Genomic DNA, 100997 nt, shown 5'->3' with positions numbered 1-100997 from the left:
AAACTATAGTAATAGCCGTTCACTCTTTGAAAAAACATAAGAATAACAGCTATTTGTCATGCGTACCGAAAAAGGTACGTTTATTTTTATATTTCGGGCTTACGTTTTACACGCAAAAATGCTTGGATAAGTTATGTATATCCAAGCATTTTTCTTTGTTTTCAATTATATTGTCTTGTTCAATAAAGCATACCATTAGCTAAAGAAGCGAATGTTCTTTTGAAACAATCGCCCCCTTTTTGTTAATCTTTCATAATAAAATATGGTCCACATTCACTTTCATGCGTTGATTATTGCAGATGAATTGAGCCACTTGTGCATAGTTTTGAGCCACCGATTGCGGAGGAAAGAGCCACCAATTGCGGACCGGAGAGCCATTATAATAGAATCAAAAGTTCAACTGAACTACCACATCCAAGTTGATCGAATGTATTATTCCGTTCCATATGATTATGTCCGAGAAGATGTCGATATACGACTAACCGCGGATTTAATTGAAGTTTACTTCAAAGAAGTCCGTATTGCATCCCATAAACGATTAAAGGGTGAAATTGGCGAGTTTTTTACGAACCCGGACCATATGCCTGATAATCACCGATTATATTTAGAACATAATCCCGAAAATAATCGGAAGTGGGCAGAAACAATTGGACCATCTATAGCACAATTTGTTTCTTATATCCTGGAAATGAATGTAGAGAAAAAAGCATTAAATATCCTTAGCACATTGAGGAATATAGCTACAAAATACACAAATGAAGAAATAGAAAAAGCAACAGAAACTTTACTTGAAATATCAACAAAGCCAACAGTTTCTGTGTTAAAAAGCGTACTGGAGAGAAATAAGAAGAAAAAGCAAAATAAGAAAACTGATATTAGTAGTAATCATACCACATCTGATGACTATGGATTTGTCCGTGGGGCTAAATACTTGGTTCAGGGTGAATAAATGATTTGGTCTACCTAATTCCATCATATTATGTTCTTTAAGCCCATAAAGTATCTCATTTTATTAAACGTTTTTATTGAAAATGGGAACAATAAAAGTACATGAACAGATGGTGGCAAAAGAATTTACATGATATTATTTAGGGGAAAGAAGGTGCAAGATGAATAAAGGAAAGTTAAAAGTTACATGTACAGCTCTGCATGAAAGTGGAAAGGGAATTGTAAATATAAAAGGGAAAGATTACCTTGTATCCAATCTACTTGAAGGTGAAACTGCAACCGTTGAGATAATAAAAACGAAACATAAAACTTTTGTTAATGTAGTCAAAATTGAAAAAGAATCTAAGCATCGGGTAAAACCAGAATGTTTATATTATAGCGAATGTGGTGGATGCCAGCTCCAACATATGTCTCACGAAGCACAGGACAATTTTAAACAAAGATTAGTTGAGAATCTTTTAAAATCATATGGCAAAGTAAATGATATTTTACCGATGAAAGAACCTTACTACTATAGAAATAAAGTGCACTCAACATTTGCCTATAATAAAAAGAGAAAAATTATATCCGGAATCTATCAGGAAGACAGTCATCATGTCATTGATATAGACGAATGTATGATACATGATCGTAAGGCAGATGAAATTATAGACACCATCAAAGAATTTATGAAGTCCTTTAAAATGCAACCATTTGATGAAGACACAGGTAGAGGGTTTCTAAGGCATATACTGATAAAAAGAGGATTTGCAACGAATCAAGTAATGGTTGTTTTAGTGACATCCACAAAAGTCTTCCCAGGTAAAAATAATTTTATCAAAGCATTGGTTAAAGCTCATCCAGAAATATCTACTATTATTATGAATATTAATAAGCGGAGAACGTCAGTAGTACTGGGAAATGAGGAGACTGTTTTATATGGAAAGGGTTATATTGAAGATATATTATGTGGTGTAAAATTCCAAATTTCAGCTAAGTCTTTTTATCAGGTCAATCCCATTCAAACTGAAATTTTATATAACAAGGGAATTGAGATGGCAAAACTAAAAGGCAATGAAACAGTCATAGATGCATATTGTGGGATAGGTACGATATCATTAATAGTTAGTGACAAAGTGAAGAAAGTTATAGGTGTTGAACTAAATAAAGATGCAGTAAAAGATGCAATAAAAAATGCCAAAAACAATCATATTAAAAATACCTATTTCTACAACGATGATGCTGGGGATTTTATGGTGAAACTAGCAAATGAAAATAAAAAAATGGACCTAGTTATCATGGACCCACCAAGATCAGGAAGTGACGAAAAGTTTTTATCTTCCCTGATCAAACTATCGCCAAAGAAAGTGATTTATGTCTCTTGCAACCCAGTCACTTTGAAAAGAGATCTAAAATATTTAACTAAAAATGGATATAAAGTAAAAGAAATTCAACCAGTAGACATGTTTCCGCAAACGTCGCATGTAGAGTGTGTGGTTCTGCTACAAAGAGGAACTGTCTAACTAATATAAACAACGCTGAACCAAAATAAACATTCGGTTTTCAGACCCCGATTTCGTAAAGAGCAATATCAGAAAGGAACTTGAAGCTTAGAGTAAGGTATGATGTGATAGAACATTCTGAAACCTTTTAGAGACTTAAATCGTAGTGATTTGAAGAGAGGGAGGGAATACTTTGAAAAAATACTTATTGTTTGTCGGGAGTTTTAGTATAGCTTTTTTAGCGCTCCAAATATTATCAGGTATGTTGCTAACAATGTTTTATACACCTAGTGGATCATGGGAAAAGGTTTCATCAATATCGTCTTATGTTGAGTTTGGTAGTACAAGTTCTATTTCTCCTCTTGTAATATCCTTAATAGCTCTGGGCATAGCATTTGGTACTACTAAGCTAATCAACAAAAAGTCTGTATAATACTTGAAGAAGAGGCTAGAACACATAATGAAAATATTAAGCTATAAAGACGAACAATACCTTAATTTAGTGAAGTATATTTTCGCTGCGCATTATGATACGAGGGAATTCGTCCTTCCCTCCCCAGCCTCTAAGTGTCTAACAAAAAAACATCTCTAATTCCGAATACTGATGTATAGATTTTCTCCAATCCAAACACCAGCCATTTTCCTGGCAAATGAGAAGAAACTAGCACAACTTATTCAAGTAAATGTAGAGGTTGTGTCACATATTAGTAAAATCTTTAGACAGGTTATGGTTATCACATGTGGCCTAATCTTGAAAAAATATTGTTTGTATTGCCCTTTTCCTAGACCTTCCATTATTATCAGATATATTATGAACAAAAGAATTTAGAACAAGTTGCAAGAGTTAAAAATAGAACGGGTTGTCCTCAAACATTCATTTCACTAATTGAGGACAACCCTTTTTTATAAACTAATCTCTGGACAACTCAGATTCTTTCACCCAATTTTGAGACCAGTTCTCGATTGTTCTCAAAATTGGTTCCATCGAATGTCCTTTTTCAGTTAAGGAGTATTCGATCACGACCGGTGTTTCGGGTATAACTTCACGCTTTACTATATCTTGATGTTCTAAATCTTTTAAACGGTCCGATAATACTTTCCCACTTATACCAATAGACGATTGAATTTCACTAAAACGCTGTGTACCGAGTAGTAATTGATAAATAACTAATGCTGTCCATCTCTGACTTAGTAGAGAGATGGCTTTTTCAAACTTTGGACAAATTGTTGGTTCTGTCATGTGCATTCACCTTTCTTATTTACAGTATACCATAAAAAGTTAATTTGTTATACAAAGGTAAATTAATAACTTGACAATATATAATATCTACTATAAATTTAGTTACATAAAGTAACCGGGTGAAAAAAGGAGAGTAAAAATGTATAAACAAGAAATCGGGAAAGTTATTTTAAGGGTGGTATTTGGTCTAACATTTTTCATTCATGGTTTATCTAAGTTCCAAGATGGAATTTCAAATACAGTAGGATATTTTGACAGTCTTGGAATTCCAGGTTTTCTAGCCTATGTAGTCGCTACAATAGAGCTAATTGGGGGGATTGCTTTAATTTTTGGGATTGGAACCAGAATCATTAGTTTGCTATTTGCACTTATTATGATAGGAGCTATTTTTACTGCAAAATTATCACTCGGTTTCCTTGGCAATGGCCAAATGGCTGGATATGAACTTGATTTGCTATTATTAGCAATATCCTTTTTCTTTATATTCGCTGATAAATCGGTATTATCTTTAGATCAAAAGTTATTTAATTCAACGAATAATTAGGAGGAATATAATATGAGCTTTCACAGAAAACCAAAGACATTTGTTGGTCATGTCAATATAAAGGTGGAAAATTTAGAAAGGTCTTTACAGTATTATCAAGAAATAATCGGATTCACTATTTTAGAACGGACATCATCGACAGCCAAACTTACAACAGATGGGAAAACAAGCATTCTATCGTTGGAGCAACCTGAAAATGTTATTCCAAAACAAGGAAGAACAACTGGCTTATATCATTTTGCACTTCTTTTGCCTGAAAAAAGAGATTTGGCCAATATTGTTGTCCATTTCATAGAAAATGGTATTCGATTTGGATCATCTGATCATCTCGTCAGTGAGGCATTATATTTACATGATCCTGATGGAAATGAGATTGAAATTTATATCGATCGTGATCCTTCTGAATGGCAATGGGACAGGGAAGAAGTGGCCATGACAGTAGATCCGTTAAATTTTGAAAGGTTATTAAAGAATGTTGTAACAGAAAAAACATGGAAAGGATTGCCTGCAGCTACATTAATGGGACATATCCATCTGCATGTTTCCGAACTGAGGGAAACAGAAGAGTTTTATGTGAATGGCCTTGGATTTGATGTCGTTAATCGTTATGGGGGACAAGCTTTGTTCCTATCAACAGGAAAATACCACCATCATATTGGGGTGAACACATGGAATGGTGTAGGAGCGCCAAAGCCATCAGAGAATAGTGTTGGAATGGAATCATTCACGCTTATTTTACCGAGTGAAGAAGCAGTCAAAGAAACGATTAACAATTTGCATAAAATCGGAGTTTCGGTAAAAGAAGAAGATGGCAGATTACTCACTTATGATCCGTCTGGAAACCGTATAGAATTAACTGTTTAAGAGAGGGCGATAGAAGTAGAAATATTTACACTCGCTGATATAGACTAGACCCCATTCCTAGAAAAACGATCGTCACTAAGTACAGAAAGAATTTACCAATACTAAATAAGCAATGAGGGATTCCGGAAAACTCAATAATATCTAATCCTTTTTATGGCTCATCGTATATCGCATAACAGAAGTGATCTGACAAGGTAGACTACTAAACGAGCTCTTATTTATAGAAGAGAGCTCGTTTAGTAAACAATCGCAACCAAGTGGAATAGGGTTTCTCAAGAAATGATTGAAAATCAAATATGATTAGGGAAAATGACATGGATGCAAGAAGATGATGGACACGGGTGAATTTTACATATGTGATCAAGTTGATAAAGATATAATATTGAAAAGGCGTAAATCAAATTTTGTATTAAGTATGTCCATAACCTTTCAAAAATCCATATTGTTCCTACTGAGAAGGTCCTAAAATAACACTTAATATGTTATAAATCCTTATTTTTGTACTTCAGAGAACCAATAAAAACGGTGGTCATAACTAATAAAGCAGACATTACAGAAGCAGTTAAACATCTTTTAACTGTTTTTTCGGAAGACAATTAGCCAAGATAAAATAAATTCTATTCGGACCAAAGGTATAATCATTAAAATTCTCTCCTTTTCGCTTTTTAGATTCCGCAACTCAAAAAAATAATTCAAAGTAAAGATACTTTTCACTCCCTTTTCCCCGTCTTTTAAATTAATCTTATTAATTTCAGCATATTGTTCTGTAGATTATTTGGTCAGTTAAGTTTATTGTTAAAATGCTAAGTAACCACTTTTTAATTGAGAGAAACTACTAATTTATCTCCCAGACCTTTCTGCTTTTCGAGTCTTAATCCAATAATAAGTAAGTTTTTATCAATCATGTCAATTCATTGATCTAACTGGCTTTATCAAGTAAAATGTCTGATGATTACTTGAGTCCTATTCAGTGCCTTTTCTTATGTTTCATTCTCCTTTCTGTTATATGTGAGCACTTATTTAAAAACGAAAAAGGTATGAAAGAAACAATAATCTGAGCGGAATCGCGGTTGCTAAAATGAGAAGGGATGATTAGATGTCAAAAATAAGAGATGAAATTATTTTAAAAGGGCTTACAGAAAATAATTTAAAAAATATCGATTTAAATATACCAAAAGAAAAAATTATCGTATTTACTGGTCTTTCAGGCTCAGGAAAGAGCTCAGTTGTTTTTGATACATTAGCAACAGAAAGTAGAAGACAGATGACTTTGAATTATCCTCTCTATGTTAGAAACCAAATGCCTAGATATGAAAGGCCTCACGCTGATCTTATGCAAAACTTAAGCCCAGTTGTCGTTGTGGAACAACGAGCGATAGGAGGTAATTCTCGTTCAACAGTTGGCACCTATATGGATATCGATCCATTAATTAGACTATTGTTTTCACGGATAGGAAAGCCATCAATAGGTTCTGCCACCGACTTTTCGAGCCAAAGCTCCTTTGGCAGCTGTCCGGAATGCAATGGGTTTGGCAAGGTAGTTGTGCCAGACCTAAAAAAGTTGATTGATTTCGATAAGTCACTTCGCGATTATGCGGTGAAATTTAAGCCATTATCGCCTTCAGGCTGGCAAGGCAGATGGATGATGACTGGCGGATTATTTGATCCAGATCTACCTATAAAAGACTATCCTAAGGAAAAGCTCCGCTTACTGCTATATGGTCCTCCAGAAGGTGAGAAAGTATATGCGCCATTTCACACGAAAAATGGACCGCAAGCTCATGAGTGGGATGGGTTATTGCCGAGATTTACGCGTCTCTATATCAACAGAGATATCTCGAAACTAAAAGAGGTATCAGAGGATGATGTGTTAGCTGTATCGACACAATCATTATGCCCGGCTTGTCATGGTTCAGGTCTAAACCCGAAAGTATTGGCATGTAGAATTAATGGCTTAAATATCGCGGAATATGATCTGTTAGAACTTATAGATATATTAAAAGAATTATCAAAGATAACAGATCCGCTAGGGGAATCTATCGCACAACAGGCAATCCCACCAATTAACCATCTCATTAAAATGGGGTTAGGATATCTAAGTCTCTCAAGAAAAATGGGGACTTTGTCTGGTGGTGAGGCGCAAAGAGTAAAAATTGCTCGTCATTTAGGAAGTAGTCTAAACAATATCACATACATATTTGATGAACCGAGTGCAGGACTCCATCCAGAAGAAGTAGATATGTTAATTCAGATGCTAAAAAATCTAAAAGAACAACATAATACCGTTATTGTTATTGAACACGATTTATCCATAATGAAAGTAGCGGAAGAAATCATAGAGATGGGACCAGGAGCAGGGGTAAATGGGGGAGAAGTTGTCTATCAAGGAAAATTAGCAGGATTACAAAACACTCCAACTGCATCCATCCTAAACGACAACCTAAAAATAAATCAAAATCCAAGAGATATCCAAAGTTATTTTACAATAAAAAATGCTAGTAATAATAATTTAAAAAATATAAACCTAAAAATTCCTCGAAATGTCTTAGTCTCTATATGTGGAGTATCTGGTTCAGGGAAAAGCTCCTTAATATTGGATGCATTAGCAGAAAATTATCCCGAATCGATTATGGTAGGACAAAATGGCATCGGGGTCTCTAATCGTTCGACACTAGCTACATATATGGGCATCATGGATGATATACGTTCGATATTTTCGAAAAGCACGGGACAGCCAGCAGGCTTATTTAGTTTTAACTCTATAGGAGCATGTCCGATCTGCAATGGAAAAGGGGTGACAAAGCCTGATGTAGCTTTTGCGGATCCAGTGACGATTCGCTGTGAAGCATGTGGGGGCACAAGATTTTCAGACAAAGCACGATCCTATCGATATCAAGATAAAAATATAGTAGAGATATTAGCTTTAACAATAGACGAGGCGCTAAATTATTTTAAACTGCCCAAGGTATTAAAAAGAGTACTTATGCTAAAGGAGGTAGGGTTAGGGTATCTAACCTTAGGACAGACGACTAGTTCGCTCAGTGGAGGAGAAATTCAACGTCTAAAACTTGCAAGTCATTTGCAAAAGGAAGGACAAATCTACTTATTAGATGAGCCGTCGCTAGGGTTGCATGCAAAAGATAATGGCAAACTCTTAGACGTCTTTCAAACTTTAGTTAATAGGGGAAATGCTGTCATAATCATTGAACATAATTTGGACTTTATAGCTGCAAGTGACTGGATTATAGAACTGGGACCTGGGGGAGGAGAACAAGGCGGACATATTATCTTTGAAGGAACACCAGAAAAGATGTTAAATGCAGAAACATTGACAGCGAAATGGTTAAAGGCTGGAGTTAGAGGACATTCATAATTGATGGAATGCGAACGTTATAAATAATAGCGAACAAATCCATCACAAGACCATATATTTTAATTTGAATTTTAGCGTTTTCTGATGATGGATGTATGGACAAGGCATTGTCAGCCATTCTTTTTATTTTCACTGTCACAAATAACTGTGGAATAATATTAAGAGAGGTTGATAAGCCTTTTGGTATTTTTTACACGCTACCTTTATATATGATGAATAATTAATTTGCATCTTCGTTACAAATAGCTCATAAAGAAAGAGACAGGGATAAAAGTATTTTCAACAAAGAAAAAACCGAACTATTTGGGGCGATAACTAGCTTCGGAATATCCTTCGCTACTGTGATGCATTATTCGTCTCTAATAATACTTTTGATTTTACTTATGCCCCTGCCTCCTGATAGCTAGACTAGATATAACATAGAAACATCTGGGTTATCGATCTCAGACCACTTAATTTGATCTTTAATAATTGTAATGCCTAATGGTATGTATTCATTTTCTTCATAATTCAAATGTTCTTCGGGAGTCAACCGAAATTCTTCTAGTTTAGAAACATGGGAACCATCACCTAAAACTTGAACATAGTAGACTTCAGCGTACATCCGAACGGCAGGTCTATCTTTATAAACTTCTTCTTGATCCGCATAGGAATGTGCAATATGTTTTAATGTATTTGGTTCATGCATAAGTAAAGCTCCGATTGGATGTGGAAACTGTTCGATAATTTCGTTCGGAATTACTTCCAAAGCCTGCTTAACATTTAAATCACCATTTTTATATTCCTGAAGGTATTGAAACAGTGATAGATGAGTTGCTGCTAAAGCAAACATAAGCGCAGTGTAATTTTGCTTTTCAAGATAAAATATTTTGGAAATGGATCTTAACAAACCTGCTGTAATTCCATCCTGCTCCATTTTTGCCCCATAATATTTGTGTGCTAATTCAAAGTCTTTCTTTCTCTTCGCTTCTATGGCTAAAGACATATAATCCATTTTTTAATCGACCCCTTATATGTGTACTCGTTCTTATATAATGTAGAACCATTCTCTAACCCTATCATAAAGTATATCATTGTTCCGTTCATCTAACATATTTTTGCGAGTTTACTACTTATCAAGATTTCGGGGAATATTTCTAACTTCGGATTGCTTATATTCCGTCTTTGGTTGTCCTTCTGCTCAACTGTAATCCTATTAATCAAAATCCATTGCACTTTTTATTCCATCATATTAAACTGAATTATGTTCAAATTTGTTATAGGTTTGATTAAGGATGCTTAAGCATGATATAAGTTTAAGGGAAGTAGAAGATTTAATATTTTTAATGTGGAAATAGGGTAGACCTTAGTGTCCAGCAATGAGAGGAATTGAGTTAATTATGATAGATAATTTCTGGCAGGATTTACCGAAGCCATTTTTTGTACTAGCACCAATGGAAGATGTGACAGATGTTGTTTTTCGTCATGTCATTAGTGAAGCAGGTAGACCTGATGTATTTTTTACTGAGTTTACGAACACGGAGAGTTATTGTCATCCTGAGGGAATTTATAGTGTACGCGGTCGTTTGACTTTTACTGAAGACGAACAACCAATGGTCGCTCATATTTGGGGGGACAAGCCTGAATACTTTCGAGAAATGAGTATTGGGATGGCAAAACAAGGCTTTCGAGGTGTTGATATCAATATGGGATGTCCCGCACCGAATGTTGCTCCGAATGGGAAGGGCTGTGGTCTGATCCGACGTCCGGAAGTGGCTGCAGAGTTAATCCAAGCAGCTAAAGCAGGTGGATTGCCTGTAAGTGTCAAAACAAGGCTTGGTTATACGGAAGTAGATGAATGGCACGACTGGCTGACACATGTGTTGAAACAAGATATTGCGAATCTGTCCATTCATTTGCGCACAAAAAGGGAAATGAGCAAAGTGGATGCCCATTGGGAATTGATTCCAGAAATTAAGAAACTTCGTGATCAGGTAGCACCAGATACACTTTTGACGATCAATGGGGATATCCCTGATCGACAAAAAGGTTTAGAACTTGCTCAACAATATGGTATTGACGGGGTTATGATTGGACGTGGTGTTTTTACAAATCCATTTGCCTTTGAAAAAGAGCCAAAAGAGCATAGCAGTATCGAATTGCTTGATCTTATGAGACTGCATCTTGATCTCTTTGATAAATATTCTAAGGTAGAACCACGTCCATTCAGACCGCTTCGCCGCTTTTTTAAGATCTATGTCCGTGGATTTCGTGGAGCGAGTGAGTTAAGAAATGAATTAATGAGCACAGAATCAACGGATGAAGTGCGAGCAATGCTTGATCATTTTGAACAAAGTAATGCGATGAGATAGTGCATATATGTCAAAAGAGGAATTTTAAATAAGTTGCCTGTAACGATCTCGAATTTGTCAGTGTCTTTTTCGACAATATTCCATTCGTCACAGGCGCTTTTTCATCAAAGCTTATCTTCGGAAATACGTATGTTCTTGAGAAATATTTGAAAATCGAATTTTATTAGGAGTGTACAAAAGCAAATTCAATCGTTTTTTTTGATGTAACAAATATTGTGAAAAGAGGACAAGGGGAAGCACATGTCAACAACGAAAACATATATCAAAGAATGGCAGCTGGCTCTGCAACAAGAGGTTAACCACTTAAAAAAGTTTGGTGGAAGCCGCTATTCTGTAACAAATGGAAAATTGTTATCAAACAATGTTCCTTATCGATACTACTTTGATACGGCCATTACACTAAGGATACCAGTTGGTTCCTTAGTAAAATTGCAATGGGGAACAATGAAGAGCAGCGGAAAGATGCTTTCCTCTGAGGGGAGGGGACTTATCCTAGAGGTAGAACAACACTTTGGCGACCTTATCCCAGATGCTGAACTGCTGCATGATCCTTGGGAATTGCTTGAACAATTAATCGAGCGTTTGGATGAAATAAAAAAAAGCAAACAAAAGCGGTTGCGAGTGAAGAGATTGATGAATCCTTCCGTTGAAGCAAAACACCCAAAGGAGAAGATTAAGAGTAATCTTCATGAATTGATTTTGAGGGCTAAATATAATCCTGCCACATTTGTCTGGGGCCCCCCTGGTACCGGGAAGACCTTTACATTGGCGAGAACAGCAGCTAATCAATACTTTAAGAAAAATAAAGTATTGATTTTATCGCATAGTAACCAAGCTGTTGATGTATTAATGAATGAAATGACTCATTTTATAAAAAGAAAAGAGAGATTCAAGGAAGGGGATGTGCTACGCTACGGGGGGAATAAAGGAGATAGTCAATCAGCTTATTCGGAAATTACGACCAATCAACTCATTGAAAATCAAGATCCACTCCTAGCCCAAGACAGAGAGAGGCTCGTTGAAGAAAGGAAGCATTTAAAGCAAGATCTGGCTACTTCTTTTAGTAAACGAGATTCGGATCAATTATTAAAGCTAGAAACAAAGTTTTCTAAGATACTAGAAAAAATACGTAAAAAAGAAGTTGAATTAGTAAAAGATGCATTCATTGTTGGAACAACATTGGCAAAAGCAGCCAGTGATAGCGCAGTTTATGAAACAAATTATGACATTGTCATTCTTGATGAAGCCAGTATGGCTTATGTACCACAGGCTGCATTTGCTGCATCCTTGGGAAAAAGAGTCATTGTTTGTGGGGACTTTATGCAATTGCCTCCGATCGCTTCGAGTTGGAATCCATTAGTGGCAGAATGGTTAAAAGAGGATATATTTCATAAGGCTGGTGTAGTGGATTGGTTAAATAAAGGAAAACTTCATCCACAACTCTTTTTATTAAAAGAACAGCGGAGGATGCACCCAGCTATTTCAGCATTTACCAATCGCTACGTTTATCACTCACTTGTGGAGGATCACGAGAGTGTTGATAAAAGCAGAAATAACATCACTAGCCTCGCTCCATTTAAAGAGCAAGCGGCTGTGCTTGTGGATACAAGTTTTACTGGCATGCATTGTGTGAGTGATAAAACGACTAATTCTAGATTCAATTTCTGGCATCTGTTGCTATCTTTTCAATTGATTCAGGAAGCATATATAGGTGGAGCCACATCAATCGGTTATGTGACACCCTATCGTGCCCAGGCGAATCTAATGGAACTACTTCTCGAAGAGATATATGAGAAAGAACGGATGGAGGCAGATATTATTGCAGCCACTGTACATCGATTCCAAGGAAGTGAACGTGATGTGATGGTCTTTGATACGGTTGATAGTGCCCCGCAAGATCGAGCTGGTATGCTTGTTACTGGTAAAGATAGTAAACGGCTGATCAATGTAGCGATTACGCGAACGAGAGGAAAATTCATTCACGTCGGTGATCGGAATTTTATCGAAAAGCATATTTATAAAGGAAAAACGTTAAGACAACTTGTTGATCATCAAATCTATAATAATCAAACCATTACGACGAAAGAGATTGGTTCATGGATTCGTAACCAACAACCAAAATTAAGATGGATGCATGCGCGGAAAGTGGATGTTGTTCTTCGTGACTTAAGAGCAGCAAAGTCATCGATTATCATCTGTCTGCCTAAGGGAACCCAATTATCGGAGGAATGGAATAATCAGCTAGTAAACAGAGCAAAACGAATAAAATTGACGGTTATTTCTCCGGAAAAATGGAGCAAATGCGACAACTGGCTGGACGAAAGCTTTCCTTTTCCGTTTGTGATGATTGACAAAAAAGTATTGTGGCTCGGACTTCTATTCGAGGGCATTAAAGGTGTGGCACCCCCTTTTGTAGCGGCCAGACTTAATTCAGCTAAAGCATGTGAATATTTATTAAAGCAATTTTAAGTGAATATGATTAAAAATAATTCAGGGTAAGGGAACTGGATGAAATCCAATGATCAAATGGTTAGTGGGTGCACTATGCTTCCAAGATAGATTGGTTGTGTCTCTTGTATATTGTAGTCCCAAAGACTTGCTGTAATGATTTGATTGTTTTCGTAGGTTTTAAAGTAATATTCACATGTGCTTGTGTTCATAAATGCAGTATATTTCGTATAATCATAGCTTCCTCTGTTTGTGAGGATAACTCCTTTAGGTATGGAAACATTATTCATAATGTGAAAGCATGCCAAAATAGATTTGGAACGATTTTCAGGCACTAGGATATGTGTTTTTAGGAACGCTGCCCGAACGAAGCGCTCAGGAGAAGTGAATCCTCCGGGGAGCTGTATTGTTCCCGCCCCTTGCCCAAAAGGAGTTAATAAAACATTCTCCCAATATGTTTCCTTTTGTTGTGAAGTTGAGACATTTAGATAATTTCTTAGATTGGTCATATGCCATTGGAAATCGGGGCTATTTGTCATTACACCGATAGGATTATGAATAATTTCTAGACCGGATTTCGTTTGCTCAATCACTACACTCCCGCCACTTCTATCGGTAGCAATCCAATGTAAGGGGGCCACTGTTTGTGTAACGGGATCGGGTAAACCTACGATTTGTATATTTGCTAATAAAGCTTGTAAATCATCGATGGAGCTACAATGTCCTAAAAGATAATGCAGAAAATCTAGAGAGGCAATCAGCTCTTTATTATTTTTAATTGGTAAATCATAATCGGCATATCCTTCAAAATATAAGGCAGCAGCGGCAAAACCTCGTTCATTCATACCATCAAAGAAACCCAACATATCCTCTGTCTTTTGGCCGATGCCGATAAAGCGATAGCGATTTCTATATTTTTTCGTTGTTATTAGGCTAGACCATTCATAATGTTTTGGAATAACATAGAGCCCAGGCTCAATAGGGTAGGAAAAATCCATAGTCCTGCCAAAGAAGTTCTCCCTTTGCATCGATTGTAATGTAATAGCGGTACACATATCAGGAAACCTCCCATAAATAGAGTTTAATTACAATGTATGTTTGGAATAAAAATAATGAACAGTACGACAATTTCTGCTCAGCTTTTTGAAGTTGAGGAGATATTCATATAAATCAATTTTCATATCAGTTCTAGATAAAATTAAAAATAGTGAAGTGGGCTCTATAGCTGAACCATTTATTATTTGCATTCATTAGTTCTCAGTAAAGAGGTATAATAATCATGATGATCAATTTTCCTGCCATGCAAAAAATGGTTCGAACACCATAATAAGGTATGCTTGTTCGATCATTCGGCATAGGATAAAAGAGATTGGGAGATCAAATGCAATGTAAAGAGGAGAAATAAAATGAACGATGTTAAATTAAGACCTTTAGAGAGGGTGGACCTAGAATTTGTCCATAAATTAAATATAAACGCTAATATTATGTCTTATTGGTTTGAGGAGCCATATGAAGCGTTTGTTGAATTACAGGATTTATATGATAAACATATTCACGATCAAAGTGAAAGAAGATTTATTGTACAAAAAGGCACTGAAATGGTCGGTCTAGTTGAATTAGTGGAGATTGATTACATTCATCGTAGAACCGAATTTCAAATTATTATCGATCCCCTGCATCAAGGGAAGGGGTATGCAAAATCTGCAACCTTTCTAGCAATGGACTATGCATTTTCAATATTAAACATGTACAAATTATATTTAATCGTTGATAAAACGAATGAAAAAGCGATCCATATTTATAAGAAACTCGGCTTTCAATTTGAGGGTGAGTTAATCGACGAGTTTTTTGTTGAAGGTGAATATCATAATGCAATAAGAATGTGTATGTTTCAACATAAATACTTTAAGAAAGATTCCTAATTTGAAATCAGTTAGTTTTATTTTGCTGGTAAGTGAAGATTGCTTTACTAACTAAACAATTTACTCAGCAAAAATAACCCTTCTAATTTTAGTCCTGAATTCGCAAAAAACTTTGTGCGAATTCAGTTTTTTTATGATGCACAGTATTTTAAAGTAATTTTCATTTCTGTATATTGAATGTTTTATACTTACCCTGAAACGCGGTGTACTAAGGCGAGATAATTACTTTACATATACCCCCTAAAGGTATATTATAGGTATAATAAGACTGATAGTGATTCTGGCAATATTCATTATGCTTTTGGTGGATCAGGATCAATATTGTCACTCTAGCGAAAGAATACATATACAGTAAGTCCAATAACCGAGCTGTATTTCATCGAGTCAATAGCGCAATATCCGTGTGGATCAGTGCTAATCTGCAGTGTGGCAACGGTGAGGTTTTTATTCCTTATATTTAATTTAGTTTCAATGATGCAAAATATTATGGAAATCAATAGGGAGATTGGAGCAAGTACCATAAGAGCATAGGATAAAAAATGCTTAGGTTGATTGTTTAATATGAAGCCAGAAAAGGAGTCGAACAAGAGATGAAAAAAGGTTTGCTATTTGTGACAGGATTATGCTTACTCTTCATTTTAGTAGCTTGCAACAATACACCAAAAGAAAATGGGACAGAGGATATAAAGGAAAAGGTTCAGCAATATAGTGTTGGTAGTTTTGAGAATGTCACAGCATCTATTACATCACGTGAACTTATTGTGAATGATAACGGAAGTGAGGAGTATTTTGATCTTCCAAAAGAAGAGTTTTTTGTTTCAATTGCACCGTTTGTTAACCAAACACACCCTTGTGCGATCCACAGTTTAACAGGTTGTCAAGGGGAATTAGTGGAAAAAGAGTTTGAGGTATATATTCAGGATGAAGATGGCAAAGTAATTGTCGATGAAACCATGAACTCCTTCGCAAATGGATTTATTGATTTATGGTTACCACGTGATCAAACATTTCAAGTGGAAATTAAGCGAGATGGAAAAACGGCGGAATCGGAAATTTCCACTTTTGAAGGCGACAACACTTGTATAACAACAATGCAGTTAATATAGTGTAATTACTTGAGCCTTATGGAAATGAGCTTCTGCACTTAAGTAAATGGGAAACAAGTTATGGTGTCGAAACCCTTAACAACCTGTTTTCGCACGTATTAATGAAGGAAAACAGTACAATTCATGAATAAGGATTGCAAAACGATATAAGATCATGTAGTATATGAAGAAATTAAAAATTCAATGAACTATAAAAAAAGCCATGATAAGGACAAAAGCTACTTTTACGGTTTACAGAGAGGGAAGTCATGCTGAAATCTTCCTAATGCAGGAAAGTTGCTTACCACCTTTGAGCTGTATTGGGGAATTAAAGTATCCAATATCGTCCATGCGACGTTATGCACCAGAGCCATAAGTTTTTTAAAGCTTATGGGAAATTGGGTGGAACCACGAAAAACACATTCGTCCCTTTCCTAGGGATGAGTGTGTTTTTTATTTTATATTGAAAAATACAATAACCGCTAAGACAAGGACATGAGTAACTTTTACCGGTTTACAGAGAGGGAAGTCATGCTGAAATCTTCCTAATGCAGGAAAGTTACTTACCACCTTTAAGCTGTATTGGGGAATTGAAGTATCTAATACCGTCTTGCCATGTTACGGCACCAGAGCCATAAGTTTTTTTAGAGCTTATGGGAAATTGGGTGGAACCACGAAAAACACATTCGTCCCTTTCTTCGGGATGAGTGTGTTTTTATTTTAAATTGAAAAAAACAATAACTGCTATGACAAGGATATGGGTAACTTTTACCGGTTTACAGAGAGGGGAGTCATGCTGGGATCTTCCTAACGCAGAAAAGTTGCTTACCACCTTTGAGCTGTATTGGGGAATTGAAGTATCCAATACCGTCCTACCACGTTACGGTGCCAGAGCCATAAGTTTTTTAGAGCTTATGGGAAATTGGGTGGAACCACGAAAAACACATTCGTCCCTTTCTTAGGGATGAGTGTGTTTTTTATTTTTAACAACATAAAGGAGTGTTTGATTATGAGAGGAAAATTAGTAAAGATTCAATTTCCAAATGAGCAAGTAAAGGAATTTCCGATAGGTACTACTGTAGCGACTGTTGCTGGCATTATAAGTTCAAGTTTAAGAAAAAATGCAGTTGCGGGAAAAGTAGATGATCAACTTGTTGACTTAAATTACGAACTAAACAGGAACGCATGTCTTTCTATTCTAACTATAGATTCAGAAGCAGGAATAAAAATTCTACGGCACACATCGGCACATGTATTGGCACAAGCTGTTAAGAGATTATTTGGTCATGTGAAGCTAGGAATAGGGCCTGTTATAGAAGATGGATTTTACTATGATATGAAGTTGGAGCAAAGTTTGAATTCAGATAACTTACGAGCTATTGAAAAAGAGATGAATAAAATAATAAATGAAAACTTTGAAATTCAACGTATTGAAGTGCCCTATGATGAGGCGGTGAGATTATTTGTAGAAAATGATGAGCCATATAAAATAGAAATATTAAAAGGTCTTCCTAAGGATGAAAAAATTACTTTATATAAACAAGGTGAATTCGTTGACCTTTGCCGTGGTCCCCATCTACCTTCTACAGGTTTGATCAAGGCATTCCAACTCACAAAAGTTTCAGGTGCTTATTGGCGAGGAGATCATGATCATAATGTTTTACAACGAGTTTATGGAGTAGCCTTTAAAAATAAAAAGGCTCTGGATGAACATTTGCGTTTTCTTGAAGAGGCAGAAAAACGAGATCATCGTAAACTGGGGAAACAATTAGGATTATTCATGTTCTCTGAGGAAGCTCCCGGGATGCCGTTCTATTTAGCAAAAGGGCAAGTAATAAGGAATGAGCTAGAGAATTTTGCCAGAGAAGTACAAAGTAATGCGGACTATGATGAAGTACGTACACCATTTATGATGAATCAAGAGCTATGGGAGAAATCCGGTCATTGGGATCATTATCATGAAAATATGTATTTTACAGAGGTGGATAAAACAAAATTTGCTTTAAAACCAATGAATTGTCCAGGACATATGCTTATTTTAAAAAAAAATCTTTATTCATATCGAGATCTCCCTATCCGGCTGGCAGAGTTCGGCCAAGTTCATCGTCATGAATACAGTGGTGCATTAAAGGGGCTCCTAAGGGTACGGACATTTTGCCAAGATGATGCCCATATTTTTGTTAGGGAAGATCAAATAGAAAGTGAAATTAAGCAAGTATTTAACCTAATTGATGAAGTTTATCGTACATTCGGTTTTGATTATTCGGTTGAACTTTCGACGCGGCCAGATGATTCATTGGGGGATGACACTCTTTGGGAGATATCTGAAGCGGCATTAAGAAATGTGCTTGATCAACTTCATGTTGACTATCAAGTCAACGCAGGGGATGGGGCGTTTTATGGGCCGAAAATTGATTTTCATATAAAAGATGCTTTAAAACGTAGCCATCAATGTGGTACCATTCAGCTTGATTTTCAAATGCCTGAAAAATTTGACCTTACTTATGTAAGTGAAAATAATGAAAAGGCTCGTCCAGTTGTCATCCATCGTGCTATTTTCGGTTCAATTGATCGTTTCTTTGGAATTTTGATTGAACATTTTGCTGGAGCTTTTCCAGTATGGCTGGCACCAGTACAGGTGCAAATCATCCCAGTTTCTCAAGTTCATTTGGATTACTGTTTAAACATTCACCAAGAATTGAAACAAGCAGGTATAAGGGTACAAGTCGATGATCGAAATGAAAAGCTGGGTTACAAAATAAGAGAAGCACAAATACAAAAAATTCCGTACATGGTCATTATAGGTGACAATGAAGTAAATGCAGGAACGGTTAATATAAGAGAATACGGGGAACAACAATCAAAGAATGAAATATTAAAAAACTTTCAAGCGAAGATTGTTCAACAAATAGAAGGTCATAGCCTCAAGGGAGCTGAAAATATCCAAAAAAATCTATAATAGGGCGTGTTAATTTTATTAACAGTCGCTTTCCAAAGTATTGTTGGTCTCTCACTTTCTGTAGAAATCTCTGTATATGCGGTCTGAAGATAATAAACTTTAGCTAATTATATAATTTTTCGCAGCCATATAGCCTTAGATAATAGAATAACCGCAAGTGCTTTAAAAAAGTCACTTCTTGTGATTAATCAATCTTCTACCATTTGCAATAATCTAAGATTGCATATACTAGTTTGTATGATATTCGCCGATTTTGCAGATAAACAAACAACAAGAAATTTCTCATACAAACAATTTTAAAAATAACGTTTTGGTCGGTGGGAAAACGGAAATGGTAGAAATAAGAAGAAAATGAGGAGGGCTAAAATAGTGAGTTTCCTTTACACCAAAGCAATGGAAGTCTTTAAAAAAGATGCGGAGCGCCAATACAGGGAAGAAACTCAATACTCGAAGCCTTTTAAGCGCCAGGAAATACGAAAGAGTAAATAGAAAAATTCTCCAAAATTACGAGGACTGAGGCTTTGCTGGAGAGCTTATCAAAATGTGTAGTGTATGTTCTTGCTAATGTTAAACAACTATTTCAATTATAATGCCAGACTCTATGACAATTTGGGACTCCGACGTCTAAATGCGCAAGCCCTAGACCTTGCGGTTTAACGGGTGGGATTCTTGAATGACTAAACATTCGCAGTCCATTTCTGTTTTGAACAGCCTTCAAGATGAGGGTATCTCATTACCCCTCCTAAGACAGTGCATACGCACCCTGTGATTGACTATTACCATCAATCACAGGTGCGTATCGAATATTCATAGCACCGACTAAATCGCGATGTTTTTCGAATCCACATTTACACGTATATTTGCGGTCTTGTGGCTTATTATCGTCTCGAACTTTGGCCAGTTAAATTTAAAAAAGTTTCTGTATTGATCATCGCAGTTTTATATCGGATGGTTTTGCTTTACTATGCGTCACATCATAACATCATAACATTCTTTATATTGAGGACTTCTAAAAACGCACCATACTTTATTTTTAGGGGATGGTGTTTTTTGTGAACAAATATACGAAAGTCCATTCTTTGTTAACTTTTGTTTGGAAGGATGCGGAATTCACGATATTTTTAACCCATTTAAAAAAATATTATAGAAAATAAACATTTGAGTGTTATAATTACTCAAAAAGGGTGAGGATATCGTGGCGGACGCCTTAAAAGAAGGGTTAATTAAAAAAATTGATTATCTCCCGAGGAAGGAATTGGAACTTTTAAAAGTAGCGTTCGATTTTGCTGAAGAAGCACATGATGGGCAAAAGAGGGCTACAGGAGAACCTTATATCACTCATCCAATAGCAGTATGTGAAATTCTTTTAGCCTATCATGCGGATATCACCACACTAATTTCCGCATTACTTCATGATGTTGTAGAAGATACTTCTGTACCTATACTTGAAATTGACAGAAGGTTCGGTGAACGGGTTGCGGAGATTGTGGAAGGCTTAACGAAAGTTGAAAAAGGAAAGGTTAGAAAGGAAGAGTACAGTGCCATAAATACGGAGAAATTACTTTTCGCTTCTGTAAAAGATATTAGAGTGGCTGCAGTGAAAATCGCGGATCGATTACATAATATGAGAACACTTGCAGTTAAAAGGGTTGAAAAGAAAGTACCATATGCCAATGAAACATTAATTTTTTTCTCTCCGCTGGCAGAAAAATTAGGATTGTATAAACTCCAAGAAGAGTTAGAAGAACTTGGCTTTAGTTATTTAAATCCACCTAAATTTAAAAATATAAAGACACTAATGAATAATTACTCCAATATTTTTACAAAGATATATAATAATTGTGCGATTGAAATAATGAAAGAAGGTGCTCCATTTATTACTGAGCTAAAATGGACTAAAGTGCCTTTATACCAATCTTACTCTTTATTACAGGAAGAACATGACCTTGCTGATTTGTTTTTCATAAACGTTATCACTAAATCGAAAATGGACTGCTATACTGCTTTAGGAGTTATCCATAAATTATATAAACCGTCACTACATCAAATGGTTGATAATATCGCGATTGAGATTTCACCTTTTTTAAAACAAATCAATACTAAAGTGCTAATCAATAATATTGAGGTTCATTTTATTATCAAATCCGAGAAAGACAGGGAAATCTATGATGCCGGAGTATTTGGCTTATTAAGAAATGGTTTGACAATGGAAGAGATTAGAGCATTAAGTGGAGATTTATTAGGAGACTCCATTCATGCTGTAAAATCTATTACAAATACGCCAATTGAATTTGAGGAATTAATCTCTTTTGAATTACTTCAAAGAGAAATGACAGTCTTTACCCCGAAGATGGATGTAATCGCATTACCTGAAGGATCCACAATTATAGATTTTGCTTTTTCATTAAATCCTCAAATAGCAAGGAAAATGTCCAATGCCAAAGTGAATGGAGAGTGGAAGCCAATCCATACCGTCGTTCATGATATGGATATAGTAGAAATATGTACAACGAGTAAAGAAATGGTTTCTTTTGATTGGTTAAACTATGCTCAGACTTCTAAAGCATATAAAGCAATTAGCGAATTATTAAAAATCCAATAAATATTCGAGATTTGATATTTGATGAGGTGTAAGGAACAGTTTGGAAGCGTCTGATTTATAGGAGCTGGCAATTGTTCTATGTTCATAACAAATATCGTACTATTATTCATGAGAAATCTAAGCAGGATAGCTTAGCATAAATCATTCAATGCACAAAACAGTCCCGACTTTCTAAAATCCTTTTTAAACAATAAATTCTGAAGGTTGAGCGATGTCTAAAATTAAAATATGAAAAAAGGATTCAATACATCGTGAAAAAAGCGGCTAGTAAAGGAGTGCAGAGATATTGAATAAAACTATCCTGAATTCACCTAGTATTAGGAAATATTTAGCAAAAGAGAGAAAGTTGTTTATTGCGTTCATTATTATATTTATCGGTTGTGTCAGTTTTGCCACTGTGATCAGTTTGGATCATATTCGTACACTGTCAATACGCTATGAACCAATTGAAGTAACTGCAACTGCTGAATTTCAAGGCAGCCAGATTGTCGGAACGAGAATAAATCGCCATTTTGAGGAAGTACGAATGGTCAAAGTGGATTTACCGGATGGATCACAGGGCCAGGTTCGTAGTAATGATATTAAAATTGGCGAACAAATAACGGTTTTAAAGTCATCTAACAATGGTCAATTATTTGAAGAAAAACCTGCTGGCCCTGGGGTGATAGAATGGATCATCGTTATGGGCTGTATAATAATAGCAATCCTAATGTATTTATTTTTCACGGTTTCATGGGAGAGAATTCGTGCTGTTAAAAAAGCGGCAAAGAGAGAGGCTCCAATGTTTGAGTTAAACATTTTAAAAGAGAAGGATAAATTATTAAATAGCAATGGCCAAACTTATCAGGCAATTGTGCAGGCATCTACATTAGAAAAAGTACCCATTGGTTCACAGTTGGAACTGGTAATAGATGCAAGTGGCGTCATTTCACCGAAGCTTCAAAATCCCGTTCATGCACGTATTGGACAATTTAAAAGTAATGAATACTCGATCATGCTTGCAATTAAAGGAGTTGATGAATGGTATATAGGATATGGTTTAACGCCGGCAGCCAAAGCAAAACAATTGGAATTATCGAATTCTAGTCAATAAATACAGTATAACATCTATTAATGAGGGCAATCAGAATGTACGATCTCTAGAAACCGTTTGACATTTTCGGAGGGCATGTTTTCCGATAATTTTGCCCCTGCAATGATAGGCGCCCATTGCATAATCTCGTCTTTTAATAACCCGCTTTTCTTACAATAAATCTGTAGATACATTTCTGCCAATTTTTCTGAAAACTGAGAGTATAAGAGATATGTATGGCAAACATCGGCGCGTATATCACCAGCACTGGAATCAACCCAATCAATAATTACTACATCATGAATTGCTTGAATTAAGTTAAATAAATGATAATCCCCATGACAGAGTCTTTCCTCATATTTTATACCATTCAATTTTTTGGTTAAGAGAGACTTATGTTTATTATCTAAAAAGCTGGATGCTTGGATTTTTCGGATTAATTGTTCTGACATAGGTTCTAATGAATCAGCGACATGCGCATGGATATTTTGTTGTATCTCTACTGAAATATTTATAAAATATTCAGTACGCTCCATGTTTTTTAATAAAAGATCACCGATTGTTTTACCCTCCACATATTCCATAATGATCGCTTGTTTTCCAGCAATTTCTGTAACATTCAGTATTTTAGGAACTGGAAGTCCGCAGGAATAAACATATTTCTGCTTGTTTGCTTCATATAAAGATTCCGTAGGCGGTAGAAAATCTTTAAAAACTTTAATAATCTTGTTATCACATAGATAGATTTCTGCTGTATTACCTACAGCGATCGGAGCGCCTAAATTCATTTGTTTCCTCCTTAAGTAAATAAGATATATTCCATAAATTTTATATTTTTAGATATCTTCATTGTATCAAAGAAGGCTATAGATGTTACGAGGAAAATTTAAAAAAGTGTTCAATGAAGAAAATAAGCAAGTTCTATTGCTTTTCCAATACTGTTTGCACTTTTATTGAATTGTTTTAGACTTGGCATTTTATATTAAAAGAACATCCTAAAGATTATGTAATGAAGTGGCTTGGAAAGAAAACTCTCCTTTCCAAGTCTTTTTTGGTTGCCAGCTGACGCTTTTAATATAAAAATAATCAGAGCAGTACTGAATATAAAGTAATTCATTGGCAACTATGGGCGCAGCAAAAAAAATAGATTATTACATAGTAACTAGCATACAATGTTTCGTCCAAGAACAAACTATGGTTGTCATTCTATTGATGAAATACTTGCACTTGTCTTACTAGAAACTATAAAATATAAAAATATAGTTACATAAAACGAAAGAAAAAAGTTTGGAAAGAGGAATGAAATGAGTACAAATGAAACGAAAAAAAAGACAGGCATACTAAAAAAAATACTACGTGCAGTAGCGGTGATAGTAGGAGCATTTATTACTGCCTATGGATTGGAATCAATATTAATCCCAAATAATGTTTCGGACGGGGGAGTAACAGGCCTAAGCATTGTAGGGTCACAATTAGTTGGACTGCCCTTAGGACTTCTTATTGCTGTGCTAAATATTCCCTTTATATTTCTAGGTTATAAGCAAATCGGTAAAAGCTTCGCTATTTATTCCGTAATTGGTATTGCTTCACTTGCAGTTAGTACAAGTCTTATGCACCATATACCGACTATTATTCAAGGTGATACATTATTAGTTACTGTAGTTGGCGGAATTATTATTGGTACAGGTATGGGGTTAGCTTTAAGAAATGGTGGTGCCTTAGACGGCATTGATATGTTAGCCGTACTGCTTGCTCGGAAATTACCATTTGGAACTAGTGATCTTATCCTTTTCCTAAACTTATTTGTGTTTATCATCGTATCAACTGTTTTTGGTCTTCAAGGAGCTTTTATGTCAGGGATTGCCTACTTTATTGCTTCAAAGGTGATTCATATTGTTGAAGAAGGTTTAAGTGGTTCAAAAACATTTAAAATTATCACAACTAATCCTGAATTAATGGTCGAAACCATCAGGGATCGATTAGGTCGAACCGCGACATATAATTTAGTTGAGGGTGGTTATTCGAATGAAAAATTCAAAGAAATTACTTGTATTATTAACCGTCTAGAAGACAGTAAAATGAAAGAAATTATTTATGAAGTGGACAAAAATGCCTTTGTCGCTGTATATGATGTTGCAGAAGTTAAGGGTGGCAACATGAAAAAACATGATATTCATTAAATTTAACGTTAGACATCCCTAGAGTAATTTTATAAATGATTTTCATACGTGTATAAATATGGTTTGCAGAATCTAGAAAAAATCATTTATATTTGTAGCCAGTTCTAGCTCTGCTTTTCTCTATGCGAATAATCTCTAGTATGTTACTACCAATGATGTATGACGATTAGTCCTTTATGGGATCAAATGCCAGCTCCGTTCGAGGTCAAGTTTTGGAAATACAAGTTTACTTCCACTTCTTGTCATATCTTTATTCGCATTATTCATAGCTATTGATTTGACAAAGTTTATCAGCAAAAACAAGTTACAATAAAGAGAAGGGTATTGTTTCCCTTCTCTTTTTCTTACGCATGAAGAAGCGAATCCTAAGAAACAGCTGAAGGAGATTGCTTTGTGTAAAGTCAACTAGCATGAATTATTTTAAAAACCTATGGTATTATATCGATATAACATAATAACAGTTAATTAATGCTTATATGTTAAGTGGGGGAGAATATAATGAAGAAAATAATATTAAGTGCAGATAGTACTTGTGATTTGGATGATTGTTTAAAACAACGATATAAAGTTCATTGCCAACCGCTTCATATTAATTTAGGGAATAAACAATATGAGGATGGAGTCAATATTACACCAGATGACATTTATGATACTTATGAGAAACAACGCATTTTGCCGAAAACTTCTGCTCCCAACCCTAAAGAATATATCGATTATTTTAAACAATGGATTGATCAGGGATATGAAGTTGTTCATATTAGTTTAGGTTCAGGCCTATCTTCATCCTATCAAAATGCTTGCATTGCGGCGGAAGAGCTTGGGAATATTTATCCCGTTGATTCAGGCAATCTCTCAACTGGAATGGGACTTCTTGTTATTGAAGCTGCTGAGCGTATTGCTAAAGGGATGCCTGCCGCGCAAATCTCCGAAGAAATAAACCAATTGAAATTAAAAGTGCAAGCAAGCTTTGTCATCGATAAACTTACATACTTACGTGAGGGAGGGAGATGCTCGGCCATTGCAGCTTTTAGTGCGAATTTACTAAATATTAAACCATGTATTGAAGTTGATCCGACAAGTGGAAATATGAATGTAGGGAAAAAATATCGTGGTGCTTTGTCAAAAACCTTAAAACGCTATACATTGGATAAGCTTAACGAGCGATCGGATCTTAAACTTGATCGCATTTTTATCACTCATTCAGGTACTTCGTCTGAAAATATTGATATAGTAAAGAAAACAATCGAAGAAGTGGCTGATTTCAAAGAAATACTCGTCACGAGAGCTGGTTGTACTATATCATCTCATTGTGGACCCAATACAGTTGGCGTATTATTTGTGACTAAATAACTGTGATTTTCTAAGAAGGAATTAGCTAGCTGATAGAAAAGTGTCTTGATGATATAATGATAGACAAAGTTTTTTAGGAGATGGAGTGAGATAAATGAAAGCAGTCGTACATGAAGGGAAAACCGGTTTTGCAGGTCTTGCTTATCGTGATCTAGCGGAAAGAAAGCCGGGTGCCGGTGAGGTCAGAGTGAAGCTGAAAACAGTAGGGCTAAATCACCGTGATTTGTTTGTTCTTTATCGTCATCAACTATCTGATCCGCCGCTAGTGATCGGTTCGGATGGTGCAGGAGTGGTTGATTCAGTTGGCGAAGATGTGGCTAACATAAAAGTTGGAGACGAAGTGATGATTAATCCGGGTCTTGGTTGGCAAAAAAACAGTGCTGTTCCACCAGAAGATTTCGAGATAGTTGGTTTCCCTTTCGATGGTACCTTTGCAGAACAGATTATCTTGCCAGCTGCTAATGTCGTACAGAAACCAGCATATTTGACATGGGAAGAAGCAGGGGTATTATCTCTGGCCGCGCTTACAGCGTATCGGGCTCTGTTCACAAGAGGCAGAATAAAGCCAAACATGAAAATTCTTATTCCTGGAATTGGCAGTGGGGTAGCTACTTTTTTATTACAGTTCGCAAAAGCTGTTGGTGCAACTGTGTTTGTAACGTCACGTTCAAAAGAAAAATGTGAGAAAGCATTAGAATTAGGTGCTGACAAGGCCATTGATAGTCAGGAAAATTGGGATGTTGCACTTGATGGGGAAAAAATGGATCTCGTGATTGAAAGTGTTGGTGCCGCGACTTTTAGCAAATCACTCAATCAGCTGCGTCCGGGAGGAACAATTGTAACATTTGGTGCTTCAGCAGGTGATGATGTCCAGATAAATATTCGAGATTTCTTCTATGGACAATTTAATCTTTTAGGCTCTACGATGGGAAGTGCGGAGGAGTATAATGAAATGCTACAATTTATCGAGAAACATGAAATTAAACCTGTCATAGACCAAGTGTATCCACTGGAGCAGTATGCTCAAGGGTTTAAACGAATGGAATCTGCTAATCAGTTCGGAAAAATTGCCTTTTTAGTTGATTGAACTATTATAATTTTAAGGTTATCTCTCTATAGAGATAGCCTTTTTTGTTACAATCTATTTCCTTGACACAAATAGTTATTAGCAAACGAGACTCTGCTTGACGTACTCTATTATTTTTTTAAAAAAGGAAAACTGAAAACGTTGTCGAATAAGTTAAAAACAGAATGTAGTAAGAACGAGTGACATGATTGTTTGAAAGAGATAGATGTTGATTTTTCCAAAAATAGAAAGGGAGAAAAGGGATGTTAGATCAATTAGCAGTTGAACAAATGAAAATAACACTAGATAAGGCTATTAATAATAAGGAAATAGCTGGTGGAAATTTAATGATCATGAAAGCAGGGAAAGAAATTTTTTATCATGATTCTGGTCTGGCGGATCGGGAAAGAGGGCTTCCGATGAAGAGAGAGACAATTTTTCGTTTATACTCGATGACGAAGCCAGTTACGGCAGTGGCGATCATGATTTTGCTAGAACGTGGGGTAATTGATTTATTTGAACCAGTAAGCCAATTTCTTCCTGGTTTTAAAAATCAGCTCGTAGAGGATGGAAATCAGTTGGTACTTGCAGAGAGAGAAGTAAATATTTATGATTTGTTATCAATGACTTCTGGACTAGTATATGGAGGGGATACGAAAGCAGGACAGGAAACAGAATCTCTGTTTCAAGAGATAGATCAGCACTTGTATAGCGAATCTCCATTAGGAACAGTAGATATTATTAACCGACTAGGCCAATTCCCACTTGCTTTTCAACCTGGATCTTCTTGGCAATATGGAACCTCAGCTGATGTACTTGGGGCGGTCGTAGAAGTCGTTAGTGGAATGAGGTTTGGCGAATTTCTTCAAAAAGAATTATTTCAACCCCTTGATATGCGAGATACTGGATTTTGGCTACCAAAAGAAAAAAGCGAACGGCTTGCGAAAACATATGCAGATAATGGGCAAGGTGATTTGATTCTTTATAACGGAGATCATTTAGGCATTCACCATCAAATGGATCGAGATCCAGCTTTTGAATCAGGTGGAGCAGGACTCGTTTCAACGATCGATGATTATGCTAAATTCGCGACAATGCTTTTAAATAAAGGAACCTTGGATGGGGTGGAAATTTTACGCCCAAGGACAGTCGACTACTTTACATCGACTACCCTACATAATATTGCGCAGAAACAATTTGATTTATGGCACACATTACAAGGCTATAGTTATGGAAATCTCATGCGCATTATGACCAATGACAGTCAAACGGGGGTTATGGGAAGCCTTAGTGAGTATGGCTGGGATGGCTGGCTAGGTGCATACTTCTGTAATTGTCCAAAAGATCAATTGACCTTTCTCTTCATGATTCAGAAGAAAGATGCTGGAACAATGCCACTGACAAGGAAACTCCGTAATATTGCCCTTAGTTCCTTATCAACACATTCTACTTTTTGAATAAAGGAGAGAGTTATAAGAATAAAAGAAGTTGTTCAATCCATTCTCAACAGCCAAAAAAAAGGAAAATGAATGAGTCTTATTTCTATTGAAGAATAAATTGTAAGGAAATCACCTAAAATGGTGCAATGCCCGCGGGAATAAAATTAGCTGAAGACCTGACAGCGGAGCGAGAAGGCTGAAACGTAGGTACGCAAACTAACTTCACGCTCATCTGAGACAAGGAAGTCTTTTGGGCAATCTTCGACTTTTGAGATAGTATTGACGACGAATAGGGGGAAGAAAAAACGATGATTTTAACGAATAAAAATGGTCATGTATTTTTAGATTTTTTCGCTATTCAAGAAAAGGATATTTATCATTATATTCATGATGCTCCCCTCACCCATTCATTAGTAGTCGCCAAGTATAATGCTAAGTATCTTTTAATATTCAATAAATGGAAGCAATACTGGGAGTTGCCCGGCGGAATGATCGATGAAGGGGAAAGTCCAAGAGAATGTGCGGAAAGAGAGCTTTATGAGGAAACGAATCAATCTATTGAACATTTACAATTTAAAGGATTAATGAAATTTAAATTAAAACCTGATGATCGCTTGGAATATGGAGCCTTATATAGTGGGGAGATAAAAGAGATAACTGCATTTCAAGCAAATGAAGAAGCAGAAGAAATTGTTTTTTGGGACAAAAAAAGTAAGTTCAGTAATATCGATGAAATTGATGCAGCGTTACTTGAGTATTATTGATACATTCAAGAGAAATAGTTAGATCAGGTATTAAGTGGGATTTGACTATTCAGAAGGGCTAAAAATAGGAAACAAATAAGATGAAATGGCATTCTTTTTGTAATGTAAAAGAATGCCAAGGTCGGCGAAAGGATTGGTTGGAGCAGTGAAGATTCCAATCCCTTCAAAAGAAATGATCAAGAATATCCTTGGCATGAAGGGCGAACTTCGCAGGCGGCTGTTTTTAATCATTTCGGTGGAAAATTAATGTCTAGCAGTTCGATAAAATTATGAAGAGGGTTTCTTTGTCTGGAATTCCATTTTGTGAACTAGCAATGTGGTAGACTCATAGCATAGTTGCCTGTTATTTGGATGACAGCTATGTCCACATAGGTCATTATTCATCTATACTTTTCTAATTTCGTAATGTAAGATTTAGAAAAAGTTTTTATAGGGGGAGTATAAATAAAATTACCACAACCATTACAACCATATGCTGATGCCTTGGCGAAGACGAAAAAACCATGTCTTATTATACATGGGAAAATAGGGAAGACAACACCATTGCAAAGTAAGTTTGCTGGGAACCCCTATTGGTTAAAAGCTGATCCATATCCGACAACTAAAAAGGGAGAGCCGCTTCGCTTATTAGCACAAATTAACTTTAATGATATAGAAACAATTCCTAACTATCCAGAAGAAGGGATTTTACAGTTTTTTGTGGCGGATGATGATGTTTATGGATTGGATTTTGATGATGGGACAAACCAAGATACCTTTCGCGTTGTTTATCATGAAAAAGTTGAAAGTGATCCATCTAAGTGGTTGAGTAACTTTCCTGTTTTCGCTGAGGATGACCACTATTTTCCGATAAATAAAGAATGTGCTTTGACATTTGAACGGTCAGAGGAATTAATGTCATCTAATGATTATCGATTTAATAAATTAACGAACTTAAATTCCTTATTGGAAAGTGAGGAAGATGAGGATTATGATACATATGATGAAATCATAGATGCATACAGTGAGGTTGTAAAAGAACAAGGTTCCAAATTGGGGGGATATCCTTTTTTCACCCAGGAAGATCCGCGGGCGTACGGGGACTATCTTACTTTTGATACTCTTTTGTTCCAAATTGACACTGATGATGAATTGGATATTATGTGGGGAGATTCAGGTGTCGGCAATTTCTTCATCGCCTATGAGGATTTGAAAAAACGGGATTTCTCGAAAGTCCTCTACAATTGGGACTGTTATTAATCTATCCTTATGTCTTCTTTAATAGACACACATTAGATTGTAAATTTCATTCATAAAGGGGATACGAATCTTGAATCATACTCATGAACTATTTATAGCCTCGATCCTTGGTGGTGCGATTGGAGATGCTCTTGGATATCGTGTTGAATTTATGAAGTTAGATAATATTCATTCGCAATTTGGTAAACACGGAATAACGGAATTATCAATAGATCCTGTAACTGGAAAATCTCTGATATCGGATGATACGCAGATGACATTGTTTACGATAGAAGGATTAAGATGGGCATATGATCGCTGTAGTAGACGGGGAATTGGCTCCTATGCTGGAAGTGGCACTTATCAATCTTATTTGCGCTGGTATTTTACACAAACTGGGGAAATGCCAACAGAAAAGGAGATGATCTGGCTTGAACCACAACTATATGAGGAAAATGATAGTCTTTTAAATTATAAAGAGTTATTTTTCCAAAGGGCTCCTGGTATGACTTGTCTTTCAGCACTGGCCAGTGGAAAAATGGGGACGATTGGTCAACCCATCAATCATAGTAAAGGTTGCGGTGGGGTAATGCGGGTGGCTCCTGTTGGATTATTTCTTCATCATGAACCAGAATACGCCTTTAAGGTTGCGACTGAAATTGCGGCTATAACCCATGGGCACCCAACGGGTTATCTTTCCGCAGGTGCTTTTGCTACTATTATCGCGGAACTTATAAATGGGAAAAATCTTAATGAAAGTATAATAACAGCAATAAGCATTCTTAAAGCCTATCGTCTTCATAGAGAAACTTTAGAAGCAATTGAGAAGGCAATCACTTTCGCTGCTGGAAATGAAAATATCGAACATTCAATTCATCAGTTAGGTGAGGGCTGGATTGCTGAAGAAGCATTGGCGATTGCTTTGTATTGTGCTTTAAAGAGGACAGATGGAAGTGAGGCGCTTATTATCTCTGTCAATCATGATGGTGATAGTGATTCGACAGGAGCAATCTGCGGCAACATTCTTGGCGCCGCATATGGGCTGAAGGCTTTTCCACAAGATTGGATTGAGCGGATTGAATTAAAAGATCTTATCATTGATAGGGCAACTAAACTAGCTACTTTATGTGATAAGGCTTTTGTATCTTGATAGTCAAAGGGGAATGCGGGGTATTATTTGCCCCGCATTCCCAGCTATTTTATAAATCAGTCATTAGTTTTTCAAAAGCAATCCGTTTGCTTCCGTTTCCTAAATAAATGACTCCACAATATGTAAAGTTATTTTTTTGTAAAAGTCTCTGCATAGATGAGTTTTGAGCATGTGTATCGATTTTAATACTATTGACTCCTTGATCAGTACACATTTTTTCTACGTTTTTCAAAACTTCAGATGATATACCTAAACCTTTGTGTTGAGGGTCTACAGCAAGTCGGTGGATAACAGCATATTTTTCATCACTTAGCCACTTACCACCATAAATTTGATTATACGTTTTTTCCCCATCAAAAGAAATCGCAGCGGTGGCAATAATATTGCGCTCATTTACTAACACATAGCTATAGCCATTTTGCATGTCTTTTTTTATTGTTTGGACATTAGGATAATTATTTTGCCATTGATCTATATGGTTATCTTTAAAATATTGCTGAGCCTGTTTGATAATAGCCATAATTTGATCAATATCTTCTTCTGTTGTTTTTCTGAAATCCATATCATTTCTCCATATTAAAAATTATGATCTTTCAGTTTTTGTATGGTATTTTACGTTTAAACTTATCGCTCATATGCAAAAGGATGATAAACATTCAGCTCCACTGCCCGAGGCTAAGTCCACAAGGTACAAGCTTTTCAGCGCTGTCAGTGGACTTGACGATCTTATTCGTTTCTCCTCTGAACAGTCGTCAATGCTCTTATGCTTTAAATTGCCCAGTCGCCATTACGGAAAATAGGAACAACTGTACCATCTTGTTTAATGCCGTCAATATCCATTTTGTCAGAACCGATCATGAAGTCAACATGAACAGTAGATGTATTCATACCGTGTTCTAATAGTTCTTCTTGACTCATTTTCGTTCCACCTTGAATGGTGGTAGGATATGCGGAACCGATAGCTAAGTGATTAGAGGCATTTTCATCAAATAATGTGTTGAAAAATATAATATTAGACTGGGAAATCGGTGATGGATCAGGTACTAAGGCCACTTCACCTAAGCCTGTTGCCCCATCATTATCTTGAACCAATTTCTTTATTGCTTCATCGCCCTTTTCCGCAGAAATATCGACAATTTTTCCGTCTTTAAAATGAACTTCTATGCCTTCGATCAGTGTACCAGCATAGCTTAAAGGCTTCGTACTGCGCACAACTCCTTCCATCCGATGGGTATCTGGAGCTGTAAATACTTCTTCCGTCGGCATGTTGGCAATAAAATCTTCCCCTTTTGGATTATAACTTTCAGCACTTGCCCAAATATGATTTTTGGGTAAACCTAAAGTTAAATCTGTTCCAGGTGCTTTATAGTGGAGCGCATCAAATTGAATTTCATTTAAGATTGCGGCCTTTTCGTTCAATAACTTTTTATGTTCATCCCAAGCAGCAACTGGATCATCTTCATAGACACGACAAGTTTTGAAAATTTGATCCCATAAAGCATCCACTTGTTCTTCAGAAGTGGAGAGCTCAGGGAAAACATGTGCAGCCCATCCAGCTCCAGCCGCAGCTGCTACTGTCCATTTTAGATCATCATTTTGCGTGGCGATGCGTTGAGCTTGAAATGCTTTGCCTGCTACATTTTGGTAAGTGGCAACTTTCGTTGGATCCACTTCATTAAGCAATCCAGGATCACTGGAAACAATGGATAGGCGACTTACACGATGGTTTAAAACATGATCTTCAGACTCCTGAATTTCATAATCTGGGATATCGGTAAGTACTTCAACGGGTTGATGCAAGTAATGCAATTTGCTGATTTCATCATCAGACCACTTGATAATTACCTTTTCAGCGCCTAATTGATAAGCTTCCTTTGTAATCAGGCGAGCTAATGGTGCCTGGTCGACTGTAATAGTCATTTTCACCCAATCACCAGGTTGAACATTAATCCCTTTAGCCACTAAAAGCTGGGCATACTTCTGCAAGTTTTCCTCAAAATTCGGTAAAGCCAATTTTATAACCTCCAATTTTTGATAGGTTTTCTTTAAACGATTACAAGCTAGAGAAAGATAGTGAATCATTAGAAGATACTCTAATATATCTATCTTAACAATCATACGATATTATACTCTACTTTTTTTCTTAAATATACTACGTTATTTATAAATAGGGAAAACAAATAAGGCTGGGACGAAGGTGTTTTCATCAAAGATAAACCGACTACTAAGTGCATATACCCTCTTCGGAAATATACTTCGCTCACCGCGGGTGGCTGGTGAGCATGAAGGCGTTGTGTGCCCGTCACTAGCCGACCTTCACGTATATTTCCTCCTCTATGGCAATGCGTCGTTCGACTTTAATGCTTAACAATTTAATTATATCCCAGCCTTATCGAAGCTTTATTTTCTTTTCCATCGGGAATGAAAAAAGTTTTTTATTTTAGGAAATCGGGGCTTATGAAGCTTGGATTAGGGTAAGTGTAAAATCCTTCGCCAGTTTCTCTTCCAAGTTTCCCTTTATCGATATACTCGGTTTTAAGTAATTCGGCTAATTTTTTGAATGCAGGGTCACCAGTTTTTTCAGCCTTTGCTTGCGTAATATTATAAGCTGTTTTAATGCCAACAACATCTAAAATCGCAAACGGGCCAAGTGGAGCTCCTGTTCCTACCATCCATGTCTTATCAATGGTTTCCGGGTCTGCTACCTCTTTCACTAAAAGCATTTGGGCAGCATCCAATAGAGGAACAAGTAAAGAATTTAAAATATAGCCAGGTTGTTCTTTATGTAATGGTAAGGCAACCATTCCAATGGCTTTAGCGAAGCTAATCACTTTATCGAAAACATCTGTATTCGTTCCAGGATGTTTCATGATTTCAGCTGTATTATTTTTCCAAATTTCATTGGCGAAATGCAATGCTAAAAATCTTTCTGGTCGCCCGGTCGCTTCAGCAAATTGGCTTGGAAGTAATGTAGAGGAATTTGTTGCAAAAATTGTCTCGGCGGGGGCAACTTTAGCTAGTTTCTCATAAAAATCTACTTTTATTTGCACAACTTCTGGAATAGCTTCAATTACTAGATCAGCATTTGTAACAGCATCTGCTAGATTAGAGTGAAAAGAAAGACGATTATAAGCTTGATCTACCTCTTCTTCGGTTGCTTGAAGATCCTCTAGATAGCGCTGCTTTAATTTAGAAATTCTTTCCTTAGCTTGTGCAATTACTTCATCATTAATATCATATACTGATACATTGAACCCTTTAAAAGCTGTTTGGAAGGCGATCTGACTTCCCAAAACTCCACTTCCAGCTACTGTTATATTTTTAAAATCCATCATGCATTCTCCTTTTTTTCGTTTGTCCCCCATACCGACATCTTCAAAACAACCCTGTATCCACTGTTTTCTTTCCAATAGATCCTAAGCAATTTACGAAGGGGAGGAGGGGATATAGTACTAGTGTAATTTGAAGCGAAATTAAAAAAACGCTTCTTAATTACTATATAAGTATAGCATTGTATGATTTCTTTGCATATTTTACAACCTCTCTCCTATGATAGTGTTACTATTTACTCGAAAAGCTGCAATCACACTAAAAATCCTCGAAAAACAACAAATAAGGAATGAAATGATGTGTTCATTCCTTATTTGGAACTTGAAAAGTGACGATTGTGCCTTGATTTGGAGCACTTTTGATGATCAAGCCATTACCGTACAGTTGCTTTAGTCGACGATTAATATTCTTCAGACCAATATTGCTTCTTTTTTGAGGGTGTTCTTTCTTTATAAAAAGCCCTTGAAGTTCCTCATCTGTCATCCCTTTTCCATTGTCAATTATAGAAACCTCTATATAATCTGCTTGTTTTTGGATCTGAATATGAATGGCACCCCCATTTGCTTTCTTTAATACACCATGTCTAACAGCATTTTCTACAAGGGGTTGAATGTTTAAAGGAGGAATCTTAACGTTCATGTCGATATCCAACACCCAATTTATTTAAGAAAAACAATAATACGGATAGCCCATTAATATTTTCCTGCTCGTGTGTTCATAGTAATCACCATATCATTTATTTAAAAAGTTTATGCAATAATTGAAATCAAGAATCAATTTCACATAAGTACATATTACCCTATCTAAATTATGCTATAAAGCTATTTTCTCTTCCCTTAAAAAGTGATAAATTGAAAGGGATGACAAAGTAAAATTTGTTTAGTAGAGAGGCAGGCTAGACTTTTAAGTATCCCTCTTAATAAATGAAAGCGTAATTACGTTTATATGGGGAATTTACCTCAGTTCCAATCCGAAATCTAGCCATCATCACGTTATATTTACTGAAGAAATTTTGCGAATGAAACGGTCATAGGTGCCAGCAATTAATAACAGGACTATAGATCAATTTATTATAAGGGCTTTGTCTGTTGAAAGGATGACGTGTAATTTGAGCAAAACAACTGAAAGAAATCGATTTGAAAGCAGATATGCAGATGAAGTAGTAGAAGTCGCCGCTGTTACAGGAGCATCTGGCGTTAGTGCAGGGCGCGCTAGTGGTAATCTGATGTGGAATGCGTCTATTAATTTAGTTGCTTGGAAATACATAGATAAAAACGAAGCTCCTAGAATTGAAGAAATGCGGCTTGGCTGGCTTGTAGATGATAAGGAATGGGAAGAATCAAAGGCTATTTTAAAGAAAAATTCAATTGTGAGGTTACAAGTACGTCTAGCTAAAAATTCGATGATGCTTGTAAAGGTTTTAGAGAATAACTTTCATGATGATGAATTGAATATTATTTTAGAAAAATCACTAGAACCAGTATTTTATGTTGATGGTATCCTAGGAGAATTTGAATTGTTTAAGAGTGTAAATTTATTTGAAAAGCAAATTGTCTGGGCAGGAGAAGAAGGGCAATTGTATTTCGATTGGGATAAAGACGAAAAAGAAATGGCTGCAGCTTTATCGACCGCTCATGAATTATTTCATCATCAAGAAGAATGGAGTGGGAAAATAAAATTGTTCGCTGCGGAAGAATTAGTCGAATTAGCAAATGATTGGCTAGAGGATGATAATGAGGCTGATATAGACGAAATCACAAAAGAAATGTTCATTCGTTTGCTAAAGCTTGATAGTATTTCCGTTTATTCAGATGGAGAATTTGAAATGTTTTTTTCTGATGGGGATATGTTTTGGGGACATTCGATCATAGTATCCGGAAATATCAATGGGGAACTCAGTTCAGCTGAGATTGCGGGATGATAGTCAGAAAGGCCCGAAAATAGTCTAGGCTAAATGGGACACCGATCTTTGGAGCCATTTTTCTCTATTCTTACCATTATAAAAGAACTTGGCAGTCGATTATCGTGAAGTATAACCAGCATCAGCATGGATTGTTGTGCCAGTAATGTAAGATGATGCATCAGATGCTAGCCAAAGACTTGCTTGGGCGATTTCTTTAGGTTGTCCAAAACGATTTAACAGACTTAATTGTGGTGCATACTCTTCCTCTGTAAAACCAAATTGTTCTAGTGCCCCTCTTAGCATTGGTGTGTCAATGGCACCAGGGGCTACAGAGTTAATGCGAAAATTTTTTGGACCATATTCCAATGCGGCTACCTTTGTCATCCCTATAACACCATGTTTTGCTGCAACATAAGCAATGTTATTAGGTTGAGGACGAAATCCGCTTACAGAGGATATATTAATAATTGAACCGCCGTGATCTTGTTTTAAAAGTTGTTGTAATTCATATTTCATACAAAGAGCTGTTCCTGTCAGATCTACTGAAATAAGTCGATCCCAGTAATCTTCATCAAACTCAGCTACTGGTTTGTCATCCGGAGTTAAAGCAGCGTTATTCACAGCAACATCTAATTTGCCAAAAGTATCTACGGCAAATTGTACCATGGCTTGTACTTGATCAGATTTGGAAATATCTGTTTTAATGAAAGCTGCTTCGCCTCCATTAGCTCTAATTGCTTCTGTTACTTCATTGCCTTTTTCTTCGTTAAAATCTGCAATAACGACTTTTGCCTTTGCCTCTGTAAAAAGCTTGGCTGTAGCCTCACCCATCCCCATGGCAGCGCCTGTAACAATGGCTACTTTTCCTTCTAATACTGGAAATGTCATAAAAACTCCTCCTTCACTCTTTATACTTTTACTATAGGCTGAGTTGTTATGCCTTTTCAATCATCAATAAGTTTAAAGTGCATAGTAATAGACAAAAAACATATATTTGTATGGTAAAATATTCCTGGGGAGTAGATTATAGTAAATGATGATCGATAAACGAATACAACGTTCAAAAAGTGATTTAAAGAAAATATTTATTAAGTTATTAACACGAAGATCTTTTGAGCAGAATACGATCACAGAGATTGTAAGGGAAGCTGGGTATAATCGAGGAACTTTTTATTCGAATTTTGAAACGAAGGAAAATATCCTTAGGGAAATTATTCAGGAAACCCTGCAAGAAATGATTGAGGAAATACGACATCCTTATAAAACATTAAAAAGAGTAAATATGAAGGAACTAGAAGCAAAAGAGCTTACTTTTTTCATTACTTTGAAAAAAATGCCGATTTATTTAAAGTATTATTAAGTGATCATATTCAGGTGGATTTTCGCTATCAAATGGCAAAGGCGATCGAGGAATTATTTATTGAAGAATATCAATATGAGTTAGAGGAAGGGACAAATCTTGATCCGAAATGGCTATACATTTATCGATCTCATGGGATTGCTGGATTAGTTATTCGTTGGATTGAGGATGGTTTCACTCCTTCCCCTTACTATATGTCTGAACAAATTATTAAATTAATGCTCACAACCACAGAGGTATTCCGAGTTAAGAATTAGCGATTTAGATCGTCTGTATTTAACATGTTTTTAGTAAGATCTGGAAAAGAGCCAAAAGTGAAAGAGAAATTATTCTGTAAGAGAACTAAATAATCCAGTATGTTTTTGCCTTCTTGGGGCAAAATAAACGAATAGATTTAATTGGGCGAAAATAATCATTGTTATTGACTCAAACCCCTGTGTTTGATAACATTCCCTTATTCTATTCATACTACCTTGTATAAGTTCAGGAATAAGGCTTGAACGTCTCTACCAGGCTGCCGTAAATGGCCTATCTACAAGGGGCAATAAGGAAAGAGATTAGGGAAGTTAATTATTGTCCTTTGTATAGACCCTCCGGCAACTGTTACCGGAGATTTTTTATACACTTTCGGAGGACTCATCATGAAAAACTTCTTTCAATTTTCAACCCGTGGCACATCTTACAGACAGGAGAGTGTGGCGGGAATTACGTCATTTTTGTCTATGGCCTATATTTTAGTCGTGAACCCGGTTATTTTAAGTGAAACAGGCATGGATAAAGGTGCTCTATTCACAGCAACAGCTCTTTCCGCCATTATTGGCACATTGTTAATTGGTTTGATGGCTAATTATCCAATTGGTATTGCTCCTAGCATGGGAATTAATAGTTTTTTTACATATACCGTCTGTATTGGTATGGGGATTCCATGGGAAACAGCCTTGGCAGGTGTTTTTATAGCAGGCGTATTGTTTATGATTTTAAGTTTGCTGAAAATCCGCGAAAAAATAATTAATGTCATCCCACAAGACTTAAAATTTGCGATCGCTGGAGGGATTGGCTTTTTTGTTGCCTTTATGGGATTTAGAAATGCGAGCATTATTGAGGCTAATCCAGATACCTTCGTGACGATTGGTAACTTAAAAGCTGCTCCGACACTATTGGCGATAGCAGGATTTATTATCACTATCATCCTTTTGAACCGTGGAGTACGAGGTGGGATTTTCTATGGAATGGTGCTATCTACGATTATTGGCATGTTTTTTGGGGTTATTCAACCACCACAAGCGATCATTGGTAATATACCAAGCTTAGAGCCAACATTTGGTGTACTATTTAGTCATCTAGATCAAATTTTTACACCGAAAATACTCGCTGTCATTTTCACCTTTTTGTTTGTTGCTTTTTTTGATACGGCAGGTGCATTAATTGCGATTGCAAGTCAAGCCGACTTGATGAAAAATAATGAAATCCCGAATGCCGGGAAAGCTCTGTTAGCAGATTCAATGTCAACGGTTGTTGGCTCTGTACTTGGTACATCTACAACAGCTTCTTTGGTTGAATCTACAGCAGGAATTGCAGTAGGAGGGCGGACAGGCTTTACCTCCATGGTGATTTCAGCATGTTTTGTCGTTTCGTTATTTTTCTCTCCACTTTTAGCAATTGTAACGCCTGAAATTACATCACCGGCACTAATTATTGTCGGAGCGATGATGGCAACGGAAATCAGTAAGATCGATTGGACGAATATTGCTGTTTTTATCCCAAGTTTTATTACAATTATTATGATGCCTTTAACATTTAGTGTCGCAACAGGGATTGCCTTAGGTTTAATTTTATACCCAATTAGTATGATTGCTATGAACAAAGCGAAAGAAGTTCATCCGATCATGTATGTCTTATGTGTGATATTTATCGGTTATTTTGTGTATATTGTCTAGCTAAAAATCTATTTTGAATAATTTATGGAGGGAACAGAATGCCAAGCACTCTGTTCCTTTTTGTATGGGATGATAAAGTGAATCCCTTTTCTTTAAGCCAAAGCCCTTTCTTCGCAATTTTTTACACATGAATCAGGAAAATCTTGAATAGCAATAAAGGACAAGGGTGAAATGGCTGACGGTATAGTCGGTATTTTCCCTTCCAAATTGCTTAGAAAGGGTGTGGAAAAGAAATGATTCAAGCCATTTTGGAATTGTTTACGACCGCAGAAAAAGCGGAGTCTATGTTAGCCAACCCCATTATCGAACTTATATTTTTAGCTTTATTTATTATATTTATTTTCACTTTAATCATTCACTTATCCTTATACGGGAAGCTACGAAAACTACGGAATCATATAAAAGAAACAAATCAATTGGGTATGGAACCGCTCCGGACTTTTAAGGAACAGTTCGAAAATAGACAAAAAGTTGAGCCAATCAGCGTAGAAACGTTTGTTCAGGAACGTTTTTCAAGCTGGCGTTTATGGAATATTCCTGTTGTCGGTTTAATTAAAATCGTGCAAATGACAGTATCAGTTTTTATCTTGCTAGGTGTGCTTGGGACTTTTATTGGGTTAACGATCTCTTTAGGAAGTATTCAAACAGCTGAAGATCAACTTGTTGAAAATGTAACTGGTGTCTTATCAGGAATTGACGTAGCTTTTTACACAAGTATTGTTGGGATGAGTTTCTCGCTATTGATGACATTACTAGTAAAACTATTGAATACAGAATACATGTTAACAGATATTATGTTAATGGTTGAGAGCCAATTGGAAGGTCATGAACAAAATGGAATGGGACGTCTTATTCAAGTATCAGAAACGATAAATCAATCGATTATGAGTCTGCAACAAACGAATCAACAATCCTTGCGAAATATGGAAAAGGCATTTACCGGTTTTCAGGAATATACAACAGGGTTACAGCAATCTGCAAAGGATTTAGCAGCTTTTAATGATGGCCTTTCAAGCAATCTACAGGACTTCCAAGAGCTGTTTCAGCAAATGAAGATCATTACGAAAGGCTTTCGAGAGGGGACAACAGAGCTTAATAAGAATTTTACAGCCCTATTTGCCTACTTCAAAAAAGCGGATAGAAGAAATGAACGGATGGTTGTAGCCTTTGAACAAACATATGAAAAAATGCAAGAAGCTTCAAATATACAAATCAGCACACTTGCCCAATATGGAGATTCCGTTGCTGAGCTTAAAGATTTCACCGGTGCACTATTAGAAGAACAAACAACAATCCGAAATACAATCGATAGAATGATGCAAAAAAGCGATGAATTAGTGAAAAGGATGGGAGCACATAACCAGGAATTCAAGCAAGTTTTTGGAACAAATGTAACGGATAAATTAACTGGGATTACGACACATTTAGGCAAGTTATCACAGGGATTTGACCAACTTGGACATTCAATTATCCACTTGCCAAACGCCTTAGAGGTCATTAATCAAACGCAAAATGAATATAAACATTTGCTGTCTGACCGTTTTCGTGAGCTTGAGGAATTTAATCGAACATTCAGTGAGCATTTAAGAGATCATTCCACACAATCAACTGCCTTCGAACAGAATGTAGTGGAAGCTTCGCGGACATATGAGCAAATGGGAATGAAAAATAATCAAGTGATCACGGAGATGAATGCCGTTTTAGCAAAAATGAACCAATCATTTCAGCAACGAGAACGACAATTGGATGCGGGAGTTGATCTCCTAAAAGAAACGATCACAAACTATGTAGCTAATTTGGAGGGAACGCTTGGAGGAAAATTAGATCAAGTTGCTCGAAACATAGGTGATTCGCTTGAGTTGACGACAACTGGGATGAGAAAAGAATTTACAGAAATACGGAGGGGATCGGAAGAAATCCAACATAATAGTTTTCGTTCGATTCAACAATTATTACAGGAGCTGGGACAGGAATTCCAAGCATTCAATCGACAGATGAGTTCTATCAGTCGTTTTGGTCAGGAAGCCATTCATGTAAATAGTGGGATGGGATTGAGCCGTAATGACTACTAAATACATGCGTCTCTTTAAAAATGAGCAAGAGGAGTCTCATTTCTGGCCTTCTTTTACAGACTTATTAACGACCATATTATTGTGTTTCATGTTAATTTTTATCATTATGATGGTGATAAAGTCACTACAAATTAAAGAAATGAAACAGACAATTGATCAGATAATGGGTGTTCGTTCGCAAATCGTTCATGAGTTGAAAACAGAATTTGGTGATTCCTCGGCAGGAATAGAGGTTGATGAAAAAACGGGAGCATTGATTTTTAATACAGAAATTCTTTTTTCCTATGATCAGTCTGAATTAAAACCAGCATCATTAGAGTTCTTGGATGAATTTGTTCCTAAATATTTAGACGTGCTTCTTAAGAATGGTTATGAAGATTATGTTGCTGAGATCATTATTGAAGGGCATACAGATCGTGATGGTACCTATTTATATAATTTGAGATTAGCACAAGACAGAGCATATAGTGTAGCAGATTATATTTTAAGTGAGGATTTCCCCCATAAAGAAATTCAGAGTCAGTTGGAAAATAAATTAACCGTGAACAGTAAATCATATACTGATTTTCGCACGAACAAACAAGGTGAATATAGTGCAGATGAGTCACGGCGAGTAGAATTTAAGTTTCGGTTAAAAGATGAGGAAATATTAAATAAAACGCGAGAGCTTCTTGGGAACTAGTAGAAAGAGGCTGGGACAACTAAAATGTTACGCTTCAAAGACGAACATATTACCTTAGAGGAATAATTTCCAGAGCGGGTAATTGCACCATAATGTTCGTTTTTTTTGTGAAAACATTTTCCCCCCGGCCTCTTTTTTATTTACTAGAATGAGTCCATTTCATCATTGCTTATTAATGATCAATACACGAACGTTATTGTTAAAGGAGATGGAATTGTTAGTCAATGTATTTCCTTAACTTAGTTGATTGGATTTGAATGCTAAAATCTCTATTATGAAATTGATTCGAATGAGTGATTAAACCGATTCGACAAAATTGTAATAGATTTGAAATATAACTGTAATGGAAAAAATGCCTATTTGTCGAATGATGATGGTATAATGAGACCAAATATTATGTACCATCACTTTTATACTAGAAAAATACATCTATTGAGTCGGTATTTTCTTAAGAAAAGAGAATACATACCTTACATAATCTGAAAAATAGAGAGAGCAATCTATTATTCTATTAAAAAGAAAAATTTTAGGGAGTATAGGGAGAGAAAAATGAAAAAGAAACTATTATCTATCAGTTTATCGTCTATCATTGGGGCCAGTGTGTTGTTTTCCACCTTTTCTAGTTCTGCTGTATTTGCGAATGAAGAATTAGATCAAAAGATTGAGAAGAAAAGGGACGAAATCTCTGCTTTACAACAACAGGAAGAGGAAATGAAGGCCCTTGTTGGGAAGTTGGATGCTAAAGTAGAAGAAACAAATGCTAAAATTAAAGCTAGTGAGAAAGATGTTGCGAAGACAAAAGACGAGGCAAAAGCATTAGAGGAAAAAATTGCCGAAGTGAAGAAGAAAATTGAAGCACGCTATAAAATGCTTGAAAAACGTGCTCGCTCCATACAGCAAAGTGGTAATGGTGTAACAACATATATAGATGTTTTGTTAGGCGCTGAAAGTTTTGGTGATTTTGTTGATCGAACAGTTACTTTGGCAAAGATCGTCGACGCTGATAAAAGTATTTTGGAACAGCAGAAGGAAGATATCAAAACATTAGAAGATTCTGAAGCAAAGCTGAATGAAAAGTTAGATAAAATTAAAAAAGAGCTTAAAGAAATTGAAGGATTAAAGGAAGAACTTACATATCAGATCAATGATCAAAAGAGTATGTTGGCTACAACAAAACAGCAACAAAATAGTGCGAACGCAGATTTAGTCGATTTGGAAAATCAAAAATCGATTTGGTTAGACAAGGAGAAAGAAAAGCAACAGAAAGCAGAAGCACAAAAGCAAATTGCTAAAGAAACAACTGAAAATAATGAATCATCATCAGAAAAGAGTAATGAAAGTAAAGCAACTGCAACAACATCGACAACAACGACAGCATCTGTGAAAGAAGAGAAGGCTGCTACACCAACGACTCCTGTCTCTAAGCAGGGAGTAGGCGCAATCGAAACAGCGATCACTGTTGGCTCATCAATTGTTGGGAACTCTCCTTATAAATGGGGAGGAGGCCGTACAAGTGCTGATATCAAAAATCGATTATTCGATTGCTCCGCGTTTGTTCACTGGGCATATGCTTCAGCTGGAGTGAATCTTGGATGGTCAACAAGCGAGCTTGTGAATAATGGAAGAGCTGTAAGTGCCTCAGAAATGAAGCGAGGCGACCTCGTCTTCTTTGACACATACAAAACAAATGGCCATGTAGGTATTTACTTAGGTAATGGTACGTTTCTTAACGATAATTCATCACATGGTGTATCAATTGACTCCATGAACAATACTTATTGGAAAGGCGCTTTTAAAGGTGTTGTCCGTCGTGTGGTTGAATAAATAACAGATTGATAGAGGCAGGTTCAAGTGTGGTATCCAGTCGCACTTGAACCTGTCTTACTTTTTTATTTATAAATCGCTTATTTGGTGATGATGAAGCTAGATCTCTTTTTCTTGAATCCTTGACTGTAATATCCTTGGTAGCCATTGTATTTTCCTAACCCAGTTGATTAGAGGGGAAAGCATTCTCCTGAAGCGGAAAGCAATGTTGTCGGCTTTGATGCCAAAATCTCTATTATGAAATTTAATTCATTGCCTCACCAATTAGTTTAATCGAAGGAGCTAGGTGCCTTCAATGAGGATGATACTCATAGTGAGTTAGTAGAACAAAGCTAAAACGCCTATCATAGCCGGAATTTTTCGTAATACTCCCTAAAATTTTCTTTTCATCTGGTTAAAGCGATGTTTTTAGAGAAGCTATCATTTCATATATCAATAGTTGTGCTCGATAAATAGAAGATCATGTTATGATTTATCGTAATTTTTTTAAATTAGTATGGGCTATTTTCTAAGAATATGAAGGGGAATTTGCTATTTCTACAAAATATCCTTTGCAAAAAAGTGTTATTCCTCCAAAAAGTATTAAACTTTATGAGAAAAACCTTATGTTGACAAGGTTTTTGTTGTTCTAGAAGGAAATACAAAAAATGAATATTGCAGGAAAAATGAAAACGCTTTAAATTATGAATAAGCAAGGCACACCACGATTAAATCCGAATTGAAAGAATAAAAGGAGGGAGAAATGAAGCGAGTTTTGTCATAATATTGGAAGTATGTTACTAACAAAGCATTAGTATCTAAAACTTAATTAATGGAGGGGTCTTTATTGAGAAAATATACAAAATCTTTAAAGAGTTATCTCATTGTGGGAGTGATATTCACTTTACTATTCGTTGCCGGGTGTAGTAGTGGTAAAGAGACAAGTCAATCGGAAAAGCAAGGGGAGAAAGGAAATTCCGATTCAGAAAGAATGCAATTGGAGGTTTTCGTTCCTACTTTTACAACAGAACCGCCAAAACCAACTAGTCCAGTTATCGAAGCATTACAGGACTATACGGATACAGATATTAAGATGATCTGGGTTCCAAATAGTAATTTAGATGATAAATTTAATATCACGCTATCTTCTGGAGATTTACCGCATATTATGTATGTTCCTAGTAAATCACCTAGTTTTGTTAGTGCAGTGAGAGATGGAGCGTTTTGGGAACTTGGACCATATCTAAAAGATTATCCTAATTTGAGTCAAGCAAATGAAATTATCTTAAACAATAGTTCGGTTAATGGAGATATTTATGGTGTTTATCGAAGTCGTGATCTTGGTCGAAATGGTGTAATTATTCGTAAAGATTGGTTGGAAAATTTAGGTTTAGAGGAACCTAAAACGATTGATGATTTTTACAATATGCTGAAAGCGTTTAAAGAAGAGGATCCAGATGGAAATGGCAAAGACGATACGTATGGAATGGTTGTTTCTAAATATGAAGGTCCATGGGATGTTATGCAAACATGGTTCGGTGTTCCAAATAAATGGGGAGAAAATGCTAAAGGGGAATTAGAACCGGCTTTTTTACACGAAAATTATTTGCAAGCTCTTGACTTTTTTAAGAAATTATATGACGAGGGTCTTGTGAACGAAGATTTTGCTGTCATGGATCCAGCTCAATGGTCTGATCCAGTAGTTTCTGGTAAAGCTGGTGTCCAAGTCAATGTCGTAGATGAAGGACATCGAATTCAAGAAAAAATAATTGATGCTGATCCTGAAAATAAGGATCCAATCACAGTTATTGGCGCAGTAGAAGGCGAAACAGGGTTACACAATTTACCAACATCAGGTTATTCAGGTATGCTTGCCGTTTCTAAAACGAAAGTAAAAACAGAGGATGAATTGAAAAAGGTTTTAGAATTCTTGGATAAGTTAAATGATGAAGAGGCACAAATCCTCGCAGAGAACGGGATTGAAGGAAAACATTATGAGATTGTTGATGGAGAAATGGAGAACCTGACAAAGGATAATCCTGGATTACTTTCGGAACTAGATGGGCTCAACCAAATGTTAATGTATCTTCCTGAAGCGAAAAGTTTAACGCCTAAGACAACACCACTAAGAGAGTTAGAAGAGGAAGTCAAATTAGCCAATGAAGAAATTGTTGTTCCCAACCCAGCAGAGGCCTTTATTTCAGAGGTATATTCTAAAAAAGGAACGCAGTTAGATAACATTATCCAAGATGCACGTATTAAGTATATAGTTGGACAAATTGATGAATCAGGGTTGGATGAAGCGGTTGAATTATGGAAGAAATCTGGTGGAAATGATTATCTAGAAGAAATTAACAATCTATATAAAGAAACAAACAAATAATGGATAAAAGACGCAGGTGGTGAAGTCACCTCCTGCTTATATTTACAATCGGAAAACGGCAAATATAGCCTGAGGGGGGATTAAATGCAAAACGTAAATCTTGAACAAAGCCCAGGAATGAAACCGTTAATAACGCCAAAGAAAAAGAATGTAATTGCGCAAATCAAAAAGTTTAAATGGCTTTATATAATGTTATTGCCAGGCATTGTTTATTTTGTCGTCTTTAAGTATTTTCCTATGTGGGGTGTGTTAATTGCTTTCCAAGATTATTCCCCATTTTTAGGATTTACAGGAAGTACATGGGTAGGTTTTGAGCATTTTAAAGATTTCTTTATGAATCCTGATTTCACCCGTCTATTACGCAATACTTTCATACTAGCATTATATGATCTAGTATTTTACTTTCCGGCACCGATCATTTTATCTCTGCTATTGAATGAGATAAGAATCAACCTTTACAAGCGCGCTGTACAAACATTAGTCTATGTACCACATTTTATGTCATGGGTGATAATAGCAAGTATTAGTTATGTATTTTTAACAACAAGTGGTGGTGTTGTAAACTCCATTTTAGAGAATGTGTTAGGACATAAAATTGATTTTCTTTCCAGTCCAAGCTGGTTCCGCCCAATGATTATGGTGCAAATTATTTGGAAAGAAGTTGGTTGGGGGACTGTAATCTTTTTGGCAGCCCTTGCAAGTGTAGACCAAGAACAATATGAAGCTGCTATTGTCGATGGGGCTGGTCGTTTTCGGCGACTATGGCATGTCACCTTACCGGCTTTAAGAAGTACAATTGTCATTTTGCTTATTTTAAGATTAGGAAACTTTTTGGATACAGGATTTCAACAAATCTACTTAATGTCTAACTCATTAAACCGTGGTGTTGCAGATGTTTTTGATACATACGTCTATTTCGTTGGGATTACAGAAGGTGCTTTCAGTTATAGTACAGCAGTGGGGCTTTTTAAATCCGTAGTTGGAATTGTGCTGATCGTCGGAGCAGACCGACTCGCCAAAAAACTTGGTCAAGGTGGTTTATTTTAAATTCTATTAAGAAATTAGCTAGTAAAAGATTTTCATAGCATTACTTTGGGACTGGGGGCATGTGTGTTAGCCAGCTCCAGCGCTCTACACTTGCAAGCTTTCAAAGACAACTTTTGCGTAAGCAACAGGATGTTGGTCAACACATCGTGTCCATAGCTGTTTAATTTTATGGTCCAAGCTTGTACGTCGTTATACAGGCGTTAGCGCTTTTCTTAAGAATAGGAGGTTGATTCGATTGCATAAGATGCATAATACAACGGCCGGAAGAATCTTTGACGTTTTTAATTTTATTCTCTTAGGGATACTAGGTTTAGCTACAGTCGTACCCTTTCTTTATATTATTGCTGGGTCCTTTGCAACGGAATCCGAGTTAGCGACAAGGCCGTTTTTCATTATTCCCGAGACTTTTACGACACAAGCTTATCAATATATTTTTTCAACAGATTCAGTCGTTAGAAGTTTAGGTGTTTCTGTCTTCGTTACCATCGTGGGAACATTGATTAGTTTAATCTTAACCTTAACATTTGCCTATCCATTATCAAGAAAAGAAATGATGGGAAGAAATGTTATTTTAAACTTAATTTTGTTTTCTATGTTATTTAGTGGAGGAATGATTCCAACATATTTGCTTGTGAAGGGATTAGGTTTACTTGACTCTCTTTGGGCGTTAATTTTACCACTTGCGATTAACCCATTTTATGTCATTATTGTCAAAACATTTTTCCAGGAACTTCCGAAGGAGTTAGAGGATGCTTCTAAAATGGATGGTTGCTCTGAAATACAAACGTTTTGGCGCGTTATGTTACCATTGTCCAAACCAGTTATTGCTACATTTACTTTGTTTTATGCGGTATTTTATTGGAATGACTTTTTCCAAGCACTTTTATATATAACAGATACAACAAAGTGGCCAATTCAATTATTATTGCAACAATTGGTTATGGTGGCGAATGTAGGGATTGGAGATATGAGTGAAGCAACATTATATGAACCGCCTGAAGAATCGATCAAATTAGCGGTTATTGTGATTGCGACTGTTCCCATTCTTTTATTTTATCCATTCTTACAAAAGCATTTTGCTAAAGGAGTTATGCTAGGATCAGTAAAAGGATAAAGGAAAACTTACTATGTACCGAATTAAGATTATTTAAATATTTTAGTGAATTTTGTCATCCCTTGTTTTACAATAAAGATAGATAGTCTAACTGACTTGTATGTCATAAACAAGGGTTGGGGAAGGTTTGATTAGAAAAATAAAACTATTGAGCAGTAAAAAGGGGATAAGTTGGCGGAGTCGATATTTTCGTGGGAATTTCATCTTAATCTTATTTATTGCTTCCTTTCCTGGAATTATTTTAGGTTTTTGTTTGTATTCATTCGGAATTGGTAAAGTGGAGAAGGAATTAACAGGGGCCCATGAAGATCAAATCGTGGATCGAGCAATAAATATTTCTGATCAATTAGAATATCTGGAAATCTCAATGTCGCATTGGGCGTTTGATCCACGCTTTGATTATTCATTAATGGATATCAACTTCGTTAAAGATTTTTTAGAAACTAGAGACATTAGTAAGAAGTTATTAATTTTACAAGGGAGCAACCCATTAATTGACAAGGTTGAATTGTACTTAGATCACGAGCAACCTTTGTTATTCAATCCGAATTACAATATTATCCAAGAGCAAAAAGAAAAACTATTTTATCATTCCATTGTTGAAACAACTCAATCGATTCAATGGAATCGACTTCAGAAACCAAGTGATGAAAATGACGGGGCACAGTTAATACTATCCCATCACATTCCGGGGGTAAGCCGACCGGCATTCGGGGCAATTATATTAACGATTGATGAGCATAAACTACTGCAATTATTAGAAACACTAACACCTTATAATGAAGGCGTCACTATTTTATTGGATGATGATCGCGAAATTTTAGCGTCTTCCAACACGAATAAGTCATCTGAATTTGTGCGTAATTTAAAAGATATGGCTCTGGAACAAGGAGCAAAAAAAGGTTCGTTCTCTTTAGAGTGGGAGAAGGAAAAATACTCAGTCTCATTTGGTACGATGAAAAGAATTAGCGGAGAGTGGTTGTATATTTCTGCTGCCCCAATTTCGTCAATTACTTCTCCAATCGTTTTTATCTCTAATCTTATTTTAGTTGTAAGTTTTTCAGGATTGATTTTAGCCATTATTATGACTTGGTTTGCATCCATTCGAATTTATAATCCATTAAAAAAATTAATGACAGCGTTCACAGTGGGTGAAGCGGCTGTCAGTATAGACCATAGCCAGAATGAATTTGACATCATTAAAGAAAACTGGATTAAGGTTACGACTGAAAGTGAAAAACTTCAACAACGTCTTTCAACACATATCCCTCAATTAAAAGAGAGCTTCCTGTTACAACTAAGAAATGGTTATTTATATGATTACTCAGAGCAAGAGCTACGTGCCCGAATGGAAAACTATGGATGGAAGCTTCATGAGCAACAATACTTATTAATTGATATACAATTAACGGGTATGTATCAATCTGAATTAAAGGGATTAGAAAAAGATGATAGTCTAATTACGTTTACAGCTATGAATATTGTTGAGGAGTATGTGAAAGATTATTTTGAACAAAGTACGGTTGTCAATTATCACAATTTATCTGTAGGTGTTTTCATTGTGGCTCCTATACATACAAATTTAAATCTGCAACTGAATAGTTTTGCACAAGATGTTACGAATATGATTAATGATATTTTAAAATTAAACGTGACCATCACAATCAGTGAAACAATTAAAGAAGTGAAAAAAATCCCTTATTTATTTGAAAATGTCATGATAGGTAGACAATACCGAAGCTTTGAAAATAGTAATCAAATGATAAATTTACAAAATTGGAATAAAGATGGAAAGCGCTTTAAGGTAGTCTATCCGTTTGAAACAGAGCGAGAAGTAGTTCAAGCGATTAGAAGAGGACAGATGGAGGAAACGGAACAGTTAATTCGGAAATTCTTAAATGAATTAAAGGAAAATGGTATTCAAGAAATTAATATCCAACCAGGGATGTTGCAATTATTTAGTATGATTCAACATGAAATTCTCCATTCTGGTATCCATCCAAATGAGTTGTTTGAAGGAAGAAATATGTTTGATGAACTATCACAAATTAGGGAGCCGGAATGGATGGTCAAATGGATTATTGATGAAGTTATTGCCCCTTATATCCAGTTATTGGAGGGACAGTTGGATATAGAAATGAAACGTCATATTGAGATGGTTGTTGAGTATATTAATGAACACTATAGGGAGGAAATCTCATTAGAGAGCTGTGCTGATGTTGCCGGAACGACTCCTTATACATTAAGCAAATCATTTAAAAAGATACTAAATATTAATTTTATCGATTATGTTACAGAACTTCGGATGAATAAGGCTAAGGAATTGTTGTTAAATACGAATATGAAAATTAATGAAATATCTGAGTGTGTCGGCTATCGACATAGTTATTTTAATCGGATCTTTAAAAAACAAGTAGGTGTTCCACCAAGTCAATTTAGAAAAATGAAAGCAACAAAATAGTTCTATGATTTTTCGTATATGCGTAGGATAAAGAATATTTGAACTTAGCAATGAGTTAAAACGGTAAGGAGTTGTGGATAATGAACATTTCCATCCAGGAACAGTTTCTTCATCCATCTGAGGAATTTACACCAATCCCTTTTTGGTTCTGGAATGACGAGCTCTCAGCAGAAAAGATTTGTAGACAGATCTATGATTTTCATGAAAAAGGAGTGAATGGCTTTGTTCTTCATCCAAGAATGGGAATCCCTAAAGAAATCGAATATTTATCAGATGAATTTATGACCTTTGTAGAAATCGCCGTGCAAGAAGCTAAGAAATTAGGTATGTCTGTTATTTTGTATGATGAGGCTATGTATCCTTCAGGATCGGCAAACGGTAAGGTTGTAAGAGAAAATCCCGAATATGCAAGTCGTGGTTTGAAAATGAACGAGTACCTTTGTGAGCCTGGGACTCATAACATTGTTTTAGATTTAGTGAAAAAAAATGAAAACGTTGTTTCTGTGCAAGCGATTAAAAAACAATCGGAGTCCATTATTTGTGATCATGAAACTCGGTTGCTTGAATTAAAAGATGGGAAAGTTCAATTTACTCCGCCAGATGATGGTAATTGGTCTATTTTAGTTTTTGTTGAAACATTTTCTCGTGGAACAATTCGTGGCATTCATTTCGGAGAAGATGATGGGGAAGAGAATGCGCCAGCTTCCACTGATTTATTAAATCCAGCTGCCGTCCAGAAATTTATTCAACTGACACATGATACTTACTATGAAAGATTGGAACCATACTTTGGCAATACAATTATTGCGATGTTTACGGATGAACCAGATATATTAGGCAGGGGCTCGCTAAGAGGACTAAAACCATGGACGAATCAATTTCTAGATTTTTATAAAAGAAATGGAAATGAAGAAGTGGACTTGCCTTTGCTATGGTTTGAAGGGAGCGAACGAACAGCTTTTGTTAGAAAACAATATCGGAAAACCGTGAATGCGAAAATGACGGAGTCTTATTATCAGCCAATTAGTAGCTGGTGTAGTGATCATGATATTGCATTAACTGGTCATCCGGCGGCCAGTGATGATATAGGTTTATTAGAACACTTTCAAATACCTGGTCAAGATGTGGTTTGGCGTTGGGTTGCGCCTGAAGATGGGAAAGCTGTAGGGGGGCATCATTCCACAGCGGGAAAATGCTCTGCAGATGCTGCTAGACACCGCGGGCGGCGCAGAAATCTCAATGAGTTTCTTGGTGTATGCAGTAAAGAAAGCGATTGGGCTTTAAGTCCGGGCGACATGAAATGGTATATGGATTGGTTACTTGTAAGAGGAGTGAATCTTTTATGTCCACATGCTTTCTATTATTCGATTGATGGAAAGAGACGAAGTCATGAGAGACCACCTGATGTAGGCCCCAATAATAGTTGGTGGCCGTATTATAAACAATTTGCGCAATATATGAAGCGTTTAAGCTGGCTAATGACTGATAGTACGAATGAAACATCAATTGCGGTTCTATGTGAGGAAGATTTTCTCCCTTGGAAAATCGTGAAACCTTTGTATGAAAATCAAATTGAATTTAATTATTTGGAAGAATCGCTTTTACAATCTTCCTGCTTAATCGAAGATGGGGTTATTCGGATTGCTAACCAAAAATATGAAGTAGTCGTTATTGAAGCTAGTCATCATATCGAAAAACCGGTTATACAGGCATTAGAGGAATTTATATTAAATGGTGGGAAAGTTATTATTTGGAATGAGAAAGAAACTCCTTTAGTCATTATGAAAGCTACTTATATTCAGAAACCTGAAGAAATTTTGGAGGCAATTCCACTATCCAATCGTAATGAGTTTCATTTAATCCCAAGTGATCCATCAATAAGACTTAGTAAAATTCGGAAGGAACATTATACCTTCTATTTGCTCGTAAATGAAGGGGAAGAGGATTACGAGGGACAAATTTGTTTGAAGGAAACAGGAAAAGTTGAAAAATGGGATCCGTGGAAGGCCACGATAAAGAAATGTCCAGTGTATGAAGATGGCATGTTACCTATTTCTCTTGCACGTAGATCATCGATTGTCTATTCTGTTGATCCTAATCAAGAATCATTTATAGAAATAGAAGAATCATTCGAACTACGGAAAAAGAAAATAACAGTAAATGAAGCATGGCAAACCAATCAGATTCCAGTTCCAGTGAATGATGAACTTCTTCAACCATGGAATGAGTGGGAAGGCATGAGGTATTTTTCTGGAACGATTATCTATGAAAATAGCTTCGAATTAGATGATTTGGATACTATTAAGCAATTAACGATTGACCTAGGTGAAGTATACGAAATTGCTAAGTTATCTCTCAATCAGAAGGAAATAGGGGTGGAATTGTGGGCACCTTATGAATTTAAGATTGATCCCGCCTTTTTAAAGAGTGGCCGCAATATTATCCAAGTAGAAGTGACCAATAGTATGGCGAATCACATGGACCAAGTCTCACTTAGATCAGGCTTGGTTGGTCCAGTAGAAATTGAACTTGAAACAGAGTCGTTAAATAAAATCGGGTATTCGGATTATCGCGTAGAAAATATGAAATGATCAGTCATCCTAATGAACGGAATATGTAAGACCAACGAGGAGCAAAAAGGGCTACTGAAGTTGGAAAGCGAGCAGGTTGCGCTTTCCAGGACCTTGCGATCTCCTGAGAGAGTTTTCGTATATGCAGGCTGCTTTTTCGATCAAAAAAACAATAAAATTTTGCTAATGATATAGTTATTCGGCTCTTAGCAAAAGCCTTGATGAGCCATTAGGAGCTGCATCATAGATTAATTTCGCGCAGTCTGGCGGCAAGCCTAAAGAGCAATCTTTTGTGCTTCGCCAGCACTACTTTCTTACTGCTTAACACCTGCATAAAACACAACCTGGAGCAAGGGCGGAAAGGGAGCATATTCATTTGCGATATCCGTCCCATACTATTTTCGATCACCGATAAAAACAAGCATGATGAATCAATCTCCGCAAAGCAAATTGCTAAGAATCGAAGATAGTTTAGTTGGTTAGCTTCATAACTTCTGAAGACGGTGAAAAAGATCTTCTGGAGGCACCCCCGTTTATAACTGGAAGAAAGGAGGGATAGCTTTTGTTTGAAAACAAACTTTTTAACAACTTTTATCAATTTGGTGAGACCGTGTTACTTTTGCTTTATGTGAATGCACTCTGGATCTGTTTTACATTACTCGGATTGATCATTTTTGGTTTGGGACCGAGTACAGTAGCGATGTACACTATTTTTCGTCATTGGGCGATGGGGAGGGATGATCTACCTGTTTTTAAAACATTTTGGGAAACCTTTAAAAGTGAATTTTTGAAGGCGAATATCTTAGGGGTTATTCTCCTCATGATCGCTTATATGCTTTATGTCAACTGGAACTTTTTAGAGTTAGATGGGGAATGGATCACCGCTTTTAGTCAGTTTATTCTATTGGTGGCGACCGTTATCTATGGGGTCATGTTAATTTATATTTTTCCCATCTATGTTCAATATGAAAATAAACTTTTTGTTTATTTTAAAAATGCAATTTTGATGGCTCTTTACCAACCATTCCGCACGCTTTATGCGATTGCAGCCTGTTTGACACTGTATTATATATTTTTCATACTACCGGTATTTATTTTCTTGATGGGTGCGAGTTTATCAAGTTTCGTTTTAATGTGGATTACCTATCGAACATTTATGAGATTAGAATATAAACAAGCTAAACTACAAGAAAAACAGGCATAATATGAGGAGTGTTGTGAATTGGAGAAGAGGAAAATCAATGTTTATTTAGCTGGAGATTCAACGGTTCAAACTTATGACTCTAGTAGAGCCCCACAGGCTGGTTGGGGGCAATGTATTTCAAAGTATTTTATAGATGATGTCCAATTTTTCAACCATGCGATAGGTGGTAGAAGCTCGAAAACATTTATTACAGAGGGTAGATTAGCAGAGATAGAAAAACAATTGAAGAAGGATGATTATCTTTTCATCCAAATGGGGCATAATGACTCTTCGAAATCACGGCCTGAACGCTATACAGAGCCTTATGAGGATTATAAGGATTATTTAATACAATATATTCAAATAGCTCGTGATCGCAAGGCGATTCCAATTTTAATCACACCTGTAGCAAGACTCCATTATATTCGTAGGGAATTTCTCGCCGATTTCGGTGATTATTGCAATGCGATGAAAGAAGTTGCGGAAGAAAATGATGTGCTGCTGTTTGATTTAATGCAAGAGAGCATTAAAAAATTCTCATCACTTGGATATGATGAAATTTTCTCCTATTTTATGATTGCAGTAAATGAAACGGATTGCACCCATTTCACGGAAAAGGGTGCTAATGAAATTGCCAAGTTAGTGAGTCAAGGAATCAATGATTTAAGTATCGAACTTTCCAATTATGTGAAAGGAGAATAATTATGGGTATTGAAGGAGGAGTAAGAAAAACGAAGCAACCTTTTCTAATAGGAGAGATTGATATTTCTGCTTCCGGGAAAAATACAAAAATGTATGTTGGAGATTTAACCGGAAATGGCAAAATGGATATTTTAATGGTCCAGCCAGATGGGGGAATTGATGACCGTTATATCCCTCACCAAATCCAATCGATGACTGCTTTTAATTTGGAAGGGGAAGTATTATGGCAAAAGGGAAATCCAGTTGATAATCCCGGTGGTCCTGGTTCAGATTATCCTGTTCAAATTTACGATATTGATGGGGATGGGGAAAATGAAGTTCTATGTGTGATGCATAAGAAGTTTTATATTTTAGAAGGTGCGACAGGAAAGATAAAGAAAATGCATGACCTACCAGCTGAATATGCTCATGATTGTATCATTATTGCCAATCTGACGGGAGGAAAATTTCCTCAAGATATCATTTTGAAGGATCGCTATCAACAACTATGGGCAATGAATAAAGATTTCCAATTGTTATGGACGTATAAAGGCAATGTTGGTCATTTTCCTTGGGTTTTTGATTTTGATGGAGATGGTCGGGATGAGGTAATGGCTGGTTATGATTTTTTAAATGCGGACGGAGAAAAAATATGGTCCTGTGCCAATTTGGCAGACCATGCTGATTGTATATGGGTAGGAAAAGTAAATCCCGCAATATCTAATGATCATCAGATTGTTATTGGTGGTAGTGTGACTGTGATGTATGACTACTCTGGGAAAGAGTTGTGGCGATATAAAGGGTCGGTTGAATCACAGCATGTTAGTTTAGGAAAATTTCGAGACGATTTACCCGGATTGCAAATAGCTGGACTTGATCGGATTATACGTGGTAACGAAATGGGAAAAGATGGTTTATTTCTATTAGATTCAAATGGAAAAGAAATTTGGAAAGAAGATCGTCAAACAAAAGGATGGCTCACCATTATTGAAACGATGAGGGATTGGGATGATCACGAATTAGATTATATTTTGGCTTATAGGAGGGGAGGAGGAGTTAATCCGACTTTATATGATGGGTTTATGAATCCTATTGTACAATTTCCCGAAGATGGATATGTCGTCCATGCTGACTTATTTGGGAGTGGATATGTGAATGTAGTGATCTATCATGATAATTATGCCTATATTTATGGAAGTAAACCATCCAATCTATCGATAGCAAATGAGAAGGCATTGGCACAGGAAAAACGGCTTTATTCCGTGACGCTGTACCCTGGAGGGGAATATTGAAAAAATAATGAATGATGTTTTATATAAAGTCTTCCAGATCTGGGGGACTTTAACTCTATCATCTTTAGCGACTTGCTCTCTAGTAAGATTTTCAAATGTCTTCATCTCATTGTTTTTAGGGGAGATGATATGAAAAGAGGTATCAACTCCTTCATCAAAAGAAATAGAAAAAAGCGAATATCCATAATGTTGCATGATCATAGTAATTGGTTTGAAAGTATTTTCCGTTGATAATATTTTTTAAACATGCTATTATATGGAGCAAATATATAGCCTTTAAACCGGTCCCGAGAGGCCGAAAAGGACGAATATATAGATGTGTTTCTATATATCTATGTTTTTATGCCCTTTTGTCCTCTGTGATAAAAGGGTATTTATTTTGCTTATTTGAGACAAGTTTAATCTCTTTTAAACAACGTCCTGTGAGGCTTGAAAAGAGAATGGAGATGTTTATTTGAATCATCATCAAAGACCATTCCTTCAAACCAACGAGAAAATTTTGCCAACATAAACAAACACTGAAGGGTGGAAAAGCTACATGAATTATCAACGGAAAACAGTAGTCGCCTCTATGGCTGGTTTAACACTGGAAGGCATGGATATAATGTTTATTTCATTTGCCATGTCCATGATCGTCGCGGAGTTCCATATTGATTTAGCAACAGGTGGATTTATTTCATCGATTACGAATATTGGCATGCTGCTTGGAGGAATTATCTTCGGGATTTTGGCAGATAAGTTTGGTCGCGTTCGAATCTTTACGTATACTGTATTTTTGTTTGCGATTGGAACAGCTTTAACGGGATTGGCTACGAATATTGAACAAATTTATATATTTCGTTTCATTGCTGGCATTGGTGCAGGTGGTGAATATGGTATCGGAATGGCTCTCGTCGCAGAGGCGTGGCCCAAAAACAAGCAAGGAAGGGTTTCTTCTTACGTAAGTGTTGGAGCACAAATTGGTGTTATTCTCGCGGCGCTATTAAGTGCGATGATTCTTCCGATTCTAGGGTGGAGGGCATTATTCTTTGTGGGCATAATTCCAGTAGTTTTTGCCTTTATTGTTCGAAAGAATCTAAAAGAATCACCAGAATGGTTAGCTTCACAACAGGAGGACGAGACCAGCCTGAAACAAAAAGAAGGGAAGTTACGTGAGCTGTTTCGTACACCAAGAACAACGCTCACCACCCTGGCCCTTGCCATTATGGCGACTGTTCAAATAGCGGGATATAATGGGCTGATGATTTGGTTGCCATCCATGTTGCAAAAATCACAAGGATTATCTGTATCAAGCTCAGCATTATGGACGATTAGCACGGCTATTGGCATGATTATTGGTATGTTGACTTTTGGGCAATTTATGGATCGATTAGGTGCCAAACGGTCCTTTGGAATTTTTCTACTTGCATCCGCAAGTGCAGTCTTTTTATACTCTTTTGCAACGGGAAGTGCTGGCGTATTAATTGGCGGTGCGATCGTTGGCTTTTTCTCAAATGGGATGTTTGCTGGGTATGGCGCCTTGATTAGCCGCTATTATCCTGTTCATATTCGAAGTACGGCAACAAACACGATTTTTAACTTCGGTAGAGCCTTAGGCGGATTTTCACCGATCCTAGTTGGCTACCTCTTGCAAAACTATAATATGATGACAGCCATGATCTACCTAGCTGCTCTATATATTATCTCCTTTATCGTTATGTTAAGTTTGAAACAAAGGGCATCGTCTTCAACGGAAGTGGCTGTGATGTAACAGTTCTTATTAGTGGTTCTGTATTAATTAGGATATTTCCCAGGATAATATCTGTTTCTCATTTTCGAAAGTTTGGACAGTGTAGAATTGCTGTTGGGAAAATGAGTAGAAGAAAAGTAGATAGTTTACTTTTCTTCTACTTGTATCATGATTTTAGTCACGTAATTTTCTTCACCACTAACACTTACTTCATCCATTACATACTCCTCAAAGCTATCACCACAAATGGAATAACCATTCTCATTCAAATACGCATTTATTTCTTCATACGTATCTTGAATTGTCATATAGCTCCCCTTATGATAGGCAATTACATATTTTCCGGCTTTTTTAATAAAGGGTTCTTCAACCATAAGTTGATCTACACGCATATAAAAATGCGAATAATTCCAATAATCGGCAGCCTCTATTTGTTTCTGACGAATTAACCCACCAATAGGATAACCGATATCCATTTCTTCTTGTTTTGTATATTTAATAAATGCCATTATCGATTTTGTGAATTCTTTATCTGAGCAATTTAAAATATTTTCACTTAAAATATAATTTTCTTCTCCTAATTCTTCAATTAATAAACGATCAAAATCCAACTTTAATGCCGCCTCTATTTGTTTTTTCTTATGTTGAATGATTTGTTGAGTACGCTGCATTTTTGCAATTTTTATCTTCATTGCTTCTTCTTTTTCCGCTAATAATTCGATGGTTTCCTTAGGGCTTTTGAGATGTAAAAAGTCCTTAATTTCCGCTAAAGACATACCAATTTCCTTTAACATCTCAATCACGCTAAAAACTTCCGTTTGTTGAACGGAATAATAGCGATACCCTTTTTCATCTTTATGCTCTGGTTTTAATAGACCAATATCATCATAATGAAAAAATGTTTGTTTTTTTACACCACATAAATCAGCAAATTCTCCGGTCGTAAATAATTTTTTTGTAGTCTCCAATTTTCCACCTCTTCACTCTTGACTATACGATAACCGAATACCTTATTATCATAACATAGAAAAATATTGAATAAACGGAGCAGACTTCAAAGAACGATATTTTAGGTGGTATTTAAATGGGAAAGAATCATTCAAAGATGCAAACGACAGAGCCTCGTAAACTATTTATGCAATATTTAATTCCCTCTTTATTTGGCATGGTTTTAATGGCGATCAATATTTTAATCGATGGTCTATTCGTCAGCCATGGTGTTGGGGAAAAAGGGTTGGCAGGTGTAAATATTGCGGTTCCAATATACTCGGTCATTTTATCTGTTTCTTTATGGATTGGCATGGGGGGTGCCACACTATATTCTATTGCACTTGGTCAAAATAATCATGTCCGCGCAAAAAAGATATTTACACATTCAATCATTTTGGCGATTGCTACAACAGGATTAATTATTGCATTTTGTCTAATGTTTGAAAAACGACTTGCTTATGTATTTGGGGCAAACGATTCGATTATTACTTATGTTGACGATTATCTACACATTATCTTATTGTTTGGGCTTGTCTTTGTACTTGAAAATATTTTAAGTATTTTTATTCGAAATGATGGAAATCCTGCGCTCGCGATGACAGGATTAATTGTAACATCTGTTGTGAATATAATTTTAAATTATCTATTTATCTTTATTTTTCATTGGGGTGTTAAAGGAGCGGCTTACGCAACTGTTATTGGTACCTTCATTGGAATTCTTGCTTTACTTACCCACTTTTTAACGAGGAAAAAGCAATTAGGATACTCTCATACAAAACTCGATATATCCTTACTAGGTAACATCTTTTCGATTGGTTTTCCGAGTTTCATTGTGGAGGGCTCGGCCGCTGTGATGATGGTTGGATTCAATGTAACATTTAGTCATTTTGTTGGGGAAGTAGGATTGTAGCTTATGCTGTAGTAAACTATATGCATACAGTGTTTATTATGCTCTTTATTGGGATTGGCACAGCTCTTCAACCTATTACAAGTTACCATTATGGTGCAAATCTTTATTCGCGCATGAAACAGTTTATTCGAATGGCTATCATCACAGGGATAAGTCTGGGAGCAGCCGTATTTATGATTGGCTTGATAGGGAGAGGCTGGATTATTAGCTTATTTGGAATTGAAATTTCGGAAGTTGTTGATTATACAAAAATGGGGATCTCCTATTTTTTTGCAGGATATCTATTTTTAGGAATCAACATGGTCTTTGTAGAATATTATCAATCTATTGGAAAGATTCGTATTGCTACATGGATTACCTTATGTCGAAGCCTGTTTTTATTTATTCCCTTACTATGGGTATTACCTAATTTCTTTGGGCCTGATACCATTTGGTTAGTCTTTCCATTAGCTGAGGGATTTACAGTTCTATTTATTTATTTGGCCTTGAAATTTAAATGGATCGAGCTTATTCGGTCAGAAAAGCCTAAGATAATTACAAATCGGGTGACAGAACCTGCATTTAGTAAAGATAAAATGTGAAGGACCAAATTTGGGGGAGAATTTTCCGTTCAGTAGGGAGCTGGCCCGTAAATCTTAACAAAGAAAGAACGAAGAGTGGAATGGCATTCTTCGTTCTTTTTGTTTCAAGGAGTAGTTTTTTACTAGAGATAAAGTCACTAACTTACCTGGGAATATATGATTATGTAAAACGAGTAAGTTTCTTCTATTATCGGCAGTATCAAGTTTTTGCTATATATTAAAATTTTTAGAAAAAAACAGTTGAAAATTTTTAGAATATGCCATACAATAAATCAAAGTTATTAATTCCTATGAGTTTAATAGGTTTTGAGGGAAGGGGAGCTCATCTTGCAACAGACAAATCAAACTGATTTAGCGTTAATTTACGAGGAATTAGAGAGAAATCAGCAAGAAGTCATCAAATGGAGAAGATATATGCATCAATATCCTGAGTTATCTTTTCAGGAGACAGAAACAGCTAAGTTTATTGAGGAAAAGTTAATCAGTTTTGATTTAGCGGTCAAAACAAAAATTGGTGGGAATGGACTAATTGGTATACTTGAAGGGAAAAATCCTGGACCTACCATTGCTTTAAGAGCTGATTTCGATGCACTTCCTATTCAAGATGAAAAAGATGTACCGTATAAATCACAAAAGCCTGGTATTATGCATGCATGTGGCCATGATGGACATACGGCTGCTTTATTAGGAACAGCACAAGTGTTAAGTCAATTCCGAGAAAAGTTAAAAGGAAAAATCATTTTTATTTTCCAGCCTGCGGAAGAATTACCACCAGGTGGTGCGAAGTTTATGATTGAAGACAATGTGTTGGATGGAGTAGATTATGTATTTGGTGCACATTTAGCGTCTGACCTCCCATTAGGACAAGTGGCCGTGGGAGAAGGTTTTACCTCAGCCGCAGTTGATAAATTTGAGATTACGATCAAGGGAAAAGGTGGTCATGGAGCGAGGCCCCATGAAACAATTGATTCGATTGTAATTGGTAGTGAGGTTATTAATGCTTTACAAAAAATTGTCAGTCGACAAGTGAATCCACTACAATCAGCCGTTGTTACAGTTGGAGTTTTTCAAGCTGGAAATGCCTTTAATGTGATCGCAGAAAATGCGAAAATCGAAGGAACTGTCCGTACATTTGATGAGAAGATTAGAATGAAAGTCAAAGAGGATATCCATTCGATCGTGCAAGGAATCACAGCTGCATTCCGGGCGGAATATTCAATCGACTATTTACTAGGTTATCCTGCTTTATATAATCATGAGCGAGAAACTGAACTTGCAAGAACTCTTTTCAAAGAAGAATTTTCAGATGAATCTGTTATTCCATTAGAACCTTCGATGGGGGCAGAGGATTTTTCTTATTTCTTACAAGAAAAGCCGGGAACATATTTCAGAGTCGGTTCACGGAATGAAAAAGAACAAACTCATTACTCACATCATCATCCGAAATTTGATTTTGATGAACGAGCTTTATTAAATATCGAAAGATCATTTGTAAAAATTATTGCTCATTATCTATTTTAACACTGAAATATTGATGTGTGCGATATTTGTGTAAAGGTCTTGGAAATGAAAAAATATTGCGGTCGAACCTAGCGTCCGCAAATTTTAGTGGATTATTTTAACCGAATATTTTTAAAAATAAAACGATGATTTTAGATAAAGGAATGAAAAAAATGAAACAATCGAAATTGGTACTATTAATGATAATGATACTGTTCAGCTTGATTGTCGCTGCCTGTAGTTCAGGAAAGACATCAACAGAAAATAATAAAAACGATTCAACTGAAGAAAAGAGTGACAATGCAACCAAGGTTGTCGAAGATACACAGATTCCTGCAGAAGATCCATCAGCTTCTCCCCAATTAGCTGTTAATCGAGGAAATATGGTAGTTGTAGGCTTGCAAGAACCTGGAGGAGTCTTTACACCATATTTTAATTCAAGTGGATATGATGGGAATGTTCAATCAGTCATGTTTCCTCCTTTAGTCGATATCAATGAAGTAGGTGAACCAATTCCTGGACTTGCGGAGAGCTGGGATGTTTCAGAGGATGGATTAACATATACTTTTCATTTGCGAGATGATTTGAAATTTGATGATGGAACACCATTAACAACAGAGGATGTTGAATTCACTCTTACGTTATTGCATGATCCGAGTTATGGTGGTGGAACAGACATCACAGAAGCGAAAGTTGTTGGTGGGTTAGATTATAAAAATGGTGATGCAAAAAGTATTTCGGGTATTGAATTAATTAATGAACAAACAATTAAAATTACAACAGAAGAAGTGAATGCGCAGTCCTTACGTTTGTTAGGTGGTCAAATCCTTCAGAAAGAGTACTATGGAAAAGACTATAAAAAAGGAAATCTCGATTATTTAAATGCTCTGCATCTAAAACCAGTTGGGGCGGGACCATTCCGTTTTGTTGATTATTTGCCTGGACAAGAGATTCGCTATGAAGCCAATGAATATTTTTATGATGGGAAGCCTGAAGTAGATCAATTTATCTATAAAACAACTGAAGGAGATTCACAACAATTTTTCCAAACTGGTGAATTGGATTATAGTGCTCTAGCCGCAAACCAAGATAATTTTGAATTTTTGCAAGCTTTAGGGTTTGCCAATATTAATGTCTATACTTCTTCAGCTTATGGCTATGTCACATTCAATCATGAGAAAGAGATTTTCAAGGATCCTAAAGTACGACAAGCCTTTATATATGGTCTTGATCGTCAAACGATTATTGATACATATTATCAGGGCTATGCACAAGTAGCGAATGTTCCTGTTTCACCGACGTCATGGGCATATACAGATGAAGTTGGCAGTATGAACTATGATCCTGAAAAAGCAAAAGAATTACTAGAGGAAGCTGGTTGGACGGAAGGTGATAATGGCATTCGCGAAAAAGATGGTCAAAAACTTGTAGTCTATTATTTTACTTCTGCGGGTGGTTTAGGGGATACATTCATTCCGATTGCCAAGGAAAACTATAAGGAAATCGGCATTGATCTTCAAATAGAACAAATGGATTTTAATGCTTTACTTTCTCGTGTAGAGAAAGGAGATCATGATCTTGCTTCTTTCTCTACGACCATGTTGACCGATCCTTATAATGGAATTGAAAGTTTTCATACAAAAACCAATGATACGATTATTAAAGGTTACGGAAATGAGAAAATTGATGGTTTGATTGATGCAACTATTGCAACTAATGATCAAGATGAAAGAGCGGCAGCTTTTCATGAATTATATAAAGCGTTAGATGAAGATCCGCCGGTGATTTTAATGTCTTATACAAAAGTATTAAGTGGAACAAATGCACGAGTAGAAGGCTTTGAACCGAATGGATACCGCGGGATTGCCTCTAGCTTGAAAAATTTACAAGTAGTCGATGTACAACCATAATAATTTAATAAACTTATTGATTGAGTCCATTTCATCATTGCTTATGAATGATCAATACACGAACGTTATTGTGAAAGGAGATTGAATGGTTAGTCCATGTATTTCCTTAACTTAGTTGATTGGGGCGGAAGGCGGCGACACCTGGGGGATTAGCGTGATAGTGAGATCCCGTAGGAGCATAGCGACGAGGAAGCTCACCGCACGCCCCCCTGAAAGCGTCCATCTGAAGCGTAAATCAACGTTGTTCGGATTTGAATGCTAACATCTCTATTATGAAATTGATTTGAGCATTTAAATAACTTTTAAACAATGAATTGTCGTTTTAATTCAGGCGTATCCGAATCTAAAGCTCGGATACGCCCTGTTACATGAGAGAATACCCACGGGATGATGATTATTTCTTATGGAAATAGACACTGTTGCAAGTGGGTCTGGAAAGAATTAAGACTATCGGTAGGAGTCGCGGTATCAGGGCTTTAACTGTAGTTTAGCTAAACCTAATCGGCTTAGGAAAATAAAAACACTCTACGAAAGTTTGAATGTTTTTTGTGCAGCTTCCATTCTGTGGACAAATCTACGGAATGGTGTGTAGGCAATGAGGAATTGCAGACATGATGATTTGAGCTGAATCCGGCTTACATAATTGTTAAGAGATGGGGGGAGAGATAGCTTGAAAGGATATGTTTTAAAAAGATTTTTATATTTAATTCCAACCTTGATTGGGGCTTCATTGTTAATATTCTTTTTGTATTCATTAGTTCCAGGAAATTTTATTGATGCTGATCCGAATTTGACTGCTGAACGGAAAGCTGAGTTATATGCTCTTTATGGCTTTGATCAGCCAGTTTTGAAGCGTTATTTCATTTGGATGGGGAATCTCCTTCAAGGTGATCTTGGATATTCGTTACAATTTCAACGTCCAGTTGTCGAAGTACTAGGGAATTATCTTTGGAGTTCATTTTTTGTTGCTTTAGCTTCATTGATTTTGACATGGGGGATTGCTCTAGTAGTTGGTGTCGTTTCAGCTACTCGCCAATATTCTTTATTTGATTCATTGGCAACTGTGTTAGTGTTTGCAGGTATGGCAACTCCATCCTTTTTCCTTGGCTTAATCTTAATTAAATTTCTTGCAGTTGACCTAGGTTGGTTTCCAGCTGGGGGGATGATCACTACGGGAAGTAATTATACGGGCTGGGAATATGTGAAAGATGTTGGCCAGCATATGATTCTGCCTGTGTTAGTTCTAACGATGTTAGGAATCGGCGGATTAGCCCGTTATTTCCGAACCAATATGCTTGAAGTAATTCGTCAAGATTTTGTTCGAACAGCTAGAGCCAAGGGACTTAAGGAAAAAACAGTTGTTTATAAACATGCATTAAGAAATGCCCTTTTGCCGGCTATTACATTATTTGCCTTTGAGTTACCTGCATTGTTTAGTGGTGCCATTATTACGGAGCAAATATTTAATTGGCCAGGGATTGGAGCCATATATATGCAGGCCTTCACGGTTCGAGATTACCCATTATTAATGGGCTTTACAATGTTTATCGCCCTTTTAACGGTTATAAGTAATTTATTAGCAGATTTACTATACGGAGTAGCGGATCCTCGTGTTCGTTTAAAATAATTTTATTTGATCGCATGAAAAGCAAGTTCCGCCAATTGCTTTATGAACTAACTGAAACAAAAACCTCGTGTTAATAGTTAGTGAACTATGATATCTGTTAACTTAATAGAAGTTTGCTAGACAGAACCAACTGCAAGGATTAGGAAGAATGAGAAAAACGATGAGCTTTTTACTCCTTCTTGATGCTTGTGTATTACTTCGGAATGCTAAGGAGTTGAAACAGATGGAAAGTCCCTCAGTGACGACAATGAATCCAAAGATACAGTCAAAACAGCAAAAATCATCTCTATGGAGACAAGTGTTTCGTCGTTTATTAAAAAAGAAAATCGCCCTTTCAGGTTTAGGTTTTCTAATTTTTATATTTTTATTTTCCTTTATAGGTCCTTTTTTTTCACCTTATGGTATTTCTGGGGTGGATGCAACGAATATAAATCAACCTCCTAGTTCATCTCACTGGTTAGGGACAGATAAGCTAGGGCGGGATGTCTTAACAAGATTGATGCTAGCTGGAAGAATCTCATTAACAGTAGGACTCGGTGCTATGATTATGTCTCTTACCATTGGTGCTTTATTAGGTGTGCTAGCTGGATACTATAAAGGAATTATTGATCAAATTGTAATGAGAACAGCGGATATCCTTATGACATTACCTGGCTTGCCCCTTTTATTTATTATGGCGGCTGTAATGTCAGAGTGGAAGGTACCAGCAGAACAGCGACTTTATATTGTTATGCTGATGCTAAGTTTAGTTGGTTGGCCAGGACTTGCTAGATTGGTACGAAGCCAAATTCTAAGTTTACGCGAACGAGAATTTATTCAAGCGACAGATGCCTTAGGACTACGAGATCGTAGGAAACTACTGAATCATTTATTACCTAATACTGTTCCATTATTAATCGTAGCTGGGACACTGAATGTGGGGAGTGCAATTTTAAGTGAATCAGTCCTTAGTTACTTTGGGCTAGGTGTAGTCCCACCAACAGCATCTTGGGGGAATATGATCAATGCAGCCAATTCTCTAATTGATTTTCAAAAACGACCTTGGCTATGGATTCCACCTGGAGTGGCAATCTTCCTAACAGTGATTAGTATTAATTTACTCGGCGATGGCTTGCGCGATGCAATCGATCCAAACATGAAGAGGAGGTAATAGACATGGCAGAGGGGTCTATCTTGCAGGTGAATCACTTACTTACCCAGTTTCAAACAGAAGCTGGGAAGGTAAATGCTGTCAATGATGTGAGTTTTGAAATAAAAGAAGGACAAACTGTTTGCTTGGTTGGAGAGTCTGGGTGTGGAAAAAGTGCAACGGCGATGTCGATTATGGGGTTAATCGATCACACATCGGGTGCGAAATGTGAAGGAGAAATTATATTTGAAGGAAAAGATTTACTTAAAATGAAGATGTCTGACCTGCGGAGATTACGGGGGAATGATTTTGCTATGATTTTTCAAGAGCCAATGACTTCACTAAACCCTGTCTTAACGATCGGTGAGCAAATTATCGAGCCTCTAATGGAACATACCCTTATCTCAAAAAAGCAAGCAAAGCAAAAAGCGATAGAGTTGATTGAGTTAGTAGGTATTGGAAGAAGTCGCGAGATTTTTTCTTCCTATCCGCATCAGTTGAGTGGTGGAATGTTACAAAGAATTATGATCGCGATCGCTTTATGTTGTAATCCACGGTTACTAATTGCAGATGAACCAACAACAGCACTTGATGTTACGATTCAAGCGCAAATTTTAGAGTTGCTGCGAAAATTAAAAGAGGAACGACAAATGTCGATGTTGTTGATTACTCATGATCTAGGGGTTGTTGCAGAGGTAGCCGATTATGTGATTGTCATGTACGCAGGAAAAGTAATTGAACATGCTCCTGTAGTTGAATTATTTAAGAATCCTAAACATCCTTATACAAAAGGGTTGTTGGCAGCGAAGCCTGTTATTAATCAACGTAAAGAGACACTCTATACAATTCCTGGTCAAGTGCCAAACTTAATTGATTTGCAACCATCTTGTTATTTCAGTGATCGGTGTGAGCATTGTATGAGTATTTGTGTTGAGAAAAGTCCAGGAATGAAATCCATTAAGGATGATCATCAAGTGGCATGCTGGTTATATGAGGAAGAGGTGATTGTATGAAGGAGAGGACACCTTTAATTGAAGTGAATCAACTTAAAAAATATTTTGGTGATTCCTCTTCGATTTTCAAAAGAAATAAAACTGTCGTGAAGGCAGTTGACGGAGTTAGCTTTAAAATTGGAAAAGGTGAAACGTTTGGACTTGTAGGTGAATCAGGGAGTGGAAAAAGTACAATTGGTCGAAGTATTTTAAGACTTCATTCCATTACATCTGGGGAAGTGAAATATAATGGATATAGCCTCCATCATCTACCCAAACAAGAAATGAGGAATTTGCGGCCAAAGTTGCAATTTATCTTTCAAGATCCATTTAGTTCATTGAATCCGCGGCTTCGTATTGGAGATGCAATTGGGGAAGCTTTGCTTGATCATGGCTTATGCAGTAAAACGGAAGTAAAGAGTAAAGTGCTAGAGGTATTAGAGATTTGTGGTCTGGCTTCTTATCATTATGATCGCTTCCCCCATGAATTCAGTGGGGGACAGCGTCAACGTATTGGGATAGCAAGAGCCATTATTTTGGAACCAGACTTTATTGTCGCTGATGAACCTGTATCTGCATTAGATGTTTCCATTCAAGCGCAAATCATAAATTTATTTAAGGAATTACAAAAAGAGAAAGATATTACCTTCTTATTTATATCTCATGATTTAAGTGTTGTGGAGCATCTTTGTTCAAAAATCGGCGTGCTTTATCTTGGCTCGATGATGGAGTTGGCTAGTCGTGATCAACTTTATGGTAACCCGCTTCATCCTTATACAAAAGCTTTACTCTCGGCTGTACCGATCCCAGATCCTACGTTGAAACGTGAGCGAATCATATTGAAGGGGGATATCCCCAATCCTGCTAATCCACCTAAAGGTTGTAAATTTCATACAAGATGTCCTTTGGCACAAGATATCTGCCGTGTGGAAGTACCGGAATTTCGCGAAATTGAGGATCAGCATTATGTAGCTTGTCATTTAGTATAAGAAATAGAAAATTTGAAAGCAATAAAGAATTCATCTTGATTTATATTAATCAACTTTCTCTTAAAAAGGACGGAAGGGGAGCGCAATTAGCTCTTTTTCTGTCTCTTTAATGTTCTTAATAAGTTGGATTTTCATCTTAATAGAAGCTTTTGTCTATGTATCGTTACATCAAAAGAGGAGTTTTTTAATCTGCTAATTTTCCTATCTCTATATAAATGCAATATATAATTTACATTTATATGTTATATTCAGGTTAGGGGGCTGGCAGTAGTAAAGCTTGCCAGAATACAGAAGAATCAAAGGCAAACGCAGCTGGCCTCAAGTTGGAGTGATACGGCAAACTATTAGCTTAATTGAATAGGTAAATATAATCTCTAATCTTGAAGTTATGTTTAGAAATCTGTTATGCAGTGAATATGTCTTTAAATGAACTATTTTGGATTGAGCAGGAGGGGAGTCCAAATGAAAAGGATGAACGTTTGCAACTGCAAAATTTTAAAAATATACGAATCGCATTTTTGTTGCAAACTCTGGGAATTGTGGCAATACTCGTATACGAAGGAATTGACAAAGGGGTAAGAGCAGTTGTAGTTAATCCCTTATTTATCGTATTAATGTTGACAATGGCAGTCCTACTATGGCTAAACATAAAAATCACCATTGATGTCTATGATGATTCGGAAAAACCTAGAAAGTTTAGTCCTTATAATCAAATTGTTTTGATCTCTGTCGTGATCGCAATTATATTCGCACTTGTGGCAAAATTCGCTTTAAATATGATAGTATTCAATGAAATTTTCCTTATAGGTTTTATTGTTTTTATTTGTTTTCTTATTCCTGGTTCCTATATTTATTATGTACGAAAAAAGCGGGTAAACAGAAAATAATTTAGAACAGTCGATTAATGTGAATACGGCAAATGGAATATGCGCCTTTTCTGCGGGAGGCTAACGAACTTCAGGGTTAAGAGGAAGCTAGTTGTCGCGCATATTCCAATTTGCTCATGATGGCTAATCCTTGTTATTTTGTCCAAAAGCCAAAAGGATGTGCGAAACATAATGAGTAAAACATATTCAACATTTGATTACAGGGGAAGTGAAGCTAATCGGCTTTCAAATCCTTAGCCTCTAGGTTTTATAGGGCTAGTTCGATTTTTACTTTTTTATAAGATTTCTCATTCTGAAGAGGTTCTTCATGAATCATACAATTTTTAGATAATAATTGCTTAAGCTTCAGCCAAACATCCTCTTTAATATGTAGATCCTTAATTCCTTTGTCCGTAAGTTGATAATCGCGTCCTTCGACTAGTTGAAATTTTAATTTTAACAATGTTTGCAACCCTTTAATCGTAATAAATTTCACTTGATAGCCATCCTCAATGATGGAGGTTAACGCCTCTTGATCTTGATCCGCCAATTTTAAGAGCTGATTAAAATCGAAATGTTCATTTATATGAACCCAAGGGGTAACATCCTTTTTTTCAATTTGACTTAGTATATCTGAATTAGATATCCCCTGGCTTCTAAGTGTCTCAATCATGTATGCAATGGGAAGTGATATAGGATGATTTTCCATGCAAGCCCTCCTTAACCTCTTATTCATACTATTATTATCCTACAATTATAAGTATAATGCTAGTTTTCCAATCGTACTCCAAATCCTAATTATGTTACAAAAATAAAATCTTTATAGAAGGTGTAGCTATCGGAAAAGGAGGGTGGAGCAAAATTCGTTTGGCTGGTTGATTATGCAATAATTTGGCTTAATCGTGAAAGGAATTCACATGAGTTTAAGCTTACTAATGTAATGTGATTTAATGTAAAAATACCTTTTATGCAAGCAAGGTTCGAAGGCAACGGAATGAGAAAAGACATGATATTAGAGGAAAAAGGAGATTGAGAGGGTAGCGTTTTATCCAATCCTAACGATACCTTCCCAATTTTTGACACTGAAAAGTTGTTTTCAATTGCATGGCTCTATACATAAGCCGAGCATGACGACCATCTTGAGATCTGCGCGTCATTTTGGGGCGAAGACAATTCATGAATTGTTCATCACAGATACAAGGATGAATTCCCCTATTAAGACAACGATCATGTCTCATACAGCAAGCATCCACATCATTGATAGGAGAACCTGGTCCACTACAACCTGGCCCACACCATTTATAGCCAGGAAAAAGGCAGCCTAAATGATTTCTTTTTCCAGCCAACCCATCACCTCCATATTCTACAATATGAAAATACCTTCTAGATTGAATGAGCTAACATCTTAAAAACACGAATATGAGGAATCATTTAGCAAACTAGCCCTCCTTGCTTTTTATAGCTGGATTTGGTGAGAAATTGCCTTATTCTCGACACTTCTGCTAGTTAATTCATCGGATTGAACCTTTCACTCAAACGATGTTGCTATTTTTAAACCGATGATCGAATCTGCAATCTGATCTAATTGATAAACAACTTTTTCTTTTTGCCAGACAATCTGCTGGTCATTCCCTGTAGCATCCAAATGGACAAAACCATGTTCTTCTGGGATAGGTAAAGAGTGATTTTCAAGAAATTTGACGGTATTGCGGGCAAGTTTTTCACCTGAGTCTGCTTCATCTGTATATGTGTGTGTCGTCAATGCCCAGCGGCCTTCATTCCAACCAGTCCATAGGCTACCTGCCCCTGCATCTTGATAGCCAGTCATTTCATAACCAAGATCCACTTTATTACCGCCATTTTCTTTAAAGTCTTCATAGGCAATTTCCTCGTCTGCCTGTTCCTGGGTGCTATACTCTTGTACCGTTAAGCTTGCGATCTTCCTGGCAGCTTCACTGTCATTTAACTGCTTATTATTGATTGGTATAGGATCTTGACTAGCAAAAAAGGTAACAGTATAGCGATCATCTTCTGATGTTGTTGCGGCTGTTAAATGTTCCCCCTCGTCTAAAGGGATACTATCAGGAAGAACAATTGTTAGCTTTGTATCAATTTGTTTTTTTATTTCCGCCAATACTTCTTCCTCTGTTAGTTCCCCATTATCTTGCATCTCCGTTTGTGATGAATTTTCCTTTGCTTTGGGTTCGGAATCTGGCTTTTCCTCACTCTGTTTTGGGGAGTCTATCTCCGTTTCAGTGTGCAAAGTATCATCAGGTGAAGCTTGTCCTTCAGTTGTACATCCACTAATTAGAAAAATAAAACCTAGGAATGTGATAATTTGTGTAGTAATTTTTATCATCTTAACCACCCTTATTTTGAGGATTATATAATTTTTATACCTCTAAGAATTGTTGAGCAAACGTAAAGTTAGATTAGATTGATTGACAAAACCTTTATTTCTTTTTAAAATGATAATCCACAAGATGTAAAAAGATTAATTCACTTTTACTTTGTTCAATAAATAGCCTTATATTGGTACTGAATTTGTAACATAACGGATGCTCCATTATGAAAAACTGTAGTATGATAGAAATATAGAATGCTCAATTATTCACTATGTGGAGAAAAAGGAATTACCATCCGCATAAGCCTATGGAAATGTTAAGCAGATGAAAAGTCCTTTTAGTGTCTTTGTATTCTTGAGGAGATTCTAAAATTTCACTTTTAAAACTAGCTTAATATCATATCCAGTTCAAAGTAAAAAATTTTGTCAAAGTTTGTTCACAAATTCACGAACTAAAAAGTGTGCAGATAGATGAATAAAATTTTTTGTCAAAGTTTGTTCACTTTTTCACTAAAGGAGGAAAATGGAATGGAAGAGGTTATTCTCGCAAGGATTCAATTTGCTTCAACGACATTGTTTCATTTTATCTTTGTCCCATTGTCCATTGGTCTAGTATTTATTATTGCGATCATGCAGACAATGTATGTGATTAAGAAAAATGATATTTATTTAAAAATGACGAAGTTTTGGAGTATCTTTTTCCTGATTAACTTTGCAGTAGGAGTCGTGACAGGGATTATCCAGGAATTCCAATTTGGGATGAACTGGTCAAGTTATTCACGGTTCGTTGGGGATGTATTTGGTGCACCTCTTGCGGTAGAGGCTTTAGCCGCCTTTTTCTTAGAATCAACGTTTATCGGTTTATGGATATTCGGCTGGAATAAGTTACCGAAAAAATTACATCTTGCCTGTATTTGGCTTGTGTCAATTGGCACGATTATGTCAGCCTTTTGGATTTTAGCGGCGAATTCCTTTATGCATAATCCTGTTGGTTATACAATTCAAAATGGCCGCGCTGAAATGACCGACTTTCTGGCTGTGTTAACCAATCCTAAACTTTGGGTTGCTTTTCCACATACTATTTTTGGAAGCTTTGCAACAGGTGCCTTTTTTATTGCAGGTGTCAGTGCATGGTATTTAATTAAGAAAAAAGATATAGAAATCTTTAAACGTTCTATTGCAATATCTCTTGTAATTGGAATGGTTGCTGGTTTAGGGTTAGCATTTTCTGGCCATGCACAAGCTACTTATTTAATGCATGCTCAACCAATGAAAATGGCCGCTGCAGAGGGGCTTTGGGAAGATAGTGGTGACCCAGCAGCATGGACATTATTTGCCAATATTGATACTGAAAATCAGAAGAGTACGCATCGGATCGAAATTCCTTATTTGTTAAGTTATTTGGCGTACAGTGAGTTTAGTGGAAAAGTAGAGGGAATGAATACTTTACAGGAAAAGATGGTTGAGAAACATGGGGAAGGCATCTATGTTCCACCGGTAAAAGCGACATTTTGGAGCTTCAGAATTATGGCTGGAACAGGCGGAATCCTTATTTTGCTTAGCGCTGTTGGGTTATTCCTGTTATGGAGAAAGAAACTAGTCAGCAGTATTCCGTATTTGAAATGGTTAATTCCGGCAATCTTTTTGCCATTCATCGGGAATTCCTTTGGTTGGATTATGTCTGAAATTGGCCGCCAGCCTTGGGTCGTATATGGGCTAATGAAAACAATGGATGCTGTCTCACCTAATGTAAGTGCAGGTCAAATTCTCTTTTCATTAATAGCATTTTCAGTTATTTATGCATGTTTAGCGATTGTGATGGTTTATCTATTTATCCGTGTGATCAAGCAAGGGCCACATGCAAAGCCTAAAGAGGATGTATCAGCATCAGATCCTTTTGATCTTGGAGGTGTTCAACATGCAGCTAAGTGAGTTATGGTTTGTCCTTGTGGCTGTTCTATTTGTCGGCTTTCTATTCTTGGAAGGTTTTGATTTTGGAATTGGTATGAGTACCAAGTTTCTTGCAAAAAATGAACAAGAGAAACAAATGCTGATTAAAAGTATTGGACCGTTTTGGGATGCTAATGAAGTATGGTTGATCACAGCGGGTGGGGCGATGTTCGCCGCCTTCCCGCATTGGTATGCAACATTATTCAGTGGCTATTACCTTCCGTTTGTAGTTTTGTTATTAGCTTTAATTGTACGGGGAGTTAGTTTTGAGTTTAGAGAAAAAGTGCAATCAAAACTGTGGGTGAGTGTCTGGGATTGGTCGATCTTTATTGGAAGTATCCTGCCACCATTTTTATTGGGTGTTATGTTCTCTAGTCTGATTAAAGGCTTGCCGATTGATGAGGAAATGAATATGTATGCAGGATTCACAGATATTATCAATCCTTATACTCTCGTTGGAGGACTTGCTTTTGTTTTACTATCCTATTTACATGGTTTAATGTTTGCCTCTTTAAAAATTACTGGATCATTACGGGAAAAGTCGAAACAAATGGCGTTGAAGATCTATTTTGTGACAGGACTTGTCGTTGTTATATTTGTGATTTTGACAGGCGTCTATACACAAGCTTTCGTGGAAAAAGGTTGGATACTTTATCCACTATATGGGTTAACAGTGATTTTATATCTAGCTCTATATCCATTGTTACGTAATAAAAAAGAAGGATTTAGTTTTACTGTAACGGGGCTCATTATGGTCCTTGTCACTTCTTCCTTTTTTATCGCCTTATTTCCAAATGTTCTTATTAGCTCAACTGATCTTGCCAATAATCTAACGGTTTATAATGCTTCATCTGGTCAATACTCTTTAAAAATAATGACATTCGTTGCGGCCACGATGATTCCCATTGTTTTAGGTTATACGATCTGGAGCTATTATATTTTTCGCAAAAGAGTCTCTCATAAGGAGCTTTTAGAAGACTAATGGATAAACATCTTCTTCACTATAAAGGAAGCAAACGTCTTATCTTCATAATTGGCGTCTTAACGGTTATACAGACGATTATTTTAATCGTGCAGGCTCATTATTTAGCGTCTGCCATTGTAAAAATGTATGAGGGGACTGCTTGGAATGCAGTCCTCCCCTTATTGGGGATATTTATTGGCGCATTTGTTTTACGCCATTTTCTTCAATGGGTGAAAGAGAAGTGGACATATCGATTTGCCGAGGACACGGCGAATGATTATCAAAAGGCGTTAGTGAAAAAGTTATTTGCACTAGGACCGAGGATGATAGGGAAAGAGGGAACTGGTCATTTAGTGACATTGGTTATGGAAGGAATTCCTCAATTTCGCACCTATTTACGGCTGTTTATTCCTAGAACGATTGCTATGGTCTGTGTGCCGATTATTTTATTAATTTATGTAGTGACCATTGATCTTCCCTCGGCGATAATATTGGCCGTTGTGATGCCGATTATGATTATCTTTTTAATTTTGTTAGGGTTGGCTGCACAAAAGCAAATGGATGCGCAATGGGAAACATATCAACTGCTATCTCGTCATTTTGTTGATTCATTACGCGGCCTTGTTACCTTAAAATATTTAGGGAAAAGTAAATCCCATCAAAAGTCAATTGAAACCGTAAGTAATAAATATAGAATTGCGACAAACCGGACATTAAGAGTTGCTTTTTTATCTACTTTTTCTTTGGATTTCTTCGCAAGTCTTTCCGTTGCCATTGTGGCAGTGGAGCTTGGCTTAAGATTAATTAACGGCCATATATTACTTGCGCCTGCACTTCTTATTCTCATTCTAGCACCTGAATACTTTTTGCCAGTCCGTGAGTTAGGAAATGATTATCATGCGACAATGGATGGAAAAGAAGCTGGAGATCAAATTCATCAAATTTTGGCAATGAAGACAGTGACAGATTATCAAGATAAAACTATGGTTCCTGTTTGGACGAAAGATAGTATTTTGCGTATAAAGGACGTAAAAATAGAATCTGAGGAAGGAATTTCTCGTCTGCAAGATATATCAATTGAAGTGAAGGGTCTAAAAAAAATTGGAGTTGTCGGGGCCTCTGGTTCTGGAAAGTCTACCTTTATTGACTTATTAGCTGGATTTTTAGATCCGGGCGATGGCGAGGTTCTATATAATGAACAAAAGTTACCTCATTTTTCATTAAGTGGCTGGCAGCAACAGTTAACCTATATTCCACAACATCCGCATATTTTTTCCGGTACGATCGCAGAAAATATTCGTTTATATGCGCCTGATGCTTCCCTGGAGAAGGTCAAAAAGGCTGCTGATCAAGTGGGTTTAACGGAACTAATTTCTCGATTCCCAAATGGTTTGGAAGAAAAAATCGGCCAAGGAGGCCGAAGTTTAAGTGGCGGGGAAGAGCAACGTGTTGCTTTAGCAAGAGGGCTACTGCAGAATCGCCCGATAATGCTATTCGATGAGCCAACAGCACATTTGGATGTTGAGACAGAATATGAGTTGAAGCAAGCAATGCTACCATTAATGGAAGAAAAATTAGTCTTTTTTGCTACCCATCGCTTGCATTGGATGCAAGATATGGATTGGATTTTCGTCATGGAGAATGGAAAGCTTGTGGAAAGTGGGAGTTATGAGGAGTTAATGCAAAGAGAAGGAGCTTTTTCTACATTACGCCAAGCAAGGAAAGGGGGAGAGGATCGTTGAATCTATATCAAACTTATATACAGCCTTATTTAAAGCAATATAAAGCCGTGATGATCACAACGATTTTGTTAGCCCTACTAACGGTCCTCTCATCTTCCTTACTTACTTTTACATCGGGATATTTAATTACGCGTGCCTCTGAAAGGCCTGAAACGATTTTGCTTCTTTATATTCCGATAGTCGCTGTTCGTACATTTGGCCTTTCGAGAGCAGTAACGAGATATATTGAACGTTTGGTCGGGCATCATGCTGTATTGAAAATATTAGGGGATATGCGAGTTCAATTATACAAAATGATAGAACCGCAAGCTTTATTTATTCGTTCGCGTTTTCAAACAGGTGATTTATTGGGGACATTGGCGGATGATATAGAACATTTACAAGATGTCTATATTCGCACCATTTTCCCAACAGTGTCAGCGATTTTCTTATTTGCATTTTCAATTGTTTCTTTATCCTTATTTGACTGGAAGTTTGCTTTCATAATGGCAATTTTACTCAGTATTGTTTTAATTGTTTATCCCTTATGCTCTTTGTTTATTTTAAAGAAAAAACAAGTCAGTTTGAAAAAAAGCCGTCAACAAACTTATCAGTCTATAACAGATGCTTTTTTTGGCATGCATGACTGGATGATTAGTGGCAGAAAGAATGCCTTTATAACAGGCTTTTTAAAAAAGACAGGGCAAGGAAATAAAATTGAAAAATCAATTGTATATTGGCAACAAGCTCGTACTTTTCAATTACAATGTTTCACAGGGATAATCTTGTTACTCGTAGGGATCTGGGCTGGCATTGCCGCGGGGAATGGACAAATTGCCCCAACTTATATTGCCGCATTTACTTTAGTCGTCTTTCCGATTATGGAGGGTTTGATTCCCGTCTCAGAGGCAGTGGAAAACATTCCAACATACCGGGAATCTTTGCAACGGATAGAAGATGTGCATCAGTTTTCTCAAGAGAAAGCTGAAGGGAACTCACTTGAGTTTGCTGATCAGGCTCCAGAAATTCTTTTGCAGAATGTAGATTTTCGTTATCCGAATGAGGAATCAGATGCTGTAAAAAATATTAATCTTTCGATACAATATGGACAAAAAATTGCGATATTAGGAAAAAGTGGTGCGGGAAAATCAACTTTATCACAATTATTATTAGGGGTAGTCACACCGCAAACAGGAAAAATTGAAGTGGGCGGCCATTCACCTGAAAAATACGGGGATGAAATTTATCAAGGAATCGGCTATTTGAATCAGAAGCCCTATTTATTTGCTACAACGGTAGCAAATAATATTCGGTTGGGAAATTATGATGTGACACAAGAGGAATTAGAAGCTGTGATCCAACAGGTTAAGTTAGATGAGTATATACACTCACTTCCAAAGGGATTGGATACACAAATGGAAGAAACAGGACAACGTTTTTCAGGTGGGGAGCGACAAAGAATTGCATTAGCACGTATTCTATTGAAGAAAACGCCGATTGTCATTTTAGATGAGCCAACGATCGGGCTTGATCCACTCACAGAAAAAGCTCTGCTAAACACCATGTTTGAGACATTGAAAGATAAAACGATGATTATGATTACTCATCATCTAACCGGACTGGAAAAAATGGACCAAATCATCTTTTTAGATGATGGCAAAATCACTATGCACGGAACACATACCCAATTAATGAAACAAAACGAACGCTATCGACAACTATATGCAATGGATCAAGGTATTCAGAAAGATTAACTTTCGCTGAATAGAGGGGGGCAGGCCGATAAGTTCACGTTTCGGAGGCCCCCATTTAAAATTTTCAGTGTCCTTATAAAGGGCGCTGTTTTTTGCGTTTTCATATTGGCTAGGTTAAAGATTGTTATTTTGCTGTTGGATTTCATCTTTGGCTAGGTGACTATTAGCTGTTTCAACTGTGCGTTGTTCATCGACAGAGTCACCTGGTTCAAGATTATTAAGATTGGCTTGGGTAGTGATTTCCTCTTGGTTGATGAACGTTTTTGCTTTATTTCTTTTCATCTAAAAATCCTCCTCATGTATAATATTTGTTAGTATGACCGGCAACAGGGAATAACATGAATAGGAATAAATGAAGGAATTATTAGGAGAGGGGAATGGGGAAATATGCCAAAAATTAAAGTAAAAAGGATCTATGATTCATTTGCGCAATCAGACGGTTTAAGAATCCTTGTTGATCGGATCTGGCCGCGAGGAATAAAAAAAGAAGAGGCAAAATTGGATAAGTGGCTGAAAGAGGTGGCACCTAGCTCCGAATTAAGAAAATGGTTCGGGCATGATCCTAATCGCTTCGAGGAATTTAAAGAAAAATATTTAGAGGAACTTCAAAAAGATCAAGAAAAGAAAACGGCCTTTACAGAATTATGTGAACTGGCGAAAGGAAATGATCTTACTTTATTATATGCAGCAAAGGATGAGAAACATAATCAAGCAATTATACTTAAAAAAGAAATTATAAAGAAATAGTAATAGAACAAAGCTGTTGCGGGAGTCACTTTAGACTCGTATGAGTGAAAGGAGGCAATAGAAGATAAAGAATTGTTATCATAAGAAGGCTGGCCTGATAATGTTTGTCAAAAATGTGTCAGAATAAAAAACGACTTGCTAATTGGAACAAAATCAAGTATATTAAGAGTATAGAAAGTTAGTGAAATTATTCACAAAGAAAAACAAAAACTTCAGTACAGAGCACTTATATTTTTTTAAAATAACATGTGAATATTTTCACAATATAATAAATGGAGTGATAATCATGAGAAGATGGTATGAAAATCGTTGGGTAGCCATAGTTTGGGCAACATTAAGAATTTGGTTAGGGGTTCAGTGGTTAGAAGCTGGTTGGCATAAATTAGGTGCCTTTGATGCAGGAGGATTTTTACAAGGGGCTTTAGCGAAAGCAGGAGGAGAAGCACCAGTTGTGCAGGGATGGTATGCAGCATTTCTTGAACATATCGCTCTTCCTAATGTGAAGATTATCAATATTGTCATCCCAGCAGGGGAAATTCTCGTTGGTCTTGGATTAATTGTCGGTGCTTTAACCATTCCAACCTTAATCGCATGAGCTTTCATGAACTTGAACTTCTTGCTAGCAGGCACGATTAGCACAAATCCAATCTTACTCGCTGTAGCCATTGTTCTCTTATTTGTTATCAACGGAACTGTATATTACGGAGTTGACCGCTTCCTAGTTCCAGCTACAATCAAAAATATGAAGGACAAAAATATCTTTAAAAAATTCCGTGGCATCGCTACACAGTAAGAACAGAATGATAGATCCAGGCTAGTAGAATTGAAATTTATTTTCCGCTTGCTACTAAAGCGAGATCCAACCATTCCCATATTTACCCTATGTAAGGGAAAGTCGAAAAAGGCTTTCCTTTTTTTGTGTGGAAAAAGGGACGTAATTACGCAAGCGGGTTTTTATTCATAACAAAAAAATAACGGAAAGTGCACCGAGTCATGGAACTAAATGGCCCCACACCAGCACCTTATCGCAAAGGACATTGTTTCATCTTTTTCATGCTTGGATTGTAAGATTCCTCTCAAGATTGCTTTTTATGAAAAAATAAAACTAGAGGAGAATTTCAACTTTTAGCGAAATGGTTTATAGGACCCTCATTTATAATGTCAGAAGGTGAAAACATGGAGCATAAATGGTTAGAATGGGCGAAAAGAATTCAAGCATTGTCCCAAGCAGGGTTAGCCTTTTCTAAAGATGTATATGATATTGAGCGATATGAAGAACTGCGAAAAATAAGTGTAGAGATCATGGCAGATCATACAGGTATTGAGAAGGAAAAAATTTATCGTTTATTTGCAAATGAAGTCGGTTATCAAACACCTAAGTTAGATGTAAGGGGAGCCATTTTTCAAAATGACCGAATTCTCTTAGTCCAGGAAAATCATGATCAATCTTGGTCGTTACCAGGGGGGTTCTGTGATGTCGGTCTCTCTCCTTCCGAAAATATTATCAAAGAAATCAAAGAAGAGGCTGGCTATGATGTAATCACGAAAAAATTGCTTGCAGTATGTGATACACATAAACATGCTCACCCACCGCAACCCTACCATTATTATAAACTATTTATTCATTGTGAGATCATAGGCGGGAGTGCAAATAGTGGGATAGAAACAAATGATGTGCAATTTTTTCAAAAAAATCACTTACCACCCTTATCGAAAAATCGTAATACAGAAGCACAAATACATATGCTTTTTGGTTATTTAGCAGATCCAGAAAAAGAAACATATTTTGATTAATATAAAAAAGTGGGTGTTCAAAAAGATATCTCGAGTGTTATTGTTAGCGGGCTTTTTGAACATCATCTTAAAGAGGGAGAAGTAGATGAAGCCAAATATATTAATGATTATGGTTGATCAGATGCGTTTTGATTGTTTAAGTATTGCGGGCCATTCTGTTGTGGAAACTCCAAATTTGGATCAACTTGCCCTTCAAGGAGTGAGATTTACAAACGCTTATTCCGCTACACCGACATGTGTACCTGCAAGAGCAGCTGTGTTAACGGGAATGTCCCAGAAATCCCATGGAAGAGTTGGTTATCAAGATCGGGTTCCATATAATTATTCTCATTTGCTTCCTGAAGAAATGAGCCAGGCAGGGTATCATACACAAGCGGTAGGAAAAATGCACGTATCCCCAACTCGAAATCTATGTGGATTTCATAATGTTATTTTGCATGATGGATATTTACATCATAATCGGATGAAAGATACACCGGTTCATGAATCTTTTGATCATACAGATGATTATTTACCATGGCTGAGGGAGCGGCTTGGGGGTCACCGAGATTTAACGGACCTTGGCCTAGACTGTAATGCTTCTGCGATGAGCCGACCATGGCATTTACCTGAAGAGTATCACCCAACCAATTGGGTTGTCACACAATCGATCGATTTCTTAAGAAGAAGAGATCCAAGTAAACCGTTCTTCTTAAAAATGTCTTTCGTCCGACCGCATCCACCGTTTGATCCGCCACAGGTTTATTTTGATTATTATATGGGTCTGGATATAGATGAACCAGTTATCGGTGATTGGGCCAATGATATGGATGAATTTCAAGAAGGTTTAATCCCAACTGCTGGTGGGGGAAATGTACCAAAGCAACGCTTAAAAAGAGCAAGAGCTGCTTATTATGCGTTGATTGCACATATCGATGATCAAATAGGGCGTTTTATCCAAAGTCTTATTGAGTATAAAGTTTATGATAATACGGTAATTTTATTTGTTTCAGATCACGGAGAATTATTAGGAGATCACCATTTACTGAGAAAGTCTTTAGCTTATGAAGGGAGTGCGAAAGTTCCGTTTATTCTCGCGGATCCCGGTAATCAATTAGGTTTAAAAAAGGGAAGTACTTGCGGGAAAGTAGTGGAATTGCGTGATATTATGCCAAGCTTATTAGATGCTGCAAATATCCCTATTCCTAAAAGTGTTGAAGGAAAAAGTATTCTTCCATTAGCTAAGAATGAAGAGAGTGGCTGGCGAGAATATCTTCATGGTGAACACGCCCATGGTAGACAATCCCACCATTTCATTGTCAATGGAAAAGAAAAATTCATTTGGTATTCCCAAACAGGTGAAGAACAATTTTTTAATTTGGAAGAAGATCCCTATGAAACAAAAAACTTAATCAATCAGCAGGCTTATGCCCAGAGAATAAATGCTTTCCGGCAGTTATTAATAAAAGAATTAGAAGAAAGAGAGGAAGGTTACACAGATGGAATGCGATTAATCGTGGGGCAACAGCCGCAAGTTGTTCTTCAAAATAGTAAAAATAATATATGATGCCAAGATTTAGGGATGGACTCTATATTGTCCATCCCAGTTTTAATTCATTTTAACTTAACTTTTGCGTTTTTGCGCTCTCTTGTCCGCTTCGTCGGCTCTGGCCATTGCTTCTAAATCATTTTGATCTGCCACTTCTTGGGAAAATTCAACATCAAGACCATCTGATTTCATATTTTGTGGCACTTGTGGAAGCTTTTGTTTATTCTTATCACGTGCTTTTCTACGATCATCTCTACCCATTTAAATACCCTCCATTATTATAATGAAAAAATTGGATCATTTTCTTCGGGAATGTGTGTAGCCGCCTGCTCGATCAGCTTGTTTAAATTCCTTTGCATAAAGTACTTCTTGGGTTGTAGATAGAGTACTTTTTGTTTGAACGTCTTTATTTTTACTCATAGGATCAACTCCTTTTGCTCTAGACTTCATCTAACATTTTTCTCCAAAACTTTAATAAACATACATAAAACTGTGTTATCAAGAGGTGGATTAAATTGTATACATTAAAGACTATTATCTGAGCTGAGGATTTCTGTTGATTGGATTTTCTAAATGTTTTTGTCAATATTTACTACAGACCATCAACTGGAACTGAACCTTAAGATAGTAGACTTTCCTAGGATAACTAGGTTCCACACGGATTTGATGAGATTCTCCTTTTACCGGATTTAATAAATAACCTTTAAAGGATATTATGGTAGAATAGAGCCAGTAGGTAAGATGAAGGGGTGATTAGCAATGGCGATCATCACTAAAATCACAGCGCAAAAGAAAAGAGCAGATCGCTATAATCTTTTTTTAGATGAGAAATACGCCTTTAGTGTGGATGAAGCAATATTAATTCGATACGGATTAGTGAAAGGTAAGGAATTAGCTGATTTTGAAGTTATTCAGCTACAATATGAAGACGAAATTAGAAAAGCCTATAATGAAGCAATCCATTATTTATCATTCCGCATGAGAGCGGAAGGAGAAATTAAGGATCATTTAGCTAAAAAAGATTGGAATATACAAGTAATTGAACAAGTAATGCAAAAATTGCATGAGCACCAATATGTAGATGACTTGGAATTCGCAAAGGCGTTTGTTCGCACGCAAATAAGCGCGGGAAAAAAAGGTCCATATAATATAAAACAAGAGCTGTTACAAAAAGCTATTTCCGATTCAAACATAGAAGAAGCTTTATCTCTATATAAAAAAGAGGATCAAATTGAGCATGCAATTCAATTAGGGAATAAATATGCTGCAAAAAATAAAAAACTGTCAGAAAAAATATTAAAACAAAAGTTGGAGAATTTCCTTCAAACGAAAGGTTTTTCGTTTGCGATCATTTCAGTGGCCATAGAAGAAATAGACTTTGAAAAAGATGAGGATGAGGAATGGCAGACACTCCTCAAACATGGAGAGAAAGCTCAACGCAAATATCAACATTTAGATGGATTTGAATACCGGCAAAAGATGAAGCAAGCTCTATTTCGTAAAGGTTTTGAATTGGACATGATTGATCGATTTTTAGATGAAAATGAATAAGGGGATTATTGTAATGGAGAGGGAAAAGAAATACAGTGAAATGACAAATGAGGAACTTAAACAAGAAATAGCTTTAATGAAGGAAAAAGCAAGAAAAGCGGAGCAACTTGGCATGATTAATGAATTCGCTGTATTGGAACGCAGAGCGGTGATGGCTGAAGCTTACTTATTGAATCCTAGCGATTTTAAGCCAAGTGAAATTTATGCCGTTGTAGGTGCGCCAGGTACATATTTCAAAGTTGATTATTTAAAAGGTGTTTTTGCTTGGGGATACCGATTAGATGGTTCTGGTGAGGAGGAAGCACTCCCAATTTCCTTACTTAAAAAAGTATAAAAAATTTCCATCAGTAGGAACACTCCCTACTGATGGAAATTCTCTTTATTTTTTGTACTTCGTTACAGCAGCTCTTTCCCTAATAATGTCTGTTTGGGATAATGCTGTTTGACCATTAACTTGAGAACTCATTTTTTTCGGATTGTAGAACCCGCGATTAAAAGGACTTAAACTACGGTTTTGATGTGTATTCCCATCGATTTTACCCATTTAAAATCCTCCTTGTTGGTGAATAATTAAGACTGATTGGAGTTTCCTTCTCTATTCCCCGATGCACGCATTCTACCTTGTGGATCAGTGTTAATTGTTCCATCAGCTCGCATTGGAGAATATTCAGCCTTAGCTCGTGGTTCACCATCAAATTTGTTTTCATTTTTATATGGGAAATCTTTTGCTTTATTACGCAATGGGATACCCTCCTTTATTGACGATGAATTCATTCGTCAACTTTATTATGGGTTATAAAGAAGAAAACATACACCTTAGATTGATGACCACAAGCTTTTGTATTGTTAATCCATGATAATATTTAATTTCTTTCTAAGTTTTTCCTCACTATAAATCCAACCGGTATAAGATGTGAGGATCCGTAGATCGGCATCTAAATGGACGATGGCTACAAATGGATAATGCCCATTACTTCTATATCGTAAATCAATGAACCGCACTTCCTTATAATCGTCGAAATCTTTAATTTCCCAACGATAAACAGGAGAGAAAGATAAAAAAGCTGAAACATTTTTATCGAGTTTTGCTGCTTCAATTTCGGGTGTTTCCGGAACAGGAATCCGTTTGAACTTATCAAAGATTGTGATCGAACGTTTAAACGCTCGGCCAACGTAGAAAAACTCTTTTGAAATCACGGCTAATCGCCATTGGTTAAAATGCATGGTAGGTGCAATAATAATTTGTTTAGCATCTGGGATTGATTTTAATACAGCTGACTTTACGACTTTCTGCATAATAAACCGCAGAATATAGTAGAAAAAGACTACAATATACAGTGTTAAAAATGTGTATCCCGGTGCCGCTCCCAATGCCCAAATGAAAATGGCTAAGACATGTAGTCCAAAAATGATTGGATCAAAAGTGTTAATAACTCCTAATGCGACCCAATTTGCCGAAAATGGCCTTAATGCTTGTGTTCCATATGCGTTGAAAATATCAACAAACACATGTAAAAAAACAGCTATAAAGGACCAAAGCCATAAATGAAATAAGTTGGCTTCAGGAAAAATTAAGGCAACCAAGGCCGTTACAAGAAGTGGCCATAATAAAATTGCTGGGATAGAGTGGGTTACTCCACGGTGATTCCTTATATAAACGGCATTATTACGTAATTTTAAAAATGTATCAATATCAGGTATTTGCGATCCAATGATGGCCGCTACTAAAACACTGTGAGTATTGGCGGTGCTTTCAGCAACAACAGGATCTAGGGTAGCGAGTCCACCAATCGCAACACCCATAGCAATATGAGTGGCAGTATCCAATCTAAATCCTCCTTGAAAAAGGGTGTTATGATTTTTTCCCTATGTTTTAATCTTATTTTAAAAAAATATAGAATGCAATACGGACTCAAAGTCTGATCATTTATATGTTTCCCTAAAAAGGATATAAATTAACATGTAGGAGCGTTAAATATGGAAGAATCTAAGTTAGAACATCAAGAAATGAATATTCAACAATTTCGTGAAGATTTGTTGAATTGGTTTGTAGAAGAACAACGTGATCTTCCGTGGCGAAAAGATAATCAACCATATAAGGTATGGGTATCTGAGATTATGTTACAACAAACAAGGGTTGACACAGTCATTCCATATTTTGAACGGTTTATGGAGGAATTTCCCACGATGGAAGAATTCGCTGCCGCGGATGAAGAAGCTGTTTTAAAAATATGGGAGGGTCTTGGATACTATTCCCGTGTTCGAAATTTACATTCAGCTGTAAAAGAAGTGGTAGAGAAATACAATGGAATAGTGCCAGATACACCAAAAGAAATTTCTAAATTAAAAGGTGTTGGCCCTTATACGGCAGGTGCCATTCTAAGCATAGCTTATGGGAAACCTGAACCAGCTGTAGATGGAAATGTTATGCGTGTTTTATCCCGAATCTTATTGATTGAAGCAGATATAGCAAAACCTTCCACTAGAAAAATATTTGAAGCAGCTGTGCGAACATTAATTGATCAATCGAATCCATCTTACTTTAATCAGGCTTTAATGGAATTAGGAGCACTTATCTGTACGCCGACATCTCCAGCATGTCTGCTTTGCCCAGTAAGAGAGCATTGTCAAGCCTATGCGAATGGAAAGGAACAAGTATTGCCAGTCAAGACTCGTAAAAAGTCAGTGAAGAATATTTCATTATTATCTGCGGTGTTAAAAACCGCTGACAATCTCTACCTTATTCGTAAAAGACCAAATGAAGGTCTGCTAGCCAATCTCTGGGAATTTCCTACAATGGAAGTAACCGTGAATAAGCAATATTCTACCCAAAGACAAGCACTTTCCCGTTATTTGGAGCAGCAATACGATACTGAGATTCAGCTTGAAACTGGGAGTTTTACACATGTTGATCATGTCTTTTCTCATTTAAAATGGTCGATGGATGTCTTTGCTGGTGAGATTGCTAAAACAGTGAACCTTCAGGATGGGGTTCGGCTTGTAACAGAACAGGAACTGGAGGCACTCGCTTTCCCTGTGCCACATCAAAAAATTTGGAAAGCATATAAGGATACTCAAAAATCCGGTGAATAACGATAATATCTAATGATAGATCCTCAACTTGTAGTGGAGCATCCTGTGCCGTTTCAGCATGCTAAGAAATAGTTGTATGACAGGAAAAAGAGAATTAAGTGACTCATCGTTGTTCAAGGAACGACAACAAGGTAAAATTATACTGCATGAGAAAAAGAAAGGTAGATGAAAAAATGAATAAAGTAGCACTTGTCACAGGAAGTAGTCGCGGTGTAGGGAAAGCGACGGCAATCGCTCTTGCTCACCTAGGATATGATATTGTTGTAAACTATGCACGTAGTAAAAAAGCGGCTATGGAAATCGCGGAGGAAATCGAGAAAATAGGCAGAAAAGCTCTTCTTGTCCGGGCCAATATAGGCGATGTTGAGAAAATTAAGGCGATGTTTGCCACGATTGATCAGGAATTTGGAAGATTAGATGTATTAATAAACAATGCAGCTTCAGGAGTTTTGCGTCCTATCATGGAAATCGAGGAAACACATTGGAACTGGACGATGAATATTAATGGAAAAGGCGTGCTTTTCTGTGCTCAAGAAGCAGCCAAATTAATGGAAAAAACAGGTGGGGGCAAAATCGTTAGTTTAAGCTCGCTTGGCTCTATTCGTTATTTAGAGAATTACACAAATGTGGGTGTATCAAAAGCTGCTGTGGAGTCACTTACAAGATATTTAGCTGTTGAATTAGCCCCTAAAAATATTGTCGTGAATGCTGTTTCTGGTGGAGCGATTGATACTGATGCTTTAAAACATTTCCCAAACCGTGAGGAATTGCTGGAGGATGCAAGAAAACATACCCCAGCAGGACGAATGGTTGAAATTGATGATATTGTAAAAACAATCTTATTCCTAGTTTCTGACGATGCTTGGATGATTAGAGGTCAAACGATTATAGTTGATGGTGGACGCTCAATTCTTGTGTAAAGCTAGCCATAATTATTAGAAAAAAATTTTTTTGCTTTTTTGGGATTAAAATTTCACGTTTGGTTACATTAACAAACGTGGAGGTGATACCATTGGCAAACAAAAAATCAAAAGCGGGTACAAACGTTGAACAAGTAAAACAACAAAACGCAGCTAGTGCACAAGGAAATTATGGGGCTGAATTCGCTAGCGAAACAGATGTTCAATCTGTAAAAGAGCGTAATAAAAAGGCAGAAGCAAACAAAGCAAATAACGCAGGAAATTACGGACAACAATAATGTCCAATAAGGGTCTAACTTTCATGCGAAAGTTAGACCCTTATTCTATTCCATTCCATTTGTAAAAAATAGACATCATCCATCTTTTTAAGGGAATAAAAGTATAAAACACATATAGAATATTTTCCCTTTTCGTGGTCAAGTGATAATCCTATTTGCTTATGAGCCATAGTAATCTCATATATCCCTTTACTAGTCATTCCTCATACGCTTGATTTCTACATGATTATCCATAATAGAACTTAACAATAAAAAAGTCAACCGTCCTTTGCTTGACTTAAAACATTACATGTTAGGCCAATCAAGGCACAATCCCTTCGCTTCTTAATGGGAAATGTGCAAACGGATTGGTTTTAAACAGGGAAGAAAAACGTTATAATAAAAATATTCATATTTCATTTTAGAAAAACTATTGTACAGGGAGAGAGAAAGTAGGAGAAATTAATGCAAATTCCAGTTGAAGGAGAGAATATACAAATACATAGTTACAAACATGATGGTCATTTACACCGCGTTTGGGAAGAAACAAAAGTGTTAAAAGCTAATAGTCATTTGCTAATTGGTGGAAATGACCATACTTTAGTAACGGAATCGGATGGTAGAACATGGATCACCCGTGAACCAGCCATCACCTATTTTCACACTGATTTATGGTTCAATATTATCGGCATGATCAGAGATGATGGGATTTATTATTATTGTAATCTTGGATCTCCGTTTGTTGTAGATGTGGAGGCCTTAAAATATATCGATTATGACTTGGATATCAAGGTATTTCCAGATATGACATATTCTCTTCTAGATGAGGATGAATACGAATACAATCGATTACATATGGGCTACCCTGAAGAAATCGACCATATATTAAAAAGAAATGTGCAAAAGCTTATTTCTTGGATTCGACAGAGGAAAGGGCCATTCGCCGCTGATTTTATTGATATTTGGTATGATCGTTATTTAAGTTACAGAAGTTAGTTCGGTACGGTTAAGTTCAAAGGAACGGTGCGTCAGATGTTGTATATTTAACCGCCCATTCTTTAAACAGGCGCTTATGCTTTCTATTGTCTAGCTCCGGCGCCTAGCGCCAAGCAAACTTTCGGTGCCTTCCTACGATAAGTCAATATCGATTCACCCTTTGGGTTTATCGTGTTTCCTTTATCAGGTCAACAGGATGTTGGTCAGAACGGCGTTGCGCCAGGAGGGCGCGCCCTTTAGCCGTTCAACCTTATGACCAAAGTTTGTACGTTGCTAACAGGCGTTTACGCTTTTCTATTTGTCTAGCTACAGGCGGTAGGGACTCGAGGTCAAATAACCCTGAACCAACGAAGGGAAAAATCACCCTTCTATGGTTCAGGAACATTTGCTTGTCGTCCCTGAGCAACCGCCTTTCGCTATTTTAAGCTAGGAGTGGATTTTGATTGGGAGTTATTAGAAGATATTTAAAATTTGTTAAACCTTATCGTTGGAGAATATTTTGGACACTTATTATTGGTGTTATCAAATTTGCAATTCCACTTCTCATTCCTATGTTAATGAAGTATGTGATTGATGATGTTATTAGTGCGGAAAATATGACCACAGCGGAAAAAACAACTCATTTATTTTGGACGATGGGCATTATGTTTACACTTTTTATTGTTATTAGGCCACCTGTTGAATATTTTAGACAATATTTTGCCCAGTGGACAGCCAATAAAGTGCTATATGATATACGTGATCGTTTATTTACGCACATCCAGAAATTAAGTTTTAAATTTTATTCCAATACTCGAGCAGGAGAGATTATTTCACGAGTCATTAATGATGTAGAACAAACGAAGGATTTTGTGATTACTGGATTAATGAATCTCTGGCTTGATGCGGCAACTGTTTTAATTGCAATTGGGATCATGGTCTCCCTTGATGTTCCCTTAACGCTTGTTTCCTTAGCAGTTTTTCCGTTTTACATTATTTCTGTCCGTTATTTCTTTGGTAATTTGCGAAAACTTACTCGTGAACGATCTCAAGCACTTGCACAAGTCCAAAGCTATTTGCATGAAAGAGTAGCGGGCATGTCACTTATCAAAAGTTTTGCGATTGAGGACTATGAACAAAAGCAATTTGATAAAAACAATCGTCGTTTCTTAAATAGAGCTTTGATTCATACAAGTTGGACAGCAAAGGCTTTTTCTGTTGTTAATACGATTACGGACCTAGCCCCTTTAATCGTTATTACATACTCGGGCTACCAAGTGATTAACGGCAATCTATCGATTGGAACTTTAGTTGCTTTTATGGGATATGTCGAAAGATTATACAATCCCCTAAGACGATTAGTGAATTCATCCACAACCTTAACTCAAGCGATTGCTTCGATGGACCGGGTATTTCAATTAGCTGATGAAAAATATGATATTGAAGATAGCCCTAGTGCAAAGGAACCGAAGGAAGTAAAGGGCGATATTCAATTTGATCAAGTTACTTTTGCCTATGATGAAAAGGAGAAACCTGTTTTAGAAAATATTAATCTACAAGTACAAGCAGGTGAAACGATTGCATTTGTCGGTATGAGTGGAGGAGGAAAATCGACCTTAGTTAGTTTGATTCCTCGATTTTATGATGTTAGTTCTGGAAGAGTGTTATTAGATGGTGAAGATATTCGCCAATTAAAAGTACGCAGCTTACGGGATAGGATTGGAATGGTACTCCAGGACAATATATTGTTTAGTGAGTCCGTGAAAGCAAATATTCTAATAGGAAAACCGGAAGCAACAGATGAAGAAGTTTATCGAGCTGCTAAAGCAGCCAATGCACATGATTTTATTATGAAGTTGTCTAACGGCTATAATACAATGGTTGGTGAAAGAGGTGTTAAGCTATCAGGTGGGCAAAAACAAAGGGTTGCAATTGCAAGGGTCTTTCTAAAAAATCCACCGCTTTTAATATTAGATGAAGCTACCTCAGCACTTGATCTTGAGAGTGAACATCTAATTCAAGAAGCTCTCGATATATTAGCTAAGGACAGAACGACATTTATTATTGCTCATCGACTTTCCACTATTACTCATGCTGATCGAATTGTATTGATTGAGCATGGCCAAATAACTGAAATTGGAACGCATGAGGAATTAATGCGAAAACAAGGGAATTACTATCGATTATTTGAAGTACAACAATTGGGTGTTTGATACTGATAGATATTTAGATAGTCTAAATAAAATATAAAAAGATGTGGCATATTTCGCCACATCTTTTTACTTTGGATAAACGGCATCTTTTTTATGATACAGTTGGAAGGAACGGATTAACCGATCTAGATGCTCTAGGTGCTCTTCATATTCAAGTAAAGCAGAGAAAAAGTGAATAAGATGATAAGGTTGATACTCATTATGATCATCGTCTTTTTTCACTTCTTTAATAAAGCGATCAAAAAGTTGACTAATTTCTATGTTTTCATCTTGAAAGGGGTCTAGTTCAATTTCCTGTCGTACCCTTCCGGTAAATTTCATTAATAATTGTTCATGATAACTTAATAAGAAGTCAAGCCTTCTCCGTGTATGAACTTGCAGATCCTCGGGTACTTGATATAAGACATTTTCATACTTATGTTGGAGCTTTAAAATGGCTAGACTGTTTTGATTAACATGAATCATTTGCCGATAGATGACAAGTTTTCTTGCTTTAGAATACTCACTTTTGCGGAAGTATTTTCTTTCTTCCTTGTACATGGAGTATAGTTGATTATTTGCTGCAGAACGTTCTTTTAATTGGGCCAAGTCTTTTTTTAAAAGGCCCTCTTCGGAGGCAAAGCGAGTTGATAATCTTGTCCACTTAATAATATCCTCTGTCACAGAAGATATGCCTTGGAAAAGTTTTGTTTCATATTTTGGTGGCAAAAAAACTAGATTAACTATAAAAGATGAGACAATTCCGAGAAAGATCGAACCTGAACGTAATAAGGCTACTTGAAGAAAGTCATCAGTTGGTGCTGCCATTACAGCTACGATTGTCACTAGGGCAAGACGGATCGCATTTTCAAGTTTGAATTTAACCATAAGACCTATAGCTACAATAGCTGCCAAACCAATCACTAATATATGATTTCCAAAAGCTAGCACAAAGCCTATAGCTAAAGCGGCTCCAAGTATATTACCTTGTATTTGTTCAATAACAGTTAAATAAGACCGATAAATCGTTGGCTGTATAGCAAAAATAGCTGCAATTCCAACAAAAGCCGGTGTTGGAATATGAAGAAGCTCTGCGATTAATAAAGCCAATATAATGGCTATTCCCGTTTTTAACATGCGGGCACCAAGCTTCATATACATTTTCCTTTCCTCAGTTGATAAGAAACGTAGATTTGGAATAGTAACAGACTAAACACAAGATGCCTAGCTAGCTGTATTGCTTACTAAGATAGACATCTGTGTTTTTTTCTGGCATGAAAAATTAAGATTTTGCAAGCTGTTCAAATGAGAGTTCTACAGCCTTGATAGTCTCCTCGATGTCTTCTTTTGTATGGGCAGTTGTAAGAAACCAAGCTTCATATTTAGATGGAGCAAGATTAATACCATGGTGAAGAATTTGCTTGAAAAATCTTGCGAAAAGTTCTCCATCTGTACTTTCTGCTTGATTATAATTTATAACCTTCTCTTTTGTAAAATAAACCGTTAAGGCACCTTTTAAACGATTAATCGAAATTGGAATGTTATATTTAGCTGCGGCATCTAAAATGCCTGCTTCTAAAAGGGCCCCCAATTGATCAAGTTGTTCATAAACTCCTTCTTGTTGTAAAACTTCTAAACAAGCAATACCTGATAACATTGAAGCGGGATTTCCGGCCATTGTGCCTGCTTGATAAGCTGGGCCAAGCGGAGCAACTTTCTCCATAATTTCTTTCTTCCCACCGTAGGCTCCAATTGGTAGTCCACCACCAATAATTTTACCAAGTGCTGTTAAATCTGGAGTGACACCAAGTAAATTTTGGGCTCCTCCATACATAAAACGGAAAGCAGTGATTACTTCATCAAAGATTAAGAGGGCACCTGCTTGATGAGTTAATTTTTTTACTTCCTCTAGATACCCTGGCAAAGGCTCAACAATCCCAAAGTTTCCTACGATAGGTTCGGTAAGAACTGCTGCAAGCTCAGGACCCCATTTTTCAATTGCTTCTCGGAATGCCTCAATATCATTATAAGGTACAGTAATGACTTCCTTCGCTATGCTCTGTGGGACACCAGCGGAATCAGGCATTCCTAATTGTGATGGACCAGACCCAGCTGCGACCAAAACTAGATCTGAATGCCCATGATAGCAACCAGCAAATTTTAAAATTTTATCTCTACCAGTGTAGGCTCTTGCCACACGGATGGTCGTCATTACAGCTTCAGTACCGGAATTAACAAATCGAACTTTATCAAGGGAGGGAATAGCCTCCTTGATCATTTTGGCAAATTTTACTTCATGTGGAGTAGGAGTTCCATACAACACGCCAGTTTCCGCAGCCTTCTTAATGGCATCTGTAATATGCGGATGAGCATGACCAGTAATAATAGGTCCGTAAGCTCCTAAAAAGTCAATATAACGATTCCCGTCTACATCATATAAATACGCTCCATTTCCTTTTTCCATGACTACTGGGGCTCCACCGCCAACAGCCTTGTAAGATCGGGAAGGGCTGTTTACTCCTCCAACAATATGTTCCATCGCTTCTTTTTGAATAGTTTCTGATTGTGCAAAATTCATCTTCAAGACTCCTTTTCTTGCTGTTTTAAAATTACAATCGTGCATTTTAGATTAAAAACCGGCGAGCTAAATTTATTCTCTCGATCAAATGGAATGTCGGCTAATGCACAAAATCGGAATACAACGCCTGTATTGCTTGTTTCAACTTGCCCTAATGTGTAGTGAAACAAGGCAGAATTATCTACAAGTTTTTATACTCAAAAGCTCTATATGCTTTATCAGCTGCTTTCTTAAGATATGGGGCAAATAAAAGCGCAAGACGTTGCACATTGAGGCCACTTTTTTAGAGTCCCAAGCTTCTATTATTGTAGACTTTCTTTGAAATCTGCGCAATGAAAGGGAATTAAGATAATGGAATAAGAAAGTTAGTTTCTCTCTAGCATTGGAACCAATCTTAGTTTTAGTTGGACAAGTCTTTAGGTGACTTGTCTAACTTAAAATGCTAGACACTGTTTTTTAAGCTGTCATCTTCAGATTAATAGTTCTATTCCAAAATTAACTTCGTAACATTATTGTAGGGAAGGGAAGAGGTGACTTGGATGTGGTATATCATCTTCTTTGCAGTTATTATTTGTATTCTTTCAGCATTACGATTATTGTTTATTCCAAATCGTTTTAAATACAAGCAAGTTTCCTTTGAAAACTTTGCCTTTTTAGGCTGTACATACGCGGTGATTATGATTGGTTTTGGTCTGCTCTTTCTTTTGCTAGAAATTAAAGGATGGACAATTATAATTGATTCGTCGCTTCAAGAATCAAGTGGTTGGAATGAGCGCTTGGCTACTTCCTTATATTTAAGTGCGATTACTTTATTTTCAGTTGGATACGGGGATGTTGTGCCTGTTGGAATTGGACGGTTATTTGTGATGATTGAGGCATTACTTGGCTACACGATTCCAGCAGCATTTGTTGTAAGAACTTTTATAGATTATGAACCCCCTAAATGAATCTCGATTAAATATTTGAATTCCAGTCTGTTTTTTTGTACGCTTAATAAAATGATGTATAGGGGAGGAACTTGATTATGCCAGTAACCGTGAATGAGATGGCACCAGATTTTTGCCTGCAAGCGAGTAATGGAGAAATGATAAACTTATCGGACTTTCGAGGAAAAAAACATGTTGTTTTATATTTCTATCCGAAAGATATGACCCCAGGTTGTACGACAGAAGCCTGCGATTTTCGAGACCATCATGAAGACTTTTCTAAATTAGATGCGGTAATTTTAGGTGTAAGTGCGGATCCACTTGAGAAGCATGAAAAATTTATTGATAAGCATGGGTTGCCCTTCTTACTGCTTGTTGATAATGAACATGCAGTAGCTGAGAAATTTGGTGTCTGGAAGCCAAAGAAAATGTTCGGTAAAGAATTTATGGGAATTGAACGCTCAACTTTTATTATTGATAAAGAGGGTAAGCTTTGCAAAGAGTGGCGTAAAGTCAAAGTAAGTGGTCATGTGGAAGAGGCATTAGAATTTATTCAAACAACTTTATCATAATGTGTAGCCAGTAATGGAAAACGGAGAAAAATAATGGCCTATTTTTTGAAAAAGCCGGCTGTTGTCCATTCTAAATGAGCACCCGCGCATAAAGTAAAGTAGGGCATACCTCCTCATTGCATATAAATTTTTCGGGCTGATTCATTTCAGCCCACTTTTTATTTTAAGTTTATTCATGAATATAAAGTGAGGGAATATAATGAAGATATATACAAAGACAGGTGACAAAGGGACAACATCTTTAGTGTATGGAACGCGAATTTCTAAGCATGATATTCGAGTAGATGCATATGGAACTTGTGATGAGGCTAATTCAATGATTGGACTTGCTTTAAGTTATTTACTTGATATAGAAAATGATGAGGTTAACCAAATAAAAGAAAACTTTCACAAAATCCAAACGATGCTCTTCCATGTAGGAGCAGAGTTGTCTACCCCACCGGAAAAAGAGGTGGCATGGAAAGTCACTGAAAAAGATGTGCTCGAACTTGAAAAAATGATTGATCAGTGGGAGGGAAAAATCCCACCCCTTAACAAATTCATTTTGCCGGGAGGACATCCAGCTGGTGCCGCATTACATACAGCAAGAACCGTTGTAAGAAGAGCGGAACGACTGGCCGTTGCAGTAGAGCTGCAAAATAAATCCGTCCTACCTTATTTAAATCGCCTATCAGATTTATTATTTGTAGCTGCTCGATATGTGAATCATATTTTAGGTTACGAAGAAATGCAGCTTCATGATTAAAGTGGATACATTGACGAATAGTGTATTTTTTAGTACACTTAATTATAAGAATTATAAATAGATAATTAATTTTATGTTAGAAAAGAGGTGCATGACGGTGTCCGAACATCAATTAAAAGAAGCGATCCATACATTAAAAGAAACTGGAGTTCGAATTACTCCCCAGCGTCATGCGATTTTGGAATTTCTTGTCCAGTCGATGACACACCCAACTGCAGACGATATTTATAAAGCACTTGAAGGCAAATTTCCAAACATGAGTGTTGCAACCGTTTATAATAATTTACGTGTTTTTCGTGAAGCAGGCTTAGTCAAAGAGCTTACGTATGGAGATGCCTCAAGTAGGTTTGATTTCGTTACATCTGACCACTATCATGCCATTTGTGAGCATTGTGGAAAAATTGTTGACTTTCATTATCCAGGACTTGATGATGTGGAGCAATTAGCCGCGCATGTTACTGGTTTTGAGGTGGACTCACATAGAATGGAAATTTATGGTGTTTGTCCTGACTGTCATAATAAAAAGACACATTAATCAATCTAAGTGTGGAATTAAAACAGCAACCTAAGTATAAATAGGTTGCTGTTTTTTATTGCAGATTATAAAAATGAGGCTTTTTCACCAAAGAAAAACCAAACTACCTTATACCGTAATATGAGGAGCCAGTTCTTTCTGCTTTCAGTAAAATTCAACGTTTTATGACAAAGATATGATTATCAAAAGCTTTCACTCATTCCTGTGCTAACTGATGCTTTTTCGCGAGTTCTCCTTCTTTATGAAAACGACTATAGCAAATTAGGAAGACAACGTAAGCCATAAAGCTAAAGATAGCAAGAAAAGCCACTGGCATATAGTATAAGACAACAAGCATAAGTCCTATAAAAATAATCGATAAAAGTGTAGTTGGGAAATACTTTATCGAGAAAAAAAAGGAATTTTTAATAGCCGCCCATAAAGTTAATTTATAATGGACCATCATTGGAAAAATATAAATGAATGTTAAAGTTCCAATAAGAGCAATTAGAAACAAAGAGGCTAACAAAAGGTTTTGCATCACATTGCCTAAAGTGCTGATCAACATAAAATCAATGTAGAAGACATAGATGAACACAAAAGTAATAATCCCTAATATAAAGCTTTGTTTAAAATTATCTTTAAAGAAACGGAAAAAAGGTATAAATACGGCTGAATCTTTCTTCATTACATACTGCCGAACCACTCCGAACATCGCAGCCGTTGCTGGAAAAATCGTAATGATTGGAAGACACATAATAAACCAAAGGATGTTTAGAAGGAAGAAAAAAGACACCGTTTCCAAAATACTGTAAAGTCTGCTGTTTAAAATATTCAATGTCTCACCAACTATCTATTAAATTAATTTCTATCATTATAACACGAATATTTCGTTTCTGGAACGAGATTTCGGAAAACGAATTTCGTAAACTAGCAAATAGATTAAAATATAAAAAAGAGAGTGGAAACCACCCTCAAATTACAACTGTTTTATTTTCTGCTTTTACGATTGTATTTTTCATCGAATTCGACACCTTCAAGATTTGGATCTATAGTTAGTGGCTCACGACAATACATACACATGTCCACTCTACCTAAAATTTTTGTAGGTTTACCGCAATTCGGACAGACAACTTGAACTGCCTTAGTCGAAAGCATTCCAATCCAAAAATAGATGAACGTACTTGCAACGATAGCGAGCAATCCAAGTAGCATGAAAATTGTCATGACTAATGGATGGTTTTTGAAGAAAATGCCGATATACATAATAATGAAACCAATAAAAATTAAACCTAATGCAAAAGAACGGATCTTATTTATTTTACTAGAATACTTTTTTGCCATGATAAAGCCCTCCTGAAAATAAACTATACCATAATCAAGGTTGAAGGTTCCATTAATTACTCAATCATACATGATTAAAAATAAAAAATGCTTTAATATAAAATAGAATAAAAATTATAGGTACTAAGATTTATTTGTTTTAGGGTCATTTCAATTAGAAGGAATTCATTGAAAAATGTCGAAATCTATAGTTTAAATCATATTATTTCTTATTTGGGGGTAGAATGCGATGGAGGATATCTTAAGACATATATATCAAGAGCGTGCGAGTATGGAAAATTCTCTTGGGGTTTTACAAATCTATAAGAAACCTCATATCCCTGCCATTACAAACAACTTTGATATTATTTTATTAGTGATTGTTTATGATATAGAGAAAGAACCCACAATCCTGAAGCATTATCGATTCGAGGATCTTAAAATTGCTCTGCAAATTGTAAGTGATCAACAATTGAAAGAATGGTTATTACTAGGAACAAATAGAAAAATAGTGGAATGGGTTCATGTAGGTAAGATTTTATTCGATAAAAATGATTATCTTTCTAATCTCCAAAATGAATTTAAAGATTTTCCATTATATGAAAGAGAAATAAAAACAGGAATTGAATTTGCTAAATTAATTAGGAGATATTGGATGGCGAAAGGCTTCTTTGAAACGAAACAGTTTATGGATGCTTTTAATCATACAATTCACTCCTTACATCATCTTGCGCGCTTAGCCATTATAGAAAAAGGTTTGCACCCTGAACTCACCGTTTGGAATCAAGTAAAACAGTTAGACCCGGAAATATATAAGTTATATGAAGAACTTACTAAAAGTGAAGAACCGATTGAAAAAAGGTTAGAACTACTTTTTATCGCAAGTGAGTTTCTAATTTACTCTAGGACTTCATCAGGGATTAAGCATTTAGAAAAAATATTAAAAATGCAATCTGATTGGAGTATGAACGAAATTAAATCTCATCCTGAACTAATTTATTATGGAACTGATCTAAATATATTGATTGAATATCTCGTTGAAAAAGAAGTAATAGAGCTTGTTCAAGTAGAATCGAAAACTCCTAGACTATTCCATATTAAATATAAAATGAAATAAAATAATATTTTTTAATAAAAGTGTTGACGAAGAGTAAGATTCTTGTTATAGTAGTAAACGTCGCTGATGAGCAAAAGAAAAACAGCACACAACGAAATAAAAAAAGTTCTTGACTTTCTGATTTGAAAGATGTATTATAAGAAAGTCGCTGTTGAGGCGGCGGGCAAGAATTTGATCTTTGAAAACTGAACGAAACGAACGTCAATAAATCATGGATAAATGGTCGCGGACCATTGCCAACAATTGAGAAGGAAAACTATCTCAAATGTTCAAAGGCTAAGATCACCACGTCCTGTGGTAACGCCTTTGTTTGTACATCCTGTACATCATATGAG

Annotated in this window: 86 protein-coding genes, 2 pseudogenes, 1 riboswitch and 3 other annotated features; of the genes and pseudogenes, 65 read left to right on the top strand and 23 right to left on the bottom strand. The window is 36.4% G+C overall.

Annotated features, from left to right (window positions below; translation table 11 throughout):
- The first annotated feature begins 337 nt into the window (after positions 1 to 337).
- From J2Z23_RS17370 to J2Z23_RS17360, 3 genes are all read left to right on the top strand, one after another.
- Positions 338 to 949: a Mu transposase domain-containing protein gene (locus J2Z23_RS17370; protein WP_057994398.1), complete on the top strand. Its 612-nt coding sequence runs from the start codon at positions 338 to 340 to the stop codon at positions 947 to 949.
- 160 nt (positions 950 to 1109) lie between these two features.
- Complete coding sequence (gene rlmD / locus J2Z23_RS17365) at positions 1110 to 2450, top strand: 23S rRNA (uracil(1939)-C(5))-methyltransferase RlmD (protein ID WP_209974691.1); 1341 nt, start codon at positions 1110 to 1112, stop codon at positions 2448 to 2450.
- A gap of 172 nt (positions 2451 to 2622) precedes the next feature.
- The gene (locus tag J2Z23_RS17360; protein ID WP_057988690.1) at positions 2623 to 2862 is read left to right on the top strand and encodes a hypothetical protein; all 240 of its coding nucleotides are present in this window, start codon (positions 2623 to 2625) and stop codon (positions 2860 to 2862) included.
- A gap of 477 nt (positions 2863 to 3339) precedes the next feature.
- On the opposite strand, the gene J2Z23_RS17355 is transcribed toward J2Z23_RS17360, so the two are convergent.
- The gene (locus J2Z23_RS17355; protein WP_057994399.1) at positions 3340 to 3669 is read right to left on the bottom strand and encodes a winged helix-turn-helix transcriptional regulator; all 330 of its coding nucleotides are present in this window, start codon (positions 3667 to 3669) and stop codon (positions 3340 to 3342) included.
- Positions 3670 to 3808: 139 nt separating this feature from the next.
- On the opposite strand from J2Z23_RS17355, the gene J2Z23_RS17350 reads away from it, so the two are divergent.
- From J2Z23_RS17350 to J2Z23_RS17340, 3 genes are all read left to right on the top strand, one after another.
- Positions 3809 to 4213 carry a DoxX family protein gene (locus J2Z23_RS17350; RefSeq protein WP_209974689.1) on the top strand — a complete coding sequence of 135 codons (405 nt, stop codon included), beginning with the start codon at positions 3809 to 3811 and terminating at the stop codon, positions 4211 to 4213.
- Positions 4214 to 4225: 12 nt separating this feature from the next.
- Positions 4226 to 5077, top strand: a complete 852-nt coding sequence (locus J2Z23_RS17345; RefSeq protein WP_057988686.1) for a VOC family protein — start codon at positions 4226 to 4228, stop codon at positions 5075 to 5077.
- Positions 5078 to 6173: 1096 nt separating this feature from the next.
- A complete protein-coding gene (locus J2Z23_RS17340; RefSeq protein WP_209974687.1) occupies positions 6174 to 8450 on the top strand; it encodes an ATP-binding cassette domain-containing protein in 2277 nt (758 codons plus the stop codon).
- Between the two features lie 403 nt (positions 8451 to 8853).
- Here J2Z23_RS17340 and J2Z23_RS17335 read toward each other — a convergent pair whose 3' ends face one another.
- Positions 8854 to 9444 (bottom strand): hypothetical protein, encoded by a 591-nt coding sequence (locus J2Z23_RS17335; RefSeq protein WP_209974685.1) that lies wholly within the window; start codon positions 9442 to 9444, stop codon positions 8854 to 8856.
- A 385-nt stretch (positions 9445 to 9829) separates the two neighbouring features.
- Between J2Z23_RS17335 and J2Z23_RS17330 the strand changes: the two genes are divergently transcribed.
- Complete coding sequence (locus J2Z23_RS17330) at positions 9830 to 10801, top strand: tRNA dihydrouridine synthase (protein WP_057988683.1); 972 nt, start codon at positions 9830 to 9832, stop codon at positions 10799 to 10801.
- Between the two features lie 240 nt (positions 10802 to 11041).
- Complete coding sequence (locus J2Z23_RS17325; RefSeq protein WP_209974683.1) at positions 11042 to 13270, top strand: AAA domain-containing protein; 2229 nt, start codon at positions 11042 to 11044, stop codon at positions 13268 to 13270.
- A gap of 53 nt (positions 13271 to 13323) precedes the next feature.
- Here the strand turns inward: J2Z23_RS17325 and J2Z23_RS17320 are convergent, their stop codons facing one another.
- Positions 13324 to 14304, bottom strand: coding sequence for a linear amide C-N hydrolase (locus J2Z23_RS17320; protein WP_209974681.1), 981 nt, complete (start codon positions 14302 to 14304; stop codon positions 13324 to 13326).
- A 351-nt stretch (positions 14305 to 14655) separates the two neighbouring features.
- On the opposite strand from J2Z23_RS17320, the gene speG reads away from it, so the two are divergent.
- The 3 genes from speG (at position 14656) to thrS (ending at position 19215) form a co-directional block, all read left to right on the top strand.
- Positions 14656 to 15171 carry a spermidine N1-acetyltransferase gene (speG, locus tag J2Z23_RS17315; protein ID WP_057989002.1) on the top strand — a complete coding sequence of 172 codons (516 nt, stop codon included), beginning with the start codon at positions 14656 to 14658 and terminating at the stop codon, positions 15169 to 15171.
- 590 nt (positions 15172 to 15761) lie between these two features.
- Positions 15762 to 16277, top strand: a complete 516-nt coding sequence (locus tag J2Z23_RS17310) for a CueP family metal-binding protein (protein WP_057987599.1) — start codon at positions 15762 to 15764, stop codon at positions 16275 to 16277.
- 193 nt (positions 16278 to 16470) lie between these two features.
- Positions 16471 to 16690: a binding site (T-box leader), on the top strand.
- Positions 16691 to 16731: 41 nt separating this feature from the next.
- Positions 16732 to 16953 (top strand) — a binding site (T-box leader).
- A gap of 40 nt (positions 16954 to 16993) precedes the next feature.
- Positions 16994 to 17214 (top strand) — a binding site (T-box leader).
- 51 nt (positions 17215 to 17265) lie between these two features.
- Entirely contained in the window at positions 17266 to 19215 is a 1950-nt protein-coding gene (gene thrS / locus J2Z23_RS17305; protein WP_064468040.1) for a threonine--tRNA ligase, read from the top strand.
- A 742-nt stretch (positions 19216 to 19957) separates the two neighbouring features.
- On the opposite strand, the pseudogene J2Z23_RS17300 reads toward thrS, so the two are convergent.
- Positions 19958 to 20095 (bottom strand): annotated as a pseudogene (locus J2Z23_RS17300) (zinc ribbon domain-containing protein); the annotation flags it as partial.
- Between the two features lie 315 nt (positions 20096 to 20410).
- Here J2Z23_RS17300 and J2Z23_RS17295 point away from each other — a divergent pair.
- Both J2Z23_RS17295 and J2Z23_RS17290 read left to right on the top strand, forming a co-directional pair.
- A complete protein-coding gene (locus J2Z23_RS17295) occupies positions 20411 to 21817 on the top strand; it encodes an HD domain-containing protein (protein WP_209974678.1) in 1407 nt (468 codons plus the stop codon).
- A gap of 286 nt (positions 21818 to 22103) precedes the next feature.
- On the top strand, positions 22104 to 22910 hold the full coding sequence (locus tag J2Z23_RS17290) for a hypothetical protein (RefSeq protein WP_209974676.1): 807 nt from the start codon (positions 22104 to 22106) through the stop codon (positions 22908 to 22910).
- 17 nt (positions 22911 to 22927) lie between these two features.
- Here the strand turns inward: J2Z23_RS17290 and J2Z23_RS17285 are convergent, their stop codons facing one another.
- Positions 22928 to 23677, bottom strand: coding sequence for a phosphotransferase family protein (locus J2Z23_RS17285; protein WP_057989038.1), 750 nt, complete (start codon positions 23675 to 23677; stop codon positions 22928 to 22930).
- Positions 23678 to 24193: 516 nt separating this feature from the next.
- Between J2Z23_RS17285 and J2Z23_RS17280 the strand changes: the two genes are divergently transcribed.
- The 7 genes from J2Z23_RS17280 to J2Z23_RS17250 all read left to right on the top strand — a co-directional run bounded on the left by J2Z23_RS17280 (position 24194) and on the right by J2Z23_RS17250 (position 32056).
- Complete coding sequence (locus J2Z23_RS17280; RefSeq protein ID WP_057989040.1) at positions 24194 to 25069, top strand: YitT family protein; 876 nt, start codon at positions 24194 to 24196, stop codon at positions 25067 to 25069.
- Positions 25070 to 25567: 498 nt separating this feature from the next.
- Positions 25568 to 26419, top strand: coding sequence for a DegV family protein (locus tag J2Z23_RS17275; protein ID WP_057989042.1), 852 nt, complete (start codon positions 25568 to 25570; stop codon positions 26417 to 26419).
- Positions 26420 to 26513: 94 nt separating this feature from the next.
- Positions 26514 to 27506, top strand: a complete 993-nt coding sequence (locus J2Z23_RS17270) for a zinc-binding dehydrogenase (RefSeq protein WP_057989045.1) — start codon at positions 26514 to 26516, stop codon at positions 27504 to 27506.
- A 242-nt stretch (positions 27507 to 27748) separates the two neighbouring features.
- On the top strand, positions 27749 to 28942 hold the full coding sequence (locus J2Z23_RS17265; RefSeq protein ID WP_057989047.1) for a serine hydrolase domain-containing protein: 1194 nt from the start codon (positions 27749 to 27751) through the stop codon (positions 28940 to 28942).
- A gap of 290 nt (positions 28943 to 29232) precedes the next feature.
- Positions 29233 to 29688, top strand: a complete 456-nt coding sequence (locus J2Z23_RS17260; protein ID WP_057989049.1) for an NUDIX domain-containing protein — start codon at positions 29233 to 29235, stop codon at positions 29686 to 29688.
- Positions 29689 to 30231: 543 nt separating this feature from the next.
- A complete protein-coding gene (locus J2Z23_RS17255) occupies positions 30232 to 30927 on the top strand; it encodes a YwqG family protein (RefSeq protein ID WP_057989051.1) in 696 nt (231 codons plus the stop codon).
- A gap of 70 nt (positions 30928 to 30997) precedes the next feature.
- Positions 30998 to 32056, top strand: a complete 1059-nt coding sequence (locus tag J2Z23_RS17250) for an ADP-ribosylglycohydrolase family protein (RefSeq protein ID WP_057989054.1) — start codon at positions 30998 to 31000, stop codon at positions 32054 to 32056.
- Positions 32057 to 32105: 49 nt separating this feature from the next.
- On the opposite strand, the gene J2Z23_RS17245 is transcribed toward J2Z23_RS17250, so the two are convergent.
- The 4 genes from J2Z23_RS17245 to J2Z23_RS17230 all read right to left on the bottom strand — a co-directional run bounded on the left by J2Z23_RS17245 (position 32106) and on the right by J2Z23_RS17230 (position 36025).
- On the bottom strand, positions 32106 to 32618 hold the full coding sequence (locus tag J2Z23_RS17245; RefSeq protein ID WP_057989056.1) for a GNAT family N-acetyltransferase: 513 nt from the start codon (positions 32616 to 32618) through the stop codon (positions 32106 to 32108).
- Between the two features lie 206 nt (positions 32619 to 32824).
- A complete protein-coding gene (locus J2Z23_RS17240; RefSeq protein WP_057989058.1) occupies positions 32825 to 34069 on the bottom strand; it encodes an aminopeptidase in 1245 nt (414 codons plus the stop codon).
- 422 nt (positions 34070 to 34491) lie between these two features.
- Positions 34492 to 35388 (bottom strand): 3-hydroxyacyl-CoA dehydrogenase, encoded by an 897-nt coding sequence (locus J2Z23_RS17235; protein ID WP_057989060.1) that lies wholly within the window; start codon positions 35386 to 35388, stop codon positions 34492 to 34494.
- Between the two features lie 301 nt (positions 35389 to 35689).
- The gene (locus J2Z23_RS17230; protein ID WP_057995182.1) at positions 35690 to 36025 is read right to left on the bottom strand and encodes a sensor histidine kinase; all 336 of its coding nucleotides are present in this window, start codon (positions 36023 to 36025) and stop codon (positions 35690 to 35692) included.
- A gap of 469 nt (positions 36026 to 36494) precedes the next feature.
- Between J2Z23_RS17230 and J2Z23_RS17225 the strand changes: the two genes are divergently transcribed.
- The gene (locus J2Z23_RS17225; protein WP_420798642.1) at positions 36495 to 37307 is read left to right on the top strand and encodes a DUF2262 domain-containing protein; all 813 of its coding nucleotides are present in this window, start codon (positions 36495 to 36497) and stop codon (positions 37305 to 37307) included.
- A gap of 99 nt (positions 37308 to 37406) precedes the next feature.
- Here the strand turns inward: J2Z23_RS17225 and J2Z23_RS17220 are convergent, their stop codons facing one another.
- Positions 37407 to 38177 (bottom strand): SDR family NAD(P)-dependent oxidoreductase, encoded by a 771-nt coding sequence (locus tag J2Z23_RS17220; protein WP_057987881.1) that lies wholly within the window; start codon positions 38175 to 38177, stop codon positions 37407 to 37409.
- Positions 38178 to 38322: 145 nt separating this feature from the next.
- Here J2Z23_RS17220 and J2Z23_RS22435 point away from each other — a divergent pair, with 145 nt between their 5' ends.
- The 15 genes from J2Z23_RS22435 to J2Z23_RS17150 all read left to right on the top strand — a co-directional run bounded on the left by J2Z23_RS22435 (position 38323) and on the right by J2Z23_RS17150 (position 59624).
- The gene (locus tag J2Z23_RS22435) at positions 38323 to 38649 is read left to right on the top strand and encodes a TetR/AcrR family transcriptional regulator (RefSeq protein WP_064468036.1); all 327 of its coding nucleotides are present in this window, start codon (positions 38323 to 38325) and stop codon (positions 38647 to 38649) included.
- The gene (locus J2Z23_RS22430) at positions 38556 to 38906 is read left to right on the top strand and encodes a TetR-like C-terminal domain-containing protein (RefSeq protein ID WP_338011580.1); all 351 of its coding nucleotides are present in this window, start codon (positions 38556 to 38558) and stop codon (positions 38904 to 38906) included. The genes J2Z23_RS22435 and J2Z23_RS22430 overlap by 94 nt, the downstream gene beginning before the upstream one ends.
- Positions 38907 to 39102: 196 nt before the next feature.
- Positions 39103 to 39204: riboswitch (purine riboswitch) on the top strand.
- A gap of 86 nt (positions 39205 to 39290) precedes the next feature.
- Positions 39291 to 40586, top strand: a complete 1296-nt coding sequence (locus J2Z23_RS17210; protein ID WP_057987887.1) for an NCS2 family permease — start codon at positions 39291 to 39293, stop codon at positions 40584 to 40586.
- A 233-nt stretch (positions 40587 to 40819) separates the two neighbouring features.
- Positions 40820 to 42658 carry a MotA/TolQ/ExbB proton channel family protein gene (locus J2Z23_RS17205; protein WP_057987889.1) on the top strand — a complete coding sequence of 613 codons (1839 nt, stop codon included), beginning with the start codon at positions 40820 to 40822 and terminating at the stop codon, positions 42656 to 42658.
- The gene (locus J2Z23_RS17200) at positions 42648 to 43340 is read left to right on the top strand and encodes an OmpA family protein (RefSeq protein WP_057987891.1); all 693 of its coding nucleotides are present in this window, start codon (positions 42648 to 42650) and stop codon (positions 43338 to 43340) included. The genes J2Z23_RS17205 and J2Z23_RS17200 overlap by 11 nt, the downstream gene beginning before the upstream one ends.
- A 549-nt stretch (positions 43341 to 43889) precedes the next feature.
- Positions 43890 to 45164 (top strand): coiled-coil domain-containing protein, encoded by a 1275-nt coding sequence (locus tag J2Z23_RS17195; RefSeq protein WP_057987893.1) that lies wholly within the window; start codon positions 43890 to 43892, stop codon positions 45162 to 45164.
- An 826-nt stretch (positions 45165 to 45990) separates the two neighbouring features.
- Entirely contained in the window at positions 45991 to 47526 is a 1536-nt protein-coding gene (locus J2Z23_RS17190) for an extracellular solute-binding protein (RefSeq protein WP_057987895.1), read from the top strand.
- Positions 47527 to 47643: 117 nt separating this feature from the next.
- Positions 47644 to 48573 carry an ABC transporter permease gene (locus J2Z23_RS17185; RefSeq protein WP_238482834.1) on the top strand — a complete coding sequence of 310 codons (930 nt, stop codon included), beginning with the start codon at positions 47644 to 47646 and terminating at the stop codon, positions 48571 to 48573.
- A 226-nt stretch (positions 48574 to 48799) separates the two neighbouring features.
- Positions 48800 to 49687 (top strand): carbohydrate ABC transporter permease, encoded by an 888-nt coding sequence (locus tag J2Z23_RS17180; RefSeq protein ID WP_238456130.1) that lies wholly within the window; start codon positions 48800 to 48802, stop codon positions 49685 to 49687.
- Positions 49688 to 49814: 127 nt separating this feature from the next.
- Complete coding sequence (locus J2Z23_RS17175) at positions 49815 to 52148, top strand: AraC family transcriptional regulator (RefSeq protein WP_057987900.1); 2334 nt, start codon at positions 49815 to 49817, stop codon at positions 52146 to 52148.
- Between the two features lie 80 nt (positions 52149 to 52228).
- Positions 52229 to 54739 carry a glycosyl hydrolase gene (locus tag J2Z23_RS17170; protein ID WP_209974672.1) on the top strand — a complete coding sequence of 837 codons (2511 nt, stop codon included), beginning with the start codon at positions 52229 to 52231 and terminating at the stop codon, positions 54737 to 54739.
- A gap of 541 nt (positions 54740 to 55280) precedes the next feature.
- On the top strand, positions 55281 to 55922 hold the full coding sequence (locus J2Z23_RS17165; protein ID WP_209974670.1) for a YesL family protein: 642 nt from the start codon (positions 55281 to 55283) through the stop codon (positions 55920 to 55922).
- Between the two features lie 18 nt (positions 55923 to 55940).
- Entirely contained in the window at positions 55941 to 56603 is a 663-nt protein-coding gene (locus J2Z23_RS17160; RefSeq protein ID WP_209974668.1) for a rhamnogalacturonan acetylesterase, read from the top strand.
- Between the two features lie 2 nt (positions 56604 to 56605).
- The gene (locus J2Z23_RS17155) at positions 56606 to 57874 is read left to right on the top strand and encodes a hypothetical protein (protein WP_057987908.1); all 1269 of its coding nucleotides are present in this window, start codon (positions 56606 to 56608) and stop codon (positions 57872 to 57874) included.
- 538 nt (positions 57875 to 58412) lie between these two features.
- On the top strand, positions 58413 to 59624 hold the full coding sequence (locus tag J2Z23_RS17150; protein ID WP_057987910.1) for an MFS transporter: 1212 nt from the start codon (positions 58413 to 58415) through the stop codon (positions 59622 to 59624).
- Positions 59625 to 59749: 125 nt separating this feature from the next.
- Here the strand turns inward: J2Z23_RS17150 and J2Z23_RS17145 are convergent, their stop codons facing one another.
- Positions 59750 to 60571, bottom strand: coding sequence for a MerR family transcriptional regulator (locus J2Z23_RS17145; RefSeq protein WP_209974666.1), 822 nt, complete (start codon positions 60569 to 60571; stop codon positions 59750 to 59752).
- 116 nt (positions 60572 to 60687) lie between these two features.
- On the opposite strand from J2Z23_RS17145, the gene J2Z23_RS22425 reads away from it, so the two are divergent.
- The 9 genes from J2Z23_RS22425 to J2Z23_RS17105 all read left to right on the top strand — a co-directional run bounded on the left by J2Z23_RS22425 (position 60688) and on the right by J2Z23_RS17105 (position 71118).
- On the top strand, positions 60688 to 61503 hold the full coding sequence (locus tag J2Z23_RS22425) for an MATE family efflux transporter (RefSeq protein ID WP_238482833.1): 816 nt from the start codon (positions 60688 to 60690) through the stop codon (positions 61501 to 61503).
- A gap of 20 nt (positions 61504 to 61523) precedes the next feature.
- Positions 61524 to 62084, top strand: coding sequence for an MATE family efflux transporter (locus tag J2Z23_RS22420; protein ID WP_238482832.1), 561 nt, complete (start codon positions 61524 to 61526; stop codon positions 62082 to 62084).
- Positions 62085 to 62411: 327 nt separating this feature from the next.
- On the top strand, positions 62412 to 63605 hold the full coding sequence (locus J2Z23_RS17135) for a M20 metallopeptidase family protein (RefSeq protein ID WP_238482831.1): 1194 nt from the start codon (positions 62412 to 62414) through the stop codon (positions 63603 to 63605).
- 152 nt (positions 63606 to 63757) lie between these two features.
- Positions 63758 to 65494: an ABC transporter substrate-binding protein gene (locus J2Z23_RS17130; RefSeq protein ID WP_209974664.1), complete on the top strand. Its 1737-nt coding sequence runs from the start codon at positions 63758 to 63760 to the stop codon at positions 65492 to 65494.
- Positions 65495 to 66164: 670 nt separating this feature from the next.
- On the top strand, positions 66165 to 67121 hold the full coding sequence (locus J2Z23_RS17125) for an ABC transporter permease (protein ID WP_057987916.1): 957 nt from the start codon (positions 66165 to 66167) through the stop codon (positions 67119 to 67121).
- Positions 67122 to 67344: 223 nt separating this feature from the next.
- Positions 67345 to 68271: an oligopeptide ABC transporter permease gene (gene opp4C, locus J2Z23_RS17120; protein WP_057987940.1), complete on the top strand. Its 927-nt coding sequence runs from the start codon at positions 67345 to 67347 to the stop codon at positions 68269 to 68271.
- A gap of 5 nt (positions 68272 to 68276) precedes the next feature.
- Positions 68277 to 69263 carry an ABC transporter ATP-binding protein gene (locus J2Z23_RS17115; RefSeq protein ID WP_209974662.1) on the top strand — a complete coding sequence of 329 codons (987 nt, stop codon included), beginning with the start codon at positions 68277 to 68279 and terminating at the stop codon, positions 69261 to 69263.
- Positions 69260 to 70231, top strand: coding sequence for an ABC transporter ATP-binding protein (locus J2Z23_RS17110; protein ID WP_057987919.1), 972 nt, complete (start codon positions 69260 to 69262; stop codon positions 70229 to 70231). The genes J2Z23_RS17115 and J2Z23_RS17110 overlap by 4 nt, the downstream gene beginning before the upstream one ends.
- A 416-nt stretch (positions 70232 to 70647) precedes the next feature.
- Entirely contained in the window at positions 70648 to 71118 is a 471-nt protein-coding gene (locus tag J2Z23_RS17105; protein ID WP_057995198.1) for a hypothetical protein, read from the top strand.
- 247 nt (positions 71119 to 71365) lie between these two features.
- On the opposite strand, the gene J2Z23_RS17100 is transcribed toward J2Z23_RS17105, so the two are convergent.
- Positions 71366 to 71806 carry a hypothetical protein gene (locus J2Z23_RS17100; RefSeq protein WP_057987923.1) on the bottom strand — a complete coding sequence of 147 codons (441 nt, stop codon included), beginning with the start codon at positions 71804 to 71806 and terminating at the stop codon, positions 71366 to 71368.
- 819 nt (positions 71807 to 72625) lie between these two features.
- Positions 72626 to 73456, bottom strand: coding sequence for a hypothetical protein (locus J2Z23_RS17095; protein ID WP_064468028.1), 831 nt, complete (start codon positions 73454 to 73456; stop codon positions 72626 to 72628).
- 513 nt (positions 73457 to 73969) lie between these two features.
- On the opposite strand from J2Z23_RS17095, the gene J2Z23_RS17090 reads away from it, so the two are divergent.
- The 4 genes from J2Z23_RS17090 to cydC are packed head-to-tail and all read left to right on the top strand — an operon-like array spanning position 73970 to position 79830.
- Positions 73970 to 75373 (top strand): cytochrome ubiquinol oxidase subunit I, encoded by a 1404-nt coding sequence (locus tag J2Z23_RS17090; RefSeq protein WP_209974660.1) that lies wholly within the window; start codon positions 73970 to 73972, stop codon positions 75371 to 75373.
- Complete coding sequence (cydB, locus tag J2Z23_RS17085; protein ID WP_057987932.1) at positions 75360 to 76373, top strand: cytochrome d ubiquinol oxidase subunit II; 1014 nt, start codon at positions 75360 to 75362, stop codon at positions 76371 to 76373. Before J2Z23_RS17090 ends, cydB begins: the two co-directional genes overlap by 14 nt.
- A complete protein-coding gene (gene cydD / locus J2Z23_RS17080; protein WP_057987934.1) occupies positions 76373 to 78097 on the top strand; it encodes a thiol reductant ABC exporter subunit CydD in 1725 nt (574 codons plus the stop codon). Before cydB ends, cydD begins: the two co-directional genes overlap by 1 nt.
- The gene (cydC, locus tag J2Z23_RS17075; protein ID WP_082881290.1) at positions 78094 to 79830 is read left to right on the top strand and encodes a thiol reductant ABC exporter subunit CydC; all 1737 of its coding nucleotides are present in this window, start codon (positions 78094 to 78096) and stop codon (positions 79828 to 79830) included. Before cydD ends, cydC begins: the two co-directional genes overlap by 4 nt.
- Before the next feature lie 114 nt (positions 79831 to 79944).
- Here cydC and J2Z23_RS17070 read toward each other — a convergent pair whose 3' ends face one another.
- Complete coding sequence (locus tag J2Z23_RS17070; RefSeq protein ID WP_165589652.1) at positions 79945 to 80112, bottom strand: hypothetical protein; 168 nt, start codon at positions 80110 to 80112, stop codon at positions 79945 to 79947.
- Between the two features lie 105 nt (positions 80113 to 80217).
- Here J2Z23_RS17070 and J2Z23_RS17065 point away from each other — a divergent pair, with 105 nt between their 5' ends.
- The 4 genes and pseudogenes from J2Z23_RS17065 (at position 80218) to J2Z23_RS17050 (ending at position 83917) form a co-directional block, all read left to right on the top strand.
- Positions 80218 to 80577, top strand: a complete 360-nt coding sequence (locus tag J2Z23_RS17065) for a DUF488 domain-containing protein (RefSeq protein WP_057987936.1) — start codon at positions 80218 to 80220, stop codon at positions 80575 to 80577.
- A gap of 286 nt (positions 80578 to 80863) precedes the next feature.
- A pseudogene (locus J2Z23_RS17060) lies at positions 80864 to 81370 on the top strand (Crp/Fnr family transcriptional regulator).
- A 383-nt stretch (positions 81371 to 81753) separates the two neighbouring features.
- Positions 81754 to 82371, top strand: coding sequence for an NUDIX hydrolase (locus J2Z23_RS17055; protein WP_064467623.1), 618 nt, complete (start codon positions 81754 to 81756; stop codon positions 82369 to 82371).
- Positions 82372 to 82456: 85 nt separating this feature from the next.
- Positions 82457 to 83917 (top strand): arylsulfatase, encoded by a 1461-nt coding sequence (locus tag J2Z23_RS17050; protein ID WP_057989206.1) that lies wholly within the window; start codon positions 82457 to 82459, stop codon positions 83915 to 83917.
- A 57-nt stretch (positions 83918 to 83974) separates the two neighbouring features.
- Here J2Z23_RS17050 and J2Z23_RS17045 read toward each other — a convergent pair whose 3' ends face one another.
- Together J2Z23_RS17045 and J2Z23_RS17040 are read right to left on the bottom strand one after the other, a co-directional pair.
- Positions 83975 to 84160, bottom strand: a complete 186-nt coding sequence (locus J2Z23_RS17045; RefSeq protein ID WP_057989204.1) for a YfhD family protein — start codon at positions 84158 to 84160, stop codon at positions 83975 to 83977.
- A gap of 36 nt (positions 84161 to 84196) precedes the next feature.
- Positions 84197 to 84319, bottom strand: a complete 123-nt coding sequence (locus tag J2Z23_RS17040; protein ID WP_082881196.1) for a YfhE family protein — start codon at positions 84317 to 84319, stop codon at positions 84197 to 84199.
- 339 nt (positions 84320 to 84658) lie between these two features.
- Here J2Z23_RS17040 and recX point away from each other — a divergent pair, with 339 nt between their 5' ends.
- Positions 84659 to 85450: a recombination regulator RecX gene (gene recX / locus J2Z23_RS17035; protein ID WP_209974658.1), complete on the top strand. Its 792-nt coding sequence runs from the start codon at positions 84659 to 84661 to the stop codon at positions 85448 to 85450.
- Positions 85451 to 85463: 13 nt separating this feature from the next.
- Entirely contained in the window at positions 85464 to 85784 is a 321-nt protein-coding gene (locus J2Z23_RS17030) for a YfhH family protein (RefSeq protein ID WP_174517109.1), read from the top strand.
- A 45-nt stretch (positions 85785 to 85829) separates the two neighbouring features.
- Here J2Z23_RS17030 and J2Z23_RS17025 read toward each other — a convergent pair whose 3' ends face one another.
- The 3 genes from J2Z23_RS17025 to J2Z23_RS17015 all read right to left on the bottom strand — a co-directional run bounded on the left by J2Z23_RS17025 (position 85830) and on the right by J2Z23_RS17015 (position 87277).
- The gene (locus J2Z23_RS17025; RefSeq protein WP_082881195.1) at positions 85830 to 85994 is read right to left on the bottom strand and encodes a YpzG family protein; all 165 of its coding nucleotides are present in this window, start codon (positions 85992 to 85994) and stop codon (positions 85830 to 85832) included.
- Positions 85995 to 86020: 26 nt separating this feature from the next.
- A complete protein-coding gene (locus J2Z23_RS17020; RefSeq protein ID WP_082881194.1) occupies positions 86021 to 86224 on the bottom strand; it encodes a small, acid-soluble spore protein K in 204 nt (67 codons plus the stop codon).
- A 72-nt stretch (positions 86225 to 86296) separates the two neighbouring features.
- Positions 86297 to 87277 carry a metal-dependent hydrolase gene (locus J2Z23_RS17015; RefSeq protein ID WP_057989198.1) on the bottom strand — a complete coding sequence of 327 codons (981 nt, stop codon included), beginning with the start codon at positions 87275 to 87277 and terminating at the stop codon, positions 86297 to 86299.
- Between the two features lie 150 nt (positions 87278 to 87427).
- On the opposite strand from J2Z23_RS17015, the gene mutY reads away from it, so the two are divergent.
- The 5 genes from mutY to J2Z23_RS16990 all read left to right on the top strand — a co-directional run bounded on the left by mutY (position 87428) and on the right by J2Z23_RS16990 (position 92908).
- Positions 87428 to 88543 carry an A/G-specific adenine glycosylase gene (gene mutY, locus J2Z23_RS17010; protein WP_057989197.1) on the top strand — a complete coding sequence of 372 codons (1116 nt, stop codon included), beginning with the start codon at positions 87428 to 87430 and terminating at the stop codon, positions 88541 to 88543.
- A 146-nt stretch (positions 88544 to 88689) separates the two neighbouring features.
- Positions 88690 to 89463: an enoyl-[acyl-carrier-protein] reductase FabL gene (fabL, locus tag J2Z23_RS17005; RefSeq protein ID WP_209974657.1), complete on the top strand. Its 774-nt coding sequence runs from the start codon at positions 88690 to 88692 to the stop codon at positions 89461 to 89463.
- A gap of 83 nt (positions 89464 to 89546) precedes the next feature.
- Positions 89547 to 89741 (top strand): gamma-type small acid-soluble spore protein, encoded by a 195-nt coding sequence (locus tag J2Z23_RS17000; RefSeq protein ID WP_420795693.1) that lies wholly within the window; start codon positions 89547 to 89549, stop codon positions 89739 to 89741.
- Between the two features lie 444 nt (positions 89742 to 90185).
- The gene (ntdP, locus tag J2Z23_RS16995; protein ID WP_057989188.1) at positions 90186 to 90716 is read left to right on the top strand and encodes a nucleoside tri-diphosphate phosphatase; all 531 of its coding nucleotides are present in this window, start codon (positions 90186 to 90188) and stop codon (positions 90714 to 90716) included.
- 443 nt (positions 90717 to 91159) lie between these two features.
- Positions 91160 to 92908 carry an ABC transporter ATP-binding protein gene (locus J2Z23_RS16990; protein ID WP_209974654.1) on the top strand — a complete coding sequence of 583 codons (1749 nt, stop codon included), beginning with the start codon at positions 91160 to 91162 and terminating at the stop codon, positions 92906 to 92908.
- A 66-nt stretch (positions 92909 to 92974) separates the two neighbouring features.
- Here J2Z23_RS16990 and J2Z23_RS16985 read toward each other — a convergent pair whose 3' ends face one another.
- Positions 92975 to 94048 (bottom strand): FUSC family protein, encoded by a 1074-nt coding sequence (locus J2Z23_RS16985; protein ID WP_318249322.1) that lies wholly within the window; start codon positions 94046 to 94048, stop codon positions 92975 to 92977.
- 121 nt (positions 94049 to 94169) lie between these two features.
- Complete coding sequence (locus J2Z23_RS16980; protein ID WP_274387279.1) at positions 94170 to 95465, bottom strand: glutamate-1-semialdehyde 2,1-aminomutase; 1296 nt, start codon at positions 95463 to 95465, stop codon at positions 94170 to 94172.
- A gap of 539 nt (positions 95466 to 96004) precedes the next feature.
- Between J2Z23_RS16980 and J2Z23_RS16975 the strand changes: the two genes are divergently transcribed.
- From J2Z23_RS16975 to perR, 4 genes are all read left to right on the top strand, one after another.
- Complete coding sequence (locus tag J2Z23_RS16975; RefSeq protein ID WP_057989181.1) at positions 96005 to 96412, top strand: potassium channel family protein; 408 nt, start codon at positions 96005 to 96007, stop codon at positions 96410 to 96412.
- Positions 96413 to 96489: 77 nt separating this feature from the next.
- Positions 96490 to 96963: a thioredoxin-dependent thiol peroxidase gene (gene bcp / locus J2Z23_RS16970; RefSeq protein WP_057989179.1), complete on the top strand. Its 474-nt coding sequence runs from the start codon at positions 96490 to 96492 to the stop codon at positions 96961 to 96963.
- A gap of 199 nt (positions 96964 to 97162) precedes the next feature.
- Positions 97163 to 97708 carry a cob(I)yrinic acid a,c-diamide adenosyltransferase gene (locus tag J2Z23_RS16965; protein ID WP_057989177.1) on the top strand — a complete coding sequence of 182 codons (546 nt, stop codon included), beginning with the start codon at positions 97163 to 97165 and terminating at the stop codon, positions 97706 to 97708.
- A 97-nt stretch (positions 97709 to 97805) separates the two neighbouring features.
- Positions 97806 to 98243, top strand: a complete 438-nt coding sequence (gene perR, locus J2Z23_RS16960; RefSeq protein WP_128738421.1) for a peroxide-responsive transcriptional repressor PerR — start codon at positions 97806 to 97808, stop codon at positions 98241 to 98243.
- Positions 98244 to 98439: 196 nt separating this feature from the next.
- Here the strand turns inward: perR and J2Z23_RS16955 are convergent, their stop codons facing one another.
- Together J2Z23_RS16955 and J2Z23_RS16950 are read right to left on the bottom strand one after the other, a co-directional pair.
- Complete coding sequence (locus J2Z23_RS16955; protein ID WP_338018444.1) at positions 98440 to 99018, bottom strand: YesL family protein; 579 nt, start codon at positions 99016 to 99018, stop codon at positions 98440 to 98442.
- 194 nt (positions 99019 to 99212) lie between these two features.
- Positions 99213 to 99566, bottom strand: coding sequence for a YgzB family protein (locus J2Z23_RS16950; RefSeq protein ID WP_057989171.1), 354 nt, complete (start codon positions 99564 to 99566; stop codon positions 99213 to 99215).
- A 229-nt stretch (positions 99567 to 99795) separates the two neighbouring features.
- Between J2Z23_RS16950 and J2Z23_RS16945 the strand changes: the two genes are divergently transcribed.
- A complete protein-coding gene (locus J2Z23_RS16945) occupies positions 99796 to 100662 on the top strand; it encodes a nucleotidyltransferase-like protein (RefSeq protein WP_057989169.1) in 867 nt (288 codons plus the stop codon).
- Positions 100663 to 100997: the final 335 nt, after the last annotated feature.

Source organism: Lederbergia galactosidilytica (genome assembly GCF_017873565.1).
GTDB classification, from domain to species: domain Bacteria; phylum Bacillota; class Bacilli; order Bacillales; family Bacillaceae_C; genus Lederbergia; species Lederbergia galactosidilytica.
Note: the sequence above shows the minus strand (reverse complement) of the source record. Positions and strands in the feature narration are given on the sequence as shown.

Bases quoted from the DNA above. Each gene is read 5' to 3' on its own strand.
- J2Z23_RS17220 (WP_057987881.1), bottom strand. From the start codon at position 38,177: ATGACATTTCCAGTATTAGAAGGAAAAGTAGCCATTGTTACAGGCGCT.
- cydD (WP_057987934.1), top strand. From the start codon at position 76,373: ATGGATAAACATCTTCTTCACTATAAAGGAAGCAAACGTCTTATCTTC.
- J2Z23_RS17340 (WP_209974687.1), top strand. From the start codon at position 6,174: ATGTCAAAAATAAGAGATGAAATTATTTTAAAAGGGCTTACAGAAAAT.
- J2Z23_RS17230 (WP_057995182.1), bottom strand. From the start codon at position 36,025: ATGAACGTTAAGATTCCTCCTTTAAACATTCAACCCCTTGTAGAAAAT.
- J2Z23_RS17115 (WP_209974662.1), top strand. From the start codon at position 68,277: ATGGCAGAGGGGTCTATCTTGCAGGTGAATCACTTACTTACCCAGTTT.
- J2Z23_RS17100 (WP_057987923.1), bottom strand. From the start codon at position 71,806: ATGGAAAATCATCCTATATCACTTCCCATTGCATACATGATTGAGACA.
- J2Z23_RS17155 (WP_057987908.1), top strand. From the start codon at position 56,606: ATGGGTATTGAAGGAGGAGTAAGAAAAACGAAGCAACCTTTTCTAATA.
- fabL (WP_209974657.1), top strand. From the start codon at position 88,690: ATGAGAAAAAGAAAGGTAGATGAAAAAATGAATAAAGTAGCACTTGTC.
- J2Z23_RS17285 (WP_057989038.1), bottom strand. From the start codon at position 23,677: ATGAATTTAGGCGCTCCGATCGCTGTAGGTAATACAGCAGAAATCTAT.
- J2Z23_RS16980 (WP_274387279.1), bottom strand. From the start codon at position 95,465: ATGAATTTTGCACAATCAGAAACTATTCAAAAAGAAGCGATGGAACAT.
- J2Z23_RS17110 (WP_057987919.1), top strand. From the start codon at position 69,260: ATGAAGGAGAGGACACCTTTAATTGAAGTGAATCAACTTAAAAAATAT.
- J2Z23_RS17245 (WP_057989056.1), bottom strand. From the start codon at position 32,618: ATGGATTTCAGAAAAACAACAGAAGAAGATATTGATCAAATTATGGCT.
- J2Z23_RS16945 (WP_057989169.1), top strand. From the start codon at position 99,796: ATGGAGGATATCTTAAGACATATATATCAAGAGCGTGCGAGTATGGAA.
- J2Z23_RS17090 (WP_209974660.1), top strand. From the start codon at position 73,970: ATGGAAGAGGTTATTCTCGCAAGGATTCAATTTGCTTCAACGACATTG.
- J2Z23_RS17325 (WP_209974683.1), top strand. From the start codon at position 11,042: ATGTCAACAACGAAAACATATATCAAAGAATGGCAGCTGGCTCTGCAA.
- cydB (WP_057987932.1), top strand. From the start codon at position 75,360: ATGCAGCTAAGTGAGTTATGGTTTGTCCTTGTGGCTGTTCTATTTGTC.
- J2Z23_RS17070 (WP_165589652.1), bottom strand. From the start codon at position 80,112: ATGAAAAGAAATAAAGCAAAAACGTTCATCAACCAAGAGGAAATCACT.
- J2Z23_RS17200 (WP_057987891.1), top strand. From the start codon at position 42,648: ATGACTACTAAATACATGCGTCTCTTTAAAAATGAGCAAGAGGAGTCT.
- J2Z23_RS17130 (WP_209974664.1), top strand. From the start codon at position 63,758: ATGAAACAATCGAAATTGGTACTATTAATGATAATGATACTGTTCAGC.
- J2Z23_RS17025 (WP_082881195.1), bottom strand. From the start codon at position 85,994: ATGGGTAAAATCGATGGGAATACACATCAAAACCGTAGTTTAAGTCCT.
- speG (WP_057989002.1), top strand. From the start codon at position 14,656: ATGAACGATGTTAAATTAAGACCTTTAGAGAGGGTGGACCTAGAATTT.
- J2Z23_RS17030 (WP_174517109.1), top strand. From the start codon at position 85,464: ATGGAGAGGGAAAAGAAATACAGTGAAATGACAAATGAGGAACTTAAA.
- J2Z23_RS17105 (WP_057995198.1), top strand. From the start codon at position 70,648: ATGTCTTTAAATGAACTATTTTGGATTGAGCAGGAGGGGAGTCCAAAT.
- J2Z23_RS17335 (WP_209974685.1), bottom strand. From the start codon at position 9,444: ATGGATTATATGTCTTTAGCCATAGAAGCGAAGAGAAAGAAAGACTTT.
- J2Z23_RS17235 (WP_057989060.1), bottom strand. From the start codon at position 35,388: ATGGATTTTAAAAATATAACAGTAGCTGGAAGTGGAGTTTTGGGAAGT.
- J2Z23_RS17270 (WP_057989045.1), top strand. From the start codon at position 26,514: ATGAAAGCAGTCGTACATGAAGGGAAAACCGGTTTTGCAGGTCTTGCT.
- J2Z23_RS17055 (WP_064467623.1), top strand. From the start codon at position 81,754: ATGGAGCATAAATGGTTAGAATGGGCGAAAAGAATTCAAGCATTGTCC.
- J2Z23_RS17310 (WP_057987599.1), top strand. From the start codon at position 15,762: ATGAAAAAAGGTTTGCTATTTGTGACAGGATTATGCTTACTCTTCATT.
- J2Z23_RS17330 (WP_057988683.1), top strand. From the start codon at position 9,830: ATGATAGATAATTTCTGGCAGGATTTACCGAAGCCATTTTTTGTACTA.
- J2Z23_RS22425 (WP_238482833.1), top strand. From the start codon at position 60,688: ATGGGAAAGAATCATTCAAAGATGCAAACGACAGAGCCTCGTAAACTA.
- J2Z23_RS17280 (WP_057989040.1), top strand. From the start codon at position 24,194: ATGAGTACAAATGAAACGAAAAAAAAGACAGGCATACTAAAAAAAATA.
- J2Z23_RS17355 (WP_057994399.1), bottom strand. From the start codon at position 3,669: ATGACAGAACCAACAATTTGTCCAAAGTTTGAAAAAGCCATCTCTCTA.
- J2Z23_RS16985 (WP_318249322.1), bottom strand. From the start codon at position 94,048: ATGTATATGAAGCTTGGTGCCCGCATGTTAAAAACGGGAATAGCCATT.
- J2Z23_RS16975 (WP_057989181.1), top strand. From the start codon at position 96,005: ATGTGGTATATCATCTTCTTTGCAGTTATTATTTGTATTCTTTCAGCA.
- recX (WP_209974658.1), top strand. From the start codon at position 84,659: ATGGCGATCATCACTAAAATCACAGCGCAAAAGAAAAGAGCAGATCGC.
- J2Z23_RS17275 (WP_057989042.1), top strand. From the start codon at position 25,568: ATGAAGAAAATAATATTAAGTGCAGATAGTACTTGTGATTTGGATGAT.
- J2Z23_RS17265 (WP_057989047.1), top strand. From the start codon at position 27,749: ATGTTAGATCAATTAGCAGTTGAACAAATGAAAATAACACTAGATAAG.
- thrS (WP_064468040.1), top strand. From the start codon at position 17,266: ATGAGAGGAAAATTAGTAAAGATTCAATTTCCAAATGAGCAAGTAAAG.
- J2Z23_RS17350 (WP_209974689.1), top strand. From the start codon at position 3,809: ATGTATAAACAAGAAATCGGGAAAGTTATTTTAAGGGTGGTATTTGGT.
- J2Z23_RS17050 (WP_057989206.1), top strand. From the start codon at position 82,457: ATGAAGCCAAATATATTAATGATTATGGTTGATCAGATGCGTTTTGAT.
- J2Z23_RS17345 (WP_057988686.1), top strand. From the start codon at position 4,226: ATGAGCTTTCACAGAAAACCAAAGACATTTGTTGGTCATGTCAATATA.
- J2Z23_RS17095 (WP_064468028.1), bottom strand. From the start codon at position 73,456: ATGATAAAAATTACTACACAAATTATCACATTCCTAGGTTTTATTTTT.
- rlmD (WP_209974691.1), top strand. From the start codon at position 1,110: ATGAATAAAGGAAAGTTAAAAGTTACATGTACAGCTCTGCATGAAAGT.
- J2Z23_RS16965 (WP_057989177.1), top strand. From the start codon at position 97,163: ATGAAGATATATACAAAGACAGGTGACAAAGGGACAACATCTTTAGTG.
- J2Z23_RS17065 (WP_057987936.1), top strand. From the start codon at position 80,218: ATGCCAAAAATTAAAGTAAAAAGGATCTATGATTCATTTGCGCAATCA.
- J2Z23_RS17040 (WP_082881196.1), bottom strand. From the start codon at position 84,319: ATGAGTAAAAATAAAGACGTTCAAACAAAAAGTACTCTATCTACAACC.
- J2Z23_RS17320 (WP_209974681.1), bottom strand. From the start codon at position 14,304: ATGTGTACCGCTATTACATTACAATCGATGCAAAGGGAGAACTTCTTT.
- mutY (WP_057989197.1), top strand. From the start codon at position 87,428: ATGGAAGAATCTAAGTTAGAACATCAAGAAATGAATATTCAACAATTT.
- J2Z23_RS17150 (WP_057987910.1), top strand. From the start codon at position 58,413: ATGAATTATCAACGGAAAACAGTAGTCGCCTCTATGGCTGGTTTAACA.
- J2Z23_RS17170 (WP_209974672.1), top strand. From the start codon at position 52,229: ATGAACATTTCCATCCAGGAACAGTTTCTTCATCCATCTGAGGAATTT.
- J2Z23_RS22420 (WP_238482832.1), top strand. From the start codon at position 61,524: ATGCATACAGTGTTTATTATGCTCTTTATTGGGATTGGCACAGCTCTT.
- J2Z23_RS17260 (WP_057989049.1), top strand. From the start codon at position 29,233: ATGATTTTAACGAATAAAAATGGTCATGTATTTTTAGATTTTTTCGCT.
- J2Z23_RS17210 (WP_057987887.1), top strand. From the start codon at position 39,291: ATGAAAAACTTCTTTCAATTTTCAACCCGTGGCACATCTTACAGACAG.
- J2Z23_RS17205 (WP_057987889.1), top strand. From the start codon at position 40,820: ATGATTCAAGCCATTTTGGAATTGTTTACGACCGCAGAAAAAGCGGAG.
- bcp (WP_057989179.1), top strand. From the start codon at position 96,490: ATGCCAGTAACCGTGAATGAGATGGCACCAGATTTTTGCCTGCAAGCG.
- J2Z23_RS17045 (WP_057989204.1), bottom strand. From the start codon at position 84,160: ATGGGTAGAGATGATCGTAGAAAAGCACGTGATAAGAATAAACAAAAG.
- ntdP (WP_057989188.1), top strand. From the start codon at position 90,186: ATGCAAATTCCAGTTGAAGGAGAGAATATACAAATACATAGTTACAAA.
- J2Z23_RS22435 (WP_064468036.1), top strand. From the start codon at position 38,323: ATGATGATCGATAAACGAATACAACGTTCAAAAAGTGATTTAAAGAAA.
- J2Z23_RS17185 (WP_238482834.1), top strand. From the start codon at position 47,644: ATGAAACCGTTAATAACGCCAAAGAAAAAGAATGTAATTGCGCAAATC.
- J2Z23_RS17020 (WP_082881194.1), bottom strand. From the start codon at position 86,224: ATGAATTCATCGTCAATAAAGGAGGGTATCCCATTGCGTAATAAAGCA.
- J2Z23_RS16950 (WP_057989171.1), bottom strand. From the start codon at position 99,566: ATGGCAAAAAAGTATTCTAGTAAAATAAATAAGATCCGTTCTTTTGCA.
- J2Z23_RS17195 (WP_057987893.1), top strand. From the start codon at position 43,890: ATGAAAAAGAAACTATTATCTATCAGTTTATCGTCTATCATTGGGGCC.
- opp4C (WP_057987940.1), top strand. From the start codon at position 67,345: ATGGAAAGTCCCTCAGTGACGACAATGAATCCAAAGATACAGTCAAAA.